This is a genomic window from Azospirillum doebereinerae (assembly GCF_003989665.1).
Classification (GTDB): Bacteria; Pseudomonadota; Alphaproteobacteria; order Azospirillales; family Azospirillaceae; genus Azospirillum; species Azospirillum doebereinerae.
On record NZ_RZIJ01000006.1, the window covers coordinates 1 to 113,917 of the forward strand.

The window sequence follows — 113,917 nt, forward strand, 5'->3', positions numbered from 1 at the left end:
GAACTCGGCCGTGAAAAGCCTCTGCGCCGATGGTACTGCGTCTTAAGGCGTGGGAGAGTAGGTCGCCGCCAGGTCGCCAAGGCACACGAACATCCCAGACACACAAGCACACCACCGACCCAAAGCTTCGCGCCTCATCCTCACAAACTCCACCCCCCGCACCAAACCACATCCGCGGGGTGGAGCAGCCCGGTAGCTCGTCAGGCTCATAACCTGAAGGCCGCAGGTTCAAATCCTGCCCCCGCAACCAACGACAGTTGACAGCCCGCCTCCCACGAGGCGGGCTGTCCGCGTTTGGGCTCCGCTTCGGCGCACGCCTCCAGGATCGCCAGCAGGTCGCCATGAAGCTGCGCCTCCAGCCCGGCGCCCGAGGGGCAGGGGGGACAGCACGACGCGGTCGACCATGGACCGGATCATCTCCATCGCGGCCATCCCCTCGTCGCCGTCGCCGAGCACGGACTCGAGCTCCGCGATCTTCCGCCGGTACGGCTCCGGCAGGTTGGCCGGCAGCAGCATCCCCGGCGCATCCGTGTGAGATGGTTCCCGTTTCCCGGACAGTTCGCTAAGCTTGGTTCGCCCACGATGAAGGACGGACCCGATGACGGGGCAATGCGAGCTGGTTTCCATCAGCCGGTCCAGCTACTACGAGCCAGCCAAAGGCGAGCCGGCCGCAAACCTGGAGCTGATGCGGCTGATCGACGGGCGGTTCGTGGAAACGCCCTGGTCCGGCAGCCGGCGGATGACCCGGCATCTGCGCCGGTACGGCCATGAGGTCAACCGCCAGCGGGTTCGCCGCCTGATGGCGCGGATGGCGCGGATGGGGCTGTGGGCGGTCTACCAACGCCCGAAGACGACAGTGCGGCATCCCGAGCACAAGATTTGGCCGTACTTGCTGCGCGACATGACCATCGACCGACCCAACTAGGTCTGGTGCGCTGACATCACCGACATTCCGATGCGTCGGGGCTTCCTGTATTTGGTGGCGGTGATGGACTGGGCGACGCGCAAAGTCTTGAGCTGGCGGGTGTCGAACACCACGGACGTCGAATTCTGCATCAAGGCCGTTGAGGGGGCGATGGCGCGGCACGGCCGGCCGGACATCTTCAACACCGATCAGGGCAGCCCGTTCACCAGTCCGCGTTTCACCGGCCTCTTGACCGCAGTCGGCATCCGGGTATCATGGACGGGCACGGCCGGTGGATGGGCAACGTCCTCATTGAACGGCTGTGGCGATCGATGTAATACGAGTGCGTTTACCTCCACGCCTTCGAGACCGGCAGCGAGGCTAGGTCCGGGATCGGTCGCTGGATCAATGACTACAACGCCGACCGCCCGCACTCGGCAGCAGAACCCCGGCAGAGGCCTACGAGGGCACACCGAAACAGATCAGATTGGCGGCATAACAGGAACCAGAACCAAGCTTATTTCAGCCGAAAATCTGTCCGGGAAATGGGGACCAACTCAGACAACGCCTTGGCCGAGACGATCAACGGCCTCTACAAGACCGAAGTGATCCGGCGCCGGGGGCTGTGGCGCACCCTGGAGGCCGTCGAGTTCGCCACCCTCGATTAGGTGGACTGCTTCAATCACCGGCGCCTGCTCGAACCCATCGGCAACATTCTGACCTCCGAGGCCGAAGCACGCTATTATGCTCAACCCGAAGGCGTCACCATGGTGGCGTGATTCAACCAAATCAACCTCCGAGAAACCCGGATCGGTTCGGCACGCAACGTGAGCGTGTCAGCGACATCATGGGGTCAGCAGCGCATGGCGTGGCATTCCGCTCGGCAGGCTTGGCGCGCGAGAAGCGCTTCAAGAGTGGCCTTTGCACGCTCGGCATTCTCCGCGGCGGTCCGCTCCAGATTCTCGACGATCGACGAAGGGAGCGGTGCATCCAGGCCGATGGGAATCCATGGCTCCATCGTCCAAAGGAGCGCCGTCAGATGCGCGTCGTGCCGCTCCGCCAGACGTGCGGCGGCTTCGACGCGTTTGATGCCGATCGGCGATCGTCGAAATGCACCAGGATGTCCTTGCAGACCATGGCTTCCTCCATTCGTTGAAAACATCCTTATCCCCAGAATGAGCGGTTTGGGTGGCCTATTCCTTTATCTGCATCAAGTTGCCCCTCTTGACGTTTCCCATGCCGCGTACCGATCAGCCTTCAGCATCGGAGGATTGAATCAACGCGAGCATGGACGCTTCGACGACATCAAAAGCCACGCCCGCGTTCAGGCGGTGCCAAGTCAGCGCACTGATCCCTTCTTCGGCCTGGGCATCGAGGACCGCCACCGTCGCGTCCGACGGGTCGTCACGCCGCATGGCCACGCGTTTCCTGAGCAGAGCGGATGGAGCGTCTAGCCAGACGCCAAGGAACGGCGCGTCCGCTTCCGCTGCCAGTTCCATCAACTGGGTACGCTCCGTGGGCTGGTGGTGGGTCGCGTCGAGAATCACCCCTCTTCCGGCTCGCAGGGCGATCCGGGCCAGACGCCGCAGAGTGCTGTAAACCCGCTGGGTCACCTCCGGCCGATAGGCCTCCTCCGGCAGACGGTCGGTCGGGGCGACACCGAACATCCGCTTCCGCTCGATGTCGCTTCGCAGATGCAGGGCACCCGGCGCCAGACCGAAGGCGGGAGCAACGGCGGCGGACAACCGGCTTTTTCCGGAGCCGGACAGTCCGCCGATGGCCAGAAGCCGGGGCTGGACCGGCTCGAGAAAGTCCAGCGCGGCCGCGATGTAGGCGCGCGCGCGCGCTGGCAGATCGGCCGTGCCGGAACCGAGCCGAACCTGCGCCGCCAGGACCTTGGCCCGGATGGCGGCCCGCAGGCTGAGGAAAAGAGGCAAGAGCGCCAGCCCCGTGATCTCGTCCTCCTCTGCCTTGGATTGCCAGAGATAACCGTTGAGGAGACGTGCCGCGTGACCGCGTAGTCCTCGTTCGCACAGATCCATGATCAGGAAGGCCAGATCGTAGAGGATGTCGGAAGTGGCGAGATCGTCGCTGAACTCGAGCGCGTCAAAGAGGACCGGCTCGTCGTCCAGCAGGACGATGTTCCGCAGATGCAGATCGCCATGGCAACGCCGGACCTTGCCGCCCGTCGCCCGCCGCCGCAGCAACGCCTGGCCATGATCGAACGCCTCGGTCAGACGCTCGCGCAACCGAGCGGCCTGCGTTCTGGGGAAGAGATCGGAAGCGGTGTCGATTTCGTCCAGGGTTTCCTGCAAAACGCTTCCAAGCGACTCCACGGCCGTCCCTCCGCCCTGGGGCGGCGCCCGGTCGTGGAGACGGACGATCGCGCGAGCGAGCCGGTCGATCATCCGGGGGCACAGGGCCTGCCGGTCCGCAAGCCGGTCGAAGGTCGCCTCCTCGTCGAAGCGTCGCAGATGGACCGCCCATTCGACGATCTCGCCGTCACCGCCCAACTGGAGCCGGTTGCCGCAGCGGACGATGGGAATCGTGCCGAGATAGAGCGTCGGCGCGCTCATCCGGTTGACCGTGATCTCCGCTTCGCAGCACCGCCTGCGCTTTTCGAGAGAGGACAGGTCCATGTAGGGAAAGCGGACCGCTCGCTTGACTTTGTAGACATCGGCGCCAGCCAGGAAGACGACCGCGCCGTGGGTTTCGATGCGCTTGACCGGCTCGGACAGACCGTGGGTGGCCGGGTCGGCCAGGAAAGCGAACACGGCGCTTTGGCACCCGGTCATCGGGGCCGGCGGTTCGGCGGACATGGGCTGTCCCGGTTCGACGGCGGCCCGCCTATCCGTTCCAACTTCTCCGCGAGACAGCGCTCCTGCGCTCATCCTGCACTCCAGGGATCATCGCTGCGATCGAACGAGGCGGCCACCGGGACCGCCATCCTCCCTTCCTCACGGACCTTCGGCGCCGACCGGCCCCCCGGAGGCGCTGTTCGGTGAAGCCGCCGGCAGAGGATGGTTGTGTGCGAAGCGATACAGCAGCCGCTTCAACTGCATGGCATGCTTGTGGTCGCCCCGTGCCTCGGCAGCGTGGATGTCGTCCAAAATCAATCGACGCAGGACAGTCTGCCCGCGGGCCGTCTCGACCAGATAATGGCCGAACTCCATCGCGCAAAGCTCTGGAATGTGCTCGTGTTCCATGATGGCGGCGATCTCCTCTTCGGACAGGTCGCACAGCGCCAGACAGTCTTCCCGGGTCAGCATGATGGCCTCCCTTGATGATGGCTCATTGTCTTCCAGGGCCGGACCCGGCGTCTTAATCAAGATCAATGGCGACGGCCGCAATTCGGTGCGGAATGGCCACGTCACAGCCATGGGGCATCCGTCATGCCAGGAGCGAATCTCGCCATCGAGCCTCCGAACGCCGACCGCGTCCGGCCGCTTCCGATCCAGGCCCCCCAGGGTGCGCCCACCCCGGATGAGCCAATTCATTACGAGAGCGATGGCTCCGCCGCGACCGCTCTGGAAGACGCCGTGGACCGTTCCCTTCATGCGGCACAGGCCCGCATCACCGGAGGCATCTCGCCAGCCGCCCTCGTCGCCGCCTATCTCGACTGGGCCGCGCATCTGGTCGGCAGCCCCGGCAAACAAATGCAACTCGTCCGGAAGGCGGCGCGCAAGACGTTGCGGTTCGCGGTTTACGCCGGGCGTTGCGCCAGCCAAGACGGCGCCATCGGCCGCTGCATCGAGCCGCTGCCGCAGGACCGCCGTTTCACCGGCGACGTCTGGCGGCATTGGCCCCACAACCTTCTCCATCAAGCCTTTCTGCTCAATCAGCAATGGTGGCACAACGCGACCACCGGCGTGCGCGGCGTCAGCCGGCAGCACGAGGCGGTGGTGGCCTTTGTCGCGCGTCAGCTCCTCGACACCGTCTCACCCTCGAACTTCCTTCTCACCAACCCTGAACTCCTGCAAAGAACGGTGCGGGAGGGTGGGTTGAACATCCTCCGCGGCGCGCAGAACCTGATTGAGGATTGGGGACGGGCGATGGCCGGCGAGAAGCCCGCCGGCACCGAGCGCTTCCAGGTCGGCCGCGACCTCGCGCTGACGCCGGGCACGGTGATCCACCGCAACCGGCTGATCGAACTGATCCAGTACAAACCGAACACCGGCACGGTGCGGCCCGAGCCCGTGCTGATCGTCCCGGCCTGGATCATGAAATACTATGTCCTCGATCTCTCGCCCGGCCATTCGCTGGTGGAGCATCTGGTCGACCAGGGCTTCACGGTGTTCATGATCTCCTGGCGGAACCCGGAGCCCGAGGATCGCGACCTCGGCATGGAGGATTACCGCAAGCTGGGTGTGATGGCGGCGCTCGACGCGGTGACGGCGGTGATCCCCGGCGCGCCCGTCCATGCCGTCGGCTACTGCCTGGGTGGAACGCTGCTGGCGATCGCCGCCGCCGCCCTGGCCCGCGACCCGAACGAACGGCTGCGCTCGGTGACGCTGTTCGCCACCCAGACCGACTTCACCGAGGCGGGCGAACTGATGCTCTTCATCAACGAAAGCCAGATCACCTTTCTGGAGGACATGATGTGGGAGCAGGGTTTTCTCGACGCCAAGCAGATGACCGGCGCCTTTCAACTCCTGCGGTCGAACGACCTGATCTGGTCGCGCATGATCCACGACTATCTGCTGGGAGAGCGCGCGCCGATGAACGCCCTCATGGCCTGGAACGCCGACGCCACCCGCATGCCCTGCCGCATGCACTCCGAGTATCTGCGCCGCCTGTTCCTCGACAACGACCTTGCCGAAGGGCGCTATCTGGTGGATGGAAAGCCGGTCGCGCTCAGCGACATCCGCGCGCCGGTCTTCGCGGTCGGCGCCGAGCAGGACCATGTCGCCCCCTGGCGCTCGGTCTTCAAGCTCCATCTCCAGACGGACACGGACGTCACCTTCCTGTTGACCAGCGGCGGGCACAACAGCGGCATCGTGTCGGAGCCCGGCCATCCAGGCCGCTCCTACCAGGTCCGGACGCAGGCCAGCACCGATCGCTTCATCGACGCCGACGTCTGGGCGGCCACCACGCCACGGACGGAGGGATCCTGGTGGCCCGAGTGGTGCCGCTGGCTGGAGGCACGCTCCGGGCCCCCCATCGCGCCGCCCGCCATCGGAGCGCTCGATGCCGGCCTGACGCCCCTGTGCGACGCGCCGGGCCGCTATGTGCGGCAGGGGTGAGCGCGGATGGGCGTGGCTCGCCACCGCGCCGGCCGCGTTCACCCCTGGACGGCGGCCTGCTTGACCTCCGCCGGCGTCTCGACGGCAAAGGAGAGGAGCAGGCTGGTGCCCGCATCGACCGACCATTCGGGCTCCGCTCCGACTTGGTCCGCAAGCATCTCGATCAGCTTGGTGCCGGACGACCGCGTCCGGTTGGCGGCCATGCCGACTCCGTCGTCGGCCAGCCGCAGCCACGCCCGGCTCGTCTCCCCCATCCACAATTCGAGCGTGATCGTGCCGGCCCGTCCCGGAAAGGCGTGCTTGGCGCTGTTGGTGATGAACTCGTTGGCGATCAGTCCGAGCGAGACCGCGGTGCCGTGATCGACGCGCACCTCGTCGACCTTCGCCTCGAACGTGATCCCTTCGACCCGCCCGCGACGGTAAAGCGCGATGGCGTGCCCACACAGTTCCTGCAGATAACCGCCCAACTCGACCGTCCCGACCTGGCTGGCGTCGTAAAGCCGGCTGTGGACCAGACGCAGCACCTCGATCCTGCCTTCCAGTTCGCTCAGGATGCCGCAGCTTCCGGCGCAGCCGGTCTGGAAGCGCTCCAGGGCGATCAGGCTCATGATGGCCTGGAGGTCGTTCTTCACCCGATGCTGGAGTTCGCGCATCGCCGTCGTGTGTTCCTCGACCGTCTTGCGCAGATGACGGCTGGCCGTGTGCAGCGACCCATACACCAGAGCCAGTTCCGCCGAGGCCGAGGCCGGGACGGACGGCAGATCCGCGCCCGGCCGTTCCATGGCCTCCGCCACCCGCGCCAGCCCGGTCACGGAAAGCGACAGCCGGCGCGCGTAGCCAAGCACGAAGAGCGCGGCGACCACCATCATCAGGCCGCTGACGACGATCGACAGCCACAATGACCGCCACAACGGCTCCTCGAACACCGCGGCCGGAGCGGCGAAGGCGACGGTCCAGCCGGACACGGCCGACCGGGAATAGACCAGCGACAGCGGTTCCCCCTCCAGGGCCGGGCCTTCCGCCCGGCCTTCCGGGGCTTGGCGGATCGCGTCCAGGACCCAGCGGGGCGCCGGCTTGCCGACGAACCGTTCCGCCGCCCGCGTGCGGGCGACGACGACACCGGCCGCATCGATGATCCCTGCCACCCAGCCGGCGGCGACCCCTTCCTCCTGAAGGAGCTTTTCCCACTTGGTCGCCGTAACCACGGCGATGAGCACGTGCGACGGTCCGTCCTTTCCCGGAACAGGAACGAGCACCGCGGCCACGTAGGCTTGCGCGATCGGCCCGTACATCAGATCCGACACCTGCGGCTGGCCGGTCGCCAGTGTTTTCGCCACCAAGGGATCGACGGGGTTCGGGCTCGGTGCCGGAGTTCCGAACGGAAGAGCGGTGGAAAACAGCAGGTCGCCCCCGGCTTCGCGGAGGGTGACATGCGACCATTGGGGGTGTCTGGCCTTCACCTCCTGCGCGACGCGGTAGGCGCGCTCCGAATTCGGATCGTCGGCCATGCCGATCGCGAGGCTTTCCAAGGTCGCGATGGTGACGAGGAGTTGCCGGTCCAGCGCGACCGAAAAGGCATGGACGGTCCTCTCCATCTCGGCCTCGGCGAATCGACGCTGATACGACAGGTTCCAAGTGATCAGGCCAATGGCGACAAGAGCCATGGACGCCAGCACCGCGACCACCATGTTGAAAAGGCCGTGGCTGATTTTCCATCGCGCAGCCTCAAGCGAGGGCGACCAAGCGTTCGACGACAGTGAAAGCTTCATGAGAAGCCCCCGGAGCACAAATTTGAGAAGGGTGGCGGCCTGCGGTTCGCAACACCGGCGCACAGCATGCTGGCGTATGCGATGGCATATAACTACCAGATCCACAAAACATCGACATAAATAATTTGCGCAAATTTTGTCGCATCAAAACATAATATGACATTTGTAATAGATTGGCTCCCGAGATTATTATCTTGCATCCTGAGGGAAATTTAACGGTGATTGTTAAGTGACAAAATAATTTTCTTTATGCAAGACGAAATCTGCTTGTTCCCTTGTGCAATATTTTGAAGCCTTGTTGTGTGGTCCGACGCCGAAGGTCGATGTCCGTTGACAGAAGCGCGACGCAACGACAGCGGACCGCCGGAATTTTTGAGCACGCACCCGCCATCCTCCAGCCTCTCGCCATGCGACATTTCGCCGTGAAACGCGACACGCCGGATGTTCGGGCAGGAACCGAACGACGGCTCGCTGCACAAAGCGGCTCGGCTCCGGTTGGGAAGACGATCTCGAAATCCGAGGCAGCCCTTGGTCTTCCAGCCGTTCGCCTTCCAGCCCGATCGGCGGAGACCATCGTTTCCGGTCTCCGCGCCACGGACGGGCCGACCATTAACCTTGATCAATGCAGGCGCGGCCCAGTTTGGTCGAAAATGCTCCCGGAACGCGCCGATTTCCGGCCTTCGCGCACTCCGGCGTCCAGGCGCGGACCGCCCCGCAACAGAGAGGCATCACAGGAGGCACATCATGTCCTACCGGGTCATGCTGGTTCCGATGAATGGCAGCGAAACCGATGCTCCCGCTCTGCGCATGGGGCTTGCCTTGGCGGCGGAGTTCAACGGGCATGTCGACGCGCTCTGCATCACGCCGCGACCGGAGGACGGTCTGCCGGTCTTGGCGAAAGGGCTGCCCGAGTCGACGATCGAGGAGATGACCCGCATCGCCCGGGCGGCGCTCGACGCGCGCCGCAAGAGCGCCCGATACGCCTTCGACCGCTCCGTCCTGAGCTTGACCGGAATCACCGCCGACGGCCAGCCCGGCTTGGCGGGGCCATCCGCGTCCTGGCGCGAGCTTCACGGTTCCGCGGACACCCTGCTTCCCAGGGAGGGGCGGAAATCCGACCTCATCCTCCTCGACCACACGACCGCTCCGGCCCAGCGGACCCTCATCGAAGCGACGCTCCTTTCTGCGGGGCGGCCTGTGCTGCTGGTTCCTCCCAGCGCGGCGCCGGCACCGGTGGGGCGCTCGGTCGCCATCGGTTGGAACGGCGGCGTCGAAGCCGCGCGGGCCGTGGGCGCAAGCCTGCCGTTCCTCCAGCGCGCCGACAGCGTCTTCGTGCTGACCGCCAACCCCTCCAAGGTGGACGAGCATGGCAGCGCCGGAGTGGAGCGCTACCTTGCCTGGCACGGCGTGGCGGCCAAGATCGTCGCGGTGCATCCTGGGATCGACGATGTCGGAACGGCTTTGATCCGGCGGGCCGGCGACCTCGGCGCGGATTTTCTGGTCATGGGAGCCTACGGCTACAGCCGGATGCGTGAAGCCGTGTTCGGCGGCGTGACGCGGTGCATGCTCCAAACCCCGAAGATGCCGCTGCTCCTGGCGCATTGAGCGCCATCCCGAGGGATCGGCTCAACGCGCAGCGACGCGCCGTTCCTTCCCCCCTTCATGCGGTCAGGAAAGAACGGTCCGCGCCGACATGAGGGGCGGGGGCGTGGCCAGGGTGGTGAGGAGCGGTCCAGCCCACGACCACGACCGTGTCGTGGGCTGGACATCAGTTAAGGCGGGACTCCTCCGATTGGAGAGTGCCCTTTTCCTTCCGGGCCGGATCGGGGAGCTTCCGGACCGATCCGTTTCTGCGCCGGACCAGCACGTCGATTTCGTACCCGAGGGAACGCACCCGTTCGGCTTCGCGCAAGGCGAACTCCATGGCCGCCCGCCGCGATGGAAAACATCCACTGCCGTCCCCGTCGCCGCACCCGACCGTCCATTTGGCCTCTTCGCGGTCAACGACAAAGAAAATACGCGGTATCATGGGGTCCTCCAGACTTCGAGATGTGCGGCACGTCTTCCCATCGCCCTCCTTCCGTGGCCTCACTTTGAACGCGGCGGCGCGGGGCCGTCTTTATCCAGGTTAAGAAGACGGGAGCGTGTCTCCTGGCCGGCGGACACGGCGAACCGACACCCGGCCGGTTAACCCAGATCAAAGCGGCGCCCGAGCGAAGCCCTACCATCGTTCCCGGCCGGCAATCCGTCCAGCATGGGGCCGCGTGCTCCCGACCGGAAAGCCGCCGCCAGCCAAAGAGGTGCGCGATGGTCACGATGAAAGCCGCGATCTTCGTCGAGCCGGGCCGGATCGTCCTGGACGACAAACCGATCCCCGAGGTGGGTCCCCTCGACGCCCTTGTGCGGGTGACGACGACGACGATCTGCGGGACCGACATCCACATCCTCAAGGGCGAATACCCCGTCCATCGCGGCTTGACGGTCGGCCACGAGCCGGTGGGAATCATCGAGAAGCTCGGCTCGGCCGTCGTCGGCTACGAGGAGGGGCAGCGGGTCATCGCCGGGGCGATCACGCCCAGCGGGCACAGCCACGCGTCGCTCGCCGGCTGCCACGCCCAGGACGGCTGCGGCACGCGCCATGGCTGGAAGCCGGTCGGGGGCTGGAAATTCGGCAACACCATCGACGGCTGTCAGGCGGAGTACGTCCTCGTTCCCGACGCGATGGCCAACCTCGCGCCGATCCCGGACGGTCTGACCGACGAGGAGGTGCTGATGTGCCCCGACATCATGTCCACCGGATTCGGCGGCGCCGAGAAGGCCGGCATCCGCATCGGCGACACCGTGGCGGTCTTCGCGCAGGGGCCGATCGGGCTCTGCGCCACCGCCGGGGCCAGGCTCAAGGGGGCGACGACGATCATCGCCGTCGACACCGTGCCGGAACGGCTGGCGATGGCGCGCCGCATGGGCGCCGACCACGTCATCGACTTCCAGCAGACCGATCCGGTCCGGGAGATCCTGCAACTGACCGATGGGCGTGGCGTCGACGTCGCCATCGAGGCGCTGGGCACCCAGAGCACCTTCGAGTCCTGCCTGCGGGTTCTCCGGCCCGGCGGAACCCTGTCGAGCCTCGGGGTCTACTTCGGCGATCTCCGCCTTCCGCTCGGCGCCTTCGCGGCCGGGCTGGGCGACCACACGATCGTCACGACGCTGTGCCCCGGCGGCAAGGAACGGATGAGGCGGCTGATGGCGGTCGTGGCGTCCGCGCGTGTCGACCTGAAACCGCTGGTGACCCACCGATTCCGCCTCGACGACATCGAAAGAGCCTATGACCTTTTCGGCCACCAGCGCGATGGTGTGGTGAAGGTCGCGATCATCCCTTGACCGACGCGGCCCTCCGTCCGCCCGCAGGAGGCGTGCCCTCATGACCCCCGACGACCTCGGCAGCCCGCCTCTCTCCGCCGTCCTCCGGACTCTGGACGCCACCACCGCCGGGCTGGACGGCGCCGAGGTCGAGCGCCGCCGCCGGCGCTACGGCCCGAACCGCCCGCTGGCGCATGGCCGGCGGCCGCCGTGGGTGCAATTCCTTAGCCGCTTCCTCAACCCGCTGGTCCTCATCCTGCTGTTCGCCAGCGGCCTGTCGGCGGCGACCGGCAACGTCGCCAGCTTCGTCATCGTCCTGGCGATGGTGCTGCTCAGCGTCACCCTGGACTTCGTGCAGGAGATGCGGGCCGAGACCGCCGTCGACGCCCTGCGCCGCAGCGTCGCGTTGCGCGTCCGGGTCCGTCGCGACGGCATCGAGCGGTCGGAGCCGGCGGAGCAGCTCGTGCCGGGCGACGTCGTCCGCCTTGCCGCCGGCGATCTGGTGCCGGCCGATTGCCGGCTCATCGAGGCGCGCGACCTGTTCGTGAACCAGGCCATGCTGACCGGGGAGCCCTACCCGGTGGAGAAGCACGCCGACGCCCCCGACGCCTTATCCGCCCCGCACCCGGACCCGGCCGAGGCGCTCGACACCGTCTTCATGGGCACCTCGGTGATCAGCGGCAGCGGTCTGGCCCTGGTCTGCCGGACCGGCGACGCCACCGCCTTCGGCCAGTTGAGCGGCACCCTCCAGGCCCCGCCGCCGCCCACCGCCTTCGAGCTGGGCATCCGCCGGTTCGGCTTCCTGATCCTACGGCTGACGGTTGTCCTGGTGCTGTTCGTGCTGGCGGTCAACACGCTGTTCCACCGTCCCTGGCTGGAGTCGCTGATGTTCGCGCTGGCGCTCGCGGTCGGGCTGACGCCGGAGCTGCTGCCGATGATCGTCACGGTCACGCTGGCGCGCGGCGCGATGCGGCTGGCGAAGCGCCGGGTCATCGTCAAGCGGCTGGCCGCCATGCACAACATCGGCGCCATGGATCTCCTGTGCACCGACAAGACCGGGACGCTGACCGAGGCGACGATCCGCATGGTCCGCCATCTGGACGGCCGTGGCGCCGAGAGCGAGCGGGTGTTCCGCCTTGCCTATCTCAACAGCCGTTTCGAGAGCGGCATCCGCAGTCCGCTGGACGAGGCCATCCTCGCCTTCCGCGCGGTGGACCTGACCGGCTGGGAGAAGATCGACGAGGTGCCCTTCGATTTCGAGCGGCGGCGGGTCTCCGTGCTGGTCGCCAACGGCGCGGAGCGGCTGCTGGTGGTCAAGGGCGCGCCGGAGGACGTGCTGCGGCAATCCACCCATTACGAGACCGGGGACGGCGCGGTCGCGCCGCTCGATCCGGCGGCGCGGGCGGGGCTGGACCGGCTGTTCCAGACGCTGGGCGAGGACGGCTTCCGCGTGCTGGCCATCGCGTCCAAGACGGTCGGCGCCGACCACGTCTCCGCCGCCCTGGCGGACGAGAGCGACCTCGCCTTCGCCGGCTACGCGGTGTTCCTCGACCCGCCCAAGCCGAGCGCCATGGCGGCGATCCACGCCCTGACCAAGGCCGGGGTGAACATCCGCATCCTGACCGGGGACAACGAACGGGTGACGCGGCACGTCTGCGCCGAACTCGGTCTGACCGTCACCGGGCTGCTGACCGGGGACGATCTGCGGGGGATGAGCGAGGAGGCGTTGCGGGCGCGGCTGGCCAAGGTCAACGTCTTCTGCCGGGTCACCCCGGCGCAGAAGGAGCGCGTGCTGCTGGCCCACAAGCGGGCGGGGCGGGTGGTCGGCTTCCTGGGCGACGGGATCAACGACGCCTCGGCCATCCACGCCGCCGACATCGGCATCTCGGTGGACAGCGCCGCCGACGTCGCGAAGGAGGCGGCCGGCGTCATCCTGCTCGACCAGGATCTGTCGGTGGTGCAGGAGGCGGTGATGGAAGGGCGACGCACCGTCCAGAACGTCACCAAATACATCCTGATGGGCAGCAGTTCGAACTTCGGCAACATGTTCAGCATGGCGGGCGCGTCGCTGTTCCTGCCCTTCCTGCCAATGCTGCCGATCCAGGTGCTGCTCAACAACCTGCTCTACGACGCCTCGGAGGCCAGCATTCCCTTCGACACTGTCGAGGCGGAGGCGCTGGCCCGGCCGGCGCAATGGGATTTGCGGCTGATCCAGCGCTTCATGCTGGTGTTGGGGCCGGTCAGTTCGCTGTTCGATTTCCTGACCTTCTACGTGTTGATCCATGTCTTCGGCGCCGGCGAGGCGCTCTTCCAGACCGGATGGTTCGTCGAAAGCCTGGCGACCCAGGTGCTGGTCATCTTCGTGATCCGCACCCGGCGGAGCTCCCTGCGCGACCGGCCCCCGCCGGTTCTGATCGGGCTGACGCTCGGCGCCGCGACCGTCGGCGCGCTGCTGCCGTTGACGCCGCTCGGCGCCTTCTTCGGTTTCGTGGTGCCGCCCGTGTCCTTCTATCTCTTCCTGGCGGCGGCGGTCGCCACCTACCTGCTTCTGGTCGAAACGGTCAAGCGCCTGTTCTTCCGTTGCATCGCTCCCCGGCCCGGACCCGGCCGGCGGAATGCCCCTGCCGGGACGGGTTTCCATGCTGGATGACAGACCGGCGCCGCCGGAGGCGTGGCACAGCCACAGCGGCGGGGAATGCCTGCGACGGCTCGACAGCCGGCCGGGCGGGCTGACGCCGCACGAGGTCGAGGCCCGGCAGCGGCGCCACGGTCCCAACAGCCTTCCCGCCAAGCCCCCGGCCGGCTGGATCGCGCTCGGCCTCCGCCAGTTCCTCAACCCCCTGGCCCTGCTGCTGCTGGCGGCGGCGGCGGTGTCGCTGGCGCTGGGGGAGTTCCCCGACGCCGGGTTCATCCTGCTGGTCCTCGTCGTCAACGCCGTCGTCGGCGCGCTCCAGGAAGGCCGGGCCGAGCGTGGCGCCGCGGCGCTCGGCGGGCTGGTGCGACAGGAGGCCACGGTCCTGCGCGCGGACCGGCGCCAACGCCTCGACGCCGCAGAGTTGGTGCCGGGCGACATCGTCGTGCTGGAGGGCGGCGATCTGGTTCCGGCCGACATCCGCCTGTTGGAAGCCGAGCGTCTGACGCTCGACGAAAGCCTGCTCACGGGGGAGTCCCTGCCGGTCGAGAAGACGGCGGACGCCATCCTGCCGGCCGCCCTGGCCCTTGGCGAGCGGACGACCCTCCTGCACGCCGGAAGCTTGGTCCAGCGCGGTCGGGCGGTCGGGGTCGTGGTCGCCACCGGCCTGCGGATGGAGATCGGCCAGATCGCCCGCGCGTTGGAGCGGGTGGAAAGCAAGGCCCCGCTGGTGTTGCGGCTGGAGCGCTTCACCCGCCTGATCGGCGCGGCCGTCGTCGGGGCGGTGGCGGCGCTGGCGGCGTTCGGCCTGATCCTGGGCCTGCCGCCGGCCGAGATTTTCTTCGTCGCGGTGGCGCTCGCCGTGTCCGCCATCCCCGAGGGGCTGCCGATCGCGGTGACGGTAGCCCTGGCGGTCGCCGCCCGCCGGATGGCGCGCCGCAACGTGATCGTCCGGACCCTGCCGATGGTCGAGGGGTTGGGGGCCTGCACCGTCATCGCCAGCGACAAGACCGGCACCCTGACGGAAAACGCCCTGACCGTGCAATGCCTGTGGCTGCCGGACGGGAGCAGCGTCGAGGCCGGACGCGACGAACCGCCGGAGCCGGCGATCCGGCTCGCCACGGCCGGCGCCCTGTGCAACGACGCGGCGCTCGGCCCCGGCCCCGGCCTCAACGGCGACCGCAGCGGCGCGACGGGCGACGCCGTCGACGTCGCGCTGCTGCTGCTCGCCTCCCGCTGGCGCACGGCGCCATCCCCCGGCCCGGAGGGGGCGCGCTGCGGTGCCATCCCCTACGAGCCGGCCAACCGCATGGCGGCCGTCTTCACTCGGCGGACGGAGGGCGTTCACGCCACGGTCAAGGGCGCTGTGGAAGCGGTGCTGCCGATGTGCCGGGGCGAATCCGGCCCCATCCTGGCGGCCAGCCGGGCCTTGGCGGAGGACGGCCACCGGGTCCTCGCCATCGCCGAGGGGCGGGTGGAGGCGCCCGGCGGCCCGGAGGTCCTGCGGGGGCTGACGCCGCTCGGCCTCGTCGCCCTGGCCGACCCGCTGCGGCCGGAAGCGGCGGCGGCCGTGCGCGACGCGCGGGCCGCCGGCGTCCGCGTCTGCATGGTCACCGGCGACCACCCGGCCACCGCCCTGGCGATCGCCCGCCGCCTGGGCATCGCCGACGCGCGCACCGGCGTCGTCCACGGCGACGATCTGGCCGCGTCCAAAGGCCCGGAGGAGCGCCGCCGTCTGGTCGCCGACGCCACCGTCTTCGCCCGCATCGAGCCCTTGCAGAAGCTGTTGATCGTCGAGGCGCTCAAGGCCAACGGGGATTTCGTCGCCGTCACCGGCGACGGGGTGAACGACGCCCCGGCGCTGGCCTCCGCCCACATCGGCGTGGCGATGGGCCGGAACGGCACCGACGCCGCCCGGCGGGCCGCCGGGCTGATCCTGGCCGACGACAACTTCGCCTCGATCGTCGCCGGCATCCGGGAGGGCCGCATCGCCTATGCCAACATTCGCAAGGTGGTCGCCTTCCTGATGGCCAGCAGCATCGCCGAAATCGGCGTGTTCTTTCTCAGCCTCGCGTTCGGTCTGCCGCTTCCGTTCTTCGCGCTGCAACTGCTGTGGCTGAATCTGGTGACCGACACCATCCAGCACATGGGGCTGGCGCTGGAGCGGGAGGAGCCGGGCTTGCTGGCGCGCGGCCCCCGCGCCCCGTCGGAGCGGCTGTTCGACCGCTGGATGGTGGCCCAGACCCTGCTGGCCGGCGCCACGATGGCGGTCGTCTGCACGTTTGCCTATCGCGGGCTGCTGGACGCGGGCCACACCGTCGAGGCGTCGCGGAACCTCGTTCTCCTGCTGATGGTCTGCTTCCAGAACGTCCATGTCTTCAACTGCCGTTCGGAAATCCACTCCGCGTTCGGCCACTCGATGCGCGGCAATCCCTGGCTTCTCCTGGCGGTCCTGACCTCGCAGGCCGTTCATCTCGGCGCGATGTACACGCCCGGACTGCGCGACCTGCTGGGCCTCGCGCCGGTCGCTCCGCTGGAGTGGATGGGCGTTGCCGGCGCCTCCCTCGGCCTGATCCTGGTGATGGAGACCTACAAGGCCGTCCGGCGGGCGCTCGGGTCCCGGTAACGCGGGCTTGCCGCGCCGGTTGCGCTCAGCGGAAAGTGGCGAGGTGGCGGCGGAAGCGGGCGAGGCTCCAGAGGAAGAACAGGGCGCCGATGCCGGCCGTGGCGGCGAAGCGCGGCCAGACCACCGCGATGCCTGCGCCACGGAACAGAATGGCCTGGGCGAAGGCGACGTAATGGGTGGAGGGCGAGAGCTGCATCGCCGTCTGCAACCAGTCCGGCTCGCTTTCCAGCGGCGTGAAGCCGCCGGACAGCATGTTCATCGGCAGCACGATCAGGATGAACAGAAGCCCCAGCTGCGGCATCGAGCGCGCCACGGTGCCGAGGAAGATGCCGAGCGCCGTCGCGAAGAACAGGTAGACCGCCGTCCCCGCCAGGAACAGCGGCACCGAACCGGCGAGCGGAACCCCCAGGACGCCGCGCAGCACCCCGTAGAGCGCGACCACGGTCAGCGCCAGGATCACCGCCCCGTTCGCCAGCACCTTGGCGGCCATGATCTCCGCCGGGCGGACCGGCATGACCAGCAGATGCTCCAGCGTGCCGTGCTCGCGCTCGCGGATCAGGGCGGCGCCCGACAGCAGCACGGCCAGCATGGTCACGTTGCCGACCACCGACATGGTGCCGGTGAACCAGCGGGTGTCGAGCGCCTCGTTGAAGGCGACCCGGAGCTGGAGGGCGACCGGCGCCGCCGATTCCGGGGCCTCGCGCCGGACGAAGCGGCCGATCTCGTCGTCCAGGATGCCCTGGATGGTGCCGGCGCCGATCCCCGCCTGCATCATGGCGGTGGCGTCGATCAGCACCTGAAGGGTCGGGCCGCGGCCGGCCAGGACGTCGGCCTGGAAGTCCGGCGGGATGTCGAGCACGAAGGTGTAGCGCGCCGCCGCCATCCCCGGATCGACCTGCTCGTGGCGAAGGACGACGGGGATCTGGAACTCCGGCCCGTGGAAGCTGGACACCAGCCGCTGCGACAGGGGCGAGCGGTCCTCGTCCACCACGGCGATGGCGCCGTTGCGCAGTTCGTGCGAGACGCCGGTCGCCTGGCTGTAGACCGACAGCGTGAAGGAGTAGATCACGAAGCCCAGCATGAAGCCGTCGCGCAGCAGGCTGATCCACTCCTTGCGCGCCAGGGTCAGGCTGTTGCGGAGGAAGCGCCCCATGGCTCAGCGCTCCTGCTTGGGCAGGAACAGGACGCCCAGCGCCAGCAGCGCCGGGACGAAGGCGGCGGTCGCGGCGATGAAGGGCAGCAGCTCCGTGAAGGACAGCCCCTTGGTGAAGGCGCCGACCGACAGCTTCAGGAAATAGGTGGTGGGGAACAGCGTGCCGATGGCGTGGGCCGGCCCCTCCAGCGTCGAGACCGGCTGCATCAGGCCGGAAAACTGCGTGGCCGGCATCATCGTCGTGATGGCGGTGCCGAACACCGCCGCGGTCTGCGTCGCCGTGAAGACCGAGATCAGCAGCCCCAGCGCCGTCGTTGCGCACACATAGACCAGCCCGCCCAGCACCAGCCCGGCCAGACTGCCCTTCACCGGAACGCCGAACAGCGCCACCGCCATCCCGATCATCAGCAGCAGGTTGACGCCGGCCAGCGCGATGTAGGGAAGCTGCTTGCCGAGCAGGAACTCCAGCCGCGTCACCGGGGTGACGTAGAGGTTGGTGATCGACCCCAGCTCCTTCTCGCGCACCACGCCGAGCGCCGCCAGGATCGCCGGGATGAAGACCAGCAGCAGCCCGATGTTGGCCGGAACCATCGCGTCGGCGCTGCGGAACGCCTGGTTGTAGCGGTAGCGCGTCTCGATCACGGCCACCCCCGGCGGGAGCGTCACCCCGGCCTGCCGCGCCCAGTCCTCGACGAATCGCTGGTGCAGGCCGGCGACATAGCCCTGGACGGTCTCGGCCCGGAAGGGCATGGCGCCGTCGACGCGGACCGACAGTTCCGGCACCCGCCCGCCACCATTGGAGCCGCCGAGGCCGCCGCGCCGCAGGTCCCGGCCGAAGCCGTCGGGGATCTCGATGGTCAGCACCGCCTCGGCGCGTTGCAGCCGCAGCGCCAGCGCGGCGGAATCGGCGGCGGGCGGGGTGGCGACGAAGCTGCGCGAGCCCTCGAACTGCTCGACATAGGCGCGGCTTTCCGGCGTGCGGTCGTGGTCGAGGACGGCGAAGCGCAAATTCTCGACGTCCATGGTGATGCCGAAGCCGAAGACCAGCATCAGCAGCACCGTGCCGAGCAGCGCCACCGTCAGCCGCACCGGGTCGCGCCGCAGCTCCAGCGACTCCCGCCACGCATAGGCCAGCAGGCGGCGGGACGAGACGCCGCCGTCGCGCGGGCCGCCGGAAGGTCCGGCCTCCAACGGCGGGGCCGTCGCCGGGGCGGGGCTGTCCGCGTCGGCGCCATCCTGCGCCGCCTTGTCCGCCTGCCGCATGAAGCCGATGAAGGCGTCGTCGAGCGTCCGGGCCTGCTGCTGCCGGCGCAGCGCGTCGGGCGGGCCGGACGCGATGACCCGGCCGGCGCTCATGAAGGCGACGCGGTCGCAGCGCGCCGCCTCGTTCATGAAATGGGTGGAGACGAAGATCGTCACCCCCCGGTCGCGCGACAGGGCGACCAGATCGCGCCAGAAGCGGTCGCGCGCCACCGGATCGACGCCCGAGGTCGGCTCGTCGAGGATCAGCAGCTCCGGCTCGTGCAGGACAGCGACGGCCAGCGACAGCCGCTGCCGCACACCGAGCGGCAGCCGGTCGGCCACCGCGTCGCCATAGCCCGCCAGCCCGAAGCGCTCCGTCAGCGGGCCGAGCCGGGCCGTGGCGGCGTCCAGCCCGAACAGCCGGGCGTGCAGGGCGAGGTTCTGGTTCACCGTCAGCTCGCCGTAGAGCGAGAAGGATTGCGCCATGTAGCCGACCCGCCGCCGCGCCTCGCGGTCGCCGGCATCGACCGGGGCGCCGAACAGGCGGGCCTCCCCGGCGCTGGCCGGCAGCAGGCCGGTCAGCATCTTCATGGTCGTGGTCTTGCCGCAGCCGTTGGAGCCGAGAAAGCCGAAGATCTCGCCCCGGCCGATGCGGAAGCTGACGTCCTCCACGGCGGTGAAGTCGCCGAAACGGCGGGTCAGGCCGCGCGCCTCGATGGCCGGCGCGGCGCCGTCGATTTCGGGCGGGCGGGGCGGCACCACCAGCTTGGCGTGACCGCGCCGCACGGCCTCGGGCAGCAGGGCGATGAAGACGTCCTCCAGCGCCTCGGCGCCGTGGCGCGCCTTCAGGGCGGTCGGCGTGTCGGCGGCCAGCAGCCGCCCGGCGTTCATCATCACCACGCGGTCGAAGCGCTCCGCCTCGTCCATGTACGAGGTGGCGACCAGCACCGTCATACCCGGCCGCCCGGCGCGGATGCGGTCGATCAGCTCCCAGAACTGGCGGCGCGACAGCGGATCGACGCCGGTGGTCGGCTCGTCCAGGATCAGCAGGTCGGGGTCGTGCAGCAGGGCGCAGCACAGGCCGAGCTTCTGCTTCATGCCGCCCGACAGCTTGCCGGCCGGCCGGTCGGGAAAGGGGGCGAGGCCGGTCGCCTCCAGCAGGGCGCGGATGCGGGTGCGGCGGCGGGCGGCGTCTAGCCCGAACAGCCGGCCGAAGAACTGCAAATTCTCCGCGACGCTGAGGTCGGCGTAGAGGTTGCGGCCCAGACCCTGCGGCATGTAGGCGATGCGCGGTTGCAGCCGCGCCCGCCCGCGCCGGTCGCGCAGGTCGGTGCCGAGAACGCGGAATTCGCCGGCCTGAGGCTTCTTGGCCGTCGCGATCAGGCCGAGCAGGGTCGATTTGCCGACGCCGTCCGGGCCGATCACCGCGACGCTCTCCCCGGCCGCGATCTCCAGCCTGACGCCGTCCAACGCCACGGTGCCGCCGTAGCGGTGGCCCACCGTCCGCAACGCGACCGCGACGGTCACGACCCGGCCCCCTCCGCCGCCGGCCGGGTCAGGCGCGATTCCAGCCAGTCCGGCCAGGCGGCGGCGGGGTCGAGCTTCACGTAGGCGACGCCGGTGACGCCGGTCTTGACCCGCTCGGCGTAGCGGGCGACCAGCGCCTCGGGCACGCGGGCCTTCACGCGGAACATCATGCGGTCGCGCTCGGTCCGGGTCTCCACCTGCTTGGGCGTGAACTGGGCGCGCGGCGCCACGAAGGTGACCGAGGCCGGGATCGCCAGATCGGGCCGGGCGTCGAGCAGCAGGCGCGCCTCCGCCCCCAGCGCCAGATTGCCGGCCGTGTCGGTGGGAAGGAAGAACGTCATGTAGACGTTGCCGAGATCGAGCAGCGTCGCCGCCTTGCCGCCGGCCGCCAGCACCTCGCCCGGCTCGGCGAGGCGGTAGAGCACGCGCGCCTTGCGCGGCGCCTTCAGCACCCCGTCGCCGACGAGGTCGCGCAGGCGGTCGGCGTCGGCCGCGGCGGCGGCGATGGCCTCCACGGCGCTGGCGGCGTGGCTCCTGGCGGCGGCCAGCGCCGCCTCGGCGGTGCCGAGCTGGTTGCGCGCCTGATCGACCCGCTGCTGCGCGACATGGCCCTTGCCGAACAGCACCAGCGCCCGCTCCATCTCCTTGGCGGCGAAGGCGGCCTCGCTGGCGCGCTGGGCGATCAGCGCGTTGGCCTCGTCGCAGGACTGCCGGGACTGGCGCAGCAGCGCCTCGGCCGATCGGAGCTGGGCTTCGAGGTCGCGGGTGTCCAGGGTCGCGACGACGGCCCCGGCCTCCACCAGATCGCCCTCCTCGACGGGGATGGTCAGGACGCGGGCGGCGAACTTGGTGGCGACGTCGATCTCGTTCGCCTCGATCCGCCCGTTCCCGGAGGCGAAGCCGCCGGGCAGCCGGTTGCCCTGCATCGCCCGGTAGCCGTAGACCCCCGCCGCCCCGAGCAGCGCCAGCAGCGCGACGGCCAGGAGAACGCGCTTCAGGGTCATCGCCGTTCCCCCTCGGACGATCCGGTGGCCAGCGCCTTCTGGACGCCGGCGAGGATGCGCTCGCGCGCCGCGTCGTCGGGAGCCGTGTCGAGCGCCCGGCCCAGCGACAGCAGCGCCTGGGCGTAGCGGTTGTGCCAGTCGCTGCCGGCCATGGCCGGGGGCGCGAGCCGGGCCGGCGCCTGGCTGCGGGCCTGCGGCCGCGCCGCCGTCAGGTCGGCGGTGTCGTCCAGGGCGGGCAGGGCGACGGCATCCTCCGCCCAGCCGCGCTCCCGCAGGGACTGCCGGATCGAGGCGCGCGCCTCCTCCTCGCCATGGACCAGGAAGAGGCCGTGTTCGACGCCCCGGCGCGCCTCGACCCAGGCCAGCAGGGCGGAGCGGTCGGCGTGGCCGGAATAGACGTCGATCGAGCGGATGCGGGCGCGGACCTGGATTTCCTCGCCATGGATGCGGACGCGCGGCACGCCCTGCTGAAGCACGCGGCCCAGGGTGCCGGGCGCCTGATAGCCGACCAGCAGCACGCTGTCCTGCGGCCGCCACAGCCGGTTCTTGAGGTGGTGGCGGACCCGGCCGGCGTCGCACATGCCGCTCGCCGCCATGATGATGGCGCCGCCGCTGATCGTGTTCAGCCGCTGGCTTTCGGACACGCTGCGCGCATGGTGGAAATTGGCGCGGGTGAAGGGGTCGCCCTCGGTCTCCAGATCGTCGAGATGGCGGCGGAACACCCCCGTCACCGCATCGGCGAGCGGGGAGTCGAGGAAGACGTCCACCAGCGGCAACTGTCCGGTGTCGAACAGCCGGTCGAGGTCGTAGAGCAACTCCTGCGTGCGCTCCACGGCGAAGACCGGGATGACCAGGGTCCCGCCGGCGGCCAGCGCCGCCTTCACCTCGTCGCGCAGCAGGGACTGCCGGGCCGTCTCGTCCAGATCGGCGCGGTCGCGGTCGCCGTAGGTGGTCTCCAGCACCAGCCAGTCGGGCCGTTCCGGTCCCTCGGCGTCGGCGTGGAAGCTCTTGCCGCCGGGACCGAGGTCGCCGGAGAACAGGATGGTGACCGGCTTTTCCCCCGGCCCGCCCGCCACCTCGACTTCGATGGAGGCCGAGCCCAGGATGTGGCCGGCGTGCCAGAAGCGGGCGCGCAGGCCGGGCAGGATTTCGACCCAGCGGTCGTAATCGACCCGCCGCAGCCGCCGCAGCGAACGGATGGCGTCGTCCTGCGTGTAGATCGGCTGGACGGCGGGGCGGCCGCGCTGGCGGTTGCGGTGGTTCAGCCGCTCGACCTCGGTCTCCTGGATGTAGCCGCTGTCGGGCAGCATGAACTCCAGGAGGTCAGCCGTTCCGCCGGTGGCGTGGATCCGCCCCCGGAATCCCGACTTGGTCAGCTTCGGCAGCAGCCCGGAATGGTCGATGTGGGCGTGGGTCAGCAGCACCGCCGCGATCGCGGCGGGATCGAAGGGGAAGGGGCGGTAGTTCAGCTCCTTGATCGTCTTGGTGCCCTGGAACATCCCGCAATCGACCAGGATGGCGCCCCTGGGGGTGTCGAGACGGAAGCAGGAGCCGGTCACGGTTCCGGCCGCGCCGTGAAAGGTCAGGGCAAGCTTCATTGCGTCCTCTCCCTCTTTCAATGTCCGGCGCGTCAGGTCACAAGGACGACCCCGCAATCCTCGGCGGCATGGGCCTGGGCGAAGGTGAAATCGGCGTTGGTGCCGGCGTGGATGCGGTACAGCGGCTCCCCCTTGCGCACCCGGTCACCGACCTTGCGCAGCAGGTCGATGCCGGCCCCCTTGTCGTTCGGCGCGCCGGCCAGCCGGGCGATGCGGGCGATCCGGTAGCAGTCGAGTGCGCCGACCACCCCGTCGGCGGCGGCCGGCACCTCGGCCACCAGCGATCCCAGCCGGGCGGCGGCGGGCGGCGGCCCCTGTATCGCCATGATCCGTTCCATCGCCGCCAGCGCCGCGCCGGAATCGAGCAGCCGGCGCGCCAGCGCCTCGCCCGCTCCACCCCGCACCGCCGGATCGAATTCGAGGATGCGGCCGGCGAGATGCAGCGCCCGGTCCCGCAGGTCCTGCGGGGCGTCGGCCGCGCCGCGCAGGACCGCCATCACGTCGCGCGCCTCCAGCACCGGGCCGATGCCACGGCCGACCGGCTGGGAGCCGTCGGTGATCGCCACCTCCAGAACCAGGCCGAGTTGGTCGCCGATGTGCTCGAACAGCTTGCGCAGCCGCACCGCCTCGCCGGCCGACCGGATCTTGGCGGTGGGGCCGACCGGGATGTCGATCAGCAGATGGCTCGACCCCGCCGCCGCCTTCTTCGAGAGGATGGAGGCGACGAGTTGCTCGCGGGTGTCGATGGCGAGCGGCCGCTCGACCGAGATCAGGATGTCGTCGGCCGGCGACAGCCGGACATGGCCGCCCCAGACCAGGCAGCCCTTCGCCTCGCGCACCAGTTCCTGCATGCGGTCCATCGGCACGTCGACGTTGGCCAGCACCTCCATCGTGTCGGCGGTGCCGGCGGGGGAGGTGATGGCGCGCGACGAGGTTTTCGGGATCGGCAGCCCATGCGCGGCGACGATGGGCACCACGATCATCGAGGTGCGGTTGCCGGGAATCCCGCCGATGCAATGCTTGTCGGCGATGGGACTCAGCCCCTTCCAGTCCAGCCGCGCCCCCACCGCGATCATGGCGCGGGTCAGGCCGAGCACCTCCGCCGTGGTCATGAAGCTGGCGCAGGCGATCAGGAAGGCGGCGATTTCGATCTTGGCGTAGCGATGGCCGGCGATGTCGCGGATCACCGCCGCGAGGTCCGCCTCGCCGAGCGCCCGGCCCGCCACCTTGGCGCGGACCAGCTCGAAGCTTTCCGGCGGGGTCGGCGGAACGAGATGGACCGGCGTGCCCTCGGGCAGGCCGAGATGGCGGAAGGCCGGCCCCGACAGGCCGATCTCGTCGGGTCCGAGGATCGCCGGATCGTCGACGATGTTGAGCACGGCCAGCAGCGACCGCGCGTCCTTGCGCACCTCCACCCGGCCCAGCCCGAGGAACTCCTCGGCGTGATGGCGGGTGCAGTTGCGGTTCAGGAAGGCGACGTTCTCCCGGACGGTGTCGATCGCCAGATGACGGAGCGTCAGCATGGCCGCCCTCCGCCCCGATGGCACCGCGCGACGGACTGGCCGATCGTGCTTTCATCCGGCCCGTCATCAAGCCGCACGCGGCCAAGCGGATCCGGGATCGTCTCGCCACCCATGGGACCTCCCACCGTCCCTGTGCATCGTCTGCCCAGGATGGGCTTCTCCCGTAGGGCGGCATTGACCTGGGTCAAGACACGGGCCGACCGGCCCCCGGACCGCGCCGGGAAGCCGGTGCCGGCCCGCCCCCCGGCCGTCAAGCGCCGGTGATTTCGATCCTGCGCTTGGCCGGCAGGCTGGCCTCGGTCTTCGGCAGCGTGACGGTGAGCACGCCGTTCCGCAGGCTGGCGGCGATGCGGTCGCTGGCGACGTTGGCCGGCAGTTGGAACGAGCGCATGCACAGGCCGTAACGCCGTTCGGAGAAATAACGGTTCCGTTCCTTCTCTTCCTTTTCCTCCTTCTTCTCGGCCTTGATCGTCAGGATCTGGTCCTGGAGGGTGACGTCGACGTCCTTGTCCTCCATACCGGGCATTTCGAGAGTGACCCGGTACTCGGTTTCACGCTCGTCGACCTCGGCCGCCGGCATGATGGCGTTCATCTGGCCGTCCGTGCGCAGCAGCGGCTCCATCTCGAACAGCGGCCGGCGGCTCCACAGGGTCCAGGGCGAGCGGAACATGGACGACGCCTCGTCGAACAGGCGGTCGAACTCGCTGCGCAGCGCCAGGAAGGGGTGCCGGTTGCGTTCGGCCAACGCGCCGGCCGCCAGACTGGTGGGGGCGGCGGTGGTCTGGCCGGTGGCCTGGAGATCCTGCTTGGGCTTTTCCGTTGTGGTCGTGGTTGCCATGACGTCCTCCTTGGATGCTTGGCTGTGCGGTCGGTGGTGCGACGGCACGGCAGCCTCTATCCGCCTTGGGAGGGGAGGGTGCGTTAACCTGGATCAATCCCCCGCCTTTGAGCGGAACGGAGCGCCGTCCGACGCCGCGCGGGGCTTTCGAAGGGCGCTTCCCGTCCTACCCCGTTTGAGGAGTCCGCCGACAAGCCCCCGGTTGATCTGCGTTAATGGCCCATCGAACCCGACGGTCGAGAGTGGGGCCGGTCATCAGCGCGATGCGCATCGCTTCAACGCATCAAGGAGGCAATCATGACCGACCTGAGCTTGCGCCAACTGATCCTCGACGAACTGGAGTTCGAACCCAGCATCAACGCCGCGAACATTGGCGTGGCCGTCAACGACGGCGTCGCCACCCTGACCGGCCATGTGGCGACCTATGCGGAGAAGATCGCCGTCGAAACCGCGGTGCGGCGCGTGAAGGGGGTGCGGGGGATCGCACAGGAGATGGAGGTCCGTTACCCCCGGTCGAACCGGACGAGCGACGAGGACATCGCGAAACGGGCCTTGAACCTGCTCAGCTGGGACGTTCTGGTGCCCAAGGACAGCGTGCAGGTCAAGGTTCAGGACGGCTTGATCACCTTGACCGGCACGGTCGAGTGGCAGTTCCAGAAGAAGGCCGCCGGGGACGCCGTCCACCGGCTCGACTCCATCAAGGGCATTTTCAACCAGATCGCCGTCAAGCCGCACGCGAGCTCCGCCGACGTGAAAAATCGGATCGAGGACGCGCTGAAGCGCAACGCCGAAGTCGAATCCGAGGGGATCCGCGTGAAGGTGGACGGCGACAAGGTCATCCTCGAGGGCAAGGTCCGGGCCTGGTACGAGCGGCAGGTGGCCGAGAGCGCGGCGTGGTCCGCCCCCGGCGTGAACGTCGTCGACGACCGTCTCGGCGTCGCCTAGGCCAAGCTTCGAGGGCGCCGGGCTTCTCACGCACCGGCGCCCCCGCTTTCGCGAGGGAGATGACGATGATCAAGGATGTCTGCGTCCATCTCGACGGAACGGCCGAGGATGACGGCCGGCTCGACCATGGCGCCATGATCGCGGACCTGTTCGGAGCGCATCTTGTGGGTGTCTACACCAACAAGATCGGGGTCATGATGTTTCCAGCGACCGATTTCGGCGGCGCCAGCGCGGAAATCCTGACGGAGATGATCGCCGACAGCCGGCGGGCGGGCGATGGCGTCGAAAAGCGGCTGCGTGCCCGTTGCGCCACGCTTCCCACCCCGATGGATTTCCGCCGCATCGACGAAGCCGATTATCTCCTGGGCTGGGCGGTCGCCAATCTGGCCCGTTCCACGGACCTGTTCGTGATGAGCCGCCCATGGGGGCCGGGCAAGGCCAAGAGATGGCCCGACCTCGTCGAGAGCGCCCTGTTCGACGGCGGGAGGGCCGTCTATCTCGTCCCGCCGGAGTCCAAGACGGCCAGGATGCCGAAGACGATCCTGGTCGGCTGGCGCGACAGCCGCGAGGCCACCCGCGTGTTGACCGAAGCGTTGCCATTCCTCAAGCGGGCCAGCTCCGTGATCCTCGCGATGGTGGACGAGCACGGCGCCCCGGACCGTTTCAAGGACGTGCCCGCGGCCGGCATCGTCCGGCATCTCGACCGGCATGGCGTGAAGGCCGAGTTGCGCCGCGTCAGCGGATGGACGCACGCCTCCGATGGGCTCCTGAACGAGGCCCGCCTGTGCGGGGCCGATCTCCTGGTCATGGGCGGTTACGGCCATTCCCGTTTCCGCGAGTGGATCATGGGCGGAAATTCGCGGGCCATTCTCACCGAATGCACCCTTCCGGTTCTGATGGCCCATTGAACCATCTCTTTCAAGCGCCCCGGCAAGAGAGTGAACGGACCGTCACCGTTCACTCTCTTGCCGGCATTCGCATGTTTGCTTGGCCCTGTTTGCGGGCCGCCGCGATGCCGGCTTCCCGCGCGAATGTTTTCAATGGCGCAGCAGGCTGTTCAGGCGCGCCGACAGCGCCTGCGCCGGCGGGCCGAACAAATCCTTCGCCTCTTGGCGAATCAGGCGTTGACTGGCCTCCGGGGTCAACGCGCGCCGTAAGCTTCTCAGCATGCCGCCCGGAGCCACAAGTATCAGAGAATCGAACATTCCTTGGCGGGCCGCCTGATTGACGATATCAGCAACGCGACGTTCAAGACACGTGAGGGCTGAATTGCTCGGCATGCCGCCCTGTTTCGTCGAACGGTCAGAGGTCGCGCTTCCCACTTTGCAGGCGGGGCAGCGGACCGGGCATGTGCAGAGCGGATCGCCGGTCTCATCGGCCAGCTCACGAGCGAGTTCCTCATAATCGCCCCGCTGTCCAACCTTCGTTCTCAAGACGACGGCGCCGATTTGGTTGGCCAGGACGATCCATGTATTGCCGCATCGTTGCATCGGCCGCTCTCCATACTTGAAAGAATTCGGCCATTCATCCCTTGAGGGCGCATTAACCTGCGTTCATCGGAGGCCGACGCTCGGTGCGTCAACTTTCCAGACAGCCAGCATGACCGTACCGATCTCCGCGCCGATGAGATCGGAATTTGAGCATCCGTGCGAGGAGAAGAGTGACCTAGCCAAGCTCGGGGCTGGCTGGAGTCGAGGCTTCGGTCTTTGTAAAAGAAAAATAAAGGTACGCAAAAAGTGCGTGTCATCAATAAATAGAATTTATAGAGAAACCCCCAAATAATAAAATCACAAAACAGAGAAATTCTATTTGTGGCTAAGATTAAGTGATTTAGAGCGCTGATGTAGAAATATCAATGGGTTAGCGTATCTATGGAATCGTCTACCACATCAGGGTAATGGACATCTGCCGCCATTTGCATCTAAATACTGAAAGGCTTCAGATGCGACTGGGAAGAGAGAGAGGTGGTTAAAGCCACGGTCCACCAGTCGGCCGGTTTCAGCCCAGAGAAAACGTCGTGTTGATTGGGCAACGCAAGGCAGATCGGGAATCTCTCATGGAGAAGGGAACAACACCGATAACTCGCGAAAGCGGAGCTCTTCATGCCACAGCATTCCTTCGGCTAGATTCGTCAGGGAATGTTTTGAGAAGCCCGTGCGAGCTTTGCACCGCCCGTGACTACAGCGTCTGCCGTCACATCACCGGCAAAGACTTTGAACAATTGTTTCCCCACGGCCCTCATGTTCAGATCCGCAAGGCGGGGACGACGATTTTCCTACAAGGCGAGCCGTTCGGCTCGGTGTTCATCGTCCAGAACGGTTGGTTGCTGGTCCATAAACTGTTTGAGGACGGGCGGCGCCAGATCATCCGCTTCGTCCTGCCAGGCGACCTCATCGGCTTCGAGGGAAACGAGGTGGAGGGCATGTCCTACAGTGCCGAGGCGATCACCGACGTGGCGTTGTGCGGCATCCGTTACTCGCTCTTCTTCAAGACCTGCGCCGCGTCCCCGCAACTCGCCATGAACTTCGCCACCACGGTCACCCGCGAAGCATTGGCGGCCTGGAACCATGTCGGAGCGCTGGGGCAACAGCGGGCACAAGGCCGGGTCGCAAACCTGCTGCTTGATCTTCACCACCGCGTCGTCGCCCGCTGTGGCACGGAGCCAGCCGCCATACAATTGCCAATCAATCAGATCCACATCGCGAGCGCTACGGGCCTGACCTCCGTGCATGTATGCCGCACCTTGAAACAAATGCGCCAAGTTGGGCTTCTGGAATTTCGGAAGGGACAATTGGTCCTACTGGACACGGAACGGCTTGCCGAAATCGCCCAACTTGATCCGGCGGTTCCGCTGGACGGTCTGCAAAAAATGAACTGATACCAAAGCCGTTAAATTCTAACCTGACCTTGCCCGCGTGCGACGCCTCCCATAGCGTCCGGGATTATGCCGCCAGCGTGCTTTCCTTGCGACGCCAAGCTTCTTCGAACGCCATGGGGCTGGTGTAGCCCAGGGTCGAGTGCATTCGCCTGTGATTGTAGAAGCCGAGCCAGTCGATGACCTCGTCCTTGGCGCGGCGCCGGGTGTCGAAGCGCATGCCATGCAGGCGCTCGACCTTGAGCGATCCGAACAAGGTTTCGGTCACCGCATTGTCCCAGCAGTTGCTCTTCCGGCTCATCGATCCCCGCATGCCGTACCGGCGCAGGAGCGCCTGGAAATCCGAACTGGCGTATTGGGAACCTCGATCGGAATGGAAGATCATGCCCTCGGCCGGCCGTTGCCGAAACCACGCCATGGCCAGGGCGTCGATCACGAGTTGACGCGTCATGCGTTCGCCCAGCGCCCAGCCAACAACCTGCCGGCTGAACAGGTCGATGACAACGGCCAAGTACAGCCAACCTTCCTGCGTGGCGATGTAGGTGATGTCGCCGGTCCATACCCGATCCGGCTGCTCGGGCCGGAACGCCCGGTTCAGCGGATTGTCGGACACCGGCAGGCTGTGGGTGCTATCGGTGGTCGCCTTGAACTTCCGCTGTCCCCGCGCCCGGATGGCATGGTCGCGCATCATCCGGCGCACCCGTTCCTTGCCAACGCGCACGTGCCGCCGGCGCAGTTCCCGCCAGACCCGCGGCCAACCATAGGCGCCGCGGGTTTCGGTGTGGATCGCCTTGATGTGCGTCAGCAGAGCGAGGTTGCCCACCCGCTGCCCCGCGGGTGCCGCGTCCGTCCCGGCCTCTCTGCGGACGTATTGGCGAAACCCACGGGCGCTGACGCCGAGGGTCGAACATTGAACCGAGATCGGCCACAGGTCGCGGTGCCGTTGAATAAGGGTGTACTTCACAGCGACTCCTTCGCGAAATACGCCGCCGCTTTTTTTTAGAATGTCGCGCTCCATCTTCACGCGCGCCAGTTCCGTCCGCAGTCGGCTGATTTCCATCTGTTCAGCGCTGACTTTCGGCACCACCGTCCCGGTCAGGCCACCACTGCCGGCCGCCTTGACCCAGTTGTGCAGCGTCTGTTCCGCCAAACCCAGCATCTTGGCCACCGCCGCCACACGCTGGCCGCCGGTCACCAAACGAACCGCCTCTTCCTTGAACTCAAGCGTGTAACGCGCCCGCGCCGTCTTCGCCATCTCGTCTCCAGTCCGTTGCCGATTGTAGCCGGCTATGGGAGGCGTCGCACGCGGGCAAGGTCACTCCCCGACGAAGTGGCCACCCTTCAGGCGCTGGTGGGGCGCTATCGGTGCAACTGGCCGAGCGCAAGCAGGCGGTGGCGGCGCGCAACCGCATCATCGACATATGGAGGATCAGTTGGCCGCGCTGCGCCGACGACGCTGCTGACGGCCGCAGGCCGAGCACATCGCCGCCCATGTGCTGGCCGCGGGAAAGCTGCATGTCGACGACACCCTGGTGCCGGTGCTCGCACCCGGCGCCGGCAAGACCCGCACCGGGCGGCGGTGGGGCTACGCGCGCGACGAAAAACGGACCTGCGGCAACGCCGCATCCACTGGAAGGGCGCGCTGCAGGCCATGGTACAGCCTGCAGACCGTCGCGTTCATTCGCTATGCAAACGCCTTGTAGGCGATCAGCGTGAAGGTGTCTCGAACGCCCGGCAAGGTCTGAACATGTTCGGTCACGAAACGTCCGATGTCGTCGTCCTCGCCGAGATAGCACTTCATCAGCAGATCGTATTGGCCAGAGATCGAGTGCACCTCCGACACCGGTTCGATCTGCTGGACGGCCTGATCCGCGACCAGATAGGCCTTGCCCAGCTCGCACTTGACCATGACGAAGATGGTCTGCACGGCTTCAGCCCTCCTGGCCTTGATCGGCCGCTTCCACGATCGATTCCGGCGCCGGGCGCGGACGGGCCGAGCGCAGCATGAAGGCAGGCATATGATCGCCAAAACCGATCACGGACGCGTCGTCGTCATCATCGTCACGGCGGCGGCGGCGGTCGCCACCACGATCACGGTCCCGACGCGGCTCGCTGTTGCGGCGGGCTTCCGCGGCCGCCAGCGATTCGCGGGGCTGACGCTCCTCGCGGACCGGACGGTCGTCACGGGCGCTGCGCTCTTCACGCACCGGACGCTCCTCGCGAACCGGACGCTCTTCGCGGGCCGGCCGCTCTTCGCGGGCCGGCCGCTCCTCGCGCGGTGCCCGCGCCCGAGGCTCGGGACGTCCACGGCCGGCACCGGCGCTGGCGCCGCCACGGCCGCCACGGCGGGGACGCGCGTCCTCGTCGCCGAACTCGGCCGTTTCGAGGCCGTCGATGGCGATCATCGGAATCTCCCGTTTGATGAGGCGCGTGATGTTGCCGACCAGCTTGGTGTCGTCCGGGGTCGCCAGCATGAAGGCGCGGCCCTGCTTGCCGGCGCGGCCGGTACGGCCGATCCGGTGGACGTAGTCGTCGGGCGTCAGCGGAACGTCGAAGTTGAAGACGTGGCTGAGGCCCTGGACATCAATCCCGCGCGCGGCGACGTCGGAGCAGACCAGCAGCGAAATCTCGCCCTTTTTGAAGAGGTCGAGCGTCTCCGTCCGCTTGGACTGGACCATGTCGCCGTGCAGCGCGCCGACGTTGAAGCCGTGACGCTCCAGCGACTTCTGCAGCACTGCGATGTCGCGCTTGCGGTTGCAGAAGATGAAGGCGTTCTTGACCTCTTCGGTGTTCAACAGATGGCGCAGCGCCTTGCGCTTGTCCACGTCGTGGACCAGGGCCATGGCCTGGGTCACGGTTTCCGCCGGGGAGGCGGGCGGGGCGACCGTCACCTCCTGCGGGGTGGACAGGAAAGCGTCGGCCAGACGGCGGATTTCCGGCGGCATGGTCGCCGAGAAGAACAGCGTCTGGCGGGACTTCGGCAGCTTGCTGACGATGCGCTCGATGTCGGGGATGAACCCCATGTCGAGCATGCGGTCGGCCTCGTCGATCACGAAGACCTTGATGTCGTTCAGCATGATGTTGCCGCGCTCGAACAGGTCGATCAGACGACCCGGAGTCGCGATCAGCACATCGACGCCACGGTCGAGCTTCTTGACCTGCTCGGAGAAATTCTCCCCGCCGATCAGAAGGGCCATGCTGAGCTTGTGGTACTTGCCATAGGTCTCGAAGCTTTCCGAGACCTGCGCGGCCAATTCGCGCGTCGGCTCCAGGATCAGCGAGCGCGGCATCCGCGCCCGCGCCCGGCCCGACGCCAGCATGGTGATCATCGGCAGCGTGAAGCCAGCCGTCTTGCCCGTTCCCGTCTGCGCACAGCCGAGCACATCGCGGCCTTGCAGGACCCAGGGGATCGCCTGTTCCTGAATGGGCGTCGGCTGGGTGTAACCCTTGTCCTCGATGGCGCGCAGGACGTCAGGGCCAAGCCCAAGTTCCGAAAAGAGCATCCAACCTGTTTCTGATCTGGAGTTCGCAAATCGAGCGCGGAGCGCCCGACGCTTAGATAGTGCCGCAGAATAGGTAGTCAAAGGCCCATGTCAATAGACGCGATGATCAGCCCCTCAAAATTGACCGCAAACCGGCCGGGTTGGCGAGAAAACCGACCTGCGCTAGGCTGAACGCCCCGAGTCCGGGCTGTGTTTCCTCGTGCGAGAGTGCCTGTCCATGCTTGTCCGTGCCGAAGAGTCGGTCCTTGTCGTCGTCGACGTGCAGGCCCGCCTGCTTCCCGCCATCCACGAGTCCGGCCGTGTCCTGCGCAACGCCGGCATCCTGCTGAAGGCCGCCGACGCGCTGTCCGTGCCGGTCGTGCTCACCGAACAATACGCCAAGGGGCTGGGCGAAACGGTGGAGGAGGTGCGCGCGGCGCTGCCCGCCGGGACTCCGGTCCTGGAAAAGATCACCTTCGCCAGCACCGGCGAGCCGTCCTTTGTCGCCGCATTGGAAGCCCTGGGCCGCCGGCAGGTGGTGCTCTGCGGCACCGAGGCGCATGTCTGCGTGCTGCAAACCGCGCTGGGCCTGCTCCAACTCGGCTACACGGTGCATCTGGTGGCCGACGCGGTGTCGTCGCGGACGCCGGCCAACCACGCGGCGGCCATCGACCGGATGCGCGCCGCCGGGGCGTCCATCGTGACCACGGAGATGGTTGTGTTCGAATGGATGGAGCGCGCCGGCACGCCCGTCTTCAAGACCGTCAGCGCGCTGATCCGTTGAAGGACGCTTCACAAGGAGACCCGGCCATGACCCGCCCGCCCCCGACCCTGATCCTGCTGCCCGGCATGCCGCTCGACGCGGCGCTTTGGGAGCATCAGACGCGGCATCTCGCCGATGTGGCCGACACGCGCGTCGCCGATCTGACGGCGCACGACTCGGTGGAATCGATGGCCGATTCGGTGCTGGCCGGGGCGCCCCCGCGCTTCGCCCTCGGCGGGCTGTCGATGGGAGGCTACGTGGCGTTGGAGATCCTGCGCCGCGCGCCGGAGCGCGTCGAGCGGTTGGCTCTGCTGGACACCAGCGCTCGGCCCGATTCGCCCGAGCAGACGGCCAACCGGCGCGACGCGGTGGCGCTCGCGCTGAAGGGCAAGTACCGGCAGGTCATGCGGGCCGGGCTGGCGCGGCTGGTCCACCCGGACCGGCTGGGCGATCAGGGGTTGGTCGACGCGGTGCTGGCCCAGATGGAGCGGGTCGGCGTCGAGGGCTACGCGCGGGAGCAGACCGCCATCATGACCCGGCCGGACAGCCGCCCCGGCCTGGGCGCCATCCGCTGTCCGACGCTGGTCCTGTGCGGACGCGAGGACGCGCTGACCCCGCCGGAACTTCACGAGGAGATGGCGGGCGCCATTCCCGGTGCCCGGCTGGTGCTGATCGAGCAGTGTGGGCACCTGTCGGCGATGGAGCAGCCCCAGGCGGTCACCGCGCTGCTGCGCGACTGGCTGCTGCGCGGCTGAGGGCGCCCCCCGTTCAGCAGTCGGGACTGCCGCCGCAACTGTCGGCCCGCCGCGAGGGAAACAGCGAGAAGGTCATGTCGGTGATCAACTGGCGGAAATCCGGATCGTCCGGCCCTTGCGGCCGGTCGAGCCAGCCGGTGGCCGAGGTCATCGCCCCGCCGCCTCGGCAGAAGGCGCCCTGGACGATGATGGGGCCGCCGGGGGGGCGGGTCGGGATCGGCCCGTTGGTGCAAAGGCCGGTGTTCAGCATCGTCTCGGCGACGTTGAAGGCCAGCACGACCTTGTAGTCCTTCCGCGCCGTGTCGTTCGGCGTGGTGGTCAGGTTGGTGCGCACGCCGATGACCCTGTTCTGCATCGATGGCAGAACCTTCCGGGCGAAGCTCTCGGCGTCGCCGCCGAAGGGATTGCCGTGCAGGACGACGCGCAGGTCGCGGTCCGAGGCCGCGTAGGCGACTTCGCTCAGCGTGTAGGCGGGAGCGGGCTCGCTCGCCACCACGCGCTCGTTCATGCAGCCACCGAGAAGCAGGGCCATCCCCGAAAAGGCCAAAACCGGAGCAAGCCGCCAGCGGATCGTCATCGAACACTCCGACAGACATCACGTCGCGACGCAAAGGGCGCCGCCGCTTTGAGATATGGCGATCCGGCGGCGCGATTGACAGCGGGCGAAAGCGGACGTGCGCGTCTCAGACGTCGATGTCGTCCACCTTCACGAATTTGGCGTTGTCCTGGATGAAGCGGAAGCGCAGCTCCGGCCGCTTGCCCATCAGATCCTCCACCAGACTCCGGGTTCGCTCGACGTCGGCCCGCTCCTCGGGATCGGCGGCGTTGGGAACGACGACGCGCAGCAGGGTGCGCTTGGCCGGGTCCATGGTGGTCTCGCGCAGCTGCGCGGCCATCATCTCGCCCAGGCCCTTGAAGCGGCTGATGTCCGGCTTCTTGCCCTTGAACTGGCGGGCCAGCAGCTCGTCCTTGTGGGCGTCGTCGCGGGCGTAGACCTGCTTGTTGCCGTGGCTGAGGCGGTAGAGCGGCGGCAGCGCCAGATACAGATGCCCGTTCTGGATCAGCCCCGGCATCTCGCGGTAGAAGAAGGTCATCAGCAGCGAGGCGATGTGCGCGCCGTCCACGTCGGCGTCGGTCATGATGATGACCCGCTCGTAGCGCAGCTTGTCGCTGGAGAAGTCCTTGCCGACCCCGCAGCCGAGCGCCTGGGTCAGGTCGTTCAGCTCCTGGTTCGCCTTCATCTTGTCGGACGACGCGCTGGCGACGTTCAGGATCTTGCCGCGCAGCGGCAGGATGGCCTGAGTCTCGCGCTGGCGCGCCTGCTTGGCGGAGCCGCCGGCCGAGTCGCCCTCGACCAGGAAGATCTCGGTCCCCTCGGGGGAGTTGCGCGAGCAGTCGGCCAGCTTGCCGGGCAGGCGCAGGCGGCGGGTCGCGGTCTTGCGCCCCAGCTCCTTCGACTGCTTGCGGCGCATCCGTTCCTCGGCCTTCTCGATCAGCCGTTCGAGCAGCGCGTTGGAGGAGGGCGGGTTGCCCGACAGCCAATGGTCGAAATGGTCCTTCACCGCCGTCTCGACGAGGCGCTGGGCCTCGGCCGTCACCAGCTTTTCCTTGGTCTGGCCCTGGAAATGCGGTTCGCGGATGAACACCGACAGCAGGATGCAGGCGTCGCCCATCACGTCGTCGGCGGTCACCTGGGCGGCGCGCTTGTTGCTGGTCAGCTCGCCGTAGGCCTTCAGGCCGCGCGTCAGCGCGGCGCGCAGGCCGGCCTCGTGCGTGCCGCCCTGGGGCGTCGGCACCGTGTTGCAGTAGGTGTGCGAGAAGCCCTCGTCGTCGTCCGGCCACGCCACCGCCCACTCGACGCGGCCCTGCTTGCCGGGAAAGTCCAGCGAGCCGGTGAAGGGCGAGGGGGTCAGCGTCTTGCGGTCGCGCAGCGCCGCCGTCAGGTAATCCTGCAGGCCGCCGGGGAAATGCAGCGTTTCGGCCGCCGGGGTCGTCGCGTCGGTCGCCAGCAGCGCCGGGTCGCAGCTCCAGCGGATCTCGACGCCCCGGTAGAGATAGGCCTTGGAGCGCGCCAGCCGGTAGAGCCGGTGCGGCTCGAAATGGGCGGTCTCCCCGAAGATCTCCGGGTCGGCGTGGAAGCGGATGGTGGTGCCGCGCCGGTTGACGTTGCCCTTGGGAACCAGCGGCCCCTGGGGCAGGCCGCGGCTGTACTCCTGCACGTAGAGCTGCTTGTCCCGCGCGATCTCCACCGTCAGCCGGTCGGACAGCGCGTTGACCACCGACAGGCCGACGCCGTGCAGGCCGCCCGAGGTCTCGTAGACCTTGTTGGAGAATTTGCCGCCCGAATGCAGCGTCGTCAGGATCACTTCCAGCGCCGACTTGCCGGGGTATTTCGGGTGGTCGTCGATCGGGATGCCGCGCCCGTTGTCGCGCACCACCACGGTGAAGTCGGCCGTCAGTTCCAGGTCGATGCGGCTGGCGTGGCCGGCGACGGCCTCGTCCATCGCGTTGTCCAGGACCTCGGCGACGAGGTGGTGCAGCGCGCGGTCGTCGACGCCGCCGATGTACATGCCGGGGCGGCGGCGCACGGGTTCAAGCCCTTCCAGAACCTCGATGTCCTGGGCGGAGTAGCTGTCGGCCTTGCGGGCCGTGTTCTCGAAAAGATCGCTCATGGGGGGCATGATAGGAATTTCGTCAGGGGTGCGCAAGCGCATCCTGTGGGGCTTATAGTACGGCGATACAAGATTTTGTGCGCGAATTTTTCGCGACAGCGAGGGACCATGACCGAGACCGGGGAACAGGACGTCCAGGGCTACGACTTCAACCGGGGGCCGACCCTGCGGGCCATCGCCATGCCGGCGGACACCAACCCGAACGGCGACATCTTCGGCGGCTGGCTGCTGGCGCAGATGGATCTGGCGGGTGGCACGGTGGCGGTGCGCCGCTCGCGCGGGCGGATCGCGACGGTCGGCATCGAGGCGATGACCTTCCACAAGCCGGTCTATGTCGGCGACGAGGTCAGCTGCTTCGCCCGCATCGAGAAGGTCGGCCGGACCTCGATCCGGGTGCGCATCGAGACCTGGGTGCGCCGGGAACGGTCCGGGGGCGAACCGATCAAGGTGACCGAGGGCGTCTTCACCTACGTCGCCATCGGCGAGGACCGCAAGCCGCGCGAGGTCCCGCCGGAGTGAGGGGAGCGGGGGCGGGGCGGGGCTAGCGGGCCTCGCCCTGTTCCTCTGGCTTGCATCCCGCCTGCAGGCCCGGATCGTTGGCGAAGCTGCCGTCGTCCACCGCCTTGTCGGCGCCGTAGTCCGGGTTGACGGTGGCCTGGAGCGCCGCCAGACGGTGGGCGGTGGCAACACGCGCCTCGCGTTCCACCGCGCGGTAATGGTCGATCACCTGTTCGCCGAACGCGGTCAGGACGGTGCCGCCGCCGTGCTTGCCGCCGACCGCCGCGCTGACGACCGGCTCGCGGAAGATGCGGTTGAGGTCGTCCACCAGCAGCCACGCCCGCCGGTAGGACATGCCGATCGCCCGCCCGGCGGCGGAGATCGACCCGGTCTCTCGAATCCGTTCCAGCAGCATGATCTTGCCGGGGCCGATGGAGCCGCCGGGTTCGAAATCGATGCGGATCCGCATGCGGGTCATGGCGTCGCTCCCAGTGTGCCCGGATGCTGGAGGCCCGGATGGTCGGCGGTCTCCAGCCCCTCGTCGCTCCACGAGCCGGTGCGAAAGAAGCCGTCGATCCGCGCGATCCACGGGTCGATGTCCAGCCCGGCGGCGTCCACCCAGGCGCGGTCGAAATAGGTCCCGGCGTAGCGCTCCCCCGGATCGCACAGCAGGGTGGCGACGCTGCCCCGGCGCCCGTCGCGCGTCATCCCGGCGATCAACTGGAGGCAGCCGACGAGGTTGGTCCCGGTGGACCCGCCGCAGGACCGCCCCATCCGCTCGCGCAGAACCCAGATCGCGGCGACGCTGGCGGCATCCGGCACCTTGATCATGCGGTCGATCACGCCGGGCTGGAAGGACGGCTCCACCGTCGGCCGCCCGATCCCCTCGATGCCGGACCCGCGCGGCGCGGTGGCGTTGGGGTTGGCGTCGCGAAAGCCGGGGAAGAAGGCGGAGTGCTCAGGATCGGCGACGCAGATCCGCGTCGGCAGGCGGCGGTAGCGCACGTAGCGCCCCATGGTGGCCGAGGTGCCGCCGGTGCCTGCCCCGCAGACGATCCAGTCGGGGACCGGGTGCGGCTCCTGCGCCAATTGTTCGAAGATCGACTGGGCGATGTTGTTGTTGCCGCGCCAGTCGGTGGCGCGCTCGGCGTGGGTGAACTGGTCCATGAAATGGCCGCCGCAGTCGTGCGCCAGCCGCCGCGCCTCGGCGCAGACCTCCGACGCGCGTTCCACCATGTGGCAGCGGCCGCCGTAGAACTCGATCTGCGCGATCTTGGCGGGCGAGGTGCCGCGCGGCACCACCGCCACGAAGGGCAGGTCGAGGAGCTGGGCGAAATACGCTTCCGACACGGCGGTGGAGCCCGACGACGCCTCGATCACCGTGGTGCCTTCGCGGACCCAGCCGTTGCACAGCGCGTAGAGGAAGAGCGAGCGTGCCAGCCGGTGCTTGAGGCTGCCGGTCGGGTGGGTCGATTCGTCCTTCAGGTACAGCGTGACGCCGGGCGCTCCGGGGATCGGCAGGCGCAGCAGATGGGTGTCGGCGGAGCGGTTCACGTCCGCTTCGATGCGCCGCAACGCCTCGTCGAGCCAGCCGCGCGGAGCCGGGGTGGGGGCGGTTGCGTGAACCGGGGCGGGGGAGGGGGTGGTCATGGAGTGCCGTCCAGGAAAGCCGGTTCCTTCCATAGCGCGGATTGTTGTGAAATGCACCCCATCCCGCTCAGATCGGCCCCGCTCAGGCGGGTGGCGACAGCCCCTGCGCGGCGAGCGCGGCGGCTTGTCGCGCGGTCAGCGCGTCCACGTCGAAGTCGCGGATCAGCCCCTGGAACAGCTGGTACCAGTTCACCTCCGCCTTCAGGTGCAGGAAGACCGAGCCCAGCCCGACGGCGGCGCGGTCCATGAAGACGAACTCGCGCGGGACCTCGACGCCGCCGACGCGGCGCAGCTCGGCGTGGACCTTCGCGGCGGTCTCGCGGCCGTAATGGCCGGCGTTGGTCTCCTCGATGCGGCGGCTGCGGTCGTCCATGATCGGGGCGTAGACGAATCGCGCCCAGATGTTCAGCACGTCGACTACTTCCTTGGACGGGTTGCCGAACCCCCAGACCCGGTAGGCCTCCACGGCGGCGTCGTGGTCGTCGGTTCGCAGCGCATTGTAGAGGTCGATCACCCCCTTGACGAAGCGCGGCGGGAAGATGCGGACGCAGCCGAAATCCAGCAGGTTGATCGACCGGTCGGGCCGGACCGAGTAGTTGCCCAGATGCGGGTCGCCGTGGATGATCCCGTAATTGTAGAAGGGCACGTACCACGCCCGGAACATGTTCATCGCCAACTCGTCGCGGGACTCCGGATGCTCGGCGACGAACTCCAGGATCTTGCGGCCGTCCACCCATTCCATGGTCAGCAGGCGGCGGGCGGACAGGTCGCCGACGATCTCGGGGATGTGGACGCCCGGCGTGTCGGCCAGCATCGCGCGGTAGAGCCGGGCGTGCTTGGCCTCGCGTTCGTAATCCAGCTCCTCGCGCAGCCGGGCGCCGATTTCCGCCTGGATCTGGCGGGTCGAGATGGCGCTGTCGGTGCGCTCGAAGATCGCAAAGATCAGGCCGAGCTGCCGCAGGTCGGCCTCCACCGCCGAGGCCATGTCGGGGTACTGGAGCTTGCAGGCCAGCCGCCGCCCGTCCAGCCCGACCGCCCGGTGGACCTGACCCAGCGAGGCGGCGGCGGCGGCCGTGTGCTCGAAGGTCTGGAAACGGGATTGCCAGTCGGGGCCGAGTTCGCTCGCCATCCGCCGCTTGACGAAGGGCCAGCCCATCGACGGTGCGTCGGCCTGGAGCTGCGCCAGTTCCTGCACATACTCGCGGGGCAGGGCGTCGGGGATGGTGGAGAGCAACTGCGCCACCTTCATCAGCGGCCCCTTCAGCCCGCCCAGCGCGGCGCGCAGTTCGGCCGCGTGCTTGTCGCGCTGAACGGGGATCCCCAGCACGCGCTCCCCGGCAAGGCGCGCGGCGAGGCCGCCCATGGCGGTTCCGACCCGCGCGTAGCGCGCGATCCGGCCACCCAATCGGTTCTCATCGTTGTTTTGCATGGGCAGAACGTGGTGCGCGGAGGGCAAAAGGCCAGCCCACCTCGGGGTGCCGATTTTTGCCTCACGGTCGTGTGACAGACGCTTGACAGCCCTCCCGATCAGGTGCAGGCTTCCTCTTACAGTAATCGTGGTTGAGGTGACTGACACGGCTTCCAAGTCTACCGCTAAGCTCAAGCACTCGTGCTTGGGTCCAAAGTCGATACCGAAGCAAGGGAGGGTGAGTAAGATCATGACTCCACCGGCGCTTACTTGAGCATGCCGATCTGTTCGGCCCAATCAGTTCAAAGTTTATTCGCCTGACGGCGACCAACATGTGGGTTGTTTATACCCGCAATGAAAACCCCCGCCCCTTGTGCGGGGGTTTTCTTTTTGCCGAAACGTCGTCCAGGCTTCCGCATCCCCGTCACCATTCGCCCATCCTTTTTCGTTCCGGTCCGTCCACGCATGACGGCTGCGCGTTCGCGCGCCGGTCGAACGACTTGACCAAAAATACGGCGGATGCTCGATTGTGCGCCAATTCCACAGCTTTTCTCAGGTCGTTTTCATGAGCATCGACAGCGCCTCCGACACCTCCGCCGTGGCCGCCACGGCCAGCCGTCCGGCGCAGCGGGTGGACAGCGTCCCTCTGCGCCATCCGTTGCTGGCCGTCGTCGGGCTCGTGCTGGTGGCGCTGAACCTGCGGCCGGCGCTGTCGAGCTTGGCACCGGTCATGGGCGACGTGGTGCGCGACACCGGCATGTCGTCGGGGCAGGCCGGGCTGCTGACCACCTCGCCGGTTCTGTGCCTGGGGCTGTTCGGGGTGATCGCCCCGCGTCTGGCGCAGCGCTTCGGCGCGGAGCGGGTGATCCTCATCGTGCTGCTGATGCTGGGGGCGGGCGTCGCCCTGCGCGGAATCGGGACTTTCCCCGCGCTGTTCGCCGGGGCGACCCTGGCGGGGGCGGGGATCGGCATCATCGGCGTGCTGCTGCCGCCGCTGGTCAAGCGCGACTTTCCCAAGAAGGTCAGCCTGATGATGGGCGTCTACACCATGGCGCTCTGCGCCGGGGCGGCGGCGGCCGCCGGGCTGACCGCGCCGCTGGAGCGGGCGCTCGGCGGGCAATGGACCGGGGCGCTGGCCTTCTGGAGCCTGCCGGCGCTGCTGGCGGCGCTGGCTTGGCTGATCCAACTGCGCGGACGGCACAGCGGCGTCGGGCAGGCCCACGCGCCCGTGCGCGGGCTGTGGACGAACCCGCTGGCGTGGCAGATCACCCTGTTCATGGGGCTGCAATCGGCGCTGGCCTACATCGTGCTGGGCTGGATGGCGCCGATGCTGCGCGACCGGGGCCTCGATCCGGTCATGGCGGGGGCGGTGGTCTCCGCGTCGGTGATGACGCAGGTGCTGGCGGCGCTGGTCTCCCCGATGCTGGCGACGCGCACGCCCAGCCAGAGCCTCGCCGGAGCGGCGACGCTCGGGTGCAGCCTCGTCGGCATGATCGGCTGCCTCTACGCGCCGGTCGGCACGATCTGGCTGTGGGCGGTGATCCTCGGGATCGGGCAGGGGGGCGCCTTCGCCGTCGCGCTGACGCTGATCGTGCTGCGCTCGTCGGACAGCCGGGTGGCCGCGCAACTGTCGGGCATGACGCAGAGCGTCGGCTACACGTTGGCCTCGGCCGGTCCCTTCGCGGTCGGCATCCTGCACGGCTGGAGCGGCGACTGGCACGCCTCGGCCGCTCTCTTCGCCGTGGTGGCGGTGGCGGCCGGCGTCTTCGGCATCCTCGCCGGGCGGCCCCGGCAAATCCACGGGTAGGAAGCAGGGAGAGTCGTGTGGAGGTGCGGCCACGGTTGCGGCCACGGTTGCCCCCACCCTTACCTCCCCCGCTGGGCGGGGGAGGGGACTGCCGCCGAACGCCGAGAAGCATCCCGTCCGAGACTCCCTCGACACGGATAAAGTTTCATACGATACTGTTTGCATCGACCAACAATTTCGACTGTCCATCAGGACGGCCGGTCCCACGTTGGCGCAGGCAAATCGTTGAAGAGAAATCCGGGGAGGATCGATTGATCGTTTCGATGCGGCCGTTGGCCTTTGCGGCGGCTCTGCTCGCCACCACCGCCGCTTATGCGCAGACCGCCAAGCCGGTCAAGATCGGCGTTCTGGCGGACGAGGCCGGTTTCGCCTCGGACATCGGCGGCAAGGGCGCCACGCTGGCGACCCGGATGGCGGTGGAGGATTTCGGCGGCACGGTGCTGAACCGGCCCATCGAGATTCTGTCCGCCGACATGCAGAACAAGCCGGACGTCGCCTCCAACATCGCCCGGCAGTGGTTCGACGTGGACGGCGTCGACATGGTGACGGACATCCCCGTCTCCTCCGTGGCGCTGGCGGTGCAGGCGGTCGCGCGCGAGAAGAAGAAGGTGCTGATGATCAGCGCCGCGACGACGACCGAACTGACCAACGCCCAATGCTCGCCCTACACCATCCATTGGGCCGACGACACGGCGTCGCTGTCGGTCGGCGCCACCAAGGCGGTGGTGCAGGCCGGCGGCACCTCCTGGTACTTCATCACCGCCGATTTCGCCTTCGGCACGGCGATGGAAAAGGCGGCGAGCGACGCCATCAAACAGGCCGGCGGCACCGTGCTGGGCAGCGTCAAGCACCCCATCGGCACCAGCGATTTCGGCTCCTACCTGCTGAGTGCGCAGGGCAGCGGGGCCAAGGTGGTGGCGCTCGCCAATGTCGGGGCCGACACCATCGGCGCCATCAAGCAGGCCGGCGAGTTCGGCCTGATCGCCGGCGGGCAGCGCATGGTCGGCTACATCGTCTTCATCACCGACGTGCATTCGCTGGGGCTGGAACTGGCCAAGGGCCTCTACGTGACGGAGGGCTTCTACTGGGACCAGAACGACCAGACCCGCGCCTGGTCCAAGCGCTTCTTCGAGCGCCACGGCAAGATGCCCAGCAAGGAGCAGGCGAACACCTATCTGGCGACGCTGCACTGGCTGAAGGCGGTGAAGGCCGCCGGCACCACCGACTCGGAGCCGGTGACCGCCGCGATGAAGGCGATGCCGACCGACTATTTCGGCGTGCCCGGCAGCGTCCGCAAGGACGGCCGCGTGCTCTACGATCTGGCGCTCTATCAGGTGAAGTCTCCGGCGGAAAGCAAGGCGCCGTGGGACTATTACACTCAAGTTCGCGCCATCCCGGCCGCCGAGGCCTTCCTTCCCCTTGAGAAAAGCACCTGTCCCTTCGTGACCGCCAAGTAAGCGTCGCGGTCCGCTCTGTGGGAATTCCGGGAAGAGGGGTTCCCGCCGGACCGTAAACCGGGTTACACTCCGCTCTTTAACCGCGGCGGGGAGAGTTCGTGGATCTTCAGGTGCAAAGCGAGCGGCAGAACGACACCGGACGGTTGCGTTCGTCGGCGCTGGCGCGCCCGGTCTTCGCCGCTCTCGACCTCGGGACCAACAATTGCCGCCTGCTGATCGCGAAGGCCGCCCCCGGCGGCTTTCGCGTCATCGACGCCTTTTCGCGCATCGTCCGGCTCGGCGAGGGGTTGAGCCGCCAGGACCGCCTGTCCGATCTGGCGATGGAGCGCACCATCGCGGCGCTGCGCGTCTGCGGCTCCAAGATCGAGCGGCGCGGCGTGACCGCCGCCCGCGCCGTCGGCACCGAGGCCTGCCGCCGCGCCGTCAACTGCGGCGAGTTCGTCGACACGGTGGAGCGCGAGACCGGCATTTCCCTGGAGATCATCTCCAGCCAGGAGGAGGGGCGGCTGGCGCTGGCCGGCTGCGCCTCGCTGCTGGAGGGGCAATCCCCTTACGCGCTGGTCTTCGACATCGGCGGCGGCTCGACCGAGTTGATGTGGCTGGAACTGGTGCCGGGGGGAGCGCCGCGCATCCTCGACCAGATCTCCATCCGCTGCGGCGTTATCGGCCTGACCGAGGAGTTCGGCGGGCCGGAGGTCACGCCCGCCATGTACGCCCGGATGGTCGAGGCGGTGGCCGACGCCATCGCCCCCTTCGAGGCGCGCAACCGCATCCAGCGCCGCGTCGCCGCCGGGCAGGTCCAGATGCTGGGCACGTCGGGCACGGTGACGACGCTGGCCGGCGTGCATCTGGGGCTGTGCCGCTACGACCGCCGGGCGGTGGACGGCAGCTATCTGCGCATCGACCACGCCCGCACGGTGATCGAACACCTCGTCGGGCTGGACTTCGACGGCCGCGCGCGGCATCCCTGCATCGGCTACGACCGCGCCGATCTGGTGGTCGCCGGCTGCGCCGTGCTGGAGGCGCTCTGCGACGTCTGGCCGGTGGAGCGGCTGCGCATCGCCGACCGTGGCCTGCGCGAGGGAATACTGGTGGACCTGATCGGGTCGGCCGGGGAATGACCGGCCGGACGGCCGGGTGATCTGAAGGTGTTGAAGCATCATGGTTGAGAAGAGTTCGTCGTCGCGTCCGGGCGGGCGTCAGGCCACGGTCCGCGTGAAGACCGCCGGCAAGCGCACGGAATCCTCCAAGCGCTGGCTGGAGCGGCACCTGAACGACCCCTATGTGGCCGAGGCCACCAAGCGCGGCTACCGCTCGCGCGCCGCCTTCAAGCTGCTGCAACTGGACGAGAAGTTCCACCTGCTGGCGCCGGGCAAGCGCGTGGTCGATCTCGGCGCGGCGCCGGGCGGCTGGACGCAGATCGCGGTGGAAAAGGTGCAGTGCGCCAAAGAGGGCTGGAAGGTCGTCGGGCTGGACATCCTGCCGATGGATTCGGTGCCCGGCGCCACCATCATGCAGCAGGATTTCCTGGAGGAGGGCGCGTCGGCCCGCTTGAAGGAGGCGCTTGGCGGCCCGGCCGATCTGGTGCTGAGCGACATGGCGGCGCCGACCACCGGCCACCAGCAGACCGACCACCTGCGCATCGCGGCGCTGGCCGAGGCCGCCTACGACTACGCCGAGGAGGTGCTGGCGCCGGGCGGGGCCTTCGTCGCCAAGCTGTTCCAGGGCGGGGCCGAGCGCGACCTGCTCGACCGGCTGAAACGCGACTTCGCGGTGGTCAAGCACGCCAAGCCGCCGGCCAGCCGGGCGGAATCGTCGGAGACCTACGTGGTCGCCACCGGGTTCCGGGGTGGCAACGCCAACGATTGACCTCACGGATAGTCTGCGGCGATTTCACGCCTTTGCATGACAGATGCTGTGTGCGCACGGGTTCACAAGCCCATTCTCTTGTGTATAGTGCGCCACGTTTTTTTTCCGGGAGATCCACACCATGGCGCGCGACACCAAAATCCGCGAGGCCCTGACCTTCGACGACGTGCTTCTGGTTCCGGCCGAAAGCTCCGTCCTGCCGAACGACGTGGACACCCGGACAAGGCTGACCAAGACCATCGAGCTGGGCATCCCGCTGATGTCGTCGGCGATGGACACGGTCACCGAGAGCCGCCTCGCGATCGCCATGGCCCAGGCCGGCGGCATCGGCGTCGTCCACCGCAACCTGACCATCGAACAGCAGGCCGAGGAGGTCCGCAAGGTCAAGCGCTACGAATCGGGCATGGTGGTCAACCCGATCACCATCACCCCCGACGCCACGCTGGCCGACGCGCTGGCGCTGATGGACCACCACCGCATCTCCGGCATCCCGGTGGTCGAGAACCGCGACGCGCGCGGCAGCGGCAAGCTGGTCGGCATGCTGACCAACCGCGACGTCCGCTTCGCCGACGACCCGCGCCAGCCGGTCCACGAGCTGATGACCAAGGAGCTGGTCACCGTGCGCGAGGGCGTCAGCCAGGACGAGGGCAAGCGCCTGCTCCACCAGCACCGCATCGAGAAGCTGCTGGTGGTGGACGAGGATTACCGCTGCATCGGCCTGCTGACCGTCAAGGACATCGAGAAGGCGCAGGCCTACCCGAACGCCTGCAAGGACGGCAAGGGCCGCCTGCGCGTCGCCGCCGCCACCGGCACCGGCAACGACGGGCTGGCGCGGGCCGAGGCGCTGTTCGACGCGGGCGTCGACGTGCTGGTGGTCGACACCGCGCACGGCCATTCGCTGAAGGTGCTGGACCAGGTGCGGGCCGCCCGCGCGCTGTCCAACTACACCCAGATCATCGCCGGCAACGTGGCGACGGCCGAGGGCGCCAAGGCGCTGATCGACGCCGGCGCCGACGCGGTCAAGGTCGGCATCGGTCCGGGTTCGATCTGCACCACCCGCATCATCGCCGGCGTCGGCGTGCCGCAGCTCACCGCCGTCATGGACGTGGTGGAAGAGTGCGAGAAGCACGGGATTCCGGTGATCGCCGACGGTGGCATCAAGTTCTCGGGCGATCTGGCCAAGGCCATCGCCGGCGGCGCCAGCGCCGCCATGCTGGGCAGCCTGTTCGCCGGCACCGACGAGAGCCCCGGCGAGGTCATCCTGTTCCAGGGCCGTTCGTACAAGAGCTACCGTGGCATGGGCTCGGTCGGCGCGATGGCGCGCGGCTCGGCGGATCGCTACTTCCAGCAGGAAGTGTCGACGATGAAGCTGGTGCCGGAAGGCGTCGAGGGCCGCGTTCCCTACAAGGGCCCGATGTCCACGGTGATCCACCAGCTGGTCGGCGGCCTGCGCGCCGCGATGGGCTACACCGGCAGCGCGTCGATCGCCGCGATGCGCGAGAAGTGCCAGTTCGTCCGCATCACCAACGCCGGTCTGCGCGAAAGCCACGTCCACGACGTGACCATCACCAACGAGTCGCCGAACTACCGGCAGGGCTGATCGCCGGTACTCAGCGTCGCTTCTGCAAAGCTGCTGGCTTTTGCCCTTCTCCCCTTGTGGGAGAAGGGTTGGGATGAGGGGTTATTTCGCCGAAGGCGAAAAGGATTTGCGCACCCCTCACCCCAACCCACGAAGCCTTACAATCGCCTCTGGCGCTTTCCGGCTTCGTCCCGCAAGGGGAGAGGGGCCGTTCCTCAATCCTTGTCCGACCACAGCACCCCGCCGCTGGCCCAGTCGCTCTTCTTCACGTCCTGGAAGATGATCTCCACCGCCGAGGGCGAGCAGCCGAGCACCGACACGGTGGCCTCGGTCAGCGCCTTGGCGTAGGCGCGCTTCTGCTCGGGGGTGCGGCCTTCGAAAAGCTGGATGTTCAGGGTCGGCATCGTGGTCGTTCCTCCTGATGTTTTGATTCAACGGATGCTGGTGGTGGGCCGGGCGGTGCGCAGCCGTTCCAGCGCCGCCTGCACGGTCGCCATCCGCACCGCGTCGCGGTCGCCGGGGAAGGTGTATTCCTTGGCCTTGGCCGAGCCGCCGCGCACGGCCGTCGCGATGTAGACCCGGCCGACCGGCTTCTCGGCCGAGCCGCCGCCCGGACCGGCGACCCCCGTCACCGCCACCGTCACGTCGGCGCGCGAGCGCGCCAGCGCGCCGACCGCCATGGCGACGGCGACCTCCGGGCTGACGGCGCCATGGGCGTGCAGCAGGCTGGCCGGGACCCGCAGCATCTCGGTCTTGGCGATGTTGGTGTAGGTGACGAAGCCGCGATCCACCACCTTGGACGAGCCGGCGATGTCGGTCAGCGCCCCGGCGATCAGGCCGCCGGTGCAGGATTCCGCCGTCGCCACCATGTAGCCGGCCAGCCCGTATTCGGCCAGCGTCTGGGCGGCGAGGTCGCGGATGGTGTCGGAGAACATCGGCTCGGTCTCTCCCGGAAGGTCGCGCGTGCGGTGCCGGATTGTAACCCGGCCACCGTTTGTCCTGAAAGCCGGCTTATCCCGGAAGCCGGATGGTCGCGACCGCCTGGGCGGCGATGCCCTCGCCCCGGCCGGTGAAGCCCAGCCGTTCCGTCGTCGTCGCCTTCACGCTGACGCGGTCGGGCGCGATGCCGAGGATCTCGGCGATGCGGGCGGCCATCGCCTCGCGGTGCGGCCCGACCTTGGGGCGTTCGCAGATGATGGTGACGTCGGTGTGGGCGATCACCCCGCCGCGTTCGGCGACCAGGCCGGCGGCGTGGCGCAGGAACGTGGCGCTGTCGGCGCCGCGCCATTGCGGGTCGCTGGGCGGGAAGTGGCTGCCGATGTCGCCGGCCGCCAGCGCGCCCAAAATGGCGTCGGTCAGCGCGTGCAGGCCGACGTCGGCGTCGGAATGCCCCTCCAAGCCGTGGCTGTGCGGCACCCGCAGCCCGCAGAGCGTCACGAAATCGCCCTCGGTGAAGCGGTGGACATCGAACCCGGTCCCGGTCCGGACGTCGCCCAGCGTGGACAGGACGGCGCGCGTGGCGCGGGTGAGGTCGTCGGGGGTCGTCACCTTGAAATTCTCCTCGTTCGCGGGCACCAAGGCGACCGCCAGCCCGGCCCGCTCGGCGACCGCCGCGTCGTCGGTCAACGCCAGCCCGGCGGCGGAGCGGTGCGCCGCCAGGATCTCGGGAAAGCGGAAGCCCTGCGGGGTCTGCGCCCGCCACAGGGACTCGCGGTCGACCGTGGCGGCGACCGTGCCGTCCCGGCCGCGTTTCAGCGTGTCGGCCACCGGGACGGCGGCGATGGCGCCCGGCGTGCCGTCCAGCGCCGCGACCACCGCCGCGATCGTCGCCGCGTCGATCAGCGGGCGGGCGGCGTCGTGGATCAGCACGCGCCCGCAGCCGCCCCGGGCGGCCAGCGCCTCCAGCCCGTTGCGCACCGAGTCCTGGCGGGTCGCGCCGCCCGTCACCGGCTCCGGCAGGTCGAGCCCGGCGACGGCCGCGTCGTACAGGTCGCGCCACGCCGGATCGATCACCACTTGGACCCCGGTCACCAGCGGATGCCGCAGGAACGCCTCCACCGTACGGCGCAGGATGGGCTTTCCGGCGAGATCGAGATATTGTTTGGGGCGTTCGGCCCCGAAACGCTGGCCGGTGCCTCCGGCGACGATCAGGGCTATGCAGGTGGTCATGGCGTGAACCGTAAAGGGATGCGTCAAGGACACTTGACGGAAGCGCGCCGGAGCCTAGCCTGTCGCCGTGGTTCCGCCAAGACCCGCGACCCGGCCTTTCCTGCCCCGCGCAGGAGGCCGGGCGCCGGCAGCGGGAAACGGGAGTACACTCGCCTTCATGTCGCAGAATTTTCTTTTGAGCCTTACGGCGCTGCTGTCGCTGTTGCCGGCATCGGTCTATCCCTACCGCCGCATGGGCGGGCAGGGGACGGACGGGCGGACGCGGGCCTTCTGGGGCGCCCTGCTGCTCGCCGCCGCCGGTCCCGGCATGTGGGCGATTCTCCAGGTCGCCGGGCAGTGGCAGACCGGCTTCTCCACCGCGCTGTGGGTGACGGTCGCCGCCTGCATGGCGCTGTTCCTGGGATTCAGCGCGCTGCACCGGACGGCGTGGCGGCTGGCGCCGTTGCTGCTGCCCTATCTGCTGGCGGTCGGGGCGCTGGCGACCCTGACCGAGGACGCGCGCGCCCCGGTGCTGCGCGGCGGCGCGCCGGGGATCTGGATCGACCTCCACATCGCCATCTCGGTCTTCACCTATGCCCTGCTGACGCTGAGCGCGGTGGCCTCGCTCGCCGCCTTTCTTCAGGAGCGCGCGCTGAAGACCAAGACGCCGACGCCGCTGACCCGCTTCCTGCCCCCGGTGGCGGAGAGCGAGCGTTTGCAGGTCGCCTTGCTGGTCGCGTCGGAGGTGGTGCTGGGCGCCGGCTTGGCGACCGGCATGGCGGTGCTGCATTTCGAGCAGGGCTTGGCTTTCCGCGTCGATCACAAGACTCTGCTGTCGCTGGCGACCTTCGTGGTGGTGGGTGTGCTGCTGATCGCGCAGTTCCGGGTCGGCATGCGCGGGCGCACGGCGGCACGGCTGGTGCTGATTGCCTATCTGCTGCTCACGCTCGCCTATCCCGGCGTGAAATTCGTCTCCAACGTTCTGGTTGGCAACCCGGGTTGGACCTGATCGCTTCGCGTGTGCATCCCTTCAAATCGTGCTGAACCCGAGCGATTCGGCCTTCGCGCTTGCACATTGGCGCATCGCCGTGGTAAGCTGCACAAAATCTCATCACATTGACTGTTTGCCCATCGCATGGGCAGGTGCGAATGACCATAAAAATTGGTTCGATCACGCTCGCCGGCCCGGTGATTCTGGCGCCCATGTCGGGCGTCACCGATCTGCCGTTCCGCCGCCTGGTGAAGCGCGCCGGCTGCGGCCTCGTGGTGTCGGAGATGGTCGCCAGCACGGCGATGGTCCGCGAGAACCGCCAGACCCTGCGCATGGTACAGACGGAACCCGAAGAATTCCCGATGGCCGTCCAGCTCGCCGGCTGCGAGTCCGCCGTGATGGCCGAGGCCGCGAAGCTGAACGAGGATCGCGGCGCCGCCCTCGTCGACATCAACTTCGGCTGCCCGGTGAAGAAAGTGGTGAACGGCCACGCCGGCTCCGCCCTGATGCGGGACGAGATCCACGCGGCGCGCATCCTGGAGGCCACCGTCAAGGCGGTGGGCATCCCGGTGACGCTGAAGATGCGCACCGGCTGGGACGAGACCAACCGCAACGCCCCGACCCTGGCGCGGATCGCGCAGGAGTGCGGCATCCGGATGGTGACGGTCCACGGCCGCACCCGGAACCAGTTCTACACCGGCTCCGCCGACTGGAGCTTCGTCCGCAGCGTGAAGGAGTCGGTGTCGATCCCGGTGGTCGTCAACGGCGACATCACGAGCCTCGAGGACGTGGACCGCGCGCTGGCCGAATCCGGCGCCGACGGCGTGATGATCGGGCGCGGCGCCTACGGGCGCCCCTGGTTTCCGTCGCAGGTCATGCACCACCTCGCCACCGGCGAGCGGCTGCCCGACCCGTCGCTGGAAGAGCAGCGCGACACGCTGCTGGAGCATTTCGACAGCATGCTGACCCATTATGGCGCCGATGGCGGCCTGCGCGTCGCGCGCAAGCACGTCTCCTGGTACTCGACCGGCCTGCGCGGCTCGAACGAGTTCCGCCAGGAGGTGAACCGGATGGGCGACCCCGACGCGGTGCGCCGTCACATCCGGGCGTTCTACGACCCGGCAATCGAAAGGATGGCCGCCTGATGGATTCCGTGCCCACCGCCACCCCGCCGCGTGGCCGATCCCGGTCCTCCGGAGCCGCCCGGCTGCCCAAGGTCGACGCCTCCATGGTGCTCAACGGGCTGCCCGACCCGGTCCTGGTGGTGGACGGGGGCGGCGAGATCCGCTTCGTCAACGCGGAAGCGCAGGAGTTCTTCGACCTGTCCTCCAGCGCCATGGAAGGCATGCCGCTGACCGAGCTTCTGCCGCCCGACAGCCCGGTGATGGGGCTGATCGAGCAGGTGCGGCGCGGCAGCCGCCGGGTCTCGCAGGAGGGCGTGATCATCGACACGCCGCGCATCGGCCCGCACCACGTGACGGTGCAGGTCGCCGGCATGGGCGATCCGGCCGACCACATGCTGCTGACGATCCACGAGCGCTCCATCGCCCGCAAGATCGACAAGTCCCTGACCCACCGCCACGCCGCGCGCTCGGTCACCGCGATGGCGGCGATGCTGGCGCATGAGGTCAAGAACCCGCTGTCGGGCATCCGGGGCGCCGCCCAGCTTCTGGAGGAGAACGCCCACGAGCAGGACCGGGTGCTGACCCGGCTGATCTGCGACGAGGCCGACCGCATCGTCGCGCTGGTCAACCGGATGGAGGTGTTCTCCGACGAGCGCCCGCTGGAGCGCAGCGACGTGAACATCCACACGGTGCTGGAGCATGTCCGCAACGTGGCCCAGAGCGGGTTTGCCCGAAAAATACGCTTTATCGAGCGCTACGACCCGTCTCTGCCTGCGGTTTACGGCAATCGCGACCAACTTGTGCAGGTTTTCCTGAACCTGATTAAAAATGCGGCAGAAGCTGCCCCCGAAAAGGGCGGCGAGATCACGCTGACCACCGCCTACCAGCACGGCGTCCGCATGGCGCTGCCGGGCGGGGACACCCGCCTGCATCTGCCGTTGCAGGTCTCCGTCCAAGATAACGGCGACGGCATTCCCGAAGACTTGCAGACGAACCTGTTCGACCCGTTCGTGACCAGCAAGGTGAACGGGACTGGCCTTGGTCTTGCATTGGTGGCGAAACTCATCGGCGACCATGGCGGAACCATCGAGTTCGACAGCCAGCCGCGCCGAACCGTCTTCAAGGTGTCGCTGCCCATGTATGATGAATCGCAGAACTCTCAGAACATTGTGCGGGCCAAAGGCGGTCGGGGAACTCGTTGATGACGGCGGCGACCATTCTGATTGCGGATGACGATCGCGCCATCCGCACCGTGCTTACCCAAGCCCTCGCCCGCCTCGGCCACGAGGTCCGCACCACCGGGAACGCCGCCACGCTGTGGCGCTGGGTGGCGGACGGGCAGGGCGATCTGGTCATCACCGACGTGGTGATGCCCGACGAGAACGGCCTGGACCTGATCCCGCGCATCAAGAAGCTGCGCCCCGAGATGCGCGTCATCGTGATGAGCGCGCAGAACACGCTGATCACCGCCGTCAAGGCGGCGGAGCGCGGCGCCTTCGAGTATCTGCCCAAGCCCTTCGACCTGAAGGAACTGGTGTCGGTCGTCGAGCGTGCGCTGAACGCCAACAAGGCCCCGGTCCATGTCGCGAACGGCGACGCCGACAGCGAGGAGCAGCTTCCGCTGATCGGCCGCTCGCCGGCCATGCAGGAAATCTACCGGGTGCTCGCCCGCCTGATGGGCACCGACCTGACGGTGATGATCACCGGCGAGTCCGGCACCGGCAAGGAGCTGGTGGCGCGCGCGCTGCACGACTACGGCAAGCGGCGCAACGGCGCCTTCGTCGCCATCAACATGGCCGCCATCCCGCGCGAACTGATCGAGTCCGAGCTGTTCGGCCACGAAAAGGGCGCCTTCACCGGCGCCACCAACCGGTCAACCGGGCGGTTCGAGCAGGCCCAGGGCGGCACCCTGTTCCTCGACGAGATCGGCGACATGCCGCTGGAGGCGCAGACCCGCCTGCTGCGCGTGCTCCAGGAGGGGGAATACACCACCGTCGGCGGCCGCACCCCGATCAAGACCGACGTGCGGATCATCGCGGCGACCCACCGGGATCTGCGCACGCTGATCCGCCAGGGGCTGTTCCGCGAGGATTTGTTCTACCGCCTGTGCGTCGTGCCGATCCGCCTGCCGCCGCTGCGCGAGCGGACCGAGGACATCCCGCTGCTGGTCCGACATTTCCTGAATCACGGCATCAGCCAGGGGCTTCCGGCCAAGAGCATCGACCAGGGCGCCATGGACCGGCTCAAGCGCTACCGCTGGCCCGGCAACGTGCGCGAGCTGGAGAATCTCGTCCAGCGTCTGGCCGCGCTCTATTCGCAGGAGGTCATCAGTCTGGACGTGGTGGAGGCCGAACTGGCCGACGCCACCCCGGCCGTCCAACAGGTCGAGGAGCCGCAGAGCGAGGGGCTGTCGTCCGCCGTCGAGCGGCACCTGAAGGACTACTTCGCCGCCCACAAGGACGGCATGCCGTCGAACGGTCTCTACGACCGGGTGCTGCGGGAGATCGAACGCCCGCTGATCTCGCTCAGCCTGTCGGCGACGCGCGGGAACCAGATCAAGGCGGCGCAGCTGCTCGGCCTCAACCGCAACACCCTGCGCAAGAAGATCCGCGACCTCGACATCCAGGTGATGCGCGGCATCAAATAGACGGTCCTCGAATCCCCGCGCGGAAACCACAGCGGGGCCGTGCTTTTTTTGTGACAGGCCAGCCAACCCTCGCCAATCGTCAAGGGCAGGCCGGCTGGCCTGTCCGAAAGGCAGAGCGGTTGCCGCTTGGCAGTGCGGCAACAGAGGTGTATCTTTCCGGCAACAGATAAGCGCCGGATCATGTCGTCAGCCACCGAAACCTCCACACCCCTGTGGCAACAGTTCCTCCGTTGGTCGGCCCGAGTCGGGCTGACCAAGCGGCTGGCCTTCGCCCTGTCGCTGGCGGCGCTGGCCGCCGGTTTCGCGACCTACGCCGCGATGACGGAAAGCGCGCCCTTCGGCCAGTCGAACCCGCGCACGGTGACGCTGCTGCTGACGCTCGATCTCGCGTTGCTGCTGACGCTGGGCGTGCTGATCTCGCGGCGCATCGTCGGCATCTGGATCGGGCGGCGGCGCGGGCTGGCGGGGTCGCGGCTGCACACGCGGCTGGTGCTGGTGTTCAGCCTGCTGGCGGTGGCCCCGGCCATCATCATGGCGGTCTTCTCCACCGTGTTCTTCTACGTCGGCGTCCAGAGCTGGTTCAGCGACCGGGTGCGCACGGCGGTCAACGAATCCCTGGCGGTCGCCAGCGCCTACCTGCACGAGCACCAGCAGAACATCCGCGCCGACGCGCTGGCGATGGCGAACGACCTGTCGCAGGAAACCCGGCTGACCAGCGAGCGTTTCGAGCAGATCGTCAACACCCAGGCGATGCTGCGCGCCCTGTCCGAGGCCATCGTCTTCAACGGGACCACCGGCGCCATCATGGCGCGGTCCGGCTACACCTTCACCCTCGAATTCGACCCGATCCCGGACGACAAGCTGCAGACCGCCCGCCGTGGCGAAGTCGCGCTGATCATCAGCGAGAACGACGACCGCGTGCGCGCCCTGGTCAGCCTGGACCGGATGACCGACACCTTCCTCTACGTCGGCCGCATGGTGGAACCGCGCGTGCTGTCGCACATGGCGTCGGCCGAGGGCGCGGTGAAGGAATACGCCGCCCTGGAGAACCAGCGCGGCAGCCTGCAGATCACCTTCACGCTGATCTTCCTGGTGGTGGCGCTGCTGCTGCTGCTGGCGGCGGTGTGGGCCGGGCTGAACTTCGCGACGCGGCTGGCGCGTCCCATCAGCGCGCTGATCGGCGCCGCCGAGCGGGTGCGGGCCGGCGACCTGACGGTCCGCGTGTCGGAGCCGCCGGGCGAGGACGAGTTCGTCCTGCTGTCGCGCGCCTTCAACCGCATGACCACCGAGATCGAGGGCCAGCGGCGCGAGCTTCTGTCCACCAACCGGTTGCTCGACGAGCGGCGGCGCTTCACCGAGACGGTGCTGTCGGGCGTGTCGGCCGGCGTGCTGGGGCTGGACGCCGACGGTTTCATCAACCTGCCGAACCTGTCGGCGGCGCGGCTGCTGGGCGTCGACGATCCCGACACGCTGATCGGCCGCTCGCTGGCCGATCTGTCGCCGGAGATGGCCGAGCTGCTGGAGAACGCGCCCAAGCGGCCGGGCCGGGTGGTGCAGGACCAGATCCAGATCCGCCGGCCGGGCAAGACCACCCTGACCCTGCTGGTCCGCATCGCGGCGGAAGGGCGGGGCGGCGAGGTGCGCGGTTTCGTCGTGACCTTCGACGACATCACCGAGCTGGCGTCGGCCCAGCGCAAGGCCGCCTGGGCCGACGTGGCCCGCCGCATCGCCCACGAGATCAAGAACCCGCTGACGCCGATCCAGCTCTCCGCCGAGCGCCTGCGCCGGAAGTACCTGAAGGAGATCACCAGCGACACCGAGGTCTTCACCATGTGCACGGACACAATCGTCCGGCAGGTGGACGACATCCGGCGCATGGTGGACGAGTTCTCGGCCTTCGCGCGCATGCCGCAGCCGGTGATGAAGCCCTGCAACGTCAACGATCTGGTCCGGCAGGCGGTGTTCCTGCAATCCAGCGCGCATGCGGGCAAGATCCGTTACGAGCCGAAACTGCCGTCCGGCCCGCTGACGATCGCCTGCGACAGCCGGCAGATTTCGCAAGCCCTGACCAACCTGTTGCAGAACGCCGCCGACGCCATCGAGGGGCGGCCAACCCCGGCCGACGGATCGGAACTGCCGCCGGGCGAGATCGCCATCGCAGTGACGGGCGACGCCGACGCGGTGACCGTCACCGTCGAGGACAACGGCAAGGGCCTGCCGACCGACGAGCAGCGCGACCGGTTGACCGAACCCTATGTGACGACGCGGGCCAAGGGCACCGGCCTCGGGCTCGCCATCGTCAAGAAGATCATGGAGGACCATGGCGGCGTGTTGACCCTGGAGGACCGCGAAGGCGGCGGCGGGGCGCGCGTGACCTTGGTGATTCCGCACCCCATTGCGGCCGCGGCGGATGCCGGCGGGCGCGACGACAGGCCGGCGGAGACCGGCGGAGAGACGAGGCAGGCAGCCCATGGCGCATGACATTCTGGTCGTCGACGACGAAGCCGACATCCGGATGCTGATCACCGGCATCCTGAACGACGAAGGCATCAAGACCCGCGAGGCGGCGGACGCCGATCAGGCCTTCGCGCAGGTCGCGGCGCGGCGGCCCAGCCTGGTCGTGCTCGACATCTGGCTCCAGGGCAGCCGGCTGGACGGGTTGCAGATCCTCGAACAGTTGATGCGCGACCACGCCAACCTGCCGGTCATCATGATCTCGGGCCACGGCAACATCGAGACCGCCGTCCAGGCGATCAAGGTCGGCGCCTACGACTTCATCGAGAAGCCCTTCAAGTCCGACCGCCTGCTGCTGATGGTCGAGCGCGCCATCGAGGCGTCGCGGCTGAAGCGCGAGAACCAGGAGCTGAAGCTGCGCGCCGGCGGCGACGCCGAGCTGATCGGCCGCTCCTCCTCGGTCAACCAGGTGCGCCAGAGCATCGAGAAGGTCGCCCCCACCGGCAGCCGCGTGCTGATCACCGGCCCGGCCGGCTCCGGCAAGGAGGTGGTGGCCCGGCTGATCCACGCCCGCTCGCGGCGCAACACCGGCCCCTTCGTCGGGCTGAACTGCGCCACCATGCGGCCGGAACGGCTGGAGATGGAGCTGTTCGGCACCGAGGCCGGGATCGACGGCATGGGCCGCAAGATCGGCACCTTCGAGCAGGCCCATGGCGGCACCCTGCTGCTCGACGAGGTCGCCGACATGCCGCTGGAGACCCAGGGCAAGATCGTCCGGGCGCTGCAGGAACAGGTGTTCGAGCGGGTCGGCGGCGGCCAGCGGGTCGAGGTGGACGTCCGCGTGATCGCCACCTCCAACCGCGACCTGCAATCGGAGATCGAGCAGGGGCGTTTCCGTCAGGACCTGTTCTATCGCTTGTCGGTGGTGCCGATCCGCGTGCCGTCGCTCGCCGAGCGGCGCGAGGACATCCCGTTCCTGGCCCGCCACTTCATGCAGCGCTCGGCCGAGGCGTCGGGCCTGCCGATCCGCGAGTTCGGCGAGGACGCGATGGCGGCGCTCCAGGCCTACGACTGGCCGGGCAACGTGCGCCAGCTGCGCAACGTGGTGGACTGGCTGCTGATCATGGCGCAGGGCGACCCGAAGGAGCCGATCCGCGCCGACACCCTGCCGCCGGAGATCGGCGCCATCACCCCCACCGTCCTGAAATGGGACAAGGGCGGCGAGATCATGGGCCTGCCGCTGCGCGAGGCGCGCGAGGTGTTCGAGCGCGAGTATCTGCTGGCCCAGGTGACCCGCTTCGGCGGCAACATCTCCCGCACCGCGTCCTTCGTCGGCATGGAGCGCTCGGCCCTGCACCGCAAGCTGAAGTCGCTGGGTGTCCACGGCAGCGAGAAGGGCAAGCTGTTCATCGAGTGATAAAGTAAAGCCCTTCTCCCCTTGTGGGAGAAGGGTTTGGGATGAGGGGTATTCCGCCGAAGGCGGAAAGGGTTGCGTACCCCTCACCCCAACCCCTCTCCCACAAGGGGAGAAGGGCTTTGAGGTATTGACTTGGCTTTCCCGGAGTTCCCCCGTGTCCGACACCCTCGCCCTGCCGCGCGCCGTCCTTTACGACTGGGACAACACGCTGGTGGACAACTGGGGCACCGTGCGCGCGGCGCTGAACCACGCGCTGGTGTCCTTCGACCTGCCTGCCTGGAGCGAGGAGGAGGCCCGCATCCGCATCAAGCAGTCGATGCGCGACAGCTTCCCCCGCATCTTCGGGGAGCGCTGGACCGAAGCCCGCGACCTCTTCTACGCCTATTTCGCCGAACACCACCTCGACCACCTCCGCCCGCTGCCGGGCGCCGAATCGCTGCTGAGGACCTTCGCCGAGCGCGGCATCTACCAAGCCGTCGTCTCCAACAAGACCGGCAAGTTCTTGCGCGCCGAGGCCGACGCGCTGGGCTGGACGCAATATTTCGGCAAGCTGGTCGGCTCGCAGGACGCCCCCTTCGACAAGCCGCACGGCGCGCCGGTGGCGATGGCGCTGGAACCGGCCGGGCTGCAACCCGGCCCGGACGTCTGGTTTTTGGGCGACGCCGACATCGACATGGAATGCGCCCATGGCGCGGGCATGGTTCCGGTGCTAATAGGGCTGGGCGAGGGGAGCGGTTTCGACCGGTTTCCCCCCGCCCACCGTCACGTCGATTGCGAAGCCTTGTGTGGCTTGGTTGGCGAGGGTGGTGATACCATATCCGTTCAAACGGTTGTCGAGACGGTTCGAATGCGCGCCAAATCAGCACCGTGAAGCGGGGAGCGGACCGCCTGCGAAGGGGTCCCAAGAACATTCAAGAAGGGGGCATCATAAATGTCTGAAAAAAGCCAGAACGTGCAGGACGTGTTTCTCAACCACGTCCGCAAGAACAAGACTCCCGTAACCGTCTTTCTCGTGAACGGCGTGAAACTTCAGGGCATCATCACTTGGTTCGACAACTTCTCGGTCCTTCTGCGCCGCGACGCGCATTCGCAGCTGGTCTACAAGCACGCGATCTCGACGGTCATGCCGGCGCATCCCATTCAACTCTTCGAGCCGCCCAAGGAAGGTGAAAGCGTCTGATCCCTTGACCAATGGAGACGGCGCGGCGCCGCTGGGCGCCGGCCGGGCCATCGTGGTCCACCCCGTCCTCCGCCAAGAGGCGGACGGGGCCAATCGTCCTCCCGAATCCCGTCTGGAGGAAGCGGTGGGGCTTGCCCTGGCGATCGAGCTGGAGGTCATCCACGCCGAATGCGTCAAGGTCAACCGCCCGCAGCCCTCGACCCTGCTCGGCTCCGGGACCGTGGAGCATCTGGCGGAACTGGTGGAGGAGCACGAGGCGAGCCTCGTCATCCTCGATCACGCCCTGTCGCCGGTGCAGCAGCGCAATCTGGAAAAGGGGCTGAAGGCCAAGGTCATCGACCGCACCGGCCTGATCCTGGAGATCTTCGGCGCCCGCGCCCGCACGCGGGAAGGCATGCTCCAGGTCGAGCTGGCCTCGCTGACCTACCAGAAATCGCGGCTGGTCCGTTCCTGGACCCACCTGGAACGCCAGCGCGGCGGCTTCGGCTTCCTCGGCGGCCCCGGCGAATCGCAGCTTGAGATGGACCGCCGTCTGATCGGCGACCGCATCATCAAGATCAAGAAGGAGCTGGACGAGGTCCGCCGCACCCGCGGCCTGCACCGCAAGGCGCGCGCCAAGGTGCCGTACCCGGTGGTGGCGCTGGTCGGCTACACCAACGCCGGAAAGTCCACCCTGTTCAACCGGCTGGCCAACGCCGACGTCTTCGCCAAGGACCTGCTGTTCGCCACGCTGGACCCGACCATGCGTCAGGTGACGCTGCCGTCGGGGCGCAAGGTGATCCTGTCGGACACGGTGGGCTTCATCTCCGACCTGCCGCACGGCCTCGTCGCCGCCTTCCGCGCCACGCTGGAGGAGGTCGACGCCGCCGACATCATCCTGCACGTCCGCGACATCGCCCACATCGACACCGACGCGCAGCGCGCCGACGTGCACGAGGTGCTGGGCGACATGGGGCTGGATCCCGACAGCGACGACCGCGTCATCGAGGTCCTCAACAAGATCGACGCGCTCGACGACGAGGCCCGCGCGGCGGTGCTGGTCCAGACCGCCCGCAACCCGCGCGCGGTGGCGGTGTCGGCCATCACCGGCGAGGGGTTCGACGCGCTCGACCGGCTGCTGGACGAGCGGATGAACGTCAACCGTCAGGTCGTCGACCTCACCGTCGACCTCGGCGACGGGGCGGCGCTGGCCTGGCTCTACGACAAGGGCGAGGTTCTGGACCGCCGCGACGACGAGGAGCAGGCCCACATCCACGTCTCGCTCGACCCCGCCGATCTGGCGCGGTTCGAGAGGCGGTTCCAGCAACCGCAGATGTGACACGGCGTCTGACCGAAAGGAAGGGGTGCGACGGGCCGGCTATGACCTGTTGCACCCCCCTCCCGGCTTAGGACCAAAGCGGCGTGGTGATTTCTTCCGTTGCCCACGATTATAGCAACGGAGCAAGGCGCTCCCCATCAGGAGGACTGCCCAATGCGACTTCAAACCGACCCGTCGTGCTTCTCGATCACGGCCTTCCTGGCCGATCAGGTTACCCTGGTCGCGCGCCACGAGGATTTGCCTCCCGGCGCCGCGCTGCTGCGCATCCACGACCTGTCGCGAAGCCCCGAGGGCCGCGCGCGCCTGCTGGGCATCATCGGCGATGCGGCCAAGCACGAGACCAACACGGACGAAGCCGCCAAGATCGCCGCCATTCATGCCGAGCTGTTGGCTTGGGGCTATGGCGACGCGCTGATCGACGACAAGACCCATGACAACGGGCGGACCCACCGCGCCGCCGCGTGACATGACGGATGACGGCGGGGGCGCCGCCGCGTCATAATGGCGTCCTCGTCACCGCCCCGGACCGTTCGTGCGCGCCTCCTTCGCCTTTCTGTCCCTGCTGGCCGCGCTGACGGCCCAACAAGCGATGGCGCAGCAACCGCCGCCGTCGCCGCTGCCGCCGGGCTATGTCGAGGAACCGGCGGAACCGCCCGAGGATCCCCTGCCGCCGCCGCCACGCGAGTTCCCCGTCGTGCCGGACGTGCCGCTCATCGCCGCGCCCGACGCGGCCGAACTGCTGAAAGCGTGCAAGGAGGCGGCCTTCACCGACTGCTTCCGCATGTGGCAACCGCCGCCGCCCCCTCCGCCTTTGCCGGAGCTGGAAACCGGAACGGCGCGGCTGTCGCCGCCCCCGCCCCCCGATCCGGCCGCCCCGCGCGACCCGGCCCTGGGCGGGCCGGTGAAGCCCCCGCCGCCGGATCAGGCGAAGGCCGCCGCGAGCGCCGCCGCCGACAAGGCGACCTTCGACGCGCTGGCCAAGGCGCTGAAGGACAGCGGGTTGGACGGCAAGGTGCTGCTGACCAACCCGTCGGCGGACGGCCCGACGCTGAGGCTCGATTCCCAGCCCAACAAGACACCCAACAAGACGAGGCCGAAGCCGTGACGCTGTTTGCCCAATCCGACGTCGCCCAGCTCGACATCGACCGGGTGTCCGACCTGATCCGCTCCGTCGCGAAGACGGAGATCCTGCCCTGGTTCCGCAACCTCGACGCCGCCGCCATCCGCGAGAAGACCGGGCCGCTCGACCTCGTCACCCTGGCCGACGAGGCGGCGGAGCGGGCGCTGACCCCGGCGCTGGCCGATCTGCTGCCCGGCAGCCGGGTGATCGGGGAGGAGGCCGCGTCGAACGACCCGCGCGTGCTCGACCGCATCCACGGCGACGAACCGGTGTGGATCATCGACCCGGTGGACGGCACGTTGAATTTCGCCCAGGGCCGCCCGCTCTTCGCGGTGATCGTCGCCCTGGCGCAGAGGGGCGAGACGCTGGCCGGCTGGATCCACGACCCCATCGACGGCCGCATGGCGACGGCGGTGAAGGGCGGGGGCGCTTGGCTGGATGGGCGGCGCGTGCGGGTCGCCGACGCGGTGCCGCTGCCGGAAATGGTCGGCGCGTTGTCCACCCGCTTCTGCGGCGACGCGATGGCGGCGCGGCTGGAGGAGCGCAGCCGGGGGCTTGGAGAGCGCGTCTGCCTGTCCAGCGCCGCGCAGGAGTATCTGCGCCTGCTGGAGGGGCGGGCGCATTACTCGCTCTATCACCGGTTGATGCCGTGGGACCACGCGGCCGGCGTTCTGCTGCACGCGGAGGCCGGCGGCCACGCGGCGCTGATCGACGGCACGCCCTACGGCCCGGCGGCGCTGAACGGCAGCCTGCTGCTGGCGCCCGATCCGGCCAGTTGGCGGGACCTGCACGGCCGCCTGTTCGGGTAGGGCAAGGGATGCCGTTGCGGTCGCTCCCACCCGCCAACTCCGCTCCGCATCGGAACGAAACCTGGGAGTATTGGCGCCCAACCGGCAGCCCGACCCTGGAGTTGGGATCGGTGCGCGGCCTCGATGTCGCGCTGCCGCTTCATTTCCATGACGAGGATCAGGTGACGTTCACCCTGTCGGGAAGGCGCCGCTTCGTCATCGATGACGAACTGTTCTGCGTCACCCCCGGTCAAGGAATGCACATCCCGGCGCGGACGCCACACCATTCGCTGTCCGAGCCGTCGGAGGTGGTCTGCGTCAACATCTACACACCGGCGGGAACCGGCGCGGCACGCGACCTGATCTCCGCTCTGGTCCGGCACTGGCGGAGGACGGGACGGATGGACTGGCCCGACCTCACGATGATGGCCGCAGACCACGGACTCCTTGCCGGGAGCGCTCCCGGTGCGGCGATTGGGCTCGCAAGCCCGGACTCGTGGGAAACCGTGCGACAGGCGGCGCAACGCGCCGGCATGAGCCGCGAGGGCTTTTCCCGCCGGTTCAAAAAATGGCACGGCCTGCCGCCGCACGGGTTCTGGCTTCTGGAGAAACTGAACGAGGCGCGGCGCTTGCTCCGCGCCGGCGAACCGATCGCGGCGGTCGCCGCCGAGGCCGGCTTCTCCGATCAAAGCCATCTGGGCCGCTGTTTCCGGCGCGCGTTCGGCGTCACCCCGGGGCGATACCGCGCGGAGCGATGCCGGGCAGGGTAGGTCACATCCGTTCCAGACCGCCACCGCCCAAGCCTGCTACCCATCCGCCCGGAAGCGCCGCATGAAGGATCCGAAGCGGGTCAGCGCTTGCCTGGGGAGTTCGGCATGACCATTGCCTTGTCCGTGTTTTCCTACCTCCTGGTGGTCGGCGCCGGGGTGAGCGTCGCTCTGCAGCAGGTTCTGAACGCAAACCTGCGCGCCGCGCTCGGGTCGCCCTGGTGGGCGGGCTTCGTCAGCTATTTCGTCGGTCTGCTGGCGATGCTGGCGGTCGCGCTGATCGCTCCAGGCCCCCGATTGTCGGACACCGTCGTCGGCTCCACCTCGTGGCTGTCGTGGAGCGGTGGGCTCTTCGGCGCCCTGTTCATCGGGACCGCCATTCTGATGGTTCCCCGCCTCGGCGCCGCGACCGTCCTCGCCTTGATCGTCGTCGGGCAGATGCTGGGCTCGCTCGCCTTCGACCATTTCGGCCTGTTCGGGCTTGCGCAACAGCCGGTCAGCCCCGCCCGGCTGGCCGGTGCGGCCTCCCTCGTCCTGGGCGTCGTCCTGATCCGCCTGTAGGAACGGCCTCAGTGCGACATCAGCGCCGGCAGGGGCAGGGCCGCCAGCACGGTGCGGGTGGCGCCGCCCAGCACCATCTCGCGCAGGCGGGAATGGCCGTAGGCGCCCATCACCAGCAGGTCGGCACCCAGATCGGCGGCGAAGGACAGGATCAGGTCGCCGACCTCGCCGGAACTGGCGGTCGCCGGGTGATGGCGGGCGACGATGCCGTGGCGCGTCAGCCAGTCGACCAGCGCCGTTCCGTCCTCGCCATGACGGCCCCCCGGCGGGTTGACCGTCAGCACCGTCACGCTTTCCGCCGTTTCCAGGAAGGGCATGGCGTTGCGCACCGCGTGGGTGGATTCGCGGCTGTTCTTCCAGGCGATCAGCACGTTGCGCCCGATGGGCGCCGCCGCCGGCTGGACCGGTGGCAGGACCAGGGTCGGGCAGGCGGTCGCCAGCGGCAGGCGGTCCGGCACGTGCAACGCCACCCGGTCCCCCGACCGTTCGGCGGAGGACTGCCCGACGATGGCGAGGTCGGCGTAGGGTGCGCGTTCGGCCAGCAGCGCCACATGGTCGCCCTCGGCGACGGTCCAGCGGTGGGACAGGCCGTCCAGCGCGAGCCGGACCTCGTCGGCGATGCGCTCGGCGTTCTCGTGGGCGATGGCGGTCGCCTCGGCCATGAAGCCGTAGGAGGCGGCCCGCCCGGTCGCCCCCGCCGGCATCGACACCGGGGTCGCGATGTAGAGCGCCTCGACATGGGCCGTGAAGCGCTTGGCCAGCGCCGCCGCGACCGCCAGACGGGTGGCGTGCGAGTCGTCGTTCGCCAGGTGCAGAAGGATGGTCTTGATCGGCATCCGTTTCCCCTTGGTGTGGATCGGCTCCCTTCTGCGCCCGGACAGGACAAAGCCAGCCGAAGTCAGGGCGGCGGAGCGTTGCCCGTCAGGTAACGCTCCGCGCGGCGATCTGGCAACCGCCCGCTTGGGCTGAAGGTTACTTCACCACCACCGCGTAGCGCTCCACCGGCTCGACCGCCTGGATCAGGCCGCGCGCCTTCAGGAACTCGGCGAAGCGGGCGTAGCGCTGGCTGTCGAGCGCCGCCGGGCTGTGGGCGAAGCGCGGCAGCGTGTCGGCCCAGGCGCGGCGGTTCAGCTCGTCGTTCAGCTCCGGGCGGTCCTTGACGAAAGCGGCCTGCGCCTCCTCCGGGTGGTTCAGGATGTAGAGCGTCGCGCGCTCCACCGCGTCGAGGAAGCGCTTGATGCGGGCGTCGCCGGTCTTGTCCTTGTGGGCGACGAGGATCAACTCGTCATAGGGCGGAACCCCCTCCTCCTCGGGGAAGAAGGCGCGGCCGGGGTGCTTCTCGATGTCCATCTGGTTCAGCTCGAAGTTCCGGAAGGCGCCGACCACGGCGTCCACCTGCCCCGACAGCAGCGACGGCGACAGCGAGAAGTTCACGTTCACCAGCGTGACGTCCTTCAGGCCCAATCCGTGCTTTTCCAGCATGGCGCCGAGCAGCGCATCCTCGAAGCCGGCGATGGAGAAGCCGATCTTGCGGCCCTTCAGGTCCTCGATTTTCTTCACCGGCCCGTCGCGCAGCACGACGACCGAGTTCAGCGGCGTCGACACCAGCGTGCCGACGCGGACCAGCGGCAGTCCCTCGGCCACCTGGATGATGAGCTGCGGCTGGTAGGACACCGCGAGGTCGGCGCCGCCGGCGGCCACCAGCTTGGGCGGGTCGTTGGGGTCGGCCGGCGCGGTCAGCGTCACGTCCAGCCCGGCGTCCTTGAAGAAGCCCTTCTCCTGCGCCACCACCAGCGGTGCGTGGTCCGGGTTGACGAACCAGTCCAGCATCACGGTGAGCTTGTCCTGCGCGGCGGCGGGCAGGGCGGTGACCAAGCTGGCGGCGAGGGCCGCTGCCGCGAACATGCGTTTCATCCCAGGGGGTTTCCTCAGTCTCAGCCGACCGGATCGTCGGCGGGTTGCGTGTCGGGTTGCCAGGGCAGCGCGCGCCGGGCCAGCGCGTCCACGGCGGCGTAGAGCGCCACCGCGAACAGCCCCAGCACCAGCACGGCGGCGAACAGAAGGTCGATCTGCATGCGCGCGTTGGCGTGCAGCATCAGGTAGCCGAGGCCGGAGGACGACCCCACCCACTCGCCGATCACCGCCCCGATGGGCGCCACGGCGGCGGCGACCCGCACCCCCGACCAGAAGGCCGGCAGGGCGGCGGGCAGACGGATCGTCCACAGCGTCGCGGCCGGCGTGGCCCCCATGGTGCGGGCGAGGTCGAGCCAGCCCGGATCGGTGCGGCGCAGCCCATCGAACAGGGCGGTCGTCACCGGGAAATAGATGACCAGCACCGCCATCGCGATCTTCGACGCCATGCCGTAGCCCAGCCACAGCACCAGCAGCGGGGCCAGTGCGAAGACCGGCACCGCTTGGCTGACCACCAGCAGCGGCATCAGCCAGCGCCGCGCCGTGCGGAAGCGGGCGAGCAGCAGCGCGCTGACGCTGCCCAGCGCCACGCCGAGCACCAGCCCCAGCAGGATCTCCATCAAGGTGGTGGCGCCGTGCTGCATCAGCAGCGGAGCCTGCCGCCGCATCGCGTCGGCGACCGCCAGCGGCCCCGGCAGCAGGTAGCGCGGCAGCCCGGTCAGCCACACCAGCGCCTGCCAGCCGCCCAGCAGGACGGCCAGGGTCACGGCGCCGCGCATCAGCTTGCCGCTCATGGCCGTCTCATCGCCGTCTCATGGGGGGCCGTCTCATCCCGCCAGCCTGCGCAGCAGCTCGGCCTGGAGCGCCAGCAGGGCCGGGTCGTCGACCCGGCGGGGGGCGTGGCCGGGCGGCTCCAGCGGCGGGCCGATGGTGGCGGGGCGGCCGGTCATCACGTGCAGCCGGTCGCCGATGCGCAGGGCCTCCAGCGGGTCGTGGGTCACCATCAGCACGGTCCGTCCGGCCAGCGTCTCCGCCGCCGTCTCCTGCAGGCGCAGCCGGGTCAGCGCGTCGAGCGCCGAAAAGGGCTCGTCCATCAGGACCAGCGGCTTGTCCTCCATCAGCGTGCGGGCGAGCGCCACGCGCTGCCGCTGCCCGCCCGACAGCGCGGCCGGCCGGTCCCGCTCGCGCCCGTCCAGCCCGACGCGGCGGAGCAGGGCGGCGGCGCGCTCCAGGCGTTCGGCATCGGGCTTCTTGCGCCGGAGCCGGTCGCCGAGCAGCACGTTGTCCAGCACCGACAGCCAGGGCAGCAGCAGATCCTGCTGCGCCATGTAGGCGATGCGCCCGGCCAGCGGCAGCCCGTCGCCGGCCGCGACCCGGGTCGGCGGCTCCGGGTCGGCCAGCCCGGCCAGCACGCGCAGCAAGGTGGTCTTGCCGACGCCGCTCGGCCCCAGCAGTCCGGTGATGCGCCCGGCCTCCAGCGTCAGCGCCAGATCGGAGAACAGCACCGCGCCGCCATGGGTCAGCCGCGCGCCCGACACCGTGACGGACAGCCCGCCGGGGACGGGCGGGGCGACGCTGGACGGGGCCGGACGGAGGCCGGAAAAGGGCAGGGTGTCGGTCATGAAACTCACTGATCCCTACGCCGGCATGAACCGGATCAGGTTCCAGGGGTCGTCCCGCGCGGGACCTCTCAGCCGACCATCGGCTCCCCCCAGTGAAGGCCGCGACTATAGGCAGGGTGCGGCGGGCGCCGCAAGAGGGGCGGACGCGCATCCCACCGTATGGAAAGGCTCCCCCGCCGTTCCGCCCCTTGACCGGACCCACCCGCCGCTCCACGTCTTCGCGGGATGACCGATCCCAGCGCTCCCCTTTTCATCGGCGGCGAAATCTACCGCGGATCGACCTACGGGCCGAAACACCCGCTGGCGATCCCGCGCGTCTCGACGGCGATCGACCTCAGCCGCGCCATGGGCTGGCTGCCCGACGCGGTCTATCTCGACACCCATGTCGCGACGGAGGCCGAACTCGTCCGCTTCCACACGCCGGACTACATCGCCGCCCTGCAACGCGCCGAGGCGGCGCAGCGGGTCGACGCGGAGACCGGCGCCCGCTACAACCTCGGCCGGCTGGAGAACCCGATCTTCGCCGAGATGTACCGCCGTCCGGCGACCAGCGTCGGATCGGCGCTCCAGGCGGCCCGGCTGCTGCTGGCGCGTCCGGCGGGGATCGTCTACGCCCCGGCCTCGGGCACGCACCACGCGCGGGCCGGGCGGGCCAGCGGCTTCTGCTATTTCAACGCGCCGGTGCTGGGCATCCTGGAACTGCTCGACCATGGGGTGGAGCGGGTGCTCTACGTCGATCTCGACGCCCACCACGGCGACGGGGTGGAGGACGCCTTCGCCGAGGACGACCGGGTGCTGACGATTTCCGTCCACGAGGACGGGCGCTGGCCGCGCACCGGCAAGGCGGAGGACCGGGCGGGCGGCATGGCGCGCAACCTGCCGGTGCCGCCGGGCTTCAACGACAGCGAGATGAACTTCCTGATGGAGGCCGCGATCCTGCCCTTGGGACGCGCCTTCCGGCCGCAGGTCCTGGTGATCCAGACCGGCGCCGACGCGCTGGCCGAGGATCCGCTCAGCCGGCTGGAGCTGTCCAACCGCGCGCTGTGGGACGCGGTGGCGGCGCTGCTGCCGCTGGCGCCCAAGACCCTCGTGGTCGGCGGCGGCGGGTACAACCCATGGTCCGTCGGGCGCTGCTGGGCCGGGGTATGGGCGACCCTGAACGGGATCGACCCGGCCGTCGCGCCGACACCGGCCGCCGAGGCGGTGCTGCGCGGCTTGAGCTGGACCCGCGCCGCCGGCCGCAACCCGCCGGAGCATTGGTTCACCACCCTGGCCGACGAGCGCCGGCCCGGTCCCGTCGGCGACGCGGTTAAGCGGGTGGCGGAACTTGTGACGGCGTGACGTCCGTGTTCAAAACCCGGTGACGTTTCGTTGACGGACACGGATTGTTCGGTGATCCTTGAGTGCCTTCGCCGTCGGACGCGCCGCATCCGGTGACGCGGCCGGGCAGGGAACCGGGAGGGGAGCGCGGACAGGCGGATGTCGAACACGACGCTGTTCCTGATCGCCGTCGTCGTGATCATGCTGGCCGCGGTTCCCGTGGCCATGATGCTCAAGGATTTCCTGCCGAGGCTGCTGGAGAGGAGCGCCGGGCTCGACCAGCTCGAAAACCGCATCTACGTGCTGCACGCCGAGTCGCACGACCTCCAGAACCGGGTCCAGTCCCTGACCCAGCGCCGCAACGGGCAGGCGACCGAGCGCAACCGCCTGGAAACCGACATCCGCAAGGCCGAGAAGCAGATCCGGGATCTGGCCGCCCTGCCGCCCCTCTTCGTCCACGAACTCGGCGACCCGCAGGCCGGGCTGACCAAGTTCGTCGTCACCATCAGCCAGGAGAAGGCGTCGGCCGCCGCCCGCGCCGCCGGGGAACGCGCCGCCGTGAACCCGATCTGGCGCTGCGCCAACGTGGCGGAGGTCTGGGCCGCCAGCCTGGAGGGCGCCAAGCAGATGGTCGAGGTGGCGTTCCCCTTCAAGCTCGGCTTCGAGACCGCCTTCGAACGCTCCACCGGCCGGAAGAGCGTGCCGAAGAAGCCGATGACGGCCTCGCGGGCGGAGGCGGCGTCGTGATGATCAACTTCATCATCGTGCTGGCCATCGTCGCCATCGGGGCGTTGCTGGGCAACGTGCTGCTGACGGTGGAGGCGCGCGTGTCGCAGACCCGCAACCGGGTGCGCGGCACGCGCGGCACGCTGGACAGGCTCGAGGGCACCATCCGCCGGCTGCACCGCGAGGAGGAGTCGCTCCACGCCGAGATCGAGGAGTTGATGCGCAACACCGTCGACCTGCGCAAGGCCCAGACCGAGGCGCAGCGCCGCCTGTCCGAGGCGCAGGGCCGGCGCCGTCCGCAGATTCTGATCCTCACCGACCGCCGCAACCCGAACGACAAGGAATGGCTGGTCACCGTGGCGAACCCGCAGCTCGGCGAGATCGACGCCAACCACCCCCTGGCGGCCGATTGGGCGCGCGGGCGCGAGTATCTGGTCTGGGCGGAATCGGAACGCGAGGCCGCCGAGCGGGCCAACCGCCGCTTCAGCGCCCGTCCGGGCTATCAGGTGAAATCGGTGACGGCGGTCAAGGCCGACCTGTACGCGACCGATACGGCGCGCAGCGCGGCGTGACGCCGTCCCCGAGACGCCGTCCCATGGCAAGGAAAAAGGCCCTTTTCCCCCACGGGGAAGAGAAGGGCCTTTGTGCCGTCAGCGCACGCCGGGCTTGGCGGGCGCGCCGCCGGTCTGGCGGAAGGCGTCGTGCAGGTAGGGCGACAGCGCCAGACGCATGCCGCGCAGCCATTCGTGGATGATGATCAGCGAGCGCGACGCCACCGGCGGCGTCATGCCCAGCTTCACCAGATCCTCGCGGGTCATGGTGGCGACCTGATCCAGCCGGTGGCCGGTCAGCCGCGCCCAAGCCGGGGCGGTGCAGGGGTTCATGGAGATGACGTGGACACCCTCGCGCTCGACCATCTCGGCCTTGCGGCGGGCGTACTGGCTGTCCTCCAACTGGCTGAACGGGCCGGAGAAGCCGTTCTCGACCAGCACGCGCTTGGCCTTCGGCGCGATGGCCGCGACCCGCTCCAGCGTCGCCATGCCGGTGGACAGCGAGGCCAGATCGACCGTGACCGGCACCATGAAGGTCAGCCGCTCGCCGTCGCCGACGTAATAGTCGAAGCCCGAGACCTCGGCCCAGTTGAAGAACCACTGGGAGATGTTGCCGCCGAAATCGTACAGCCGGCCGCCGCGCTGCAACTCCGGCCCGATCAGATCCCAGAACTCGTAGAAGCCGTCGCCCGACCCCATCATGTTCATGAAGTCCTGGGTGATGCGGCGGTGCTCGACCACCTCCGGGCCGAAGAGACGGGCAAGACGCTCGTTCACCTCGTACTCGACGACCTTCAGTTGCAGTCCTTCCAACATGGCGGTCGCCATCAGGTGATGGGACAGCAGCGTCTTGCCGACGCCGCCGCGGTCATTGAGGACGAAGATCGTGCCCAGCATGCGATCGCCTTTCCAAGTAACGTTCGTTGTTTCGTCGTGAGAGACAGGTGCGCGGATGCTCTGCGATGCCGTGGGCGGCGGAGCCGTGGGCAGGGGGGAAGGCGGCGCCGACGGCTCGACGGCCGGCGGGATGTCTTCCAGGACGGCGGCCGGTGCCGGTGTGTCCTCCGGAGCCGGGGACAGCGGGTCGAACGCCGGATGCGGATCGACGGCGGGCGTGGGAGCGGAGTCGGGAACCGGCTCCTCGACGGCAGCCGGAACGGGAGCGGCCGGAGCGGGGGCCGGCGGTTCGGGCGTGGGCTCGGCGGCCACGGGTTCCGCCGCAACCTCGACCGCAGTGTCGGTCTCCGGTTCCGCCACCGGTTCCATGGCGGCTTCGACCGCCGGGACCGGAGCGGCCTCCGGGGCGGCGGGAGCCGCCTCGACCGGCTCGGCGTCCGCCGGACGGCGGGCGTCCAGCGCGGCCTGGTGCACGGCGGCCAGGGTTTCCGGCGCGGCGGCGGCCTCGCTTTCCTCCCCGCCCTCGCCACGGCCCTCGTTGCCGACCAGGAAGAAGGCGGACCGCAGCGTCACCGCCGAAATCGGCTGGTTGTCACGGGCGGTGACGCCCAGCTTGGCCAGCACGTCGGAGATCTCGGCCCAGGACAAGCCGCGCTCGCGCATCAGCCCGATGTCGCCGTAGCTCTCCCGGACCGCCTGCATGGCGCTGCGGTTGCCGGTCGGGCGATCGGCAAGGAGCCGTTCAAGTTCCGTGCGGTCGATCGTCACTGTCGGGAATTCCGGCAAGGTAAGGAAGGCGGTCGGCGGGATGCCACGAAAGCGGTAGGCCGTAAGGAATCCGTTCCCCCGGCGCGGAAAAAATAGTACAAGCCGCCACAGCGCGCAAACGGTTTCCAACCGCCTCTAACGGCGGTAAAATATGGGACTTGCGGCGCGACGGGCGGCGGATTTCGACGTTGCCGCCGGTTTCAGGATCGAACTCCAGGGTCAGGCCAGGATGCCTCACGATTTCGGGTCTTTCGGGTCTCGCGACCGCCGTCCCGCAACGGGAAGCGGGTCCGGAATCGGCTTCCACGAATTGCGGCAGGCCTGCGAGATCTCCACCCTCCGCGAGGATCTGGAGCGCCTGTCGCACGAGGCCGGCGCGTTGCGCGGCAGCGTGGAGGAGGCGGTGGAGGAGATCCGCGACCGTTTCGCGGCGCTCACCGCGCAGGAAATGACCGACGCGGCGGCGATGGCCCCGCTGCTGCAATTCGCGGTGAGCACCCTTCTGGACATCCGGGAGCAGACCCGGCGCCTGCACACACAGACCGGGCCGGTCGCCGACGACGAACGTTCCTCCTGGCTGGGGGCCGCCGACGCCCCGCGCGTTCGTCCGTCCAACCCGCCGCCATCCAACCCTCCACTGGCCAACCCTCCACTGGCCAACCCGCCGCCGGCCAACGCGGTGACGACGCCCTGCGCGCCCGCGCCGCTGCCTCCGCGCAACGAGCCTCCGCCCCTGCCGAAGGCGGCCCCGTTCCCGTCCGGGCCATCCCCGAAGGCGATGGAGCCGCTGGCACCTTCCCCGGTTCCGGCTCCCACGGGGGCCGCCGCGCCGCCGATGACCGCGTCCTGGCTGGCGTCCAGGCCCGCCCCGCCATCGCCGCCGCCCCGCGCGGCGGTGGTGCGCAGCGCGGGATCGCCGCCAACCCCACCCGGCGGCATCGATTGGCTCGGCCGCGCCGGGCGCTGAGCCTTCCCGCACCGGACCGCGCTTGACCGTCGCGCGGCCTATGCCCGGCGACGCGCGCCGCCGCGCAAAAGCTCATATACGAAACGAATGCGCTTGCTATTTTGGGGAGGAGGTAATACGAATTAAGGCATGGTAAATAGAATTTTACCAAAAAGCGCAACGATTGCCTGAGGTCGGTCCCCATGATGAAGGCCGATACCCTGATCAGACCAACCGCCGCTTCCCGGCCCCGCAGCGTGGGCCGGTCCCTAAGGCTTCTGGTGGTCGAGGACGAGGCGCTGTCGGCGGAAGCCGTGTGCATGGCCGTCGGCGACCTCGGTCACACGGTCTGCGGAACGGCGGCGACGGAGGCCGAGGCGATCACCATCGCCGGCCGCGAGCGTCCGGACGTCGCGCTGATGGACGTGCGTCTGGCCGGCGGCGACGGCATCGCGGCGGCGCGGCGGCTCCACACCGATTACGGCATCCGCTCGATCTTCCTGTCCGGCTACGCCGATCACGGGATCATGGCGCGAATCACCGAGACCTATCCGTTGGGCGTGGTCCACAAGCCGTTTTCGCAGGGCCAGTTGAAGATCGCGCTGGATCTGGCGGCCCGTCGTCTGCGCTGAGCGCCGGCTTCTGGGTTTTGTCGATCCATCGACGTTACGCCGAAGGAATCCGTTTCCCGGCCGCCGTTCCTCTGCTATAAATGTTCTTGGAGTGTTCCTGTTCGGAGCGGCGGGGTGAGTGAGCCGCTCCGGTCGCGACGGGAGGATTCCATCGGCGGTTGACCCGCGCCCGCTCGCCGTGCTTCGGTGCGGCAACAAGGGCGGGGGTCGCGATGTTGCGCCGGCCCCCGCGAACGGGAACCCTCGGCATCCGGATGCCCACCGCCGGGCATTCTCATGGGCTGGCATGGATGCCGGGACACTCGCGCTTACGGAGTATCGGGCGATGAATGTTTGGACGTTTACGGGACGCTTGGGCGCCGACGGCGAGTTGCGTTCGACCCAGAGCGGCGAAAAGGTTTTGGGCTTCCGCGTCGCCAACGACGTCGGGTTTGGCGAGCGCAAGACGACCCAGTGGGTCGATTGCTCGATCTGGGGACGCCGCGCCGAGTCGCTGGCGCCGCACATGACCAAGGGCAAGGCCGTGGTCATCTCCGGCGAAGTGACGCTGCGCGAGTATGAGAAGCGCGACGGCACGCGCGGCGCCGGCCTGTCGGTGCGCGTGGCCGAGATCGACTTCACCGGCGGCAACCGCGAGGAAGGCGGCGGCAGCTTCGGGGGCGGCGGTGGCGGCTACGAGTCGCGCGGCGAGGCCCCCCGCGGCGGTGGTGGTGGCGGTTATGGTGGCGGTGCCGGCGGTGGTGGCCGCAGCGGCGGTGGCGCGCCGCCCCGTCACGAGGATCTGGACGACGAAATCCCGTTCTGATCCTGGAACGCGGTCTTTTCGGAGTGACGTTGCGGCGGGCGCCGGATCATCGATCCGGCGCCCGCTTCGTTTGGGACGTCCGGATGTTTCAAACGTTCCAAACGTTCCAAATGTTCACTTTACGTTCCTTCCGGGCCGGCGTATTTTGGGCCCATGGACGAAATCCAACGGCAACGGGTGAAGGGCAGGGGCGCCATCAGCAACGCGGTCTCGCGCTACGAGCGTGAAACCCGCACGCTGATCGACGACGGCTGGTCGGAGAACGAGGTTCTGTCGGACCCGGTCCGCACCGTCGTCGCCTCGGCGTCGGCCCGGTCGATCATCGTCCGCAACAACTCGCCCGACATCCCCTTCGAGCAGTCGGTCAACCCCTACCAGGGCTGCGAGCACGCCTGCATCTACTGCTTCGCGCGGCCGACCCACGCCTATCTCGGCCTGTCGCCGGGGCTGGATTTCGAGACGCGGCTGTTCGCCAAGCGCAACGCCGCCGACCTGCTGGCGAAGGAACTGCGCGCCAAACCCTACGTCTGCCGGCCGCTGGCGCTCGGCGCCAACACAGACCCCTACCAGCCCATCGAACGGACGGAGCGGATCACCCGCCAAATCCTGGAGGTCTGCCGCGACTTCCGCCAGCCGGTCACCGTCATCACCAAATCGGCTCTGGTGATGCGGGATCTCGACATTCTGGCGCCGATGGCCGCCGAGGGGCTGGCGTCGGTCGCCGTGTCGGTCACGACCCTCGACGGCGGTCTCGCCCGCACCATGGAACCGCGCGCGGCCTCGCCGTCCCGGCGTCTGGCGGCGATCCGCGCCTTGAGCGAGGCGGGGGTGCCGGTGGCCGTGCTCGCCAGCCCGATGATCCCGGCGCTGAACGACCACGAACTGGAGGCGATCCTGGAGGCCGGCGTCGCGGCGGGCGCCACGGCGGCCAGCTACATCCTGCTGCGCCTGCCGCTGGAGATCAAAGACCTGTTCGAGGAATGGCTGCGCGCCCATGCGCCCAACCGGGCCGAGCATGTCCTGAGTCTGGTGCGGCAGACGCGGGACGGCGCCCTGTACCGGGCGGATTTCGGAACCCGGATGAAGGGCACCGGTCCTTACGCGGAACTGCTGCGCGCCCGCTTCAAGATCGCGGTCAAGCGGCTGGGGCTGGGCGCGCGCAGTTGGAATCTCGATTGCAGCCGTTTTCGGCCGCCGCCGGCCGTCGGCGATCAATTGAGCCTGCTGTAAAAAGGAAAAGGGCGCGTCCCGTCGGACGCGCCCTTTTCCCCCCGGATCAACGCCGCAGGTCGCGGTCCAGGTTCAGCTCTCCCGCGCCCAGACGGGCACGGTAGACGATGACCGCCTCCATGACCCGCTGCACGTAGTTGCGGGTCTCGTAGATCGGGATCAGTTCGATCCAGTCGACCACGTCGATGGCCTCGGTGCGCGGGTCGCCGTAGGTCTGGATCCACTGCCGCACCCGGCCCGGCCCGGCGTTGTAGCCGGCGATGGCCATCACGTAGGAGCCGTTGAAGCGGTCGATCAGCTCCGACAGATAGGCCGATCCCAGCGTCACGTTGTAGCCGGGATCGCTGGTCAGCCGCGCGTTGGTGTGCTTCAGCCCCAGCTTGCCCGCCACCGTCTGCGCCGTGGCCGGCATCAGCTGCATCAGCCCGCGCGCCCCGGCCGAGGAGACGATCCGAGTGTTGAAGGTGCTCTCCTGCCGGATGATCCCGTGCACCAGCGCCAGCTCCGGCGCGCTCGGCCGGGCGTCGATCATCGGGTAGCCGGCCTCGACCAAGAACACGTCGTTTTGCGCCGCGTCCTTGGCGGCGGCGACCGACAGGTCGCGGCGTCCCACCTCGCTTGCCAGCCGGGCGGCCAGGGTGTAGTCGGCCGGCTCTTTCGAGTCGAGGCTGATGCGCCGCAGGAAGGCGGTCACCCGCTCGTCGTCGCCCCCCTCGATCTCGGCCAGCAGCCGGGTCACGCGGACCACCTCGCGCCGGTCGAAGGCGGTGGAGGCGGCGTTCGAGACCACCGGCGGGCTGGGCAGGGTGACCTTGCCCCCGGCGAGGTGCCGGGCCGACAGCTGCCCGTAGAAGGTCGTGCCGTAGGGCGCCGCCTTGGCGTACCACTCCGTCGCCTGGGCGGTCTGGCCCAGCGCCTCGGCCGCGCGCCCGCACCAGTAGGCGCCGCGCGCCTTGCTGATCGGCGCGGTGACCGAGCGGTAGAGCTTGTTGAAATGGTTGAACGCCTCCGACGGCTGGTCGAGGAAGCGCAGGGCCAGGAAGCCGGCGAGGAACTCCGCCTCGGCGAGGCCGGAGCCGTCCTTCTGCCCATGCGCCTTCACCAGCCGGTAGGCGAGGTTGTAGTCCCCCCGCTCGATGGCGCGGCGGGCCAGCAGGTGCCGCTCGCTCCACCACGACTGCGGGCGGCCCATCTCGGCCGGGGCCTGGGTGATGATCTCCAGCGCCCCGGCGTCGTCGCCCTTGCGGCGGCGCCAGCGGGCGCGGTCGAACAGCAGGCCGGGGTCGTTGCGCAAGCTCGGCGCCACCCGCGCCACCGCCGCGTCGGCGTTGCCGTTGTCGGTGTCCAGCGCGATCCGCGCCTCGATCAGCGTGTCGTAGGCGTCGTCGAAGAAGGGCAGCATCCGGCGCACCGGCGCCTCCTGCCGCTCCCACAGCAGGCGGTCGATCCGCGCCTTGTGGTCCTGGGGGCGCAGGTAGGAGCGGTAGCGGACGAGGAAATTGACCTCCTCGTCGGCGGTGAAGTTGCTCTCCACCCAGCGGGAGCGGATCAGCGGAGTCGCGCGCTCCGCACTGCCGGTGCCGATCAGCGTGTCGGCGTGCATCAGGAAGCCGTCGTTGGACAACGGCGGGAACTGACGGAACCACTCCAGCACCTCGGTCGGGTCGAGGCCGATCGGCATCGCCTTCTCGGCCTGGCGGCGCAGCTGCGCCTGGTTGGGCCAGTCGGGGTTCTCGCGGATGAAGGCCGCGATGTCGGCGAAGCCGCCGCCGCCCGGCGTCGCCAGCACCATCCAGCGGATCACCTTGGCGGGCAGCCGGTCCTGCGCCTGGGACGCGAGCTGCTGCGCCTCGTCGTAGCGCTCGTTGTCGGCCGCCTTGAAGGCCTGCCGGTAGAGCGCCAGATCCTGCGGGCCGAGCGCGCCGGCGAATGCGGCGACTGGAATGGAAAAGGCCAGCGAAACCGCCAGCAGGGCCGTCCGGGCGCTCTTGCCCAGGGCGGCGGGGAGGTCTAATGTGCGCAACTCTTTTTTCCAAGCAGTCCGTCTGAGGAGGCAGCCATGTTCCACGGTTCCATCGTCGCTCTCTTGACCCCCTTCAAGGGCGGGAAAGTGGACGAGGCCGCCTTCCAGTCCTTCGTGGAGTGGCATGTCGCCCAGGGCACCCATGGCCTGGTTCCCTGCGGCACCACCGGCGAATCGCCGACCCTCTCCCACGACGAGCACAACCGCGTGGTCGAGCTGTGCATCGAGGCGGCCGGCGGCAAGGTGCCGGTCATGGCCGGCAGCGGATCCAACTCGACGGACGAGGCCATCGCGCTGACCCGCCACGCCAAGAAGGCGGGCGCCCAGGCGGCGCTCGTGGTCACGCCCTATTACAACAAGCCGTCTCAAGAGGGTCTGTACCAGCATTTCAAGGCGATCCATGACGCGGCGGATTTTCCGATCTTCATTTACAACATTCCGGGCCGCAGTGTCGTGGATATGTCTGTGGCCACGATGGCCCGGCTGGCGAAGCTGCCGAACATCGTCGGCGTGAAGGACGCCACCGCCGACCTGACCCGCCCGACCCGCCTGTTGCAGGAGGTCGGCCCCGACTTCATCCAGCTGTCGGGCGAGGACGCCACCGCGCTGGGCTTCAACGCGCAGGGCGGGGTGGGCTGCATCTCGGTGACGGCCAACATCGCGCCGGCGCTCTGCTCGGCGATGCAGACCGCCTGGGCCGAGGGCGACCTGAAGGAGGCGTACCGCCTGCGCGACGTGCTGTCGCCGCTGCACGACGCCATGTTCGTGGAGACCAGCCCGGCTCCGGTGAAGTTCGCCGCCAGCCTGCTCGGCCTCGCCACCGACGAGGTCCGCCTGCCGCTGGTCACCGCTTCCGACGCCGCCCGCACCGCCGTGCGCGCGGCCATGAGCAAAGCCGGCCTGCTGTCCTGAGCGACGGCGGGCTGTCAAGGAGAACGCAGTGTCGCGCGACACGGAAGTAAAGAAGTACGCGGCTCAGAACCGCCGGGCGCGCTTTGATTTCTTCATCGACGACACCTTGGAGGCCGGCATCATGCTGACCGGCACCGAGGTGAAGTCGCTGCGGGGCGGTCGCGCCAGCGTGAACGAGTCCTACGCCGGGCTGAAGGGCGGGGAGCTGTTCCTGTTCAACGCCTACATCCCGGAATACCTGCAAGCCGGGCGCTGGCTCCAGCACGAGCCCAAGCGCCCGCGCAAGCTGCTGATCCGCCGCCGCGAGCTGGACAAGCTGGCGGCCGGCATCAAGCAGAAGGGCGTGACGCTGATCCCGATGTCGGTCTATTTCAACGACCGCGGCATGGCCAAGGTCGAGCTCGGCATCGCCACCGGCAAGAAGAAGCATGACAAGCGCAACACCGAGAAGGAACGCACCTGGCAGCGCGACAAGGCGCGGCTGATGCGCGACAAGGGATAGTTTCCGCTGACTTAACCCTCTCCTCTCTGGGGAGAGGGTGGCCCGAAGGGCCGGTGAGGGGGCGTTACGGCCGGCAGGCCGGAAAAAGAGATGGCTCTGCCATCGGCTTCCGGTTTGCGGTACGCGGTGCGTCCCCCTCACCCAACCCTCTCCCTGGGGGGAGAGGGCTATCATCACCGTCTTGAAAGTCAGACCACAGTGAGCCGATTGGACAACCGCGCGACCGACCGCGATTCCACCATCGCCGCCGTCGCGGCGGAAGCCCTGGCGGAGCGTCGGCCGCAGGGCCGCATCCTCGTCGCCTTCGATTCCGACGGCGGCATCCAACAGGCCTTGACCGAGGGCGGCGCCACCGTCGTGCCCTGGCTGCGGCTGGCGCAGGACGGCAAGCCCGCGACGCCCTGGCCGGAGGACGGCCCCTTCGACGGCGCGGTGCTGCGGCTGCCGCGCGGCTGGGCGTCCTTCGAGATGGCGCTGCACGCGCTGGCCGCGCGGCTGGCCCCCGGCGCGCCGCTGTGGATCGTCGGCAGCAACGACGAAGGCATCACCTCGGCGCCCAAGCGCTTCGACGGGTTGGTGGAGAGCCCCGAGACCCTGACCATCAAACGCCGCGCCCGCGTCCTGGAAGCCCGCCGCACCGACGCGCCCGCGCGGGGCGCGCTGGAGGATTGGCGGCAGACGGTGACTCTGCCCCTGCCGGAACCGGCGGCGCCGCTGGAACTGGCGTCCTACCCCGGCCTCTTCGCCCACGGCCATCTCGACGCCGGCACCGAGTGCCTGCTGCGCGTGCTGCCGGAGATCGCGGCCGGCGTGCGAGTGCTCGATTTCGGCTGTGGAGCCGGCGTGATCGCGCGGGCGGTGCGGGAACGCCAGCCGGAGTCCGTGCTGACCCTGCTCGACATCGACGCGGTGGCCCTGCACGCGGCGCGTCAGAACGTGCCGGGCGCCGAATTCGTGCAGAGCGACGGGCTGGCCGGCCTCGGCACCCGCGAGCGCTTCGGTCTGATCCTGTCCAACCCGCCGCTCCATCGCGGCAAGGACGAGGATTTCGGCATGTTGGAGGCGCTGGTCGCCGGGACCAAACAGTACCTCAAGCTGCGCGGCTCGCTGGTGGCGGTCACCCAGCGGACGGCGGGCGTCGGCAAGCTGTTCAACACCGCCTTCGGCCACGCCGAGCTGCTGCTGGAAACCAACCAGTTCCAGGTCTGGAAGGGCACGCCGAAGTAAGGGTCAGTCGCCGTCGCGCGCCAGATCGGACGGGTTGAGGCCGGTGGCGTCCCTGACCCGCCGCGCGAAATGCGAGCGCGAGGCGTAGCCGCAGGCCTCCGCCGTCTCCTGCACCGACAGCCCCTCGTTTTCCAGCAGATGGCGGGCGTGGGCGACGCGCTCGTCGGTCAGGACGCGGCGGACGGAGATGTTCTCCTCGGCCAGACGGCGCCGCAGGGTGCCGGTGCTGAGGTTCAGCTCGCGCGCGACGGTCTCGGCGGTCCAAGGGCGGTCCGGATGCGCGCGGAGCAGCGCCCGCACCGCGTCGCCGACCCCCGTCGGCGTCACCGCGCCGAGCCACCACGCGCCGCCCTCCAGCAGGCAGAGCAGCACCTCCATGCAGCGGTGCCCGGCGACCAGCGGGCTGACGGTCGAGCCTTCCGACAGACCCTCGGCCGCGTGCAGCACCGCCGCCCCCAGCGAGGGGGTGAGCGGAACCCGGAAGTCGCCGGAGCGGCCGGGCTTGGCGACGCCGTCGGGACCGTGGGCGCGCAGCAGGCGCCGGACCATTTCGGCGGGAAATTGCAGAACCAGGGAGCGGTAGACGCCGCTCTCCGGATCCGGTTCGTTGACCACGGTTCCGGTCCAGCCGGCGGGCAGCAGCAGCGCCGTGCCCTTGCCGAACCGGTGGGAACCGCGGCTGTCGGCGATCTCCTTGGTCCCGTCGAGCAGGATGACGAGGATCGTCTTCCCGATGGTCAGCTCCCCCATCCGCTCGCGGTCGCGGGCGAAGAAGGCACCCAGGATCGGGCGGTCCGGAAGGTCGTCGTCGCTGGGGCGGTTGTCGCGGGCGGCGAAGCGGGAGAGGCTGGCGATCAGGTCGGACGTCATGACCACGAGGTTACGCGATCAGCGGCCGTAACGCGCGGTTATTGTCGCCTGCCCCAAACGGTTGGCGGTCAGGGAAAACCCCACCAAGGCACCCGACGAGTCTGCGGGCAGGTCCAACCGTTCCACCTTCAACGCGTGGACGGTGAAGACGTAGCGGTGGGGCGCGTCGCCTGGGGGCGGGCAGGGGCCGAAATAGCCCCGCGTGCCGGTGTCGGTGCGGCTCTGCACGGCGCCGCCGGGCAAAGCCGCACCGCTGGCATCGCCGGCCCCGGCGGGCAGGCCGGTGGCCGAGGCCGGCAGGTCGAACACCACCCAATGCCACCAGCCGCTTCCGGTCGGCGCGTCGGGGTCGTAGGCGGTGACGGCGAAGCTGCGCGTGCCGGCCGGCGGGTCGCTCCAGCTCAGCGCCGGGGAGCGGTTGCCGCCCGTGCAGCCGAAGCCGTTGGCGACGTGGGGCTGCGCGATGGGGGCGTCGGCCGGCAGATCGGCGCTGCGCAGCTCGAAGGCGTCGACCGACGCGGCGGTCAGCGTCAACGCGGCGGCGATCATGGAAAAGGGCAGGCGGTGCACCGTGGTGTCTCCCTCGTTCTTGGAGATCTCACGATAGCGGGACCAGCACGCCGCCGTGGTCCCGAGCCGCTCAAAGACGAACCCGTGTTGCCCAGTTCCGGCCAGTCAGCCCTGGCGCAGCAGCCTTGCCGCGTCCAGCGCGCCGTAGGTCAGCACCGCGTCGCAGCCGGCGCGCTTGAAGCCGGTCAGCGTTTCGATCAGCGCCTTGTCGTAGTCCAGCCAGCCGTTGCCCGCCGCGGCCCGCAGCATCGCGTATTCGCCCGACACATGATAGGCGAAGGTCGGGACGGCGAATTGGTCCTTCACCCGGCGGATGATGTCCAGATAGGGCAGGCCGGGCTTGACCATCACCATGTCGGCGCCCTCCTGGAGATCCTGCGCCACCTCGCGCAGGGCCTCGTCGCTGTTCGCCGGGTCCATCTGGTAGGTCTTCTTGTCGCCCTTCAGGAAGCCGCCGGAATTCACCGCGTCCCGGAACGGCCCGTAGAAGGCCGAGGCGTATTTCGCCGCGTAGGAGCAGACCCGCACCAGTTGGTGCCGGTCGGCGTCCAGCCGGTCGCGGACGGCGCCGATGCGTCCGTCCATCATGTCGGACGGGGCGACGATGTCGGCCCCGGCGTCGGCCTGGGAGAGCGCTTGGCGGACCAGGACCTCGACGGTCTCGTCGTTCTGGATGTAGCCGTCGCGCAGGATGCCGTCATGGCCGTGGGTGGTGTAGGGGTCGAGCGCCACGTCGCACAACACGCCGACGCCGGGTGCCGCCGCCTTCAGCGCGCGGATGGCGCGGTTCATCAGGTTGTCGGGTCGGTAGGCTTCCGCCGCGTCCTCCGACTTGCCCTCCGGCCCGACGACCGGGAACAGGGCGACGCAGGGGATGCCGAGGTCGCCGGCCCCGGCCACCGCCTCGCACAGGAGGTCGATGGTCATACGCTCCACCCCCGGCATGGAGGCGACGGGCACCCGCTGGTTCTCTCCCTCGATCACGAAGACCGGCCAAATCAGGTCGTCGACCGTCAGCGTGTTCTCCGCGACGAGGCGGCGGGTCCAGGCATCGGCGCGGTTGCGCCGCAGGCGGCTGCGGGGAAAGGAGGCGGGGAAGGTGATCGGCATCGCACAGGGACCGGCGCTCTTGGAACGAAGGACGCGATCCTACGCCTCCCGGTGGCATGAACTCAAGCTGGCGTGAACCCAGGCCGGCGTAAGCTCAGGCCGCCCCGCTCACCGGACGGAATCCGCTGTCCTGCGCCTGCAACTCCCAGCGGTGGCCCTGCTTGCGCCACGTCGAGACCAACCCGGCGGTGAAGGCGGCGCCCTCCCAGGAGCGGACCTCGAAGGTCACCTGCGGCGGGGCGATGGCGATCAGGTTGTAGGCGTTGGCCTCGTTGCGCAGGCGGGTGGAGGTCGCGGTGGAGGCCTGGGCCACCAGGATGGAGCGGGCGACCTGGGTGTGGAAGCTCATGATGTCGCCGGAATAGGCCTTGTGGAGATGCCCCGCCAGCATCAGGTCCACGCCGCAGGTCTCCAGCGCCGGCAGGACCAGCTTGTGGCGCCCGACCAGCTGGGTCGCGGGGGAGTCGGGCGGCGGCATGAAGGGGTGATGGGTGAACAGCACCTTGAAGACGGTCTCGGGCAACTCGCAGAACACCTCGCGCACCCGCTGGATCTGGGCCTTGTTCATGCGGCCCTCGGAGAAGTCCATGATGACCGGGCGCGCGGTGTTGATGCCCAGCACCGCGATCTCCGAATCCACGTGGACGGGGCTGAGATCCTTGGAGATGTAATGTCGGTAATGGCCGAACGGGTTGGTGAAGCGGCGGAAGACGTTGTAGACGGGAATGTCGTGGTTGCCCGGCACCACCATGTAGGGCACCGGAAGCTGGTCCAGGAACTCGCGCGCCTCCTCGAAATGGCGGCGCTTGGCGCGCTGCACGAGGTCGCCGGAGATCACGATCAGGTCGGGACGCTGCTCGGTCAGATCGGCCAGCAGTCCATCGACGACCCGCTGGTCGATCCGCCCGAAATGCAGGTCCGAGATGTGCGCCAGCGTTTTCACCCGATCCTCATGCGTTGTCCGAACGTGGCGTCATAACCGTCAGGGCTCCCGGACGAATCCGGTATTGCAGCGGCCCTTCCAGCTTCCGCACCTCGCCGTCGTTGACCATTTTCAACCGGTGCCGGCGGCTGTGGACCGTCAGGCTGGTGACCGTGAAATTGTCCAACGCCTCATCCTGCTTCCAGGTTCCCGCGACGAGGCGTCCCATCAGCCGCAGCATCGCCAAGGCGTTGCGTTCGCGCGCCACGTAAACGCCGAGCTTGCCGCTGTCGAGCGACGCCCGCCGCAGCACGAGGCCGAACCCGTCGTCGTAGGGGTTGTTGGACACCACGAGGATCGGCGTCCGCATCTTGCGCGGCCCCTGGCCCCAATCCAATCGCACGTCGAGCAGCGGCATCCGGTACAGCGTCTTGGCCAGGGCCATCGCCGCCCCCGGCCATTTCAGCAGCCGGTGCTGTTTGCGGTGGCGCTCCCGCTCCTGCACCACGGCCGGGTAGAAGCCCATGACCGAGCTGTTCAGGTAGGGTTCGCCGTTCACCTCGGCGACGTCGATGGCGCGGGTTCCACCGCCGGCCAGCGCCTGGGCCGCTGCCTCCAGTTCAAGTGGAATCTCAAGATCGCGTGCCAAGAGGTTGAGAGTCCCCAAAGGAAGGACGCCGAGCGGTTTGCCCGTTGGCAGCGCCAGCTTCACCGCCGTGTGGACCGTGCCGTCGCCGCCGCCGACGACGACGCGGTCGGCGTCGGACGCCAAGGCCCTTTCAATGGCCTTGCTGCATTCGGCGCCCTCGATGGCGTGCAGGTCGACCTCGGCCCCCTGGCTTTCGAAGGCGGCCCGGACGGCGGCGGTCGGGCCGTCGAGCGGCCGGTCGACCAGCGATCCCGCCGACCGGTTCAAAATTATGGCAACCTTCATGGTCTGGTTCAGCCCTTCGCGGTCGTTGCCCGTCACAGATGAGGATGGGCTGCCAACGGGCCAAGCCCCCGCTCGGTTCCCGCCTGCGCGCGCGGCACGCCAGACCGGCAATGCGCGGCCGTATGGCTTGGTTTGACAGGGCCGCCGCGTCCCGTATCATCGCGGCCGGGGGCTGGTCCAAGTTGGGGAAACCGGTTCGCGGGACTCCGCCTCCTCCACCGCCCGATGCCACAACGATAACTGAGAAAAATCAAGACGATGAGCGACTCTGCTGAGATTCTGTTCGAACGCCGGGGCGCCATCGGCCTCGTCACGCTCAACCGCCCCAAGGCGCTGAACGCCCTGACGCTGGGCATGATCCGGCTGTTCGATCCGCAACTGCGCGCCTGGGACTCCGATCCCGAGGTCAAGGCCGTCGTCATCCAGGGCGCCGGCGAAAAGGCCTTCTGCGCCGGGGGCGACGTGGTCAGCCTGTACGAGGCCGGCAAGGCGGCGCGCGCGGGAACGGGCGACGGCTCCGCGATCCGTGCCTTCTTCAGCGAGGAGTACGTCCTCAACCGCCGGATCAAGCGCCTCTCCAAGCCTTACGTTGCGCTGATCGATGGCATCTCGATGGGCGGCGGCGTCGGCCTGTCGGTCCACGGCACCCACCGGATCGTCACCGAGCGCACGCTGTTCGCCATGCCGGAGACCGGGATCGGCCTGTACCCGGACGTCGGCGGCACCTATTTCCTGCCGCGCCTGCCGGGTCAGGTCGGCACCTGGCTCGGCCTCACCGGCGATCGGCTGAAGGCGGCGGATCTGCTGGCCATCGGGGCCGCCGACGCCTTCGTGCCCAGCGCCGGGATCGAGGCGCTGGTCGCCGATCTCGCCGCCGGCACCCCGCCGGACGAGGCGGTCGCCAAGGCCAGGGGAACGGCCGGCGACTCCACCGTCGCCGCGAACCGGGCGGCCATCGACCGTTGCTACGCCTTCGACACGGTGGAGGCCATCGTCAAGGCGCTGGAGGCGGAGGGGACCGACTGGGCCGCCGCCCAACTCGCCACGCTGAACCGCGTGTCGCCGACCAGCCTGAAGGTGACGCTGACCGCCATCCGCCGGGGCGCCAAGCTCGATTTCGACGACTGCATGATTCAGGAACTGCGCCTCAGCCTCGCCTGCCTGGCCGGAGACGACTTCTACGAGGGCATCCGCGCGGCGCTGGTCGACAAGGACAAGAGCCCGAAATGGAAGCCGGCCGAATTGTCCGGAGTCGGTCCCTCCGACGTCGAGCGCCATTTCTCGGAGCCCGCCGGCGGCGATCTGGCGTTCAAGGACTGACCGCGTAAAAAGCGCGATCCGGATCGAACCGCGCGTGGGAAGCAACCTTTCCGCGCGCGGATTTTCGATGTTCGACTTTGAAGAAGCGCTGTACGGCGGCCTGCCAAAAGGTGGGGTATCGCCCGTTTTTTCCAGAATTATTAAGATGATTGCCGACCAATGATCGGTTAATCTCGACTTAAGGTCCCGGTAACCGTCCTTGCGCGGGGATTGTCCGGATAGAGCCAAAGGAGACCGCGGTGCGCAAACCCTATTATGAAAGCATCCTGCTGATCGAACGGCTTCACCGCCATTTCCTGGAGGTGCTGAAGACCGAACTGGATCGGTTGGGAATCCAAGATATAAACAACGTCCAGAGCCTGATTCTCTACAACATCGGCGAAGACGAGATGACGGTCGGCGAATTGACCGCGCGCGGCTATTACCTGGGCTCCAACGTGTCCTACAACGTCAAGAAGATGGTCGAAAACGGCTATCTCGGGCAGGAACGTTCGCCGCACGACCGCCGGTCGGTGCGCGTCCGCCTGTCGGAGAAGGGGCTGGACCTGCGCGAGAAGATCAGCCTGATGTTCGAGCGTCACCTGACCGCCCTGGAAAAGGCCGGCTTCAGCGACGAGGAACTGACCAAGGCGAACGAGACCCTGCGCAAGCTGGAGCGTTTCTGGTCCGCTTCGCTGGACTACAGCGGCTTTCCGATGACCTCGGCGGCCTGACGGCCGTTTCGCACCCCGACCGCGGTTCGGCTCCCGCGGTCGCTCCGGGTCGAACGCCGCCCGGTTTCCGGCACGGAAGCCAGATCAGGGGCGGAGCTTTTTTCGAGTCCGAATCGCGGCGGTAGAAAATCGCCGCATTTTCCCGACAGTGTTATCGGCGCTCCACCGGCCTGGCGATCCATGGGGATCGGAATTGGGCGGGCCGAACGCGGCTTTGCCGCGTTGAGGATGGACTCGGCCGCCCCGCGCGCGGTCGCCATGGATCGGGCGCTGCATGTCCTATGTCGTCATGCTGGTCGGGCTGGGCCTTCTGGTGCTGCTGGTGGCGTGGCTGCCGATGGTGCTGAAGGAACTGCCGCTGTCTCTGCCCATCATCTGCGTCGGGTTGGGCTACGGCGTGTTCACCGTCTTCCGGCTCGACGCCCCCGATCCGATGACCTTTCCCAAGGCGACGGAACGGCTGACCGAACTTCTTGTCCTCGTCGCGCTGATGGGGGCCGGGCTGAAGCTCGACCGGCGGCTGGGGTGGCGGTCGTGGATGGTCACATGGCGGCTTCTGGGCATCACGATGCCGCTGTCGATTCTCGGCATCGGGCTGATCGGCTGGCTCGGGCTCGGGCTGTCGCCGGCCGCGGCGATCCTGCTGGGCGGGGCGCTCGCCCCGACCGACCCGGTCCTGGCCTCCGACATCCAGGTCGGCCCGCCGCAATCGGGCGAAGAGGATGAGATCCGCTTCAGCCTGACCTCGGAAGCCGGCCTGAACGACGGGCTGGCCTTTCCCTTCGTGCATCTCGCGGTCGCCGTCGCGCTGCTGAACGGCGGCTCCGACCTCGGCATGGATGCCCTGCGCTGGTTCGCTCTGGACGTGGTGTGGAAGCTGGCGGCCGGGATCGGCATGGGCTGGATCGTGGGCAAGCTCCTGGCCTTCGCCACCTTCCGGGTGCCCAATCGGGCGAAGCTGTCGCGCACCGGCGACGGTTTCGTGTCGCTGGGCATCACGCTGATCGCCTACGGCGCAACGGAGATGGTGGCCGGCTACGGCTTCGTCGCGGTCTTCGTCAGCGCGGTGGCTCTGCGCGACGCCGAGCGTTCCCATCGCTATCACGAAACGCTGCATGGTTTCATCGAGCAGACCGAGCGGCTGCTGATGATGGTCATGCTGGTCCTGTTCGGCGGCACGCTGGCCCATGGCCTGCTCTATCCGGTGGGGTGGGGCGCTCTGGCCGCCGCCGTTGCGATCCTGTTCGTCGTGCGGCCGCTGGCCGGTCTGGCCGGCCTGTGGGGCAGCGGGATGCCCCTTGGCGAACGGCTGGCCATCGGATTTTTCGGCATCCGCGGCATGGGCAGCCTCTACTACGTCGCCTTCGCCTTGAACGCCGCCGACTTCGGCGTTCCGAACCGGTTGTGGGCGATGACCGGACTTGTCGTGCTGCTGTCGATTCTCGTGCACGGCACCACGGTGACGCCGGTGATGCGGCGGATCGACCGCAGCCGCGTCCGCGCGGGCGGCAACGTTGCAGCGCAGGATGGAAAAAACCCGCGCGCCGCTTGACCAATCGCGAAATTTGTTCCGCGAGCTGAAATTCCGCTTCGCTTACAAGGGGCTGCGCCTGCATAGTGGTGTGTGTGGGGACGGCGCGCACGACCGCCCCGGTGTTTTCGTCGATCGCTCATGAACGCACCCAAAAACGTCGAAGGGGAGAATTCACGTATGAACGCACGTCTTCTGGCCGGTGCCGCGCTGGCGGCCTTAACCATCGGAACGGTGGCGTCCGGTCCGGCCTTGGCGCAAGGCAAGCTGTCGGGCGACACCGTCAAGATCGGTGTGCTGAACGACCGTTCCGGTCTGTACGCCGATCTCGGCGGCGAAGGGTCGGCGATCGCCGCCCGCATGGCGGCCGAAGAGTTCGGCAACAAGATCCTGGGCAAGCCGATCCAGATCGTCACCGCCGATCACCAGAACAAACCGGACATCGGCTCCAACCTCGCCCGTCAGTGGATCGATCAGGACGGCGTGGACGTGATCGTCGACGTGCCCAACTCGGGCGTCGCGCTGGCGGTCCAGGAAGTGACGCGCGAGAAGAAGACCGTCTTCCTGATGGAAGGCCCGGCGACCTCGCGACTGACCGGCGACGCCTGCTCCCCCACCGGCTTCCACTGGGCCTACGACACCCACGCGCTGGCGGTCGGCACCGGCCGCGCCATGGTGCAGGAGGGCGGCAAGAGCTGGTTCTTCCTGACCGCCGACTACGCCTTCGGTCACCAGTTGGAATCCGACGCCTCGGCCGAGGTGAAGAAGGCCGGCGGGACGGTGAAGGGCGCGGTGCGCACCCCGCTGAACACCTCGGACTTCTCGTCCTTCCTGCTCCAGGCCCAGTCCTCGGGCGCGCAGGTCGTCGGGCTGGCCAACGCCGGCGGCGACACCATCACCTCGATCAAGCAGGCGGCCGAATTCGGCCTGACCCAGAGCGGGCAGCAGAAGCTTGCCGGTCTGCTGATCTTCCTGTCCGACGTCCACGCGCTGGGCCTGTCGGTGGCGCAGGATCTGGTGCTGACCACCGGCTTCTACTGGGACATGGACGACGAGAAGCGCGCCTGGTCCAAGAAGTTCGGCGAGCGGCACGGCGGCAAGATGCCGACCATGGTGCAGGCCGGCAGCTACTCCGCCGTCCGTCACTACCTGAAGGCGGTGGAAGCGGCGGGCACCGACGACGGCCCGACCGTCGCGGCCAAGATGAAGGAGATGCCGGTGGACGACATGTTCACCAAGAACGGCAAGATCCTGGCCAACGGCCGCCTGATCCACGACATGTATCTCGCCCGTGTCAAGAAGCCGTCGGAATCGAAGGGGCCGTGGGACTACTACCAGATCCTGCGCACGATCCCCGGCGCCGAGGCGTTCGCGACGCTGGAAGAGAGCGGCTGCAAGATCGCGGCGAAGTAATCGCCGGTTTTGAATAAGAGACACGGTTCCCGCCCCTTGCCGCGTTGCCGGCGGGGAAAGGCGGGAACCGCGGGGGAGATCGACGGTCATGATGGGGACCATCTTCGGCATTCCGCCACAGGCGCTGTTCGGACAGCTGCTGCTGGGGCTGATCAACGGGTCGTTCTATGCGCTGCTCAGCCTGGGGCTGGCGGTCATCTTCGGCATGTTGAACGTGATCAATTTCGCGCATGGCGCGCTGTACATGATGGGCGCCTTCGTATCCTGGCTGCTGCTGACGCAGTTGGGCATCGGGTATTGGTGGTCCCTGCTGCTGGCCCCGGTCATCGTCGGGCTGTTCGGCGTGCTGCTGGAAAAGACGCTGCTGGCGCGGCTCTACAAGCTCGACCACCTCTACGGCCTGCTGCTGACCTTCGGCGTGGCCCTGATGGTGGAGGGCGCGTTCCGCCACCAGTACGGCGTGTCCGGCCAGCCCTACCCGATCCCGGAAGCCCTGCGCGGCGGCCAGAACCTGGGCTTCATGTTCCTGCCCAACTACCGCGGCTGGGTGGTGGTGGCGTCGCTGGTGATGTGCCTGGGCACCTGGATGGCCATCGAGCGGACCAAGCTCGGCGCCTACCTGCGCGCCGCGACGGAAAACCCGGTGCTGGTCCAGGCCTTCGGCATCAACGTGCCGCGCATGGTCACGCTGACCTACGCCTTCGGCGTGGCGCTGGCCGGTCTGGCCGGGGTGCTGGCGGCGCCGATCTACCAGGTCAGCCCGCTGATGGGCACCAACCTGATCATCGTGGTGTTCGCGGTCGTCGTCATCGGCGGCATGGGCTCGATCCTGGGCGCGGTCGTGACCGGCTACGGCCTGGGACTGCTGGAAGGGTTGACCAAGGTCTTTTACCCGGAGGCTTCGAACATCGTCGTGTTCGTCATCATGGCGGTGGTGCTGATGATCAAGCCCGCCGGCCTCTTCGGACGGGAGAAGTAACGCCATGACCCTTCATTCGCACAGCGCCCCGGCCGGTGCCGGCCCCGCCTCCGTTCAGGCCGGCGGCCTGCCGCTGGCCCGGATCGGCGGGGTCGTCGCCCTGGCGGTCCTCGTCGTGGCGCCCTTCATTCTCTATCCCGTCTTCCTGATGAAGGTGCTGTGCTTCGCGCTGTTCGCCTGCGCCTTCAACCTGCTGATCGGTTTCGCCGGACTGATGAGCTTCGGTCACGCCGCCTTCTTCGGCTCGGCCGCCTATGTGACCGCCCACACGGTCAAGGTCTGGGGCCTGTCGCCGGAGTTGGGGATCCTTCTGGGCGCCCTCTGCGCCGCCGGATTCGGCCTGATCTTCGGGGCCATCGCCATCCGGCGGCAGGGCATCTACTTCGCGATGATCACGCTTGCCCTGTCGCAGATGGTCTTCTTCATCGCCTTGCAGGTGCCCTTCACCCATGGCGAGGACGGCATCCAGGCGGTGCCGCGCGGCACGCTGTTCGGGCTGTTCGACCTCTCCCAGCCGTTGACGATGTACTACACGGTGCTGGCGATCTTCCTGTTCGGCTTCGCCGTGATCTGGCGCACCGTGCACTCGCCCTTCGGCCAGGTGCTGAAGGCGATCCGCGAGAACGAGCCGCGCGCCATCTCGCTGGGCTACCGCACCGAACGCTACAAGCTGATGGCCTTCGTGCTGTCGGCGGCGCTGACCGGGGTGGCCGGCGGAACCAAGGCCATCGTCTTCCAATTGGCGACGCTGACCGACGTGACGTGGCAGATGTCGGGCGAGGTGGTTCTGATGACGCTGCTGGGCGGCATGGGCACCCTGACCGGCCCGGTGGTCGGTGCGGCGCTGGTGGTGACGCTGGAGAATTATCTGGCCGCGACCAACCTGCCGGTGCCGGTCGTCATCGGCGCCATCTTCGTCATCTGCGTGCTGCTGTTCCGGCGCGGCATCGCCGGGGAAATCCTCGCCCGCTTCGGCAAGGGGCGGTCCTGAGCGTTTCTTGTTGTTGCGTTGCGTCAGAAAGGCTGCCGCAACGCAACAACAAGTCTCTGATTGCAAACGCATAAGTATTCAAAGAAGCGCATACCCCGAAAGAAGGGGTGTGCGTTTATTACTTTGCGTCGTGGAACGTTCTGATTTCACCGTGTTATATGCTCGACGCGTGCGGCAGTGCAGCATAACGACCCACGCGAGAATTTTGGGACGAAGCGTCCGGCTTGGACGAACCAAAACGAGGAGCATAGGCATGGCCACCGACAAGGATACGCAGACTGCGGTCCGCGAAACGGCGAATCGCACCAAGGGTGCGATCGACGAAGCGGCACGGCTCGGCGAGTCGACCACGCGCCGCGCCGCCGACGCCGCGCGTTCCATTGCCGAGGACACCGCCCGGACCGGTCAGCGGGCCGCCGAGGAGGGAATCGAAGCCGGTCGAAAGGCGATGGACACCGGAGCCGACCTGACCCGCAAGGGCGCCGAAACGGCGCGCGATCTGATGGGGACGGCGTCGGACGCCGCCAGCCGCAGCACCGAGCAGTTGCAGCGCGCCCTCGGCCTCTCGAAGGAGGCCCAGGGCGAGGTCATGCATCAGGTTCGCCAGAACATGGACGTGATGGTCCAGTGCGGCGGCGTGCTGACCGACGGCGCCCAAGCGATCTGGCGGGAGTGGATGGGCTTGGCCCAGGAGGTCGCGGCCCGCAACGCCAGCGCGGTCAACACCCTGATGCGCAGCCGGACCGTTCCCGATTTCTACGCCACCCAGAGTTCGATGCTGAAGGACAACGTCCAACTCGTGCTGAGCCGCAGCGTCACGGTGTCGGAGTTGTCGGCCCGCACCGCCAACGACGCCGTGCGCAAGCTGGCCGGCCGGGCCGAGGACGCCGCGCAGGACACCCGTCGTCAGTTCTGACGCCGGTTCAAAGCTCCATCCTGAACTTGCCCCCGGCCCGCGAGGACCGGGGGATTTTATTGTCCGGGGTGCCGGCTCAGCGTTCCGGCGTCAACCAACTGACGGCGCTGCCGCCGCCGGTCGTGGCCAAGGCGTCGTGCAGGGCGGGCAGCAGTTCGCGCAGGCGGTCGTCCAGCGTCCAAGGCGGGTTGACGATCAACAGCCCCGACCCGTTGAGGCGCAGATGCGTGTCCTCCGGATGCCACGTCAGTTCGGCGATCAGCACCTTCGGGATGCCGGTCTTCTCCACCGCGTCCTGGAAGCGCCAGACGGCGGCGCGCTCCTTGATCGGGTACCACAGGGCGTAGACCCCGGTCGGCCAGCGGCGGTGCGCGGCGGCCAAGCCCTCGGCCAGGCGGGCGAACTCGTCGGGCTGCTCGAAGGGTGGATCGATCAGCACCAGCCCGCGCTTTTCCTTGGGCGGCAGATGCGCCTTCAGGGCAAGGTAGGCGTCGCTCTGGTGGACGGCGACGTTGCGGTCACCGGCGAACTCGGCCTTCAGGGTGCGGGCGTCGTCGGGATGAAGCTCGACCAGCACCAGCCGGTCCTGCTCGCGCAGCGCGGCGCGGGCGAGGCGGGGCGATCCGGGATACCAGCGCAGCCGTCCATCGGGATTCAGCCCCTCCACGGCGCCGAGATAGGGCGCCAGCGACGGGTGGGGCGGCGGGGCGCCGAACAGGCGGCCGATGCCGTCCTCGCACTCCAGCGTCTTCTGCGCCGGTTCCGACAGGAGGTCGTAGCAGCCGATGCCGGCGTGGGTGTCGAGCACGCAGAACGGCGCGGGCTTGGCGCGCAGATGATCGAGGATCAGCGCCAGGACGGCGTGCTTCATCACGTCGGCCGGGTTGCCGGCGTGAAAGATGTGGCGGTAGTTCATGACGGGGGATTTACCCGATCACGCACGGCCGCGCCAGTTCCGTATGGAGGAGGTGGAAGGACGCGCGGGCGGCGCGCGTCGGAAGCTCAGTTGATCGAGGCGACCTGCTGCGCGTTGCGGAAGCTGCGGCGGGTCTTGGGGGCGACGCTGACGGGATCGGTGTCCTCGCAGCGCGAGGAGGCCAGAAGCTTGGCGCTTTGCGGATCCAGACCGTTCAGGTTCTGCCAGATTTTGCAGACATAGGCTTGGGAGCGATGGACGGAGCCGCCGTTGTAGCGGGCCAGGGCCGTTTTCCAGTTGCCTTCCTCGCCATGGAAACGGACGAGAAGCTGGCCGGCGTAAAAGACGTTGTCGCGGGGCTGGACGATCTTCTCGACCGGTTGGAACTGTCCCCGGTGCGACGCCAGCGAGAGCTGCATGCAGCCGACGTAGGTGTTGGAACGAAGCTGTCCGCGATGGTCCCGAAGGTGCTTGGCGGCGTCGCCGACGCTGCGGGCGAAATAGGGACGGCCTTGAAGGCTCATCGCGAAGGGGTGGGGGGCGCCGTCCTGACCGCTTTCGGCCAGCGCGATCGCGACCAGCATGCCGGAAGGGATGTTGAGCTTCTGCTCGGCTTCCACCGCGTGGGTCACGCAGCTTTCTTGTGCCAAGGCCGGCGTCGCTGCCAGCGGGGCCATCAAGAGTCCGGCAGCCAGTGCGACCTTGCCACCCAATGTGGCACGTACGCCCTGTTTTCGTCCTCGCATATCCGACCTCCTCTGTCTGGTGCCCCGCCTTGGACGGTGGCTGTTGACCCCCCGCGCGGGGCCTTTCTTCCGATCGCCGAGTCGCTTACGGCGACCGCCTCCTAACCTGGGTTCGACGCCTCCCAATCGGGCGCCGAGGGGACATTTCCAAAAATTTGATCCATCGTCAACCCAATTACGCCCTGGTAATACCACACCCTTCCTTCGCCGAATGTCACAGAGGGGTGCGGGACGGGGGTGTTATGCCCTTCGATCCGGGTCATAAGCCTTTGAATCAGACTGAAACTGTACGGAGGATCCAGTCCCTGCCGAACGGTTGGGCGAGACCCTACGAAAAAAGGGCTACTGCGACCGCGTGTCGCCGGAATCACACGCCGCAATCATTTTGGGGACCCCCTTGCGCGGTGCAGCATGATCGGGCAATAAGCTGTGCCGCCCCCTGATTCGCCGGCGGCCCCGCGAAGCCCGGAAGCAACGCCCGGAACCGGGGCGACCGGCCGTGTCGCGGCGGGCCTCCTTCAAGGCCGCTGCCGCTTCCCCATCGCATCCACCGCCCAAGGATTCCGCCCGTGTCATCGGAACCGGTCGCCGGCCCCGCCGCCGACATCGACAGCCTGTTTCAACGCGGCTACGACCGGCTCTACGCCGACGATGCGGCGGGAGCCGCCCGCGCCTTCGCCATGGCGGTCAGCGTCGATCCCGGCCATGGCGAGGCCTGGGCCGCGCTGGCCGAGGCGAGCGGCTCCACCGGGGCCGCCGCCCGCGCCTACGCCTACGCCCATGCGGTCGCGGTCGATCCGGAGGTCTGGATGTGGCGAGCGGGGTTGGCCGAGGCATTGCGGCTTGCCGGTTCCCTGGACGATTCCATCGCCGCCTACCGGGCCTTGAGCGCGGAGCGCGCCGATTCGGCCAGCGTCCGCCTCGGTCACGCCCGCGCGTTGAACGCCGCCGGGCGCTCCGAGGAGGCGCTGGACGAATACCGGGAGGCCGTGGCCCTGCGCCCCGACGACGCGGAGGCCGCGCTGGAGTTGGCCGAGGCGCTGACCGGCTGCGGCGATGCCCTCGCGGCGGTGGAACTGCTGCAACCGCTGTCCCGCCGCGCGCCCGACGACGCGGGGCTGCACCACGCGATCGGCCGCGCCTGGATCGCCCTGCGCGAACCGGAGAAGGCGCTGGCCGCCCTGCGCCGAACCCGCGCCCTCGACCCGGACGACCGGCTGGGCGCTGCCGCCCTGATCGCGGCGCTGGAGGCGGGGGAGGGCAGCGACCTGTCGGCCGCCTATGTCCGCGCCCTGTTCGACCGTTACGCCGACCGATTCGACCAGGATCTGCTGGGCAAGCTCGGCTACGCCGCCCCGGAACTGCTGCGCGCGGCGGTCGATCGGGTGATCGGCCAAGAGAACGGCCAGGGGAACGGTGCGGTGGCGGGGCTGCGGGTGTTCGATCTCGGTTGCGGAACCGGGTTGGCCGGAATCGGATTCCGGCCGCTCGCCGGATTCCTCGCCGGAGTCGACCTGTCGCCGCGCATGGTCGAGAAGGCACGGGGGCGGGCGCTCTACGACGACCTGCGGGTCGGCGACGTGGTGGCGGCGCTGGACGAGGTGCCGGACTGCTGGGATCTGCTGGTGGCCGCCGACGTGCTGGTCTATCTCGGCGATCTGGCCCCGGTGTTCGCCGCCTCGGCCAAGGCGCTGGTGCCCGGCGGCCGCTTCGCGGCGACGGTGGAACGGTCGGCGGAGGATGGCTTCACCCTCGGCCCGACCCGCCGCTACGCCCATGCGGAAGCCTATGTCCGCGCGACGGCGGAGGACGCCGGTCTGACGATCCGCCTGATGGAGTCCTGCACACCCCGCCGCGAAAAGGGCGTCGGCGTTCCGGGCCTGTTGTTCGTCGTCGAGCGCCCGTCGGCTCCCCCTCAGATCGCCTGAGCGTAGCGGGTCTCGTCCCCCTCGGCGGTCCAGCGGGCGTGCAACTGTCCCTTGCCGTCGAAGGCCAGCGACAGCCAGCCGCGCTTGCCGATGGTCCGCCGGCCGTTTTCCGGGAAGAGCGGCGTGTCCAGGCTGTGGCCGGGCAGGGGGCTTTCCCCCCGCGCCGCCAGACGCTCCATCGCCTCCGCCACCCAGCGCGTGGGCGGCGGCGCGGCCAGCGTCGGCCCCAGCAACTGCCACAGCTCCACCCCGCCGCCACGCAGCACCATGCGCCCCCCCAAGCCGCCACCGCCCGACAGCGCGGTGATCCGGCAGCCGGTGCGGCGGGAGAAGCCGGTCAGCAACTCCATCAGCCGCTCCCATTCCGCGCGGTGGCCGGGGCTGCGCCACTGGTCGGCCATCCGTCGCGCCTGCCCGGCCATTCCCGGCAACCAGGAGGTCAGCCGTCCCATCCCGCCGCCGGCCGGGAAAAGCAACGGCGTTCCCGTCATCAGGATCAGGTGGCGGCAATCCTGGAAGCGGTCGAGCCAGTCCGGCAGCATCGTCCAGATCCGCTCGGACAGCATGCGGCTCCGCGTGCGCTCCGTGCGCGTGTCGAGGGCCAGCAATCCCGTCTCGCCCATCGGGAAGCCCTGCGTGACGGTGAGTCGAGCGGGGTCCCAGGCGCAATCGGGCGGGGACTCGGCCACCGCGCCCAATTGAAACAAGGACAAATTGCGCCGCGCCGTCATACCGATGCCGCGCATGACTTTGGATAGCGCCTCGGCGTCCGGCAGGTTTCCCCACCGTGCGAGGAGGTCGGCGTCGTCCCACAGCATGACCGATGGAACGCTCGCCAAAGCCTGCGCCACGGCCGGTCGGCTCCACTGATGCAAGGTGCGGTCGAATCCGGCGCTCATCAGTTCCTCGGCCATGGCGGGCGAGAAGGGCTGGGAGGCCCGCGACCGTTCCGATTGTCCGCGCCACGCGGCGAATTGGGGCGATGCCGCGGCCACCGCGTTGCCGTCGATCTGACCGCCGCCGTGAAGAAGCAGGTGATGACGTTCGGTGGCGTGCCGCGCCAGCAACTCCGGCCACAGCCCGCCGAGCGCGGTCCCGTCGGCCGATTCCATGGTCGGCCCAATCGTTCCGCCTCCGCAAACGAAGGCGAGGCGCGGGCGTGAAAAACGACCCGGAACAACCATGCTCCAGGACGGACCGTCAGGAAAACCGTAGCTGACGTCGGTGTCCTGCACGCCGCGCGGGACCGCGAAATCAAACCGCCAGACATGGCGGTGGCGCCAGACCGTCAGATGCCGGGGAGGAACGGGGAGGGTCACCCCATCGACCCGCAGGTCGTCCGGCTCGACCTCGCCATCGAGAACGAACAAAGCGGACAACCACCAGCGGTCGCGCTGTTCGCCACGGAAATAGAGAATGGGGCCGAGCAGGATGCTCGGTTCGGCCCGTCTGCGCGCCATGCCCGTCCGTCTCACCCGGTTCCGGTCGAGCCCAACGCCGACCGGGTCGCCTGGATCCGATAGCGGAACGCGCAGGCCAACGCATGCGAAAAAGCCGTCGTCAGCGAAAGGACGGCCACAAAAAAGGCGGCCAGGGCCGAGCCGGTCGCCTCACCCTTCCGTTTCCACGCGGTGTGGAGCGGGCCGTGACCGGTCAAAAGCTCCGCTTGCGCAGCAGGTCGAGCATGCGCGAGGGCACCTCTTCCTCCAGCACGGGGTCGTAGAGCCGGTGGAGCTCGTCGACGTGCTGGCGGTGCAGCGACAGCAGCGCCTTGGCATCGGCGTCGCTTTCCACCGCGTCTTCGAACTCCCGGCGCTCCTGGTCGTCCAGGGCGCCGTCCAGATAGGCGTTTATATGGGTCATCGTCACACGCTTCATGTCTGTCGTTCCCGGAGGGTCGCCGGGGATCAAGCCCAGGGACGAAAACAAACCGTGACACGTTCGGCAGTCTAGCATCCAACACAGGCCGGTGAAACGGTGCCTACCTCATCTTATGGGGAGCGTCGACCACCCTGCCAGTCGGCCGAAAGGCGCGGTCCGCGCTCCCGTTTCAACAAATAGGCCCGGTACCTTCATACTCCCGTCTGTCTCACGCCGAAGTAACAGCGTCGCGAGAGGGTTGTTCCGAACTGTTTCTTTGCGGAACGCACGGTTTTCGCGGCTGTTGTGGCGGGGACACAGCCCTACCGGGGCCGCTCTTCCGGACCACCGCAAAAGGAGAAGGCCATGGCCGAGCAGGAGAGCCTCCAACCTCCGCAGCATCAGGACACCCGTCCCGGCCGGCAGGAACCGATGGTTCCGCAGCCGTCCGAAACCCGTCCCGGCTACCATGGCAGCGGCAAGCTGCGCGGCAAGGTGGCGCTGATCACCGGCGGCGACAGCGGGATCGGCCGCGCCGTTGCCGTGCTGTACGCGCGCGAGGGTGCCAAGATCGGCATTTCCTACCTCAACGAGGACAAGGACGCCGAGGAGACCCGCCGTCTGGTCGCCGCCGAGGGGCAACCCTGCACGGTTGTTCGCGGCGACATCGGCCAGGAGGACATCTGCCGCCAAGCCGTGGCCCGGATGATCGAGGAGCATGGACGACTCGACATCCTGGTCAACAACGCCGCCGAGCAGCACCCGCAGGAGTCCATCGAGGACATCACGGCCGAGCAGTTGGAAAGAACCTTCCGCACCAACCTCTTCGCACAGTTCTTTCTGGTGAAGGCGGCACTGCCGCATCTGGGGGAGGGCGCCTGCATCGTCAACACGGCGTCGGTGACCGCCTACAAGGGCAGTCCGAAGCTGCTGGACTATTCGGCCACCAAGGGCGCCATCGTCGCTTTCACGCGCTCGCTGGCGATGGCGCTGTCGGAGCGGGGGATCCGCGTCAACGCCGTGGCGCCCGGTCCGATCTGGACCCCGCTCATCCCCTCCACCTTCACCGCCGAGGAGGTCGAAACCTTTGGCGGCAACGTGCCCATGAAGCGCGTCGGCCAGCCCGACGAGGTGGCCCCGGCCTTCGTTTTTCTGGCGTCGGAGGACTCTTCCTATATGTCGGGGCAGGTGCTGCACCCGAACGGCGGCACGGTCGTGAACGGGTGACGACGGTCGGCCCAACGGCGAAAAGCCCCTTCTCCCGTGCGGGAGAGGGGCTTTGCCCTTGCCGGACCGCCGTTACGCGGCCATCAGGTTGTTCAGCCGCTCGCGGGCGCGGCACAAGCGGGAGCGGATCGTTCCGATGGAGACGTTCAGCGTTTCCGCCGCCTCCTGGTAGGGGCGGCCCTCGATGGCGACCAGCTTCACCACCTTGCGCTGGCTGGGGGTCAGGGCGGAGAAGGCGCGGTCCACGTCGCGGAACACCAGCCGCGACATCTGCGCGGCCTCGACCGACATGGCGCCGTCCCACAGCTCCACCTTGGTGACGTGGCGGTCGCGTTGCAGGTTGTTGAAGTGGAGGTTCTTCAGCATGGTCGTCAGCCACGCCTGCATGTTGGTGCCGGGTTCGAAACGATGCTGCCGCGACAGGGCGCGTGCCAGGCAATCCTGCATCAGGTCCTCGGCGGCGCTGGCGTCGCGGGTCAGTTTGCACGCGTAGCGTTGCAGGTTGGGCATGCAGCGGATCAGATCGGATTCGAACGAGTACGCCATGTCGTTAATTCCTCCACGGTTTGTGCCGCGTCCTGTCTTTTGCGCGTGCGGGGCTGCCGAGCGGGCGGCGCCCCGGACAGGGACGAGTTTCCCCATTCGGCGCGGACGGTGCGGCCGGTCGGAACGGGGCGGGTGGTGTCGGTTCGGTGACGGCGGTTTAGAAGGCCAAGCCTGGGCCGGAGCAGCGCGCGGAACGAACGTTCGTCATAGGTCCCCCATCGCTCTGGAAGGGAAGCCGTGCTGCCGGCGGATCCACCGGCCGGACGCGCTTCCCGTGATGATCGCGTTGGTTAATGAACGCGATCATCACGGGGTTGTTCCCCGGCGCGGACGGAAAGAGTGGCTTCCGTGGAAGGGCGTGGCGATTCCGGTCGCGCTTGCGCTCGCCGGCTTACCTCTATCGTTATGAGTCGCCGTGCCGGAAGCCCGACCGGAACGGGCCGGATCAGGCGGCCAAGGGAGCGGGCGGCAGGAGCTTTTCCAGCCGCAGCGCCGCCATGTCGTCCTCGTAATAGTTGAGGTACACGCCGAACAGCGCGTAACCGGCCCCATTGTAGAGGCCGATGGCGGCGGCGTTGTCGCGCCGCACCTCCAGCCGGATGGAGCCGCAGCCATGGGCCGTCGCCGCGTCCTCCAGCGCCGCCAGCAGCCGGCGCCCGAGTCCCGCGCCGCGATGGTCGGGGTGGAGCGCGAAGGAGGTCAGGCGGCCGATCCGCGTCCGGGCGTGGAAACCGACCACCCCGTAGCCGGCGACCTCCCCATCGACGAGCGCCACCAGAACGACGCCCTTGGCCTGGGAAATCGCATACCGGAAGTTGCGCCGCGTCATCCGGTCGGTCGGGAAGCACAGCTCCTCGATCACCATCAGGACGGGAATGTCGGTCAACACCGCCGGCCGAAACGCAATTTTTGTTGCAGCGCAGTGGACAGGATCGATTTCGTGACGCATCGTTGGGGGTGTCGAAAGCGGAAGGCGCATCCATCTTACTCCCTTCACCCGCAAGGGAAAGCGGCTATGCTCTTCCCCTTGGCAAGTGTTGCTTAACCAGGATCGGCGACACTTCGAACCGTCAGGAGCGGCGCCTTTTGCGAGCCGCTCGCTCCAAGCTGGCCTTCAACGCAGAAAGTCAAGACATGGACGCTCGGTACAAATCCCGTGAAATCGAACGCCGCAGTCTGGATGTCGATGGCCTCAAACGGTCATTCCTGGAATGGCTGGTCTATTCGGTCGGCAAGGACGCCCGTGCCGCGACACGCCGCGACTGGTTCCACACCGTGGCGCTGGCCGTGCGCGACCGCGTCGTCGACCGCTGGATGGACACGACGCGCAGCTATTACCACGAGGATGCCAAGCGCGTTTACTACCTCTCGCTGGAATTCCTGATCGGCCGGCTGCTGACCAACAGCCTCTCCAACCTGGGCATCATCAACGAATGCCGGCAGGCGCTCGACCGGCTGGGCCTGTCGATGGACGACGTCGCCGACTCCGAGCCGGACGCGGCGCTGGGCAACGGCGGCCTCGGCCGTCTGGCCGCCTGCTTCCTCGACAGCATGGCCTCGCAGGGGCTGCCCGGCTACGGCTACGGCATCCGCTACGAGTTCGGCCTGTTCGAGCAGCGCTTCGAGCATGGCTGGCAGGTCGAATACCCGGAGCAGTGGCTGCAATTTGGCAACCCCTGGGAATTCGCCCGGCCGGAGGTGCTGTACCCGGTCCAGTTCTACGGCCGCGTCGAGGAGTTCCGCGACAGCGTCGGCGAGCGCGCCTACCGTTGGGTCGACGCCGACCGCGTGCTGGCGATGGCCTACGACACGCCGGTGGTCGGCTACGGCGGCGACACCATCAACACGCTGCGCCTGTGGTCGGCGCGGGCGACGCGCGACTTCAACTTCGGGCACTTCAACGACGGCGCCTACATGAAGGCGGTCGAACAGAAGATCCTGTCGGAGAATCTCAGCCGCGTCCTCTACCCCAACGACGCGACCGAGACCGGCAAGGAACTCCGCTTCAAGCAGGAGTATTTCTTCACCTCGGCCTCGTTGCAGGACATCCTGCGCCGCTACCTCCAGCACCACACCAGCTTCGACAACCTGCCCAACAAGGCGGCGATCCAGCTCAACGACACCCACCCGGCCATCGGCATCGCCGAGCTGATGCGCCTGCTGGTCGACCAACACGCCCTGCGCTGGGACGCGGCGTGGGAGATCACGCGGGCGACCTTCGCCTACACCAACCACACCCTGCTGCCCGAAGCCCTGGAGGCTTGGCCGGTGCGGATGGTGGAGCGGGTGCTGCCGCGCCACATGCAGATCATCTACGAGATCAACGCCAAGTTCCTGAACCGCTCCAAGGCGCGCGGCACGGGCGACAACGCCAAGCTGTCGCGGCTGTCGCTGATCGACGAGCGCGGCGACCGCCGGGTCCGCATGGGCAACCTGGCCTTCCTCGGTTCCCACAAGGTCAACGGCGTCTCGGCGCTGCACACCGACCTGATGAAGCAGACGGTCTTCGCGGACTTCCACGAGGAATTCCCCGACCGCATCAACAACAAGACCAACGGCATCACCCCGCGTCGCTGGCTGAAGCAGGCCAACCCGGCCCTGTCGGAACTGATCACGTCGCGCATCGGCGAGGGCTGGATCTCCGATCTGGAGCAGATCGGGGCGCTCAAGGAGAAGGCCGACGATCTGGTCTTCCGCGAGGAGTTCCGCCGGGCCAAGCGCAAGAACAAGAAGCGGCTGGCCGCCTACATCGCCCGCCAGACCGGCGACGAGGTGCAGGTCGACAGCATCTTCGACGTGCAGGTCAAGCGCATGCACGAGTACAAGCGCCAACTGCTGAACGTGCTGCACACGGTGGCGCTCTACAACGAGATGCGCGACAACCCGACCGTCTCCTGGGTGCCGGTCACCAAGATCTTCGCCGGCAAGGCGGCGCCCTCCTACCACATGGCCAAGCTGATCATCAAACTGATCAACGACGTGGCCAAGGTGGTGAACCACGACCCCTCGGTCCACGACAACCTGAAGGTCGTCTACCTGCCGAACTACAACGTCACGGCGGCGGAGATCATCATCCCGGCGGCCGACATCTCCGAGCAGATCTCGACCGCCGGCATGGAAGCGTCGGGCACCGGCAACATGAAGCTGGCGCTGAACGGGGCGCTCACCATCGGCACGCTGGACGGCGCCAACGTCGAGATCCGCGAGCATGTCGGCCCCGACAACATCTTCATCTTCGGCATGACCGCCGACGAGGTGAACGATCTGCGGGCGTCCGGCGGCTTCAACCCGCGCGAGGTCATCGCGTCGAATCCCAGCCTCAAGCGGGCGCTCGACATGATCTCGACCGGCGTGTTCTCGCCCGACGACCGCAACCGCTACCACCCGATCCTCCAGGCGCTGACCGACGGCGGCGACCATTTCCTGGTGACGGCGGACTTCGCCGATTACTGCCGGGCGCAGGACGCCGCGATGGAGCTGTACCGCGACTCCGAGGAATGGACCCGCAAGGCGATCCTGAACACCGCGAGCATGGGCTGGTTCTCGTCGGACCGCACGGTCAACGAGTACGCCAAGGAGATCTGGGACGTGCATCCGGTCAAGCCGGTGCATGAAGGGGAAGGCTTCCGGTAACACACGGGAAGCGCCCACTCTTGAGGGGAGGATCGGGGGAAGCCCTGGTCCTCCCCTCTTTCACGGGCGGCGTGGTTTGCGGTACCACTCGCTCCATGCCCTACCGACTCGTCATCTTCGATTTCGACGGCACGCTCGCCGATTCCTTTCCCTGGTTCATCGGCGTCCTCAACGGCGTGGCCGAGCGCTACGGTTTTCATCCGGTCCAGCCGGATGAGTTGGAATTGCTGCGCGGTTACGACGCGCGCCGGATCATGCGGCACCTGCGGGTACCGGGCTGGAAGCTGCCCTTCATCGCCAACCACATGCGCCGGTTGATGGCACGGGACATCGGCGGAATCGCGCCGTTCGACGGGGTGCCGGATCTGCTGCGCGCGCTGAAGGATGGCGGGGTGGCGGTGGCCATCGTCAGTTCCAATTCGGTGGACAACATCCGGCGCATCCTGGGGCCGGAGAACGCCGCGCTGGTCGCGCATTACGCCTGCGGCGCATCGGTGTTCGGCAAGCCCGCCAAGTTCCGCAAGGTCTTGAAGGCGACCGGCCTCGCCATGGATTCGGTCTTCGCCATCGGTGACGAACTGCGCGACATCGAGGCGGCGCGGCGGGTCGGCATCGCCTGCGGCGCCGTCACCTGGGGGTACACGCGGGCGGACGCACTGGCGGCCGGCGGGCCGGATCGGTTGTTCCACCGGGTGGACGAGATCGCCGCCGCAATCCTGTGACCGCTTCGCCTTTTTCTGTCGTCGCGCTCGCAGGCGGGGCGGACTAGAGTGCGATGGGGCTGAACCAACGCAAAACCTTCGGCTCCCGCCTTCCAACGAGGTTTCGTGATGAAAATTCTCTACTTCGCGTGGCTGCGCACCAAGATCGGCGTGCCGACCGAAACGGTGGAGCTTCCCGCCGGGGTCGCGACGGTGGGCGCCCTGGTCGACTGGCTGAAGACGCGGAGCGACCGCCACGCCGACGCGCTGGCCAACAGCAAGGTGGTCAAGGTCGCGGTCAACCAGGAGCACGTCCCCTACGACCATCCCATCGGGCCGGGCGACGAGGTCGCGCTGTTCCCGCCGGTCACGGGGGGATGAGATGACGGTCCGGGTCCAGGCCGAGGATTTCGACGTCGGCGCGGAATACGCGGCGCTGACGGCGGGACGCAGCTCGGTCGGCGGGGTCACGCTGTTCGCCGGTCTGGTGCGCGACATCGCCGGCGGCGAGGCGGTCAGCGCCATGACGCTGGAGCACTACCCCGGCATGACCGAGCGCCAGCTCGAAGCCATCGAGGCGGAGGCGCGCCGGCGCTGGCCGCTCGACGACGTCCTGATCGTCCACCGCTACGGCCGGCTGGAACCGGGCGACCAGATCGTGCTGGTTGCCACCGCCTCGGCGCACCGGGACGCGGCGTTCGAGTCCTGCCGATTCCTGATCGACTGGCTGAAGACCAGGGCGCCCTTCTGGAAACTGGAGGCGACGCCGGAGGGGGAGCGCTGGGTCGAGGCCAAGGGCAGCGACGACGAGGCCGCCGCGCGCTGGGCCGAGTAGCACGCGAACAGAAAGAGGGATCAGGCGTGCCCGGCTTCGCCCGACAGCATGGAGACGCTGACGCCGAGCTTGCCGATGGCGCGCTCCCATTTGGCGTCGAGGTCGGTGTCGAACAGCAGGGCCTCGTCGCAGGGCACGTTCAGCCAGCCGTTCGCCTGGAACTCGGCGTCGAGCTGCCCCGGCCCCCAGCCGGCGTAGCCGAGCAGCAGCAGGTTGCGGCGCGGGCCGCGATCCTCGGAGATGGCGCGCAGGATGTCGATGGTCGCGGTCAGGGCGACCTCGTCGTTCACCACCAGCGTGCCGTCCCGCACGTAGTCGGTCGAGTGCAACACGAAGCCGCGCCCCGATTCCACCGGGCCGCCGTAATGGACCGGCAGGTTGTTGACCGGCTGGGAGACCTCCATCTCCAACTGTTCCAGCAGATCCCCGAAGGTGATCGAGCCGAACAGCCGGTTGATGACCAGCCCCATGGCGCCGTCCTCGCTGTGCGCGCACACATAGATCACGGTGCGCTGGAAACGCGGATCCTCCATGCCGGGCATGGCGATCAGCAATTGGCCGGTCAGCGATTCCGAGGACTTGGTGAGGCGCGGCATGGGCGGGTATCCTTGGTCGTCGGTCGGGGAACGGCTTGGGAGCCATGCCTGTCCGAACGTTCGGTTGTGGTGGGCGTTCTGGTGACGCTTTCACCGGAGTGTGACAGCACCGGTCAAGCTTTGTCACCTATATATGGGCGCGGCTCGATCCGCGTGGCCTTAGAGATATGAGAACAGTGGCGACGATGAAAAGGTATGCCTCTCTTGCGGTCGTCCTTCTGGGAGCGGTCACGCTCGGCCTGACGGCCACGCCGCCGGCCAAGGCCCAGGAGGCCCAAACACCCTGGACCAAGGCCGGGCCGGTCGAGGCGCGGCTGGTCTCCTCGGTGCGTGGAACCGGCGATCTCACGGCGCTGCCGCTGGGGCTGGAACTGCGGCTGGAGCCGGGCTGGAAGACCTACTGGCGTTCCCCCGGCGACGCCGGATTCGCGCCGCGCCTGGACTGGACCGGATCGATGAACCTGAAGGATGCGGCGCTGTCCTACCCGGCGCCGCACCGCTTCTCCGTTCTGGGCTTCGAGACGGCCGGCTACGACGTCGAGGCGCTGTTCCCGATCCGCGCCACCCCGGCCGAACCCGGCAAGCCGGTCGATCTGACGCTGAACGCCGAGTTGCTGGTCTGCTCGGAAATCTGCGTGCCGCAAAACTTCAAGCTCGCGCTGGCGCTTCCGGCCGGGCCGGCCGATCCGTCGGAGTCGGCGAACGACGTCGCCCGTGCGCAGGCGCTGGTGCCGCGCCAGGACAATGGCCTGTTGACCGTCGACGCGGTGCGCGCTTCCGGCGCCGCGCTGGAGGTCGAGGCGACCGCCGCCGAGGGCTTCGTCTCCCCCGACGTCTTCGTGGAGACCGATCCGCCGCTCAGCTTTTCCGCGCCCAAGACGGTGTTCCTCGACAACGACCGCCGGGTCCGCATGACGCTCCAGATGACCGACGCGCCGCAGGGCCTCGACCTCGCCGGGCGGGCGCTGACGCTGACGCTGGTCGACGGCGCCCGCGCGGTCGAGGCTCCGGCCACCGCCGTGCCGGGCGTCGGGGCGGCGTCGGGCGGTCTGGCGGCGATGCTGGGCGTCGCGCTGCTCGGCGGGTTGATCCTGAACCTGATGCCCTGCGTGCTGCCGGTGCTGTCGCTCAAGCTCCTGTCGGTCGTCAAGCAGGGGGGACGCGCGCCGCGCGCGGTGCGGGCGGGCTTCCTCGCCAGCGCGGCCGGCATCCTGACCTCCTTCCTGCTTCTGGCCTCGGCGCTGGTCGCGGTGAAGGCGGCGGGCGGCGCGGTCGGCTGGGGCATCCAGTTCCAGCAGCCGCTGTTCCTCGTCTTCATGGTGGTGCTGGTCACGCTGTTCTCGGCCAACCTGTGGGGGCTGTTCGAGGTGCCCTTGCCCCGCGCGCTGGCCGACCGGCTGGACGGCGACGGGCTGGCCGGTCCCTTCGCCACCGGGGCCTTCGCCACGCTGCTGGCGACGCCCTGCTCGGCACCGTTCCTGGGCACGGCGGTCGGCTTCGCGCTGGCCAAGGGGCCGCTGGAGGTCTTCGCCATCTTCGCGGCGCTGGGGGTGGGGCTGGCTTCGCCCTACCTGCTGGTCGCGGCGTGGCCGCGCGTGGCCGGCTGGCTGCCGCGTCCGGGACGCTGGATGGCGACGCTGAGGGTGGTGATGGGCTTCGCGCTGGCTCTGACGGCGCTATGGCTGCTGTCGGTCCTGACGGTGCAGATCGGCGGCGCGGCGGCGGTCGGGGTCGGGTTGCTGATGCTAGGCTTGGTGGCGGCGCTGGGGATCGGGCGGCGGCTGCCGGCCGCCGGCCGCCGGGCCGGACCCGCGCTGGCCGGGTTGCTGGCGGTGGCGGCCTTCGTCCTGCCGGCGGCGGTCGGCCCCTCGGCGGCGCCGGTCACCGAATCGGCGGCGCGCTGGGTGCCTTTCAGTGAGGCGGCGATCCGCGAGCAGGTCGCCGCCGGGCGCAGCGTGTTCGTGGACGTGACCGCCGACTGGTGCATCACCTGCCAAGCGAACAAGAAACTGGTGCTCAATCGCGGCGCCGTCGCCGCGCGCTTCGACGACCCGGCCCTGATCGCCATGCGCGCCGATTGGACCCGGCCGGACGAGGCCATCGCCCGTTTCCTGGCCGACCATGGCCGCTACGGCATCCCCTTCAACATCGTCTACGGTCCGGGCGCGCCGCAGGGCATCGCGCTGCCAGAGTTGCTGGGCGAGGCGGCGGTGATCGAGGCGCTGGACCGCGCCGCCGGGGCGCAGAGGACGGCCGCCCGTCCGTAACGTGGAATATCCGGCCCTTCCTCCACCGCCCCGCCTTGCGGCGGCGGCCGGGGGTGCCTAGAGTCCCCGCCATCGGAACCATCCGACACGAAAAAAATCAGGAAGGGTTTAGATACATGAGCATCCAAGTTGGCGACACCATCCCGTCGGTCACGTTGAAGCACCTGACCGCCAACGGCATGCAGGACGTGACCACCGACGAGCTGTTCAAGGGTCAGAAGGTGGTCCTGTTCTCGGTCCCCGGCGCCTTCACCCCGACCTGCTCGGCCAAGCACCTGCCGGGCTTCGTCCAGAGCGCCGAGGCGTTGAAGGCCAAGGGTGTGGACCGCGTCGTCTGCGTCGCCGTCAACGACCCGTTCGTGATGCGCGCCTGGGGCGACAAGGGCAACGTCGGCGACGCGGTGTTCCTGCTGCCCGACGGCAACGCGACCTTCACCTCGGCCCTGGGGCTGACGATGGACGGCTCGGCCCACGGCCTGGGCACGCGTGGCCAGCGTTTCGCCCTGGTGGCGGAAGACGGCAAGGTCACCCACGTCGCGGTCGAGGCGCCCGGCAAGTTCGAGGTATCCTCCGCCGAGGCGATCCTCGCGGCGCTGTAATCCGAGAGCCAGGAGTGTCTGACTCTTGGCGGCTTGTGTTGCGGTTGATCATCCGCGCTGATTCTCCGCGTAGAAAATCACCGTTGAGCGAAGCGCAGCCGTGTCCGCCTCGAGCCTCCTCACCGATCTGATCGCTGAGGACTTGGCATCGCTCGGCCATCGGCGAGAACATGGCACGGGTTAGACGACGCCTGCTGGCCAACGCCGTGAAAGCGGCGTTGGCCAATCTCTTTCTCTCAATGCCCCAACGTTGCAAAGCGGGCGAACAGCGCCACGCTTGCCGCGACGGTGGCGTTCAGCGATTCGACGGCGCCCGTCGTCGGCACCGACAGGCGCCACGCCGGGCAATCGGCCGGCACGCCCTGGCCTTCCTCGCCGAGGATCAGCCGCATGTCCGCCGGCCAATCGAAACGGGTCAGGTCCGCGCCGCCACCGTCCAACGCGTAGAGCGGCCCCGCCGCCGTGTTCACCTCGGCCCAACGCGGGCCGCGCAGCAGGGTCAGCGCGAATTGCGCGTTCGACGCCGCGCGCAGGCATTTCGGGTGGAAGGGGTGGGCAGCGCCCTCCAGCAGCACGACGCGCGACGCGCCGAACGCGGCGGCGCTGCGCAGCAGGGCGCCCAGGTTGTTCGGGTCGCCCAGCGCGCAGAGCAGTTCCAAGCCTTGTGGCGGCCGGCTCAGGTCGATCATGGGCATGCGCGGCACGTTGCCGACCAACAGGGGGAAGCCGGTTCCCGACACGTCGAGGATCCGGAACAGCGCGGGCGCCAACTGCACGGGATCGACCCCAGCCGGCAAGGTCCAGCCGGCGACCTGCGTGGGATCGGTGAACAGCAGTCGCTCGAAACGTTCGGGGTGCTGTCGCAGGGCTTCCGGTACGGTCTTCAGCCCGGCGAGCAGGAACTTGCCGTTCTTCTTCAGGCCGCGACCGTCCAGCGCGGATTCCCACAGCTTGAACTGGGCGTTCTGCGGGCTTTCGATGAGCAGCGGCGGACGGGACATGGCGGTCGGCTTTCAGACGGGAACAGGCCCCTGCCTAGCACAGCCTCCGGCCCAAAAACAGCAGTGGCCCGCGTTGCAGGGCATCGGTGAATCCGGCGCGCCGGTAGAACTCCACGTTCCGCGCGAAGACGCCGGTCACCAGATGCACGCCGGGCAGGCCGTCCGCCGCGCAATCCCCGGCGAAGCGGTCGACCAGTTGCCGGCCGATCCCGTGGTCGCGCCAACCGGGGCGGACGTTGACGTGAAGATGCGCGGGATAGGCGGCGAACCGGTCGGCGAAGTCCGTGTATTTCGGAATGGTCCGGGCGAGGGGTTCAGCGCCCGCGCTGTCCTTGCAGCCGGTCAGGTAACCGACCACCGTCCCGTCCTCCGCCAGCGCGATCCAGACATCGTCGGGGGCGTCGGCGAGATACCAGCCGGTCCAGGTCGCGAGGAAGGCCGCACGATCCTCCGGTGAGGCGAACGTCGTCCGCGTCGTGGAGGCGAAGAAGATCTCTTCCAGCGCGGCCAGCGCTGCGGCCCGGTCGGGCAGGGCGGTCAGACGGCACAGCTCGATCGTTTGGCCCATGGTCCCGCCTATTTCCGCTGGGCCGTCTCGATGGACAGGTTGCGCGGCGACAGCATGGTGTAACGCCCACGCGCCTTCATGACGCCGGCCCCGTCCTCCGCCTCCGGTCCGTGGCCCCAATAGAGGTCGCCGCGCACCGGCCCCTTGATCGCGCCGCCGGTGTCCTGCGCCATCACCAGCCGATTGATCGCCCCGCCCGGAACCGGCGCCTCGCGCACCTCCAGCCAGAGCGGCACGCCGAGCGGGATGTGCTCGGCGTCCACCGCGAGGCTGCGGCCCGGCGTCAGCTCCATGTTGCGGGCGCCGCGCGGTCCGCCGTCGCTGCGTTGCTTGAAGAAGACGTAGGAGGGGTTCAGGTTCATCACCGCCGTCGCCTCGGCCGGGTGCTCCTTCAGCCAGCGTCGGATCAGCTGCAGCGACATCTGGTCCGGCGTGGCGTCGCCCCGGTCGATGATGTGGCGGCCGATGGGGAAATAGGAATGGCCGTTCTGCCCGGCGTAGCCGAGACCCACCACCGACCCGTCCGTCATCTGGACCCGGCCCGAACCCTGGATCTCCAGGAAGAAGGCGTCGACCGCGTCGTCCACCCACATCACCTCCAGCCCCTTGCCCTTCAGCGCGCCGTCGGTGATGCGGGCGCGGGTGGGCAGGCCGCGCTTGCCGCGCGCGGGCATCCGGTAGAGCGGAACGTTGAAACGCTCGGTGCGGGTCCAACTGCCGCGCAGCTCGATCTCGTAATAGCCGGTGAACAGCCCGTCCTGCCCGGACCCCAGCGCCACCGGCGTGAAGTAGGTCTCGAAGAAGCGGCGGGCCGCCTCCGGGTCGTTGGCCGGCAGGTCGCGGGCGGCGGCGCAGATCGAGCGCCAATCGTCGGTGGTCCCGGCGGCGCGCAACGGACCCAGCGCGCGGCCCGGCGGTTGTCCCTTCACCCAGCCGCAGGTGCGCTGCACGGCGGGCACCGCCTGGGCGTGGTCGTCGTCGATCCAGCCGGCGAGCGTGCGGAAGTCGGGGGCCACCTGATCCAGGCCGGGCCGCTGCGCCAGCGGGCGCTGGGCGCTTCCCGGCGCCTCGGTTCCGGCGCAGGCCGCCAGCAAAGCCAAGCCACACACCGCCGCCGCGCGCGTCACCGCACGCACAACACTCCCGTCGACCGCCGCCATCGCGCACGCCCCCGCCCAAGACCACGAATTTTCACAAAAAGGCCCAGGAAACGTCCGGCCGCGGCTGTCACGGCTTGGTCACATCCCCCAATCGTTTTTGCCGGGAGGCGGGGAGGCCGTCAACGACTGTTTGCGATTTCGGACTAGCCCGTGCGGTGTTGTCACGGTCCTTTGCGCGCGATGCGTGACAAGACCCCGTCAAACGCGGTATCGACAGGGCGGGGCCGGCGCCGTTTCGCGCCCGTCGTCCCATGACTTTTCCCAGCAGGACCTTCGCCATGACCCCCGCCGCCCGCCTCCAGGCGGTCATCGATCTGTTGACCGAGATCGACGAGACCCCGCGCCCCGCCGACGCGGTGATGAGCGCCTATTTCCGCAACCGGCGCTACATCGGGTCGAAGGACCGCACCCACATCGCGCAGACCTCCTACGCGATCCTGCGGCGTCACGCGCGGCTGGGCTGGTGGATCGAGCGGACGGGCTTCCCGCGCGCCACGCCGCGCGCCCGCGTGCTGGCCTATTCGCTGCTGGAGGAGCGCCGCAACGCCGGCGTCGTGCTGGAGATGTTCAGCGGCGGCAAGTTCGCTCCGGCCCGGCTGACGGACGACGAGCTGGCGCTGGTCACCGCGCTGGACACCCACACGCTCGACCATCCGGAGATGCCCGAGACCGTGCGCGTCGAGTGCCCGGACTGGGCGGAAGGCCCGATGCGCGCCGCGCTCGGCGACCGTTTCGCGGTGGAGATGGAGAAGCTGCTGGAAGCGGCGCCGCTCGACCTGCGCGTCAATTCGATGAAGGCCAACCAGGCGAGCGCGATCAAGGCGCTGTCCAAGGTGCAGATCGTCGCGGAGACGACGCAGTGGTCGCCCTGGGGCCTGCGGGTCAAGGGCCGTCCGCAGCTGGCCGGCGTCGGCGCCTTCAAGGACGGTCTGGTCGAGATCCAGGACGAGGGCTCGCAGCTGGTGGCGCTCGCCGTGGCGCCCAAGCCCGGCCATCAGGTGGTGGATTTCTGCGCCGGAGCCGGCGGCAAGACGCTGGCCATCGCCGCGCGCATGAAGAACAAGGGCCGCGTCGTCGCCTGCGACGTGCTGGAAAAGCGCCTGAAGCGCGCCACCGAGCGGTTCCGCCGCGCCGGCCTGCACAACATCGAGGCGCACCCGCTGACCAGCGAGCGCGATCCCTGGGTGAAGCGCCACAAGCGCAAGTTCGACCGCGTGCTGGTGGACGCGCCGTGTTCGGGCACCGGCACGTGGCGCCGCAACCCCGACGCCCGCTGGCGTCAGCTGGGGCCGGGGCTGGAGCAGTTGCTGCCCCTGCAGGCCAACATCCTGGACAGCGCGGCGCGTCTGGTGAAGCCGGGCGGGCGGCTGATCTACGCGACCTGCTCGATGCTGCACGACGAGAACGAGGGGCAGGTCGCGGCCTTCCTGGAGACCCACCCCGACTTCACGGTGAAGCCCATCGCCGAGGTCTGGGCGGAGGAGGAGGCCGGTCCGTCGCCGGTCGAGGGTGACTTCCTGCGCCTGACCCCGGCCCGCCACGACACCGACGGCTTCTTCGCCGCCGTGCTGGAGCGCAAGGCGGAGGAAGCCGTTGCGGAAGAGGACGCCGGCATGGAAGAAGTCGATCCGGCGGAACTGGCCACGGCCATCGACGCCTGACAGCGCCTGATACCGCCTGTTTTCGCCGAGCGAAGGGGCCTTCCGGCCCTTTCGCCGCCTTGACAGGCGGGGTGGCGCGCTCTTTATGGCTGGGGTAGGGTTTCCCCCAACCCCTTCATCCGGAGCGCGCCCGCGTTTCCGGTCCCTTTCCAAGAGGACCACATGAAGTTCTCCTTCGCCAAGCCGTCCCTGCCCAGCAGCGGCATCGTCGCCGTCACCGTCGCCGCCGAGCGCGGCCTCGGCGCGCTCGGCCAGAGCCTCGACCAGAAGACCGGCGGCGCGCTGACCCGCGCGATGGCCGCCGCCCGCTACAACGGCAAGAAGGACGAGACGCTGACCCTGCTGGCCCCGGCGGGCGTCGAACTGGAGCGCATCCTGTTGGTCGGCGTCGGCAAGGCCGAGGAGATCACCGACCTCGCCCTGCAATCGGCCGGCGGCACGCTGTTCGCCGCGCTGGACAAGGCGGCGGACAAGGCCTCGGTGCTGGTCGACCTGCCGGCGAACGCGGCGCTGTCGGGCGCCAAGGCCGCCGCCGAGATCGCGTTCGGCGCCCGCCTGCGCTCCTACAAGTTCGACAAGTACAAGACCAACGACAAGAAGGCCGACAAGAAGGACCCCAAGCCGTCGCTGCGCAAGCTGACGCTGCTGGTCGAGGAGGCCGACGCCGCCGAGACCGCCTTCGCGACGCTGGACGGGCTGGCCGACGCGGTGTTCTTCGCCCGCGATCTGGTGTCGGAGCCGGCGAACGTCATCTACCCGGAGACGCTGGCCGACCGCACCAAGGCGCTGGCGGAATACGGCGTCGAGGTCGAGATCCTCGACCCCAAGAAGCTGCGCAAGATCGGCATGGGCGCGCTGCTGGGCGTGGCGCAGGGCAGCGCCCAGGAGGCGCGCGTCGTCGTCATGCGCTACAACGGCAACGGCGACGCCGAGGACCAGCGCCCGGTCGCCTTCATCGGCAAGGGCGTGACCTTCGACACCGGCGGCATCTCCATCAAGGGGGCCGGCGGCATGGAGGACATGAAGTGGGACATGGGCGGCTCGGCGACCGTCATCGGCACCATGTACGCGCTGGCCGCCCGCAAGGCCAAGGTCAACGCCGTCGGCATCGTCGGGCTGGTGGAGAACATGCCGTCGGGCACCGCGCAGCGGCCGGGCGACATCGTCACCTCGCTGTCGGGCCAGACCATCGAGGTCATCAACACCGACGCCGAGGGGCGGCTCGTGCTGGCCGACTGTCTGTGGTACGCGCAGGACGTGTTCAAGCCCAAGCTGATGATCGACCTCGCCACCCTGACCGGCGCCATCATCACCGCGCTGGGGCATGAGCACGCCGGGCTGTTCTCCAACGACGACGATCTGGCGATGAACCTGACGGCCGCCGGCCTGAAGGTCGGCCAGCCGGTCTGGCGCCTGCCGATGAACGACGCCTACGACAAGGAGATCGAGACCCCGGCCGCCGACATGAAGAACGTCGGTTCGGGCGGCGGGGCCGGCAGCATCGTCGGCGCGCAGTTCCTCAAGCGCTTCGTCAACGACCTGCCCTGGGCGCACATCGACATCGCCGGCGTGGCCTGGGCGAAGAAGGACAGCGCCACGGTGCCGAAGGGCGCCACGGCCTTCGGCGTGCGCCTGCTC

General features: G+C 68.6%; 101 protein-coding genes, 1 tRNA gene, 3 pseudogenes and 1 riboswitch (1 of these 106 cut by a window edge). Of the genes and pseudogenes, 62 read left to right on the forward strand and 43 right to left on the reverse strand.

Translation table 11 applies throughout. From position 1 onward, the window contains the following. The first annotated feature begins 173 nt into the window (after positions 1–173). The 3 genes and pseudogenes from EJ913_RS09465 to EJ913_RS09480 form a co-directional block, all read left to right on the forward strand. A tRNA-Met gene (locus EJ913_RS09465) sits at positions 174–250 on the forward strand. A 348-nt stretch (positions 251–598) separates the two neighbouring features. Next, positions 599–1,403, forward strand: a pseudogene (locus EJ913_RS09475) (IS3 family transposase); the annotation flags it as partial. A gap of 34 nt (positions 1,404–1,437) precedes the next feature. Then, a pseudogene (locus EJ913_RS09480) lies at positions 1,438–1,683 on the forward strand (IS3 family transposase); the annotation flags it as partial. Positions 1,684–1,757: 74 nt separating this feature from the next. Here EJ913_RS09480 and EJ913_RS09485 read toward each other — a convergent pair. The 3 genes from EJ913_RS09485 to EJ913_RS09495 form a co-directional block, all read right to left on the reverse strand. Beyond that, the gene (locus tag EJ913_RS09485; RefSeq protein ID WP_126997134.1) at positions 1,758–2,066 is read right to left on the reverse strand and encodes a hypothetical protein; all 309 of its coding nucleotides are present in this window, start codon (positions 2,064–2,066) and stop codon (positions 1,758–1,760) included. 88 nt (positions 2,067–2,154) lie between these two features. Further along, positions 2,155–3,723: a bifunctional aminoglycoside phosphotransferase/ATP-binding protein gene (locus tag EJ913_RS09490; protein WP_211098915.1), complete on the reverse strand. Its 1,569-nt coding sequence runs from the start codon at positions 3,721–3,723 to the stop codon at positions 2,155–2,157. Positions 3,724–3,861: 138 nt separating this feature from the next. Continuing rightward, positions 3,862–4,284, reverse strand: a complete 423-nt coding sequence (locus EJ913_RS09495; protein ID WP_244939302.1) for a hypothetical protein — start codon at positions 4,282–4,284, stop codon at positions 3,862–3,864. 159 nt (positions 4,285–4,443) lie between these two features. Between EJ913_RS09495 and EJ913_RS09500 the strand changes: the two genes are divergently transcribed. Beyond that, a complete protein-coding gene (locus EJ913_RS09500) occupies positions 4,444–6,147 on the forward strand; it encodes a PHA/PHB synthase family protein (RefSeq protein ID WP_342353705.1) in 1,704 nt (567 codons plus the stop codon). Between the two features lie 38 nt (positions 6,148–6,185). On the opposite strand, the gene EJ913_RS09505 is transcribed toward EJ913_RS09500, so the two are convergent. Beyond that, entirely contained in the window at positions 6,186–7,916 is a 1,731-nt protein-coding gene (locus EJ913_RS09505) for a sensor histidine kinase (protein ID WP_126997138.1), read from the reverse strand. 744 nt (positions 7,917–8,660) lie between these two features. Between EJ913_RS09505 and EJ913_RS09510 the strand changes: the two genes are divergently transcribed. From EJ913_RS09510 to EJ913_RS09525, 4 genes are all read left to right on the forward strand, one after another. Further along, positions 8,661–9,521 carry a universal stress protein gene (locus EJ913_RS09510; protein ID WP_185909733.1) on the forward strand — a complete coding sequence of 287 codons (861 nt, stop codon included), beginning with the start codon at positions 8,661–8,663 and terminating at the stop codon, positions 9,519–9,521. Between the two features lie 702 nt (positions 9,522–10,223). After that, on the forward strand, positions 10,224–11,297 hold the full coding sequence (locus EJ913_RS09515) for an NAD(P)-dependent alcohol dehydrogenase (RefSeq protein WP_126997142.1): 1,074 nt from the start codon (positions 10,224–10,226) through the stop codon (positions 11,295–11,297). Between the two features lie 40 nt (positions 11,298–11,337). Next, the gene (mgtA, locus tag EJ913_RS09520) at positions 11,338–13,926 is read left to right on the forward strand and encodes a magnesium-translocating P-type ATPase (RefSeq protein WP_126997144.1); all 2,589 of its coding nucleotides are present in this window, start codon (positions 11,338–11,340) and stop codon (positions 13,924–13,926) included. Next, positions 13,916–16,534 (forward strand): cation-translocating P-type ATPase, encoded by a 2,619-nt coding sequence (locus EJ913_RS09525; RefSeq protein WP_126997146.1) that lies wholly within the window; start codon positions 13,916–13,918, stop codon positions 16,532–16,534. Before mgtA ends, EJ913_RS09525 begins: the two co-directional genes overlap by 11 nt. Positions 16,535–16,559: 25 nt before the next feature. Here the strand turns inward: EJ913_RS09525 and EJ913_RS09530 are convergent, their stop codons facing one another. The 6 genes from EJ913_RS09530 to EJ913_RS09555 form a co-directional block, all read right to left on the reverse strand. Further along, entirely contained in the window at positions 16,560–17,687 is a 1,128-nt protein-coding gene (locus EJ913_RS09530) for an ABC transporter permease (protein ID WP_126997149.1), read from the reverse strand. 3 nt (positions 17,688–17,690) lie between these two features. Beyond that, positions 17,691–20,456, reverse strand: coding sequence for a ribosome-associated ATPase/putative transporter RbbA (gene rbbA, locus EJ913_RS09535; RefSeq protein ID WP_126997151.1), 2,766 nt, complete (start codon positions 20,454–20,456; stop codon positions 17,691–17,693). Beyond that, positions 20,453–21,460, reverse strand: coding sequence for an HlyD family secretion protein (locus EJ913_RS09540; protein WP_126997153.1), 1,008 nt, complete (start codon positions 21,458–21,460; stop codon positions 20,453–20,455). The genes rbbA and EJ913_RS09540 overlap by 4 nt, the downstream gene beginning before the upstream one ends. Beyond that, on the reverse strand, positions 21,457–23,058 hold the full coding sequence (locus tag EJ913_RS09545) for an MBL fold metallo-hydrolase RNA specificity domain-containing protein (protein ID WP_126997155.1): 1,602 nt from the start codon (positions 23,056–23,058) through the stop codon (positions 21,457–21,459). The genes EJ913_RS09540 and EJ913_RS09545 overlap by 4 nt, the downstream gene beginning before the upstream one ends. Before the next feature lie 32 nt (positions 23,059–23,090). Further along, positions 23,091–24,581 carry a thymidine phosphorylase family protein gene (locus EJ913_RS09550; protein WP_126997157.1) on the reverse strand — a complete coding sequence of 497 codons (1,491 nt, stop codon included), beginning with the start codon at positions 24,579–24,581 and terminating at the stop codon, positions 23,091–23,093. 250 nt (positions 24,582–24,831) lie between these two features. Next, complete coding sequence (locus EJ913_RS09555) at positions 24,832–25,419, reverse strand: Hsp20/alpha crystallin family protein (RefSeq protein WP_126997159.1); 588 nt, start codon at positions 25,417–25,419, stop codon at positions 24,832–24,834. A gap of 297 nt (positions 25,420–25,716) precedes the next feature. Between EJ913_RS09555 and EJ913_RS09560 the strand changes: the two genes are divergently transcribed. Further along, positions 25,717–26,364, forward strand: coding sequence for a BON domain-containing protein (locus tag EJ913_RS09560; RefSeq protein WP_126997161.1), 648 nt, complete (start codon positions 25,717–25,719; stop codon positions 26,362–26,364). 65 nt (positions 26,365–26,429) lie between these two features. Then, on the forward strand, positions 26,430–27,272 hold the full coding sequence (locus EJ913_RS09565; protein WP_185909734.1) for a universal stress protein: 843 nt from the start codon (positions 26,430–26,432) through the stop codon (positions 27,270–27,272). Positions 27,273–27,401: 129 nt separating this feature from the next. Here the strand turns inward: EJ913_RS09565 and EJ913_RS09570 are convergent, their stop codons facing one another. Then, positions 27,402–27,854, reverse strand: a complete 453-nt coding sequence (locus tag EJ913_RS09570; protein WP_126997165.1) for a baeRF12 domain-containing protein — start codon at positions 27,852–27,854, stop codon at positions 27,402–27,404. Positions 27,855–28,420: 566 nt separating this feature from the next. Here EJ913_RS09570 and EJ913_RS09575 point away from each other — a divergent pair. After that, positions 28,421–29,242 (forward strand): Crp/Fnr family transcriptional regulator, encoded by an 822-nt coding sequence (locus EJ913_RS09575; protein WP_126997167.1) that lies wholly within the window; start codon positions 28,421–28,423, stop codon positions 29,240–29,242. Positions 29,243–29,306: 64 nt separating this feature from the next. On the opposite strand, the gene EJ913_RS09580 is transcribed toward EJ913_RS09575, so the two are convergent. Continuing rightward, positions 29,307–30,494, reverse strand: a complete 1,188-nt coding sequence (locus EJ913_RS09580; RefSeq protein ID WP_126997168.1) for an IS3 family transposase — start codon at positions 30,492–30,494, stop codon at positions 29,307–29,309. A gap of 220 nt (positions 30,495–30,714) precedes the next feature. On the opposite strand from EJ913_RS09580, the pseudogene EJ913_RS32410 reads away from it, so the two are divergent. After that, positions 30,715–30,855: pseudogene (locus tag EJ913_RS32410) on the forward strand (IS66 family transposase); the annotation flags it as partial. Between the two features lie 68 nt (positions 30,856–30,923). Here the strand turns inward: EJ913_RS32410 and EJ913_RS09590 are convergent. Beyond that, positions 30,924–31,166: an Lrp/AsnC ligand binding domain-containing protein gene (locus tag EJ913_RS09590; RefSeq protein ID WP_126997170.1), complete on the reverse strand. Its 243-nt coding sequence runs from the start codon at positions 31,164–31,166 to the stop codon at positions 30,924–30,926. 4 nt (positions 31,167–31,170) lie between these two features. After that, positions 31,171–32,742, reverse strand: coding sequence for a DEAD/DEAH box helicase (locus tag EJ913_RS09595; RefSeq protein WP_126997172.1), 1,572 nt, complete (start codon positions 32,740–32,742; stop codon positions 31,171–31,173). Between the two features lie 217 nt (positions 32,743–32,959). Between EJ913_RS09595 and EJ913_RS09600 the strand changes: the two genes are divergently transcribed. Together EJ913_RS09600 and EJ913_RS09605 are read left to right on the forward strand one after the other, a co-directional pair. After that, positions 32,960–33,505, forward strand: a complete 546-nt coding sequence (locus EJ913_RS09600) for a hydrolase (protein WP_126997174.1) — start codon at positions 32,960–32,962, stop codon at positions 33,503–33,505. A gap of 26 nt (positions 33,506–33,531) precedes the next feature. After that, positions 33,532–34,239 carry an alpha/beta fold hydrolase gene (locus EJ913_RS09605; protein WP_126997176.1) on the forward strand — a complete coding sequence of 236 codons (708 nt, stop codon included), beginning with the start codon at positions 33,532–33,534 and terminating at the stop codon, positions 34,237–34,239. 13 nt (positions 34,240–34,252) lie between these two features. Here the strand turns inward: EJ913_RS09605 and EJ913_RS09610 are convergent, their stop codons facing one another. Together EJ913_RS09610 and parE are read right to left on the reverse strand one after the other, a co-directional pair. Continuing rightward, on the reverse strand, positions 34,253–34,816 hold the full coding sequence (locus EJ913_RS09610) for a hypothetical protein (RefSeq protein ID WP_244939303.1): 564 nt from the start codon (positions 34,814–34,816) through the stop codon (positions 34,253–34,255). A 106-nt stretch (positions 34,817–34,922) separates the two neighbouring features. Further along, entirely contained in the window at positions 34,923–36,911 is a 1,989-nt protein-coding gene (gene parE, locus EJ913_RS09615; RefSeq protein WP_126997178.1) for a DNA topoisomerase IV subunit B, read from the reverse strand. Positions 36,912–37,019: 108 nt separating this feature from the next. On the opposite strand from parE, the gene EJ913_RS09620 reads away from it, so the two are divergent. Continuing rightward, positions 37,020–37,430 (forward strand): acyl-CoA thioesterase, encoded by a 411-nt coding sequence (locus EJ913_RS09620; protein WP_126997180.1) that lies wholly within the window; start codon positions 37,020–37,022, stop codon positions 37,428–37,430. A 22-nt stretch (positions 37,431–37,452) separates the two neighbouring features. On the opposite strand, the gene EJ913_RS09625 is transcribed toward EJ913_RS09620, so the two are convergent. The 3 genes from EJ913_RS09625 to EJ913_RS09635 all read right to left on the reverse strand — a co-directional run bounded on the left by EJ913_RS09625 (position 37,453) and on the right by EJ913_RS09635 (position 40,488). After that, positions 37,453–37,887, reverse strand: coding sequence for a winged helix-turn-helix domain-containing protein (locus tag EJ913_RS09625; RefSeq protein WP_126997182.1), 435 nt, complete (start codon positions 37,885–37,887; stop codon positions 37,453–37,455). After that, the gene (locus tag EJ913_RS09630) at positions 37,884–39,059 is read right to left on the reverse strand and encodes a PLP-dependent cysteine synthase family protein (protein ID WP_126997184.1); all 1,176 of its coding nucleotides are present in this window, start codon (positions 39,057–39,059) and stop codon (positions 37,884–37,886) included. The genes EJ913_RS09625 and EJ913_RS09630 overlap by 4 nt, the downstream gene beginning before the upstream one ends. Before the next feature lie 82 nt (positions 39,060–39,141). Further along, on the reverse strand, positions 39,142–40,488 hold the full coding sequence (locus EJ913_RS09635; RefSeq protein ID WP_126997186.1) for an ABC1 kinase family protein: 1,347 nt from the start codon (positions 40,486–40,488) through the stop codon (positions 39,142–39,144). 544 nt (positions 40,489–41,032) lie between these two features. On the opposite strand from EJ913_RS09635, the gene EJ913_RS09640 reads away from it, so the two are divergent. From EJ913_RS09640 to guaB, 5 genes are all read left to right on the forward strand, one after another. Further along, positions 41,033–42,274, forward strand: coding sequence for a CynX/NimT family MFS transporter (locus EJ913_RS09640; protein WP_126997188.1), 1,242 nt, complete (start codon positions 41,033–41,035; stop codon positions 42,272–42,274). A 251-nt stretch (positions 42,275–42,525) separates the two neighbouring features. Continuing rightward, complete coding sequence (locus EJ913_RS09645; RefSeq protein ID WP_244939304.1) at positions 42,526–43,731, forward strand: ABC transporter substrate-binding protein; 1,206 nt, start codon at positions 42,526–42,528, stop codon at positions 43,729–43,731. A gap of 98 nt (positions 43,732–43,829) precedes the next feature. After that, positions 43,830–44,852, forward strand: coding sequence for a Ppx/GppA phosphatase family protein (locus EJ913_RS09650; RefSeq protein ID WP_126997190.1), 1,023 nt, complete (start codon positions 43,830–43,832; stop codon positions 44,850–44,852). Positions 44,853–44,892: 40 nt separating this feature from the next. After that, positions 44,893–45,600, forward strand: coding sequence for an RlmE family RNA methyltransferase (locus EJ913_RS09655; RefSeq protein WP_126997192.1), 708 nt, complete (start codon positions 44,893–44,895; stop codon positions 45,598–45,600). 121 nt (positions 45,601–45,721) lie between these two features. After that, positions 45,722–47,200, forward strand: a complete 1,479-nt coding sequence (gene guaB, locus EJ913_RS09660) for an IMP dehydrogenase (RefSeq protein WP_126997194.1) — start codon at positions 45,722–45,724, stop codon at positions 47,198–47,200. A 194-nt stretch (positions 47,201–47,394) separates the two neighbouring features. Here guaB and EJ913_RS09665 read toward each other — a convergent pair whose 3' ends face one another. From EJ913_RS09665 to EJ913_RS09675, 3 genes are all read right to left on the reverse strand, one after another. After that, positions 47,395–47,583: a 4-oxalocrotonate tautomerase gene (locus tag EJ913_RS09665; protein ID WP_126997196.1), complete on the reverse strand. Its 189-nt coding sequence runs from the start codon at positions 47,581–47,583 to the stop codon at positions 47,395–47,397. Between the two features lie 27 nt (positions 47,584–47,610). Beyond that, entirely contained in the window at positions 47,611–48,114 is a 504-nt protein-coding gene (locus EJ913_RS09670; RefSeq protein ID WP_126997198.1) for a CinA family protein, read from the reverse strand. A gap of 76 nt (positions 48,115–48,190) precedes the next feature. After that, positions 48,191–49,348, reverse strand: coding sequence for a bifunctional 2-C-methyl-D-erythritol 4-phosphate cytidylyltransferase/2-C-methyl-D-erythritol 2,4-cyclodiphosphate synthase (locus EJ913_RS09675; protein WP_126997200.1), 1,158 nt, complete (start codon positions 49,346–49,348; stop codon positions 48,191–48,193). Positions 49,349–49,505: 157 nt separating this feature from the next. On the opposite strand from EJ913_RS09675, the gene EJ913_RS09680 reads away from it, so the two are divergent. From EJ913_RS09680 to EJ913_RS09745, 14 genes are all read left to right on the forward strand, one after another. Then, positions 49,506–50,336 (forward strand): cytochrome C assembly family protein, encoded by an 831-nt coding sequence (locus EJ913_RS09680; RefSeq protein ID WP_126997206.1) that lies wholly within the window; start codon positions 49,506–49,508, stop codon positions 50,334–50,336. A 140-nt stretch (positions 50,337–50,476) separates the two neighbouring features. Further along, positions 50,477–51,463: a tRNA dihydrouridine synthase DusB gene (gene dusB, locus EJ913_RS09685; RefSeq protein ID WP_126997208.1), complete on the forward strand. Its 987-nt coding sequence runs from the start codon at positions 50,477–50,479 to the stop codon at positions 51,461–51,463. Next, complete coding sequence (locus EJ913_RS09690; protein ID WP_126997210.1) at positions 51,463–52,644, forward strand: two-component system sensor histidine kinase NtrB; 1,182 nt, start codon at positions 51,463–51,465, stop codon at positions 52,642–52,644. Before dusB ends, EJ913_RS09690 begins: the two co-directional genes overlap by 1 nt. Beyond that, positions 52,644–54,089, forward strand: coding sequence for a nitrogen regulation protein NR(I) (gene ntrC, locus EJ913_RS09695; RefSeq protein ID WP_126997212.1), 1,446 nt, complete (start codon positions 52,644–52,646; stop codon positions 54,087–54,089). The genes EJ913_RS09690 and ntrC overlap by 1 nt, the downstream gene beginning before the upstream one ends. A gap of 180 nt (positions 54,090–54,269) precedes the next feature. Next, positions 54,270–56,570, forward strand: coding sequence for a sensor histidine kinase NtrY-like (locus EJ913_RS09700; protein WP_126997214.1), 2,301 nt, complete (start codon positions 54,270–54,272; stop codon positions 56,568–56,570). Beyond that, positions 56,560–57,960 (forward strand): nitrogen assimilation response regulator NtrX, encoded by a 1,401-nt coding sequence (ntrX, locus tag EJ913_RS09705; RefSeq protein ID WP_126997216.1) that lies wholly within the window; start codon positions 56,560–56,562, stop codon positions 57,958–57,960. Before EJ913_RS09700 ends, ntrX begins: the two co-directional genes overlap by 11 nt. A gap of 154 nt (positions 57,961–58,114) precedes the next feature. After that, a complete protein-coding gene (locus tag EJ913_RS09710; protein WP_126997218.1) occupies positions 58,115–58,831 on the forward strand; it encodes an HAD family hydrolase in 717 nt (238 codons plus the stop codon). Between the two features lie 60 nt (positions 58,832–58,891). Continuing rightward, a complete protein-coding gene (gene hfq, locus EJ913_RS09715; RefSeq protein WP_012974114.1) occupies positions 58,892–59,140 on the forward strand; it encodes an RNA chaperone Hfq in 249 nt (82 codons plus the stop codon). A 4-nt stretch (positions 59,141–59,144) separates the two neighbouring features. Continuing rightward, positions 59,145–60,458, forward strand: a complete 1,314-nt coding sequence (gene hflX, locus EJ913_RS09720; RefSeq protein ID WP_274389906.1) for a GTPase HflX — start codon at positions 59,145–59,147, stop codon at positions 60,456–60,458. Between the two features lie 153 nt (positions 60,459–60,611). Then, positions 60,612–60,923, forward strand: coding sequence for a hypothetical protein (locus tag EJ913_RS09725; protein WP_126997220.1), 312 nt, complete (start codon positions 60,612–60,614; stop codon positions 60,921–60,923). 67 nt (positions 60,924–60,990) lie between these two features. Beyond that, entirely contained in the window at positions 60,991–61,563 is a 573-nt protein-coding gene (locus EJ913_RS09730) for a hypothetical protein (RefSeq protein ID WP_185909735.1), read from the forward strand. Continuing rightward, a complete protein-coding gene (locus EJ913_RS09735) occupies positions 61,560–62,387 on the forward strand; it encodes an inositol monophosphatase family protein (RefSeq protein ID WP_244939305.1) in 828 nt (275 codons plus the stop codon). Before EJ913_RS09730 ends, EJ913_RS09735 begins: the two co-directional genes overlap by 4 nt. Before the next feature lie 110 nt (positions 62,388–62,497). Beyond that, positions 62,498–63,136 (forward strand): helix-turn-helix domain-containing protein, encoded by a 639-nt coding sequence (locus EJ913_RS09740; RefSeq protein ID WP_244939306.1) that lies wholly within the window; start codon positions 62,498–62,500, stop codon positions 63,134–63,136. Between the two features lie 105 nt (positions 63,137–63,241). Beyond that, on the forward strand, positions 63,242–63,694 hold the full coding sequence (locus tag EJ913_RS09745) for a DMT family transporter (protein WP_126997224.1): 453 nt from the start codon (positions 63,242–63,244) through the stop codon (positions 63,692–63,694). Positions 63,695–63,702: 8 nt separating this feature from the next. Here the strand turns inward: EJ913_RS09745 and EJ913_RS09750 are convergent, their stop codons facing one another. The 4 genes from EJ913_RS09750 to EJ913_RS09765 form a co-directional block, all read right to left on the reverse strand. Next, complete coding sequence (locus EJ913_RS09750) at positions 63,703–64,530, reverse strand: universal stress protein (RefSeq protein ID WP_126997226.1); 828 nt, start codon at positions 64,528–64,530, stop codon at positions 63,703–63,705. A gap of 136 nt (positions 64,531–64,666) precedes the next feature. Further along, the gene (locus tag EJ913_RS09755; protein WP_126997228.1) at positions 64,667–65,608 is read right to left on the reverse strand and encodes an ABC transporter substrate-binding protein; all 942 of its coding nucleotides are present in this window, start codon (positions 65,606–65,608) and stop codon (positions 64,667–64,669) included. Positions 65,609–65,628: 20 nt separating this feature from the next. Continuing rightward, positions 65,629–66,399, reverse strand: coding sequence for an ABC transporter permease (locus EJ913_RS09760; RefSeq protein WP_126997230.1), 771 nt, complete (start codon positions 66,397–66,399; stop codon positions 65,629–65,631). Positions 66,400–66,432: 33 nt separating this feature from the next. Further along, positions 66,433–67,227: an ABC transporter ATP-binding protein gene (locus EJ913_RS09765; RefSeq protein ID WP_126997232.1), complete on the reverse strand. Its 795-nt coding sequence runs from the start codon at positions 67,225–67,227 to the stop codon at positions 66,433–66,435. Then, positions 67,222–67,327, reverse strand: a riboswitch (TPP riboswitch). Its footprint overlaps the gene before it by 6 nt. A gap of 125 nt (positions 67,328–67,452) precedes the next feature. Between EJ913_RS09765 and EJ913_RS09770 the strand changes: the two genes are divergently transcribed. The 3 genes from EJ913_RS09770 (at position 67,453) to EJ913_RS09780 (ending at position 69,845) form a co-directional block, all read left to right on the forward strand. Further along, the gene (locus EJ913_RS09770) at positions 67,453–68,568 is read left to right on the forward strand and encodes an acetoin utilization protein AcuC (RefSeq protein WP_126997234.1); all 1,116 of its coding nucleotides are present in this window, start codon (positions 67,453–67,455) and stop codon (positions 68,566–68,568) included. A gap of 138 nt (positions 68,569–68,706) precedes the next feature. Then, complete coding sequence (locus EJ913_RS09775) at positions 68,707–69,294, forward strand: hypothetical protein (protein WP_126997236.1); 588 nt, start codon at positions 68,707–68,709, stop codon at positions 69,292–69,294. After that, on the forward strand, positions 69,294–69,845 hold the full coding sequence (locus EJ913_RS09780; RefSeq protein WP_244939315.1) for a hypothetical protein: 552 nt from the start codon (positions 69,294–69,296) through the stop codon (positions 69,843–69,845). The genes EJ913_RS09775 and EJ913_RS09780 overlap by 1 nt, the downstream gene beginning before the upstream one ends. Before the next feature lie 78 nt (positions 69,846–69,923). Here EJ913_RS09780 and EJ913_RS09785 read toward each other — a convergent pair whose 3' ends face one another. Next, positions 69,924–71,489 carry a hypothetical protein gene (locus EJ913_RS09785; protein ID WP_126997240.1) on the reverse strand — a complete coding sequence of 522 codons (1,566 nt, stop codon included), beginning with the start codon at positions 71,487–71,489 and terminating at the stop codon, positions 69,924–69,926. A 229-nt stretch (positions 71,490–71,718) separates the two neighbouring features. On the opposite strand from EJ913_RS09785, the gene EJ913_RS09790 reads away from it, so the two are divergent. The 4 genes from EJ913_RS09790 to EJ913_RS09805 all read left to right on the forward strand — a co-directional run bounded on the left by EJ913_RS09790 (position 71,719) and on the right by EJ913_RS09805 (position 75,102). Continuing rightward, a complete protein-coding gene (locus tag EJ913_RS09790; RefSeq protein ID WP_244939307.1) occupies positions 71,719–72,456 on the forward strand; it encodes a hypothetical protein in 738 nt (245 codons plus the stop codon). Positions 72,457–72,638: 182 nt separating this feature from the next. Beyond that, a complete protein-coding gene (locus tag EJ913_RS09795; RefSeq protein ID WP_126997242.1) occupies positions 72,639–73,067 on the forward strand; it encodes a response regulator in 429 nt (142 codons plus the stop codon). 325 nt (positions 73,068–73,392) lie between these two features. Next, the gene (locus tag EJ913_RS09800) at positions 73,393–73,872 is read left to right on the forward strand and encodes a single-stranded DNA-binding protein (RefSeq protein WP_126997244.1); all 480 of its coding nucleotides are present in this window, start codon (positions 73,393–73,395) and stop codon (positions 73,870–73,872) included. Between the two features lie 153 nt (positions 73,873–74,025). Further along, positions 74,026–75,102: a PA0069 family radical SAM protein gene (locus EJ913_RS09805; protein ID WP_126997246.1), complete on the forward strand. Its 1,077-nt coding sequence runs from the start codon at positions 74,026–74,028 to the stop codon at positions 75,100–75,102. Positions 75,103–75,148: 46 nt separating this feature from the next. On the opposite strand, the gene EJ913_RS09810 is transcribed toward EJ913_RS09805, so the two are convergent. Further along, entirely contained in the window at positions 75,149–77,125 is a 1,977-nt protein-coding gene (locus EJ913_RS09810; protein ID WP_244939308.1) for a lytic transglycosylase domain-containing protein, read from the reverse strand. 36 nt (positions 77,126–77,161) lie between these two features. Here EJ913_RS09810 and dapA point away from each other — a divergent pair, with 36 nt between their 5' ends. The 3 genes from dapA to EJ913_RS09825 all read left to right on the forward strand — a co-directional run bounded on the left by dapA (position 77,162) and on the right by EJ913_RS09825 (position 79,766). Continuing rightward, on the forward strand, positions 77,162–78,037 hold the full coding sequence (gene dapA, locus EJ913_RS09815; RefSeq protein ID WP_126997250.1) for a 4-hydroxy-tetrahydrodipicolinate synthase: 876 nt from the start codon (positions 77,162–77,164) through the stop codon (positions 78,035–78,037). Between the two features lie 28 nt (positions 78,038–78,065). After that, positions 78,066–78,539: an SsrA-binding protein SmpB gene (gene smpB / locus EJ913_RS09820; RefSeq protein WP_126997252.1), complete on the forward strand. Its 474-nt coding sequence runs from the start codon at positions 78,066–78,068 to the stop codon at positions 78,537–78,539. 198 nt (positions 78,540–78,737) lie between these two features. Continuing rightward, positions 78,738–79,766: a class I SAM-dependent methyltransferase gene (locus EJ913_RS09825; RefSeq protein WP_126997254.1), complete on the forward strand. Its 1,029-nt coding sequence runs from the start codon at positions 78,738–78,740 to the stop codon at positions 79,764–79,766. A 3-nt stretch (positions 79,767–79,769) separates the two neighbouring features. Here the strand turns inward: EJ913_RS09825 and EJ913_RS09830 are convergent, their stop codons facing one another. From EJ913_RS09830 to EJ913_RS09850, 5 genes are all read right to left on the reverse strand, one after another. Further along, the gene (locus tag EJ913_RS09830) at positions 79,770–80,636 is read right to left on the reverse strand and encodes a helix-turn-helix transcriptional regulator (RefSeq protein ID WP_126997256.1); all 867 of its coding nucleotides are present in this window, start codon (positions 80,634–80,636) and stop codon (positions 79,770–79,772) included. Between the two features lie 18 nt (positions 80,637–80,654). Beyond that, positions 80,655–81,206, reverse strand: a complete 552-nt coding sequence (locus tag EJ913_RS09835) for a YbhB/YbcL family Raf kinase inhibitor-like protein (protein ID WP_244939309.1) — start codon at positions 81,204–81,206, stop codon at positions 80,655–80,657. A gap of 105 nt (positions 81,207–81,311) precedes the next feature. Next, positions 81,312–82,316: a porphobilinogen synthase gene (hemB, locus tag EJ913_RS09840; protein WP_126997258.1), complete on the reverse strand. Its 1,005-nt coding sequence runs from the start codon at positions 82,314–82,316 to the stop codon at positions 81,312–81,314. A gap of 94 nt (positions 82,317–82,410) precedes the next feature. Then, complete coding sequence (locus tag EJ913_RS09845) at positions 82,411–83,259, reverse strand: metallophosphoesterase family protein (protein WP_126997260.1); 849 nt, start codon at positions 83,257–83,259, stop codon at positions 82,411–82,413. 7 nt (positions 83,260–83,266) lie between these two features. Further along, a complete protein-coding gene (locus tag EJ913_RS09850; RefSeq protein ID WP_126997262.1) occupies positions 83,267–84,172 on the reverse strand; it encodes a diacylglycerol/lipid kinase family protein in 906 nt (301 codons plus the stop codon). A 258-nt stretch (positions 84,173–84,430) separates the two neighbouring features. On the opposite strand from EJ913_RS09850, the gene EJ913_RS09855 reads away from it, so the two are divergent. The 8 genes from EJ913_RS09855 (at position 84,431) to EJ913_RS09885 (ending at position 92,035) form a co-directional block, all read left to right on the forward strand. Further along, on the forward strand, positions 84,431–85,492 hold the full coding sequence (locus EJ913_RS09855; protein ID WP_126997264.1) for an enoyl-CoA hydratase/isomerase family protein: 1,062 nt from the start codon (positions 84,431–84,433) through the stop codon (positions 85,490–85,492). 34 nt (positions 85,493–85,526) lie between these two features. Further along, positions 85,527–85,655: a hypothetical protein gene (locus EJ913_RS32960; RefSeq protein ID WP_274389904.1), complete on the forward strand. Its 129-nt coding sequence runs from the start codon at positions 85,527–85,529 to the stop codon at positions 85,653–85,655. Between the two features lie 76 nt (positions 85,656–85,731). Then, complete coding sequence (locus tag EJ913_RS09860; protein WP_085556611.1) at positions 85,732–86,205, forward strand: MarR family winged helix-turn-helix transcriptional regulator; 474 nt, start codon at positions 85,732–85,734, stop codon at positions 86,203–86,205. Positions 86,206–86,479: 274 nt separating this feature from the next. Next, positions 86,480–87,757, forward strand: a complete 1,278-nt coding sequence (locus tag EJ913_RS09865; RefSeq protein ID WP_126997266.1) for a cation:proton antiporter — start codon at positions 86,480–86,482, stop codon at positions 87,755–87,757. Positions 87,758–87,916: 159 nt separating this feature from the next. Beyond that, a complete protein-coding gene (locus EJ913_RS09870; RefSeq protein WP_126997268.1) occupies positions 87,917–89,149 on the forward strand; it encodes an ABC transporter substrate-binding protein in 1,233 nt (410 codons plus the stop codon). Between the two features lie 91 nt (positions 89,150–89,240). Continuing rightward, positions 89,241–90,128, forward strand: coding sequence for a branched-chain amino acid ABC transporter permease (locus EJ913_RS09875; RefSeq protein ID WP_126997533.1), 888 nt, complete (start codon positions 89,241–89,243; stop codon positions 90,126–90,128). Positions 90,129–90,132: 4 nt separating this feature from the next. After that, positions 90,133–91,119, forward strand: coding sequence for a branched-chain amino acid ABC transporter permease (locus EJ913_RS09880; RefSeq protein ID WP_126997269.1), 987 nt, complete (start codon positions 90,133–90,135; stop codon positions 91,117–91,119). A 253-nt stretch (positions 91,120–91,372) separates the two neighbouring features. After that, on the forward strand, positions 91,373–92,035 hold the full coding sequence (locus EJ913_RS09885; RefSeq protein ID WP_126997271.1) for a phasin family protein: 663 nt from the start codon (positions 91,373–91,375) through the stop codon (positions 92,033–92,035). Positions 92,036–92,111: 76 nt separating this feature from the next. On the opposite strand, the gene EJ913_RS09890 is transcribed toward EJ913_RS09885, so the two are convergent. Next, on the reverse strand, positions 92,112–92,951 hold the full coding sequence (locus tag EJ913_RS09890; RefSeq protein ID WP_126997273.1) for a 23S rRNA (adenine(2030)-N(6))-methyltransferase RlmJ: 840 nt from the start codon (positions 92,949–92,951) through the stop codon (positions 92,112–92,114). Positions 92,952–93,037: 86 nt separating this feature from the next. Further along, a complete protein-coding gene (locus tag EJ913_RS09895; RefSeq protein WP_238520592.1) occupies positions 93,038–93,628 on the reverse strand; it encodes a transglycosylase SLT domain-containing protein in 591 nt (196 codons plus the stop codon). Positions 93,629–94,266: 638 nt separating this feature from the next. Here EJ913_RS09895 and EJ913_RS09900 point away from each other — a divergent pair. Next, positions 94,267–95,625, forward strand: a complete 1,359-nt coding sequence (locus EJ913_RS09900) for a tetratricopeptide repeat protein (RefSeq protein WP_244939310.1) — start codon at positions 94,267–94,269, stop codon at positions 95,623–95,625. Here EJ913_RS09900 and EJ913_RS09905 read toward each other — a convergent pair. Together EJ913_RS09905 and EJ913_RS09910 are read right to left on the reverse strand one after the other, a co-directional pair. After that, positions 95,613–97,085, reverse strand: a complete 1,473-nt coding sequence (locus EJ913_RS09905; protein WP_126997277.1) for a metallophosphoesterase family protein — start codon at positions 97,083–97,085, stop codon at positions 95,613–95,615. The two genes, EJ913_RS09900 and EJ913_RS09905, sit on opposite strands and share 13 nt — an antisense overlap. Before the next feature lie 193 nt (positions 97,086–97,278). Then, positions 97,279–97,503, reverse strand: a complete 225-nt coding sequence (locus tag EJ913_RS09910; protein WP_126997279.1) for an anti-sigma factor family protein — start codon at positions 97,501–97,503, stop codon at positions 97,279–97,281. A 348-nt stretch (positions 97,504–97,851) separates the two neighbouring features. Here EJ913_RS09910 and EJ913_RS09915 point away from each other — a divergent pair, with 348 nt between their 5' ends. After that, entirely contained in the window at positions 97,852–98,712 is an 861-nt protein-coding gene (locus tag EJ913_RS09915) for an SDR family oxidoreductase (RefSeq protein ID WP_126997281.1), read from the forward strand. Positions 98,713–98,784: 72 nt separating this feature from the next. Here the strand turns inward: EJ913_RS09915 and EJ913_RS09920 are convergent, their stop codons facing one another. Both EJ913_RS09920 and EJ913_RS09925 read right to left on the reverse strand, forming a co-directional pair. Beyond that, positions 98,785–99,258, reverse strand: a complete 474-nt coding sequence (locus tag EJ913_RS09920; RefSeq protein ID WP_126997283.1) for a sigma-70 family RNA polymerase sigma factor — start codon at positions 99,256–99,258, stop codon at positions 98,785–98,787. A 445-nt stretch (positions 99,259–99,703) separates the two neighbouring features. Beyond that, positions 99,704–100,144, reverse strand: a complete 441-nt coding sequence (locus EJ913_RS09925) for a GNAT family N-acetyltransferase (protein WP_185909736.1) — start codon at positions 100,142–100,144, stop codon at positions 99,704–99,706. Positions 100,145–100,392: 248 nt separating this feature from the next. Here EJ913_RS09925 and EJ913_RS09930 point away from each other — a divergent pair, with 248 nt between their 5' ends. The 4 genes from EJ913_RS09930 to moaE all read left to right on the forward strand — a co-directional run bounded on the left by EJ913_RS09930 (position 100,393) and on the right by moaE (position 104,427). Then, positions 100,393–102,891, forward strand: a complete 2,499-nt coding sequence (locus tag EJ913_RS09930) for a glycogen/starch/alpha-glucan phosphorylase (protein WP_126997287.1) — start codon at positions 100,393–100,395, stop codon at positions 102,889–102,891. A gap of 95 nt (positions 102,892–102,986) precedes the next feature. Beyond that, the gene (locus EJ913_RS09935) at positions 102,987–103,613 is read left to right on the forward strand and encodes an HAD hydrolase-like protein (protein WP_126997290.1); all 627 of its coding nucleotides are present in this window, start codon (positions 102,987–102,989) and stop codon (positions 103,611–103,613) included. A 108-nt stretch (positions 103,614–103,721) separates the two neighbouring features. Then, positions 103,722–103,973: a molybdopterin converting factor subunit 1 gene (gene moaD, locus EJ913_RS09940; protein WP_126997292.1), complete on the forward strand. Its 252-nt coding sequence runs from the start codon at positions 103,722–103,724 to the stop codon at positions 103,971–103,973. 1 nt (position 103,974) lies between these two features. Then, on the forward strand, positions 103,975–104,427 hold the full coding sequence (moaE, locus tag EJ913_RS09945; protein WP_126997294.1) for a molybdopterin synthase catalytic subunit MoaE: 453 nt from the start codon (positions 103,975–103,977) through the stop codon (positions 104,425–104,427). 20 nt (positions 104,428–104,447) lie between these two features. On the opposite strand, the gene EJ913_RS09950 is transcribed toward moaE, so the two are convergent. Then, positions 104,448–105,023, reverse strand: a complete 576-nt coding sequence (locus tag EJ913_RS09950; protein ID WP_126997296.1) for a YqgE/AlgH family protein — start codon at positions 105,021–105,023, stop codon at positions 104,448–104,450. A gap of 185 nt (positions 105,024–105,208) precedes the next feature. On the opposite strand from EJ913_RS09950, the gene EJ913_RS09955 reads away from it, so the two are divergent. Both EJ913_RS09955 and EJ913_RS09960 read left to right on the forward strand, forming a co-directional pair. Continuing rightward, positions 105,209–107,290, forward strand: coding sequence for a protein-disulfide reductase DsbD family protein (locus EJ913_RS09955; protein WP_126997298.1), 2,082 nt, complete (start codon positions 105,209–105,211; stop codon positions 107,288–107,290). A 116-nt stretch (positions 107,291–107,406) separates the two neighbouring features. After that, the gene (locus EJ913_RS09960) at positions 107,407–107,889 is read left to right on the forward strand and encodes a peroxiredoxin (RefSeq protein ID WP_126997300.1); all 483 of its coding nucleotides are present in this window, start codon (positions 107,407–107,409) and stop codon (positions 107,887–107,889) included. A 236-nt stretch (positions 107,890–108,125) separates the two neighbouring features. Here EJ913_RS09960 and EJ913_RS09965 read toward each other — a convergent pair whose 3' ends face one another. From EJ913_RS09965 to mltA, 3 genes are read right to left on the reverse strand one after another with little or no spacing between them, the layout of a single operon-like run. Next, a complete protein-coding gene (locus EJ913_RS09965; protein WP_126997302.1) occupies positions 108,126–108,890 on the reverse strand; it encodes a TrmH family RNA methyltransferase in 765 nt (254 codons plus the stop codon). 34 nt (positions 108,891–108,924) lie between these two features. Beyond that, positions 108,925–109,458 (reverse strand): GNAT family N-acetyltransferase, encoded by a 534-nt coding sequence (locus tag EJ913_RS09970; RefSeq protein WP_126997304.1) that lies wholly within the window; start codon positions 109,456–109,458, stop codon positions 108,925–108,927. 8 nt (positions 109,459–109,466) lie between these two features. Next, positions 109,467–110,618, reverse strand: a complete 1,152-nt coding sequence (gene mltA, locus EJ913_RS09975) for a murein transglycosylase A (RefSeq protein ID WP_126997305.1) — start codon at positions 110,616–110,618, stop codon at positions 109,467–109,469. A 278-nt stretch (positions 110,619–110,896) separates the two neighbouring features. On the opposite strand from mltA, the gene EJ913_RS09980 reads away from it, so the two are divergent. Further along, positions 110,897–112,279: an RsmB/NOP family class I SAM-dependent RNA methyltransferase gene (locus EJ913_RS09980; protein WP_126997307.1), complete on the forward strand. Its 1,383-nt coding sequence runs from the start codon at positions 110,897–110,899 to the stop codon at positions 112,277–112,279. 162 nt (positions 112,280–112,441) lie between these two features. Next, positions 112,442–113,917, forward strand: partial view of a leucyl aminopeptidase gene (locus tag EJ913_RS09985; RefSeq protein ID WP_126997309.1) — the 5' portion only. 33 nt of this gene lie beyond the right edge of the window; 1,476 of the gene's 1,509 nt are visible here — the first part of the coding sequence; it begins with the start codon at positions 112,442–112,444; its stop codon lies beyond the right edge, outside the window.

Coding starts and splice junctions, on each gene's coding strand:
- EJ913_RS09640 (WP_126997188.1), top strand. CDS start 41,033: ATGAGCATCGACAGCGCCTCCGACACCTCCGCCGTGGCCGCCACGGCC.
- guaB (WP_126997194.1), top strand. CDS start 45,722: ATGGCGCGCGACACCAAAATCCGCGAGGCCCTGACCTTCGACGACGTG.
- EJ913_RS09770 (WP_126997234.1), top strand. CDS start 67,453: ATGACCGATCCCAGCGCTCCCCTTTTCATCGGCGGCGAAATCTACCGC.
- EJ913_RS09795 (WP_126997242.1), top strand. CDS start 72,639: ATGATGAAGGCCGATACCCTGATCAGACCAACCGCCGCTTCCCGGCCC.
- EJ913_RS09675 (WP_126997200.1), bottom strand. CDS start 49,348: ATGACCACCTGCATAGCCCTGATCGTCGCCGGAGGCACCGGCCAGCGT.
- EJ913_RS09790 (WP_244939307.1), top strand. CDS start 71,719: ATGCCTCACGATTTCGGGTCTTTCGGGTCTCGCGACCGCCGTCCCGCA.
- EJ913_RS09525 (WP_126997146.1), top strand. CDS start 13,916: ATGCTGGATGACAGACCGGCGCCGCCGGAGGCGTGGCACAGCCACAGC.
- EJ913_RS09575 (WP_126997167.1), top strand. CDS start 28,421: ATGGAGAAGGGAACAACACCGATAACTCGCGAAAGCGGAGCTCTTCAT.
- EJ913_RS09885 (WP_126997271.1), top strand. CDS start 91,373: ATGGCCACCGACAAGGATACGCAGACTGCGGTCCGCGAAACGGCGAAT.
- EJ913_RS09750 (WP_126997226.1), bottom strand. CDS start 64,530: ATGCCGATCAAGACCATCCTTCTGCACCTGGCGAACGACGACTCGCAC.
- EJ913_RS09880 (WP_126997269.1), top strand. CDS start 90,133: ATGACCCTTCATTCGCACAGCGCCCCGGCCGGTGCCGGCCCCGCCTCC.
- EJ913_RS09665 (WP_126997196.1), bottom strand. CDS start 47,583: ATGCCGACCCTGAACATCCAGCTTTTCGAAGGCCGCACCCCCGAGCAG.
- dusB (WP_126997208.1), top strand. CDS start 50,477: ATGACCATAAAAATTGGTTCGATCACGCTCGCCGGCCCGGTGATTCTG.
- mgtA (WP_126997144.1), top strand. CDS start 11,338: ATGACCCCCGACGACCTCGGCAGCCCGCCTCTCTCCGCCGTCCTCCGG.
- ntrC (WP_126997212.1), top strand. CDS start 52,644: ATGACGGCGGCGACCATTCTGATTGCGGATGACGATCGCGCCATCCGC.
- EJ913_RS09970 (WP_126997304.1), bottom strand. CDS start 109,458: ATGGGCCAAACGATCGAGCTGTGCCGTCTGACCGCCCTGCCCGACCGG.
- EJ913_RS09700 (WP_126997214.1), top strand. CDS start 54,270: ATGTCGTCAGCCACCGAAACCTCCACACCCCTGTGGCAACAGTTCCTC.
- EJ913_RS09550 (WP_126997157.1), bottom strand. CDS start 24,581: ATGCTGACGCTCCGTCATCTGGCGATCGACACCGTCCGGGAGAACGTC.
- EJ913_RS09560 (WP_126997161.1), top strand. CDS start 25,717: ATGACCGACCTGAGCTTGCGCCAACTGATCCTCGACGAACTGGAGTTC.
- EJ913_RS09890 (WP_126997273.1), bottom strand. CDS start 92,951: ATGAACTACCGCCACATCTTTCACGCCGGCAACCCGGCCGACGTGATG.
- EJ913_RS09895 (WP_238520592.1), bottom strand. CDS start 93,628: ATGGCCCCGCTGGCAGCGACGCCGGCCTTGGCACAAGAAAGCTGCGTG.
- EJ913_RS09805 (WP_126997246.1), top strand. CDS start 74,026: ATGGACGAAATCCAACGGCAACGGGTGAAGGGCAGGGGCGCCATCAGC.
- EJ913_RS09955 (WP_126997298.1), top strand. CDS start 105,209: ATGAAAAGGTATGCCTCTCTTGCGGTCGTCCTTCTGGGAGCGGTCACG.
- EJ913_RS09870 (WP_126997268.1), top strand. CDS start 87,917: ATGAACGCACGTCTTCTGGCCGGTGCCGCGCTGGCGGCCTTAACCATC.
- EJ913_RS09605 (WP_126997176.1), top strand. CDS start 33,532: ATGACCCGCCCGCCCCCGACCCTGATCCTGCTGCCCGGCATGCCGCTC.
- EJ913_RS09865 (WP_126997266.1), top strand. CDS start 86,480: ATGTCCTATGTCGTCATGCTGGTCGGGCTGGGCCTTCTGGTGCTGCTG.
- EJ913_RS09920 (WP_126997283.1), bottom strand. CDS start 99,258: ATGGCGTACTCGTTCGAATCCGATCTGATCCGCTGCATGCCCAACCTG.
- EJ913_RS09670 (WP_126997198.1), bottom strand. CDS start 48,114: ATGTTCTCCGACACCATCCGCGACCTCGCCGCCCAGACGCTGGCCGAA.
- EJ913_RS09610 (WP_244939303.1), bottom strand. CDS start 34,816: ATGACGATCCGCTGGCGGCTTGCTCCGGTTTTGGCCTTTTCGGGGATG.
- EJ913_RS09960 (WP_126997300.1), top strand. CDS start 107,407: ATGAGCATCCAAGTTGGCGACACCATCCCGTCGGTCACGTTGAAGCAC.
- mltA (WP_126997305.1), bottom strand. CDS start 110,618: ATGGCGGCGGTCGACGGGAGTGTTGTGCGTGCGGTGACGCGCGCGGCG.
- EJ913_RS09485 (WP_126997134.1), bottom strand. CDS start 2,066: ATGTTTTCAACGAATGGAGGAAGCCATGGTCTGCAAGGACATCCTGGT.
- EJ913_RS09930 (WP_126997287.1), top strand. CDS start 100,393: ATGGACGCTCGGTACAAATCCCGTGAAATCGAACGCCGCAGTCTGGAT.
- EJ913_RS09910 (WP_126997279.1), bottom strand. CDS start 97,503: ATGAAGCGTGTGACGATGACCCATATAAACGCCTATCTGGACGGCGCC.
- EJ913_RS09630 (WP_126997184.1), bottom strand. CDS start 39,059: ATGACCACCCCCTCCCCCGCCCCGGTTCACGCAACCGCCCCCACCCCG.
- moaD (WP_126997292.1), top strand. CDS start 103,722: ATGAAAATTCTCTACTTCGCGTGGCTGCGCACCAAGATCGGCGTGCCG.
- EJ913_RS09725 (WP_126997220.1), top strand. CDS start 60,612: ATGCGACTTCAAACCGACCCGTCGTGCTTCTCGATCACGGCCTTCCTG.
- EJ913_RS09540 (WP_126997153.1), bottom strand. CDS start 21,460: ATGACCCTGAAGCGCGTTCTCCTGGCCGTCGCGCTGCTGGCGCTGCTC.
- EJ913_RS09855 (WP_126997264.1), top strand. CDS start 84,431: ATGAGCGACTCTGCTGAGATTCTGTTCGAACGCCGGGGCGCCATCGGC.
- EJ913_RS09690 (WP_126997210.1), top strand. CDS start 51,463: ATGGATTCCGTGCCCACCGCCACCCCGCCGCGTGGCCGATCCCGGTCC.
- EJ913_RS09765 (WP_126997232.1), bottom strand. CDS start 67,227: ATGACCGACACCCTGCCCTTTTCCGGCCTCCGTCCGGCCCCGTCCAGC.
- parE (WP_126997178.1), bottom strand. CDS start 36,911: ATGAGCGATCTTTTCGAGAACACGGCCCGCAAGGCCGACAGCTACTCC.
- EJ913_RS09875 (WP_126997533.1), top strand. CDS start 89,241: ATGGGGACCATCTTCGGCATTCCGCCACAGGCGCTGTTCGGACAGCTG.
- ntrX (WP_126997216.1), top strand. CDS start 56,560: ATGGCGCATGACATTCTGGTCGTCGACGACGAAGCCGACATCCGGATG.
- EJ913_RS09620 (WP_126997180.1), top strand. CDS start 37,020: ATGACCGAGACCGGGGAACAGGACGTCCAGGGCTACGACTTCAACCGG.
- EJ913_RS09915 (WP_126997281.1), top strand. CDS start 97,852: ATGGCCGAGCAGGAGAGCCTCCAACCTCCGCAGCATCAGGACACCCGT.
- EJ913_RS09635 (WP_126997186.1), bottom strand. CDS start 40,488: ATGCAAAACAACGATGAGAACCGATTGGGTGGCCGGATCGCGCGCTAC.
- EJ913_RS09510 (WP_185909733.1), top strand. CDS start 8,661: ATGTCCTACCGGGTCATGCTGGTTCCGATGAATGGCAGCGAAACCGAT.
- EJ913_RS09565 (WP_185909734.1), top strand. CDS start 26,430: ATGATCAAGGATGTCTGCGTCCATCTCGACGGAACGGCCGAGGATGAC.
- EJ913_RS09495 (WP_244939302.1), bottom strand. CDS start 4,284: ATGGCTGTGACGTGGCCATTCCGCACCGAATTGCGGCCGTCGCCATTG.
- EJ913_RS09680 (WP_126997206.1), top strand. CDS start 49,506: ATGTCGCAGAATTTTCTTTTGAGCCTTACGGCGCTGCTGTCGCTGTTG.
- EJ913_RS09775 (WP_126997236.1), top strand. CDS start 68,707: ATGTCGAACACGACGCTGTTCCTGATCGCCGTCGTCGTGATCATGCTG.
- EJ913_RS09530 (WP_126997149.1), bottom strand. CDS start 17,687: ATGGGGCGCTTCCTCCGCAACAGCCTGACCCTGGCGCGCAAGGAGTGG.
- EJ913_RS09555 (WP_126997159.1), bottom strand. CDS start 25,419: ATGGCAACCACGACCACAACGGAAAAGCCCAAGCAGGATCTCCAGGCC.
- EJ913_RS09780 (WP_244939315.1), top strand. CDS start 69,294: ATGATCAACTTCATCATCGTGCTGGCCATCGTCGCCATCGGGGCGTTG.
- EJ913_RS09760 (WP_126997230.1), bottom strand. CDS start 66,399: ATGAGCGGCAAGCTGATGCGCGGCGCCGTGACCCTGGCCGTCCTGCTG.
- moaE (WP_126997294.1), top strand. CDS start 103,975: ATGACGGTCCGGGTCCAGGCCGAGGATTTCGACGTCGGCGCGGAATAC.
- hfq (WP_012974114.1), top strand. CDS start 58,892: ATGTCTGAAAAAAGCCAGAACGTGCAGGACGTGTTTCTCAACCACGTC.
- EJ913_RS09600 (WP_126997174.1), top strand. CDS start 32,960: ATGCTTGTCCGTGCCGAAGAGTCGGTCCTTGTCGTCGTCGACGTGCAG.
- EJ913_RS09595 (WP_126997172.1), bottom strand. CDS start 32,742: ATGCTCTTTTCGGAACTTGGGCTTGGCCCTGACGTCCTGCGCGCCATC.
- hemB (WP_126997258.1), bottom strand. CDS start 82,316: ATGCCGATCACCTTCCCCGCCTCCTTTCCCCGCAGCCGCCTGCGGCGC.
- EJ913_RS09545 (WP_126997155.1), bottom strand. CDS start 23,058: ATGAAGCTTGCCCTGACCTTTCACGGCGCGGCCGGAACCGTGACCGGC.
- EJ913_RS09580 (WP_126997168.1), bottom strand. CDS start 30,494: ATGGCGAAGACGGCGCGGGCGCGTTACACGCTTGAGTTCAAGGAAGAG.
- EJ913_RS09625 (WP_126997182.1), bottom strand. CDS start 37,887: ATGACCCGCATGCGGATCCGCATCGATTTCGAACCCGGCGGCTCCATC.
- EJ913_RS09570 (WP_126997165.1), bottom strand. CDS start 27,854: ATGCAACGATGCGGCAATACATGGATCGTCCTGGCCAACCAAATCGGC.
- EJ913_RS09800 (WP_126997244.1), top strand. CDS start 73,393: ATGAATGTTTGGACGTTTACGGGACGCTTGGGCGCCGACGGCGAGTTG.
- EJ913_RS09965 (WP_126997302.1), bottom strand. CDS start 108,890: ATGTCCCGTCCGCCGCTGCTCATCGAAAGCCCGCAGAACGCCCAGTTC.
- EJ913_RS09935 (WP_126997290.1), top strand. CDS start 102,987: ATGCCCTACCGACTCGTCATCTTCGATTTCGACGGCACGCTCGCCGAT.
- EJ913_RS09905 (WP_126997277.1), bottom strand. CDS start 97,085: ATGGCGCGCAGACGGGCCGAACCGAGCATCCTGCTCGGCCCCATTCTC.
- EJ913_RS09850 (WP_126997262.1), bottom strand. CDS start 84,172: ATGAAGGTTGCCATAATTTTGAACCGGTCGGCGGGATCGCTGGTCGAC.
- EJ913_RS09755 (WP_126997228.1), bottom strand. CDS start 65,608: ATGAAACGCATGTTCGCGGCAGCGGCCCTCGCCGCCAGCTTGGTCACC.
- EJ913_RS09490 (WP_211098915.1), bottom strand. CDS start 3,723: ATGTCCGCCGAACCGCCGGCCCCGATGACCGGGTGCCAAAGCGCCGTG.
- EJ913_RS09505 (WP_126997138.1), bottom strand. CDS start 7,916: ATGAAGCTTTCACTGTCGTCGAACGCTTGGTCGCCCTCGCTTGAGGCT.
- EJ913_RS09950 (WP_126997296.1), bottom strand. CDS start 105,023: ATGCCGCGCCTCACCAAGTCCTCGGAATCGCTGACCGGCCAATTGCTG.
- EJ913_RS09745 (WP_126997224.1), top strand. CDS start 63,242: ATGACCATTGCCTTGTCCGTGTTTTCCTACCTCCTGGTGGTCGGCGCC.
- EJ913_RS09830 (WP_126997256.1), bottom strand. CDS start 80,636: ATGACGTCCGACCTGATCGCCAGCCTCTCCCGCTTCGCCGCCCGCGAC.
- dapA (WP_126997250.1), top strand. CDS start 77,162: ATGTTCCACGGTTCCATCGTCGCTCTCTTGACCCCCTTCAAGGGCGGG.
- EJ913_RS09515 (WP_126997142.1), top strand. CDS start 10,224: ATGGTCACGATGAAAGCCGCGATCTTCGTCGAGCCGGGCCGGATCGTC.
- EJ913_RS09655 (WP_126997192.1), top strand. CDS start 44,893: ATGGTTGAGAAGAGTTCGTCGTCGCGTCCGGGCGGGCGTCAGGCCACG.
- EJ913_RS09980 (WP_126997307.1), top strand. CDS start 110,897: ATGACCCCCGCCGCCCGCCTCCAGGCGGTCATCGATCTGTTGACCGAG.